Source organism: Lonsdalea quercina (assembly GCF_900107885.1).
GTDB classification, from domain to species: Bacteria; Pseudomonadota; Gammaproteobacteria; order Enterobacterales; family Enterobacteriaceae; genus Lonsdalea; species Lonsdalea quercina.
In genome coordinates this window covers 57,672-173,014 of sequence record NZ_FNQS01000006.1, presented here as the reverse complement: position 1 = coordinate 173,014, position 115,343 = coordinate 57,672, and the positions used below count along the sequence as shown (strand labels likewise).

Here is a 115,343-nt window from a genome sequence, read left to right as displayed (position 1 = left end):
CACCGCGCTAAATCCCAGCACGACCACTGCCAGATTACCGCCATACAACACCATCATGACCAGGACGCACGCCACCATAATGCCATCCATGATCGCTCCCACCAGGCTGGTGGTAAACGTTTTGCGCAGCTTGTCCAAGGAGTCGAAACGGGATTGAATATCTCCCAGTTTGCGCCGTTCGAAAAAGCTGAGCGGCAGGTGCATCAGATGAGTGAATAGCCCCGCCTGCCACTGCACATTGATCAGCGTCTCCATGATCATCGACGACCAGGACCGCATCGTGCTTATCGCCGTGCGCAGCAGGATAAAAAACAGCAGACCGGCACATATCAGCGTCAGTAAACCCTTATCGCCCGCCGGAATGGCGTGGTCCATGACCAGCTGCGTGCCTATCGGCACCACTAAGTTGATGGTTTCAATCACCAACGAGAAGCAGAAAATCCTAGTCAGCGCCCCTTTAATACCGGAGATACTGCGAATCAACGTTCCCAGACGCACCCTGTTTTTCACCGTTTCGGCGGTGAATTGACTGCTGGGCCAAAGCTCAAGCGCGACGCCGGTAAAATACTGCGACATCTCGGCAAGCCCGACCGTCCGGCGGCCGCGCGCGGGATCGTGAAGCACAAAGCGACGATGTCTGGCGCTGACCAGTACCACGAAGTGATTGAAGTCCCAGTGCAAAATGCACGGCGTTTTCAATGCGCTAATATCATCAAGATCCAGCGCCAGCGCCCGCGTGGACATATCCAACTGCTCGGCGATGTCATTGATTCCGGCCAGAGTGGCGCCCCGTGCGGAAAGGTTGAAGCGCTGCCGCAGGGCAATCAGGTCGATATTCTTTCCATGATACCCGCAGATCATCGCCAGACAGGCCAGTCCGCATTCCGATGCCTCGGTCTGATGCACCAGCGGAATTCGGCGGCACAGCGTTAAATCTATTTTGCCGAGGATCGATTTGAATAATGCCTTATTCATTGACCGCCCCCGCCGCGCTCTGCCTCATGTCGTAGAATGGCGAAAGCATCCACTGATATATTTTTCTTTTTTCCAGGAAGAGCGTGATCTCCGCCTTCATACCATTCTCGAGGGACAACGATTTGCCGTCATAACGGACGCTCTTTTTTTCGGGCTTCACCACGACTTTATAGTAGGGAACCGACGCCGTTTGAGTACTTTTTGGCGCGCCCTGATAGGTTTGCATTTCCTGCGGAGACGCCGGCGTTTTCGATACCATAGTGACCGTTGCAGCAAACTGGCCGAATTTCTCGACGGGGAACGCCTCGTAACGCACATTGACGTTGTCGCCCACCGAAACATAAGGCATTGCGTCATTGGGCACCCAGGCCACCAAGTAATAGCTTTTTATCTTGCTCGGAATAATTTGTAATAAGCTGTCGCCAGGATTGACCATTTGCCCTAGGGTGACGCTCAATGAATCGATTATTCCTTCCGATGAGGCACGAATAATGATCTCTCCGCCCACATTGGTATTCACCCGCTCCTTTCGCAAATCGTAGCGCTGAAGTTCCATTTGGTATATTCGGTTATCAAACTCCGCCGCTTCGGTCTGAATCTGGCTTTCCAGACTGGTAATCTGTAAAGCATTCTGTTCATTTTGTCCGCTGAGGCTTAATAAGTCATTTTGCTGTTGATAATACAACGCCACCTGGCTGCTTAATTGGTCTTTATTGATTAACCCTTTGGCCTGGTACTGCTGGTAACTGTCCATGTACTGTTTGATTTTTTTTAAACCTTCCTCTGATTGGCGGACGATATCTGAAGAGTGTTTAAATGCATTGATATATTGTGATTTTTGTTTTTCCAGCATTTCCAGGGTATGTTTTTTACTTTGCTCCAGCCGGGAGATAATATTGTCAATGCGCACCAGTTGGCTTTCGATATCTTGCCTTTGATTATCGCTGACTACGCCGTCAACGGTACTTTTACTGACATCGATTTGATAAATCGCATCGCCTTTTTTTATTATCTGCCCTTCCGACACAAACTGCTTGACGACAAATCCCTGTACGCCGGAGCCAATACTGACGGTGTGCGGCCAAGTTGATATTTCACCGCTGACGTTAGCCCGGCGCGTATAATTACCTTGGGTGATGAAGATCATAAACATTGCGATAAAAAGAGCGCAAATAATCATAATCACCCAAGGTGAAAGTCCTGAAAGTAAAATAGCGCTTCCTTGCCATTTCAGTTTCTTGTTGTCTAATGCTTCCTGCCTGAACAAGAAAAAACCCTCACCGATAACTACTGAGAAAGGCGTCCAATATTTTGGAATAGGTGATTATGATTTCATTATTAAAGATTATTCGCAAGTAGGTGACGAAATAAATTTTAATTCCATTTTGTTATTATTCCATTACGACTCATTATTACCTATCGATTTGCCATTTTTCGTTATCTAATTTTCACAATATAGGAAAATGCTATATTTCCTCCGGAAATGCGTCGCCTTAAGTAACATTGACCCTATCAAATGACCGAGTCAGCCATAAAAACCAGTGAGATCAAAATAGTGATTTAATATTTCCTGATGGCGAATGTAAAAATTAACGTTTTACAGATGATTGCGACTATAAAATTCTCTGAGTGACATTCATTGGTTATATATATGTATTAGATGAAACTTAATCTGACCATTCCTCTTTTTTATTCAGGCGGTTGTCATAATACATTTTTATCAAATCTTTCCTGATATTAGGGCTTTCCCCCTTTCATTTTTCACTTTTCAGTTGCGGGGGTGGCCTGGGATCCCCCCGAGTCGCGTCGGGTCGATGGCGCTGAACGAAGGCTTGCGGAAATAGAACGCGGCGGCTTCTCGACGACAATGGAAAACAAATCATCACAACACCCGGGAACCCTTCCCCCACTGATGCCACTCACTAACACCCAGTCACGTGAGCATCGGTTATGTTGAATGAAAAATTTCATGTTATTTCTCGGGCCATTATCCAGAGATATCAGCCCGGCGAGCTGCCGCCGCCGCGTCCAGAGGAAGATATCTATCGATTGGTCTTCGACCACGATCTGCATATCCATTTAATCGGTAGCCAACCAGGGTATCTGAATATCGTCGCGACGTTCATTGCCCCGCACGCGTGGCGGACACTCGAGGGTTTTCAGGCGTTATTGGCGGAGAACCTGTTCAGCCTGCGTCATCCGGCTATCACGCTGGGGTACGACAGCCAGAGCAAAAAACTGGTGCTGTACGTTCGTCAGCCGTTAGACGAGTTCTCCGCAGAGCATGCTGTGAAGACGTTTCATGATTTTCTGATGCGGGCGGATTCATACTGCTGCGGGAAGTCTCTCCCCACGGCCAATCAGTCCCAGGAAACCCTTTCTCCCCCTCACGCGGGCTTACACCCCGTTTCCAAAAGGGAGTAAGGGGATAGTCCTGGGTTGTATTCCTGCTGGGGACACCCCTTTCAGATTTAGGAGGCGATGATGCCTAGGTTTAACATTTTCCGCGGATCCTCTTCCTCTGCAACGTATAGCGCGATTGTCGAGAATTATGATACCGGCAGTAAAGTGCATGATACCCGCAGCGCCAGTCAGCTGGGGTTGTCAGGCTATCAGCACAAAAATGTCGTCGTGAAATCCGGCACCCTGTCGGCACTGGCCGACGCCTGCTGGGCGAACCGCGTCGTCAAAAATATGCTCCCGCACGGGGCGGGAAATCAGCGGCAGGATGTCCGGGCCTCATCGGGAGAGAGCTGGGCGAGGATGCATCTGGCATACCAAAAGTTTCCTCATGGTGGAATCGAAAATCAGATCAAACGGGCGCAGAAATTCCAGGGGGGCAACTGTGCGGTACATGCCGCCGTCGCCGTCGCCGCGTTGAAAGAACGCAACGTGTCGCAGCCCATATGCCGTGTACGTCTCCAGCTTCCGGAAAATAACAGCCACGAGTTCGTTATGCTGGGCGACCCTCGCGACCCTACGTGGGGCGAACGCAATACGGTGGTCGTGGATGCCTGGCCGACACATCCCAGCGCATGCACGCTGGACCAATCGGTGCTGCACGATATGCAACGCGACACGCATGCGCCGATGACGGAGCTGATGGCGACACATAACCATTTGCTTTGGGATGCCTCCGACTCCGCCAACCGGAGCGATACCCGACGTCTTCGGGAGGTCGTACCGCTCAGTTCCGAGGAGTTGCAGCGAAAATTGGCGAAAGCCGGGCTGCCGTCCTTACATTCCGACGATTTGGTCAGACATGCGTTGAACGATGATTCGTTTAATCGGTTCGATGTGCGCGTCGCCACCGATCCTTCCACGACCTATAGCGATAGTGCCAGCCACCGGGGCCAGAGTGTCGACTATTTGTTGTCCGACCGGTAGCGACGTTTCGCCGTGCGGCTGCCGGCGCTCTCCGCGAAAGTTACGTAGAGGCCGACCGCATATCGATGCGCCCCCTTGAACGAGGCAGGCCCCTTATCAGATGTGCAAACGACCCGGTTGCGCTGAACGCTTTGCAGCCGCGATGTGGCACAGAAGGCAGCACGCTAAGAGCGGAGGATAGAGCGACGATGGCTGGCTTTCAGCTAGCGCAGCGGCCGAAACCGGGCCACACATCCCATCAATAGCGCATTCCCTCACCGAAGGCGCCTTCAATCATGCAGATGCGCGCCGCAAAGTTGGCGCCCTGTCGCAAGCTGGCGGATAGCGTTTTGCCGTTAAGGTGGGCCAGCAGGAATGCGGTGATGAAAGCGTCTCCCGCGCCGAGCGTATCGACGGGAGCGATCGGCTCCGGTGGCTGACTGATCCAATGATGGCCGTCGAACAGTATCGCGCCCTCTGCGCCACGCGTTGCGATAACCCACTTGCAGCCTGCGTCGTGAGCCGCCAGCAGCAGCCGACGGGTTTCATCAAGCGTGCGGCCCGCACAAGAGAAAAAGGCGTAATCCAGCCAGCGGCACTGAGCCTGCGCCCGTCTGGCGTCAAAATCATCCGAAAAGTCGTAGGATAACCGGCCGGGCAGCCCGGCGAGATCCGCCAGCTGCATGTCGATATAGCTGTAGGCGCTGGTGTGGATCAGGTCGAAATGGCCCAGCCACGAGAGGTGCTCCAGCACGAAACGCATAGAGGTGCTTTGACGGATACCGCCCGCATTGGAGCCGAGGAACACGCGCTCCCCTTGCTCAAGGGTAAGATTGGCGTGGCCGCTTTCGCCGGAGACCGTCAGGCAATGTTCGAGACCAATACCGCGCCGTTCGAGCACGCGGCGAATGTGCTCCGCCGCACAATCGTCGCCAAACACGCCCAGATAAGCGGCTTCTGCCGACAACATTCGCGCGTAGACACTGAAATTCAGCGCGTTGCCCCCCGGATAGCCGATGCCGGTATGGGTATATCGATCGATGACATTATCGCCAAGTCCCAGGACTTTCATCATCCTTACCTCAGTAATCCACCTGACCCATATAACGCCGCGTCTCCAGCGAATGCTGGCGCACCTTCGCCAGCGCCGCGCGGTATTGGCACATGACGCTATAGAACAGTATCGGATTGAAATACTCCACCACGCCAGCCGGGATCACGCCCAACCCCAGCGCTTTGGCATCAATAATTTCCACCTTGTCGGCATAGCGGTGCAGAAAGTCGCGCGCGCGCTCATCCAGCGGACGGGTGCGACCCTCGTTGATCATCAGGATCCAGGGCGTGCTGTGGTCTGTGACCTCGAACGGCCCGTGGAAATATTCGCCGCTGTGAATGGAAGCGGCGTTCAGCCACTGCATTTCCATCAGCGAGCAGATGGCGAAGCCGTAGGCGTGACCGTAAGACGCACCGCTGGACAGGATGTAAAACAGCGACTCTTCCGCATAGCGTTCGGCAAACGCCGCCGCAGGCGCCTGCACCTGCTGGCGCGCCTGGTCGATAATCTCGTCGATCTGCGCCATGCCCGCCTGAAAGTCGGCGTAGCCATCAAAGCCTTCGGCCTGCTGCAACGCCTCAACGCTCAGGCTCAGGATCAGCGCCATCGGATTATTGACGACCTGGCTGTCGTTCCCCCAGGCATACAGCAGATTGCCGTCCGAAAAGTCGCTCAGCCGGGCGGCCTCGTTATGGGTCAGCGTGACGGTCACGCTGCCGCGCCGCTGAGCCAGCTCCGCCGCGGCCACCGACTCCGGCGTGTTGCCGCCGTGAGAACAAACAATGGTCAGCGACTGTTTACCCAACCTTTTCGGAGGCGCGTGGACGAATTCGTTAGCGGTCATCATATGACTGTGCAGCGTTGTGGATTCGCTGTTCAGGAAATAGTCCGCCGGATACATATCCACCAGCGACCCGCCGCAGGCCACCAGAAAGACCTGTCGCAGGCCGCCCTGCGGGCGGAAACGCTGTTCGATAAAGGAGGAGATCATCGTTGCTGTATTCATGAATTAGTCGCCATAGACATTGAAAGTGAAATATTTTTTCGCCAGCTTGTCGTACGTGCCGTCCTGACGGATCTCCGTGATGGCGCCATTAAGCTGTTGCAACAGCGGCGTATCCTGCTTGCGGACGCCAATGCCGGTGCCCGGACCAAAAACGGCATCGTCTTTGACCTGCGGTTCGATCAGGCTGAACCCTTTGCCCTCGGGCTTACTGAGCAACGCCTCGGTCACCACCGTGGCATCATCCAGCGTGGCGTCCAGTCGTCCGACGACCAGGTCGGCATAGACCGCTTCGGCGCTGGGATAGGACACCAGTTCAACGCCCTCATCTCGCCAGTGCTTTTGGGCGTAGATTTCAAATACCGATCCTTGCTGCACGCCGACGCGTTTACCGCGCAGCGACTCGGCGATCGGCTTCAGCCCGCTGTCTTTCGCCGCGACCAGATACGCCGGCGTGTTGAATAATTTGAGGGAGAAGTTGATGGCCTTCTGTCGTTCACTCGTGATGGAGAGCGAAGAGAGGATTGCGTCGAATTTGCGGGCATGTAGTGCGGGGATCAGGCCGTCGAAGCTGCTTTCCACCCAAACGCATCGAGCCTTCAGACGCGCGCAGATCTCATTGCCTAAATCAATATCGAAACCTTGCAGCCGCCCGTCCGCCGCTTTGAACTCAAACGGCGGAAATGTGGCATCGGTGCCGAAACGAATTTGTTGCAGCGCGAAAACCGGGCCGGAGAGGAGCGTCATCACCAGACTCAGGGAAACCCAGGCAAGCGTTTTCATCATTCACTCCCTATAAATATACCGTAAAATATACCATTAGAGATATACGCCGATCACACATGCCGGGCAACGAATTTATCCATATTATTCAATTATAACAGTGTGTTAGGGTGTTGTGGTCTGGTTAGCACGGAGGGGATAATACGGCGAAAAAACGGTATAACTGATGATAAAACAAGCGCACACCTTGGCGACAATCGCGCTTTCTTCGGCATGAATCGGACCAGAAAACAGACCATGAACAAGACGAACACAGGAAAACGCCGTCCCCGTAAAGCGTATCTGGAAGCCAAACAGGCTTTGCTGAATATGTTGAAGACGCCGGAATACAACGAGGGCGATCAGATCCCAGCCGAGCGCGATCTCGCCGTACTGCTCGGCATCAGCCGAATGACGCTGCGTAAAATCATCGATGAACTGGTCGAAGCCGGATTGCTGGAGAGACGCGGCAATCAGGGCACCTGGCTGACTCAGACGGCCATTGAACGACCGCTGACGCAGGCTATCGAGCAGGGCATCAGCAAGATCACCGAGCTGAACGGCGCGGTGCCCGGCAGCCGCTTAATCTATTTTCAAGATACCGTCGCCAGCCCCCGGATCGCCCCTTTACTCAGCATTGAAACGGGCGATCCGGTGGTGATGATCAAGCGACTGCGGCTGGCGGACGGCGAACCTTTCTGCTTAGAAACCAGCTATCTGCCCCGTGCGCTGATGCCGGATCTGACGGCTGAGATGCTGGAGGAGAGCGGGTCGCTGTACCGGCTGCTGGCGGAACGCTACCGCCTCTTCGGCGTTTCCGATGAGGGCACCATTCGGGTTGGGGTCATGAATGAAGAAGAGCAGGCGCTGCTGAACGCCTCGCCGGACAGCCCGGCCCTGATCTATCGCGGCGTGATCGCCGACCGCTTTCAACAGCCGGTGGAATATCTGGTGTCGGTCAACCATCCGCAGCGGGTCTCGTTTCGTATCAGCCATCGTCCTAACGCCGAGCGCTGAAACGGCGATGTTTTCGGAGTGGCAAGCGGAGTGCGCGCGGCGGACTTTGGCTGGGCATGGCGGAGAAACACAACGCTGGCATACCGCGCTCAGCGGCGCGGCACCCGCCATGAAACTCGCCGCGTAAAGGACTATGCTCTTTGCAGGACATGAATAACGGAGTCATCAATGATACGCCATATCTTATTTATCACCTTCACGGAGGAGGCCGCGGAAGCCGACATCGAGCGGGTGAAATCGGCTTTTTTGCAGATGCCGGCCGACATCGACGGCATCGTCAGCGTTGAGTGGGGATGTAACGACAGTCCAGAAGGGAAAAATGAGGGCTTTACGCATTGCGTGATGATGACGTTTGAAGACGAAGCGGCGCGCCAGCGCTATTTGCCCCACCCAAAACACGACGCATTGAAAGCGGTTTTCCGCCCGATTCTGGCTAACCTCATCGTGCTGGACTATCCGATACTCACGTCTCAGGAAGCCCCGCAGCCGGTTACCGCCCCACGATAACCACGGGACGCGTTTGCGGTCACCAAACCACGAACTCGTCTGACGGTTGAAGAATCTAGAACACCGAAGAGGATAATCAGACCCGCTGGGGACGTGGGGAAATGGGGAAGTGGACAGAGTCCGGCGTGAACCTCATCGCCTGAACACGCCCCCGTCGCCCGCATGGCGCTAGACCAGCATCACCTCGACGCCTTTCTCCTTCAGTTGCTGAATGACCTCCGGGTTGGCATCGCGGCCGGTAATAAGCACATCGATGTGTTCGGCGTTGCAGAACAGCATACCCGCGCGCTGGCCGAGTTTGCTGCTGTCCGTCAACACCGCCAGTTTGCCGACGTGATCCAACATTTTCTGTTCCGCCATCGCCGTCAGCATATCCATTTTGTACAACCCTTCGGCCGTGAGCCCTTTGCCGCTGGTGAACATCCAATGTCCGGCGTACAGGGACGAAATCTCATCCTGCGGCGCCAGGGTGATGGACTGGCTCTTGTTGTACTGCCCGCCGATGATGACGACGCCGTCGTGTTCTTGCTCAATCAGATAGTTGGCCAGAGGAAAGTAGTTAGTGATGACCTGAACGTCCCGCCCGCAGATTTCCTTCCCTAGCAGAAAGGCGGTCGACCCGCAGTTGATGACCGCGCTCTCACCCGGCTGCACCAGCCGGGCCGCCGCCTGAGCGATGCGTACTTTTTGATCGTGAGTCGAGGTGCTTTGACTGTCCAGCGGCGACCATAGCCGTCTGGTCGGCATCAGCGCCTCCGCGCCGTTGCGCACCTTGCGCACCTGTCCGGCTTGATTCAGCTTATTAATATCGCGACGCGCCGTCGCCGGAGAAATTGAGAACGCTTGCGTCAGGCTGGCCACGGTCAGATGGCGCTTCTCATTCAGCAGAGCCAGAATGGCGCTGTGTCGTTGTGTTTCTGTCATTTCATGCCTGATTTATGATTATTTATGATGTCTTGTGATTGTATAACGCTGTTTTCAAAAATCAAAGCACCGGGCGGAGCCGCAGCCCCACCCGCTTGTCCTTTCGTCAATTCAATGCCAATCCTGCCTCCTGCGCCATCGTCGCCAAACGCGCCCTCGCTTGCCGCAGATGGTCGGCCCAATGCTCATCCTGCGCCCACATTTCAATGACCAGCGGCGCCGAATAGCGCATTCCGGCCAACGTGCGAAAAACGGCGGGGAAGTCTACCTCCCCTTCTCCAATGCACAGGTCGCGGAACTGTCCCGGAGACTCGGCGCTCACACGGAGCGTGTCTTTGAGGTGGATCTGGACAATATGTTCGCCGCTCATCTGCAACTCGGTACAGGTATCGTAATTCCAGCCGGTGATATTGCCGACATCGGGATAGGCCATAAAGTATGGCGAAGGGACCGCCTTCTTGAGCACCTCGAACTTGCACAGCGAATTCAGGTAAGGCGTATCCATAATCTCCACGCCGAGCATGATGCCCGCCCGCTCAGCCAGACGCGCGCTCTCGCGCATGCCGTCGATAAACCGTTGGTGCGTGGCCTCGCTGTGCGGTTCGTAATACACGTCGTAGCCCGCCAGCTGAATGCAGCGTACGCCCAGTTTATAGGCCAGCCCGATGGCTTTGCGCATGATGACGCCCGCCTGCTCCCGCACCGAGGGATCGGCCGATCCAAACGGGAAACGACGGTGCGCGCTCAGGCACAAGGAGTGCAGCGGCAGGCCGTAATGCTCGCACAAACGGCGCAACCCAAAGATCTCCTCGTCGCCCCAGTCCAGGCGTTGCAGGCGCTCGTCGGACTCATCGACGGACATTTCAATAAAGTCGAACCCCAGCGCTTTGGCAGCCTGAATCTTATGCTCCCAATCCAGCCACGCCGGCATGGCCTTTTCATACACGCCCAGCCGCAACGCGCTATTCAGATGATACATCGCGCACCTCGTGAACAGAGAACGTTAGAGGAACGAGCGGAACGGCAGCTCGGGTTCATCCGTGAAGATATCGTCAAACCCGCGCGGATGCTGGTAATGCATTTTGGCCTTGTCCGTCGGGAAGACGTATTTTCCCCCCACCTGCCAGAAGAATGGCTGAAAGCCGTAATTCAGACGATCTTTCTTCCTGTGCCATAGCAGCTCAATTTCACCGGGATCGCTCTGGAAATTCGCCCAAATGTCGTGATGGAAGGGGATCACCACCTGCGTATTCAACGACTCCGCGGCACGCAGAATATCTGAAGAGGTCATTTTGTCGGTCACGCCGCGAGGGTTTTCGCCATAGGAGAGAAGCGCCACGTCGATCGCATTGTCGTTGCCGTGCCGGGCGAAATAGTTGGAGTAATGCGAGTCGCCGGAGTGATACACGTTGCCGCCGCTGGTCTTCACCAGATAGTTCACCGCGCGCCGGTCCATTCCGTCCAGAATGCTTTTATCGCGGGAAGACACGCCCTCGGGCAGCGTCACTAGCGCGGTACGGTCAAAGGCATCCAGCACTTTGATGGTGATATCGCCTATCGAAATCTCTTGCCCGACCTGCGCCACGATGCAGCGTTCGGCGGGTACGCCCCATCCCGTCCAAAGCTCGACGCAGGCTTCAGGACCGATGAATTTCACATGATCGCCCGCATTTTGCAGCACCGCCGCCGCCACGTTGATGTCGATGTGGTCAGCATGATCGTGCGTCGCCAACACCGCATCTATCTTCTTAATACCAAAGGGGTCGAGCACAAACGGCGATGTACGCAGGTTGGGCTGCAGCTTGCGTACGCCGCCCATACGCATCATCTGATGCTGTTTTTTCATGTAGGGATTGGCGTGGGTTTTCTTGCCGGTGCCGCACCAGAAGTCAATGGCGATCTGCGTGTTGCCCGCAGACTTTAACCAGATGCCGGTACAGCCCAGCCACCACATGGCGAACGTTCCAGCGGCGACCTCCTCCTGCTCGATCTCTTCGTTGAGCCAGGTCCCCCATTCGGGGAACGTGTTCAATATCCATGACTCCCGGGTTATGTCAGTTACTTTGCTCATCGTTTTATCCTTTTTCATGATTACAACAACCGCCGTCGACCGATTTCCACGGGTCGCAGACTCTGTCACCCCCGCCCCGTGCTTTTCGTTTGCCCCAGGCGCTCATCACAAAAAACGCGTTCACGGTGATTTAAAATGACTATATCAATCACAAATATGATTATCAATGATTACTTTTCGCACCTCTTGACGAGCCAATCTGATGGTTTAACCCCCCTAAAAACCGATCGCCCCTCACAAAAACCGACAAAAAAATGATATTAACTCGTTATTTATATTACATTTTCAGTACCAACAGGCGAATACAAGTAAACTAACGTGATAATCACAATGCACAGCTTGATCTTCGCCGCCGCTTGTTTATGATGATTTAAAAGATCACAAATAAATCATTTTATGAATACTCGTGATTTCTCTCGGTTAGACATAACAGCAGGCGAAGTTAAATCACTCGTTGGCAGGAAAGGACGCAGGTAACAGGGATTGAGTTATCACCGTCGGGCATATGGCCCTTTACCGATACGGAGCGGCATCATGGAAACGCTATACGCTATTTTTCACATCTTCTACAGCCAGGTTATGACCAAAGCGCCACTGCTGTTGGGACTGGTCACCTTGATTGGGTATCTGCTGCTACGGCGGGATATCTCCACGGTCCTCAAAGGGACGCTCAAAACCATCATCGGGTTCATGCTGGTCCAGGTGGGCGCCGATACGCTGGTCGCGGGGTTCAAACCGGTGATAGAAAAGATCGCCGAATATCATGGCCTCAGCGGCTCGGTCATTGACCCCTACACCGCCATGATGGCGACGATGTCCGTCATGGGGGATCGCTACGCCTGGGTGGGCTACACCGTTCTACTGGCGCTCGCCCTGAATATCCTGATGGTGGTGCTGCGCCGCTATACCGGTATTCGCACGATTATGCTAACGGGCCACATCATGTTTCAGCAGGCCGGGCTGATAGCGATGTTTTATCTGGTGCTAGGCGCCACAATGTGGGAAACCATTATCGCCTCCGCCGTCATCATCGCGCTGTATTGGGGCATCTTTTCCAACATCATGTTCAAGCCGACGGAGGCCGTCACCGGCGGCGCGGGCTTCTCCATCGGTCATCAACAGCAGGCGGCGTCGTGGATCGCGACCAAAATCGCCCACCGGCTGGGCGACCCCAAAGAGAGCGTCGATAACCTCAAACTTCCCCGCTGGCTGAACATCTTTCACGACAGCATCGCCGCGACCGCCATCGTCATGACCGTGTTCTTCGGCATTATTCTGCTCTCCTTTGGCCTGAAGAACCTGCAGACGATGGCCGGTTCCACCCACTGGAGTATTTATATTCTGGAAACCGGCCTGAAATTCGCCGTAGCCATTCAGATTATCGTCGTCGGCGTCCGCATGTTCGTCGCGGAACTGTCGGAGGCGTTCAAGGGCATCTCGGAGCGGGTCATTCCCAATGCAGTGCTCGCCATCGACTGCGCGGCCATCTACGCCTATTCGCCAAACGCCATGGTGTTTGGTTTTATGTGGGGCGCCGCCGGTCAGTTCGCCGCGTTACTGTTGCTGCTCGCCTTTCAATCGCCCATCGTCATCATTCCCGGCTTTGTGCCCATGTTCTTCTCTAACGCCACCATTGGCGTCTTCGCCAACCATTTCGGCGGCTGGAAAGCCGTAATGAAGATTTGCTTCGTAATGGGCGTCATTGAAGTGCTGGGCTCGGCCTGGGCGATTGCCTTGTTCGCCCACCACGGCACGCCGCTCAATGGCTGGATGGGCATGGCCGACTGGGCGTTGCTGTTCCCCCCCATCATGCAGGGGTTGTCCTGGTCACCGCTGTTTCTGTGCGTACTCCTGCTCGGCGCCGCCACCTATATGTTTTTCGCCGCCCGACGTTTGCGCGCGGAAGAAGATGCCACGGCGCCGACGTCGGATCTGCCTGCGGCCGCCACGCCTCCTCTCGCCGAGCCCGAGCCAGTCAATGCGGAACGGGCCGTGCGCGTTCTGACCGTCTGCGGTAATGGGCAGGGGTCATCCATGATGATGAAAATGAAAATCGCCAAGTTCCTGGAACAACGGGGCATACCGCATGTGATGGAGTCGTGCGCCGTGGCGGACTACAAATCGAAGCTCGCGATGACCGACATCATCGTCGCCTCACGCCACCTCGCGGGAGAGATAGATCCGGGGGCGGGAAAATTCGTACTGGCCGTGCAGAACATGCTCAACCCCCAGTCATTTGGCGACGAACTGCTCGACCTAATCAGAACGCATTTTTCCCGCTAACGTCCGGCTGAAGGAACAGCCGAGAAAGGAGCACACCATGAACTTCAAGCAATCACTGATAGACAACGACACTATCCGACTTCAGGCCCATGCGGCCGACTGGCGGGAAGCGATTAGGATCGGTACGGGCATGCTGGAGACCGCCGGCGCGGTAGAGCCTGGCTATCATGCCGCGATCATCCGCAGCATTGAAAAGATGGGCGCCTACTTCGTCATCGCCCCCGGCCTTGCGTTGCCGCACGCCAGACCAGAAGACGGGGTGAAACGGACGGCTTTCGCGCTGGTGACGCTCGCTACCCCCGTACTCTTCGAAGGCGAGGAAGAACCTGTTGATGTGCTGATCACCCTGGCAGGCAGTACGTCCGATGAGCATATCGACGGCCTGATGGAAGTCACCCAGATGCTGGAGGACGAGAATAGCCCTACCGGTATCAACCTCGACAGACTGCGCACATGCCGCAGCAAAGACGAGGTGTATCGCGCGATCGACAACGCGCTCGCGCAGGCGGCGAAAGAGGAGAGATAACGAATGTTGAGCGACTTGAAACAAACGGTGCTGGCCGCCAATCAACAGTTGCCGCACTACCAGCTGGTCACCCTGACCTGGGGTAACGTCTCGCAGATCGATCGTCAACACGGGCTGATCGCCATCAAACCGTCGGGCGTGAGCTACGAAGCCATGACAGCTGACGATATCGTCATCGTCGATCTGGACGGCAACGTCATCGAGGGGCGGCTTCGACCTTCCAGCGATACCGCCACGCATTTGGTGCTGTACCAGGCGTTCCCTCGTCTCGGCGGCATCGTCCATACCCATTCTCGCCATGCGACGATATGGGCGCAGGCTGGTATGGATATACCGGTGTTGGGCACCACCCACGCCGACTATTTCTACGGCGATATCCCCTGCTCCCGCCCGCTGACATCAGAGGAAATTACCGACGACTATGAAAAGAACACGGGAGTGAGCATCGTGGAAACCTTTCGCCGACGGGACATCGACCCCATTGCCGTGCCGGGCGTGGTTGCCTATGGCCATGCCCCTTTCTGCTGGGGGAAAGACGCCGAGGAAGCGGTGCGTAACGCCGTCGTGTTGGAAGAAGTGGCGGCGATGGCGCTGGCGACGCGGCGGCTGAATGACCATATTCGCCTCCCGCAGACGCTGTCCGACAAACACTATTTCCGCAAACACGGCGCTGACGCTTACTACGGTCAGACTGACGCCACGATGGAATGATGCTCGCGGCATAAGCCGTTTCACCGCTCATCATGACCCTGACGGCGCATGCCGCCGTCTCAACACTGAAAAAGGATTCTCATACCATGACTCAACCCTTGTTACAGATTGCGCTGGACTCTACTGACCTGCACACCGCCGTCGATCTCGCCGCCAGCGTCGCGGAGTATGTCGACGTCATAGAAGTCGGCACCATACTGGCCTTCGCCGAAGGAATGAACGCCGTCCGCACGCTGCGCCAGCAATATCCCGACCATATTTTGGTCTGCGATATGAAAACCACGGACGGGGGCGCCATTCTGGCAAAGATGGCCTTTGCCGCAGGCGCGAACTGGATCACGGTGTCAGCCGCGGCCCACATCGCCACGATTACCGCCTGCAAAGGCATCGCGGACGAATACCACGGAGAAATCCAAATGGAACTCTACGGCCACTGGACGTGGGAAGACGCGCAGGCCTGGCGAAAACTGGGCATCACGCAAGCAATCTACCATCGCTCGCGAGACGCGGAGCTGGCCGGTGTCGGCTGGACGCCAGAAGACATCCAACGCATGCATACCTTATCGGAGATGGGATTTGAGGTGTCTATCACCGGCGGTATCGTGCCTGAGGCGTTGCAGCATTTCCGGGGGATTAACGCCAAAACGTTTATCGCCGGACGGGCGTTGGCCGGCGAAAACGGAAGCGTCATCGCCGACGCACTGCGCCAGGAAATCGCCCGTTACTGGTAACGGCCTCGGTGTCCGCCCTTATGCTTTCATCCACGGGCGGGCACCGCTCCCCGAGACGGCGAACCGCTCCCGCACACTTCCGCCGGAAAGCGCTTTCCCGCTCTGTTTGGGATGTGTCGATGTTTATCATCCAGATAACCTGCCGTGTCTTTCTTTTTATGCCCCCTCTGGTCAACTACCCTTAATTCTTACCTGAATATTGCCGATAAATGGCCAAGTGAGCGCAGTTCATCCGCTTACGAGCTATACATTTAATAGAGGGCGTCACGATCTTATCGCCTCGCTGACAGCGGGTGAACGCGTCCATTTTTTCCATCATCCAGGAATTTGTTAACCATGACATCCCAATCGCCCCTTTTTATGTCGTCGCGCTGTGCTCACTGCGCGGACAGCCATAATTTGGGTCTCGACTTCACCATGGCGTTCCAGCCCATCGTAGACTGCGTGTCCAAACGCATATTCGGCTATGAAGCCCTGGTCAGAGGCTGCAATAACGAGTCTGCCTTCAGTATTATTTCTCAGATCAGCAACGATAAGCGCTACGGCTTCGACCAGCTCTGCCGAATCAAGGCTATCGCGCTTGCAACGAGACTGAAGCTGTCCGGCATGCTGAGCATCAACTTTCTACCCAATGCGATTTATCGCCCCGAACGTTGCATTCGCACTACGCTGGAAGCGGCCAAAAAATACCAGTTTCCTATCAAGAACATTATGTTCGAGTTCACCGAGAACGAGGAGGCGAAAGACAGTAAGCGTATACAGTCAATTATTGAATGTTACAAAAAACTGGGCTTCAAAACGGCGATTGATGACTTCGGCTCGGGTTATTCCGGGCTGAATCTGCTGGCGGATTTTCAAACTGATATCGTCAAGTTGGACATGGCGCTGATCCGCGGCATCGATCAGGATAAAACACGCCAGACTATCGTCACCCACTGCGTCGAAATGTTGAAAGCGTTAAATATCAGGGTCCTGGGAGAAGGCATTGAAACGGAGGAGGAGTATCGTTTTCTTAAAGGAATCGGGATTCACCTCGCTCAAGGATATTATTTTGCCAGACCCGGCTTCGAGTCTCTGCCAGAGGTCGATACAACCCTTATTTAGCGCCGCAGACGAGGCGTTTCACGTCAATGCCACACCCGCTAAACCGGCTTTTACCGCAGAGAGGTTAGATCATTCGGGTTACAGGAAGTCGGCAAGAGAGTGAATCCCGATGAGCTGACTCAAGTTAGCGATTCGGGTAGATATACATTGCCAACGCACCGGCAATTTACAGTACGGCGGGCTTTTTGATGGTACCGCTTACCTTTCATCTGCCTCTCCTTACTTTCCGCTGGAAACCCTCGCTCCTCGACAAGAACAAACGTCGCTATCATCGGGTAAAAAGACCTGAAAAACACACATTTATCTTGAATGTGTACACAAAAACCCCTCGTTCGCTATATGCAATTTAGAACAAGTTGCCCCCTAAGCGGCCGTTATACTGCGCACAATTACAGCGTGTCGGAGAGTTGGTATGAAGCACTCAGAATCTGGGCATCGCCGTGACGATGCAACACAATTACTCGTACGCGAGCTGTTGAAAGCCATTGGTATCGATCAGGGACGTATCGACGCCATATTTCAGGGCGCGCCGATGTACGCCCATGACGGCCTGCTGGATTCCGTCAATCTCATCAGCCTGATTGCCGTACTCAGCGACCACTATGAAGCGAATGAGACGCTAACGGGCGATCTGTTCGATCTCATGGATGAAAACGTTTTCGACGCATTTCACACCCTCGATAGTCTGACGCATTTTCTGCACGAAAAAACCTGACATGTTAATTGATGACCGACTCCCGCAGCGATCAGGACGGAGGATGCATGTTACACATCAATACCTTAGCCACCTGGGTTCCATCGGCTCGCCTCAGCGCCGAGGACATCATTATTCAAACGGGCTATAGCCCCCGCGAAGCCCACACGTTCTGCCAGCTGTACGGCTTTCGCCGCATTGCCGCGCTGGAAGCCTCTGTCTCTCTTTATGGCGTCTTCTATCAACTCATTAGCCAATTGATGCAGCAATCCTCCGGGCCTGACGTCCCCATCGACGCACTCATTTATGTGCACGGCATGCCAAAGCCACATGGCGAACAGCCGGCGTGGCTTGCGCGACTAAAACAGAGTCATCCGTTCGTCAGCGACACGGCGCGCTGCTATGAACTGGACCAGCAGCACTGTGCAACTTTGTTCTGGGCGCTGGCGCGCGCCCATCGTCTATTGGAAGACAAGCAGGCAAAACGCGTCGCCATCATCGCCGGTGACACGTTGTCGCCCTTAGGGACATCACGGCGATACGTGCCGGGATACACGCTGATGGGAGATGCATTCGCCGCGTTGCTGCTGGAGCGCGAAGGCGCTGGTTTACGGTTGGGAAAACCCTTTCTGGGCCAGCGATTGAGCTTTGATGATGGACTAAATAGCGGGCGGGAAGCGAAAACGGCCTTTTATCAGGCCCACGACGACATGGTCAGGGAGGCTCTGGCAGGCGCACAGGCGGGCGATCCCGACAGCCTGTCGCTGCTGCCCCACAACATCAACCGTCTCAGTTGGCGCCGCTTTGTGCGCCGCTACCCGCTGCCGCGTGAGGCCGTCTCTCTCGGCCTGTTGCCGGATATCGGCCACTGCTGCGCCGTGGACCCGCTCCTGCTGCTGCCTGCCGCGATGCCCGCCATCCGCAATGGGCAACCGCACGTGATGCTGTCTATCGGGCTGGGAGCCGCTTATGGCAGCTGCTCCGTTTACTTCCGCGCACAATAAACGGTCGGAACTTCTTACCCCCTTGCACGGCGTTGCTCAGGCACATTGGAATTATTCTTCTATCCCACAATTTCAGACAACAATGCCCGCGGGCACCGGGCATAATTCTTTTAAGGAAGCGTTTTCGCTGGCGTAAGCAGGCGAAAATATACAAGGATGTAATAACGTCACGGTCACAGCGCAGGATTGCGCTATTCGAACAGGGATGAAGACGGAACGTCGCGTTATCAGCATGGATGTTATTTGTCTGCCCGTACCAGTTATTCTCATGCTCCAGCGGGATGACGGGAGATGAAAATCGGGATGGAAACGCTTTCTTTCTCTGCTGATACTCTGCGTGCATACCTCTTATGGTGGTCTGTGCGTCGATACCGGAGAAAACCACGGATGCTACGCCCTTTAAGGATCAGGATATCGGCAAAGGGCGCCTTCTTCTCTTTCTCGTCAGTGACGGGAAAAAGACGCAAACATTGCCCTATTCTCTCTGCTAAAAACCTTTGAACTGGCCCGCAACCCGGCTGATCGCGGACGAACTCCTCCCCTGACTGAATACTGCTGCCTGCATTACCCCAGCCAGTCCGTTAACGCGTCCCACTCCGTCAGGGTGGTAAACCGCCAGCTCAGTGTGGTCTCCTTGGACGACAAAATGCAGCAGTTGAGCGCCATGTCCGCTTCGTCAAACCAAACTTCCTTCATCTGCGCGTTCGCGGGGCGCGAGTCATCCACTACCTGAATCCGCCCGTTTTCTCGCGCCAGACAGCTGAACGAGTCCAACGGCTTGCTCAGACCAAGTCCCAGCGCCTTCAAATAGGCCTCTTTGCGAGTCCATAGCCGAATAAATGCCTGTATATACGCCTCTTCATCGCAATACTGATCCAGCCAGCAGGCTTCATCGGGATGGAAAAAGCGCTTCGCCACGCCGCGTTTATGCTCGACACGCCCGCGATTTCCCTCGACATCGACCCCCACCGCGCCATCCTGTGCGATGGCGAACGCAAAAGCAGCCTCGGTGTGGGAGAGGTTAAAATGAAGCTGGGGATGTCGAGGCAGGAACGGTTTACCTAATGGGGTACGAGCAAACGTCAGCTTATGCGGCAACACGCGACACAGCGGCGCCAGCAGGCCGCGTAGAATGCCCTCGGCCAGTTTGCTGGCGGTGAGCGTATCGTGCGGCGCCAGCCCACAGGCCAATCGCGCCTTGGCAGATATTTCCGGTCGATCCAACGTCTTCCGGTAGACCAAAATACACTGCGGGCCAGAAAGTTGTTTCACGCTATGCTCAGCGCTACCACAAAAATCCAACGAATTTTCCTGGCTCATTTTCACTCTCTGCGCCCAATTTATCGCGCTTTCCTTATCCATCTTGTCCATTTTCCATCCTTGCGGGTCACATCGGCTGACAGTCATCAGGTCGAGATCACGCACGCCTGATGGAAGCGCATACATGGCAACGCTTCACCGCGAGCATTTCTCTCTTTTTGATCACAGATCGATGCGTGGATTTTACGGCATGACCTTTAGAAACAAGTCTTAACGAAGTCTTGTTATTTAAATCCCGATCACGCTTAGAACGCTGACCATTTTCGAGACGAATAATCCCAATAACGAAATGTCGCCATCCCAAAAATGGAATGCTGAGTGGAAAAACCGTTACATATCCCTCTGAAAAAGGGCATTCCAAATATGGCACACAATTTGCGTGAGTCATCCTGTCAATGACAGCAATGACAATAATTAACAACCCAATACCAACGCCGTTTTTAGCATTTTTATTAACCGCTCCAGGCACGGTAAATACATTTTTGGATGACACCATGAATCTACATAATGCCTACCCCCACACCTTGGATAATGAAAGCTTCAACCATAATCTTATTCAAGATATGTATCGTCGTCACCCTAACCTAAAAAAGACCTTGGAAAACAATAATAAAGCAACCAGGCTGGTAGGAATCATCGACTATATCATTGAGAATATCGGCGATAACATCACGCTGGAACAACTCGAAACCGTGAGTGGCAAATCGAAGTTCGATATCTGCCGATTATTTAATCAGGTCTATAATATTACGCCCATGCGATGGATCTGGCGCGTACGCGTCACGCTGGCGAGAGAGATTATTCATATTTCGCCTAACTGGTCTCTGACCGATATTTGCTATGCGTGTGGTTTCTCCTCGTTGCCTCATTTTTCCCGCTGCTTTACGAAAACGTATAATATTCCGCCGCTGAAATACCGGAAAACCGTCTCGTCAGACCGCGAGCCGCCCCGTTTTATTAGCAATATGAGCTTCGATATTATTTTCGGAAAACAACGTCATCTGTTTTCTCGCCATGTATTGCTGGATAACATCCACAATTTGTCTAATTAACAATCTTATTCGAGTATACGAAAAAAGTCCTTCACGGAACTTTTATTGATAAAGGCAGGCACGACGGTGAGTCAGGTTCGGAATCGGAGGCGCCGTCCCATTCGACGAAGGTACCCTGCCTTTGACACAATCCTTCACGTTGATACGTCATTTGCCAAGAAACAGAGGTCGTTTTTATCCCTGATTGCCGCTCCGCCGCCGCTCATCGCGATTCATCTCGAAAATCAGAGGGGCGGAGGCGCCAGAAGACGACAGCGACAAAAAAGGCATACCTCGGTATGCCTTTTTATTACATCGGGCGGCGGTCCGCCGATTATTTTTTGTTTTTGTCCTGCAAGAGTTCACCGCTTTCCACCTGCGGCACACCGGCGTTGCCCGTAATCAACAAACCGCTTTCCATGTAGCTGAACAGCTTTTCACGCGTGTCGGTGATGTCCAAATTACGCATGGTCAGTTGGCCGATGCGGTCATCCGGTGAAAAGACCGAGTCGCCTTTTTCCATCGTCAGACGCTCAGCCTTGTAGGTCAGATTATCAGACACGGTATTGAGATAAGAGAAGTCGTTGCCGCGACGCAGCTCAACGGTGACCTCGCCGGTGATTTCACGGGCGACCCAACGCTGGAGCGCATCACGCAGCATCAGCGCCTGCGGATCGAACCAACGTCCCTGATACAGCAGGCGCCCCAACTGACGGCCGTGAGCATGATACTGCTCGATGGTGTCTTCATTGTGGATCCCGGTGACCAGACGCTCGTAGGCGAGGTGCAGCAGCGCCATTCCAGGCGCTTCATAGATGCCCCGGCTTTTCGCTTCGATGATGCGGTTTTCAATCTGATCGCTCATCCCAAGACCGTGACGGCCGCCGATGCGGTTGGCTTCCAGCATCAGTTCGACGTCGTCAGCGAAGGTTTTGCCGTTCAGCGCGACCGGATGCCCTTGTTCAAAGCGGATGGTGACCTCTTCCGCGGGCACTTTCACGTTTTCGTCCCAGAACTTGACGCCCATGATCGGATTAACGATTTTCAGGCTGGAGTTGAGGAACTCCAGGTCCTTCGCCTCGTGTGTCGCGCCCAGCATGTTGGAGTCGGTGGAATAAGCTTTTTCCGCCGACATTTTGTAGCTGAAGCCCGCCTCGGCCATAAACTCAGACATCTCCTGACGGCCGCCCAGTTCATTGATGAAGTCAGTATCGAGCCAGGGTTTGTAGATTTGCAGTTCCGCGTTGGTCAGCAGGCCATAGCGATAAAAACGCTCGATGTCGTTGCCTTTATAGGTGCTGCCGTCGCCCCAGATATTCACGCCGTCTTCTTTCATCGCGGCTACCAGCATGGTGCCGGTCACGGCGCGGCCCAGCGGCGTGGTATTGAAGTAGGTCATACCAGCGGTAGTGTTATGGAAAGCACCACACTGGATCGCGGCGATACCCTCTGCGACCAGCTGCTTGCGGCAGTCGATCAGACGCGCGTTTTCCGCGCCATACTCCTTGGCGTGACGAGGGATTGCGTCATAGTCCTCTTCGTCCGGCTGACCCAGGTTCGCAGTGTAAGCATAAGGCACCGCGCCTTTTTTACGCATCCACAGCAACGCGGCGCTGGTGTCCAGCCCACCGGAGAAAGCGATGCCGATACGTTGACCAACCGGAAGATGCTTCAAAATCGTCGTCATAACAATTAATCCCTGCTCGAGTTAGATGACATTGAGTGTAACCACTCCAACGCCGAATTACGTAGGTTACGTCGCGCTATATTGGACAAAATGCAGAAGAAGATCGCGGCGCTTCACGCGGTCGACGGCATTTTACCCGCGCACTCCATAATGAATATTTATGCAGAATATGTGATTTATAATTTAAACATCTTTTCAGTCGGACAGGAAGAGACTCGTTAGAATTTCGACAAAAAATTGAATCTGGACTTGCACCAGTTTTACGGCGAGGCGTCAGCATGGAAAAAGCGGCGCTGCTGGCTGGCTTCTCTTCGGCGCGCCGGCTGCGCCAGGCTCAGTCGCGTCAGGCCTAGCTCACCAGTCGGCGACGGTCGATGCGCTGTAGCCCCAACGAAAACAGCAGGCCTATCCCCAGCGCCATCGTAAAGACGTAAAAAATATCCGCCACCGGGGCGCTTTCGAGCGCCAGTTGATGCGTGCGCAAATAGTGGATTACCAGTGCGTGAACGCCGTAAATCGCCAGCGAATGGCGTGCTATCAGCGTCAATACCGGCAAAGGCGCCGCGTTGAGGTAGTATTTTCCACTGACCAATAAACCGGAGGCAGCCACGAACACCAGCGGTCCGCAGTAGAGATAATAGGTCTGATCGAAGTCGCCGTTGATGAGCGTCAGATGGCGTGTCCCGAGCGTCACCAGCGCTGTTCCTAACACAAAGACGCCGAACGCCGCGCGCGCCGCCCAGCGAGGGATCGTCATCATCCCGACGATCCTGCCGGTAATGGCGTACAGCAGGTAATAGATAGTATCGCCGAACATATACAGGTTCACCGGCAGCATCAGATGCTGACCGTTCATCAGCGCGGGCATATTGGGATTGGCGACCACCGCCAGCAGTACGATCGCCGCCGTCAGCGCATAACCCGACGCCTGACGCACTTTAATCAGCGGAGAAAACAGGTAAATGATGGTGATGGCATAGAAGAACCACAGGTGATAAAACACGGGTTTTTGCAGGCTGTCTCGGAGCGCCAGCCACGGATTGATGGGAGTGAGCCACGCCATATAACACAGCGCCAACAGGCTGTAGAACAGGAGACAGCAGCCGATGCGCAGATAGTGTTTACGCTGAGCTTGTCGCTCTCCAAAAAAGAGGTAGCCTGAAATCATGAAAAATAACGGCACGCAGACGCGAGAAGCGGAATCCAGCAGATTGGCGACGTCCCAATAGACCTTCCCCACCGCACTGCCATCGGTGACATACCCTGCGGCGCTGTGGACCATCACCACCATCAAGCACGCTATCGCCCGCAGGTTATCCACCCAGCCGATCCTGTCGGTCATCCACGCCCTCGCCCTATTTTTATACAATAATAAACAGCTTATAGGCTGCCCCGCAGCAACTCAATGTGATTACGGGGAAATGTGGGCAGATAAACAACAGGGCCGCCGAGGCAGCCCTGTGCACTTAACGTCGCACCCTTTGTTGCCTAGAACAGCCCCATGGGTTTGTCGGAGTAGCTGACCAACAGGCATTTGGTCTGCTGATAATGTTCCAGCATCATTTTGTGGTTTTCCCGCCCAATGCCGGACTGTTTGTAACCGCCGAACGCGGCATGCGCCGGATAGGCATGGTAGCAGTTGGTCCAGACTCGTCCGGCCTGAATGCCGCGTCCCATGCGGTAAGTGATGTTCGCATTACGGCTCCATACGCCCGCGCCCAGACCATAGGGGGAGTCGTTGGCGATTTCCAATGCGTCATCCAGCGTTTTGAACGTCGTCACCGCCAGCACGGGCCCGAAGATCTCTTCCTGGAAGACCCGCATATTGTTTTTGCCCTGCAACACCGTCGGCTCCAGATAGTAGCCCTCGGTCAGATCGCCGTTCAGCGACTTGCGACGTCCGCCGGTCAGCACCTGTGCGCCCTCTTGCTTGCCAATGTCGATGTAGTTGAGGATGGTATCCAGCTGTCCGGAAGACACCTGCGCGCCCATCATGGTATTGGCGTCCAGCGGGTTGCCGACGCGGATGGATTCCACCCGTTTGATGGCGCGCTCCATAAAGCGCTCGTAGATAGACTCCTGTACCAGCGCCCGACTCGGACAGGTACAGACTTCGCCCTGATTAAAGGCGAACAGAGAGAACCCTTCCAGCACTTTGTCGAAGAAGCTGTCTTCTTTGTCCATGACGTCGGCAAAGAAGATATTGGGGGATTTTCCGCCCAGCTCCAGCGTCACCGGAATGACGTTCTTCGCCGCATAGCCCATGATCTGCTGGCCGACTTCAGTCGAGCCGGTAAAGGCGACCTTGGCGATCCGCGGCGACGTCGCCAGATACTCGCCGATCTGTCCGCCCGCGCCGTTAACCACGTTGATCACGCCCGGCGGCAGCAGATCCTGAATCATCTCCATCATCAACAGGACGGATAGCGGAGTCAGCTTTGCAGGCTTCAGTACGATGCAGTTGCCCGCCGCCAGCGCCGGCGCCATTTTCCAGCACGCCATCAGCAGCGGAAAGTTCCATGGAATGATCTGCCCGACCACGCCGAGCGGCTCGTGAAAATGGTAGGCCACGGTGTCGTGATCGATTTCGCTGATCGCGCCTTCCTGCGCCCGGATACAGGCGGCGAAGTAGCGGAAGTGATCGATGCCGAGAGGGACGTCGGCATTGCGGGTTTCGCGGATCGGTTTGCCGTTATCCCAGGTTTCGGCGTTCGCCAGCAGATCGATATTTTCTTCCATGCGATCGGCAATACGGTTCAGGATCTGCGCGCGTTCGGCAGCCGACAGCGCGGCCCAGCCGGCTTTGGCTTTATGCGCAGCATCCAGCGCCAAATCCACGTCGCGGGTATTTGAGCTGGCCACTTCGCATAGCGGTTTCCCCGTAACGGGCGTCAGGTTGACATAATATTCGCCGCTGGAAGGAGGAACCCAGGTGCCGCCGATAAAGTTTTCGTAACGTTTTTTCAGGCTGACATCGAAGCCGTAGGCTCCAGGCGAAACACGGCTTGAGCTAGAGTTGGAAGAAGTGTCATAGGTCATTTCTGTCTCCTTTGTATGCTGATGCTGCGGACTGAGCGCGGTATTAGCAGTGACGACGCCCGGCCACCCGATACAGAATGGTAGGTTTACCTAAACAGAAAATTATTGGACCCATCCTAGAGGATGTTAATCAATTGTGATAGCTGCAACCGGTCTGAAAAACGCTGGGATTCGATTCAGCGCTCAGTTTTAGACAACGACCGGAACCCAATTAGAAACGACGCATCCGATGATGCCACGCCTATTCGTCGCCCTGCGAAAGGCGATAACAGTCGCATCTCGCCGCGCGCGGTGAAATACTCATTCATGACGTCACACTAGGACCGCAGGAGTACGGGTGAAAAACGACCATTCTCAGCGTGAAGATACGCAGGCTCCCTTAATCGGGGCCAGTCAGCGCACCATCTGGCATCAGGATGCGTTGGCGAAGCCTCGTCGCGACTGGCTGGCGGAAGAGGTGCCGGTAGCCCTGGTCTACAACGGCATATCACACGTGGTGATGATGGCCTCGCCCAAAGATCTGGAAGCATTCGCGCTGGGTTTTTCCCTGTCGGAAGGCATTATTCAGTCACCGAAGGACATCTACGGCATCGACGTCGTGCCAGCCTGTCACGGCATCGAAGTTCAGATTGAGCTTTCCAGCCGTCGCTTTGCCGGGCTGAAAGCCAGACGGCGCGCCATGGAAGGCCGCACCGGCTGCGGCGTCTGCGGCGTCGAGCAGTTGGAGGAGATCGGCAGGCCGATAGCGCCGCTCCCCTTCACCCAGACGTTTTCACTGTCGCGGCTGGCGTCCGCACTGGCCCGGTTGCCCGATATTCAGCTTGTCGGACAACGGACCGGCTGTACCCATGCCGCCGCGTGGATTTCGCCGGAAGGCTCGCTGTTAGGTGGCTGTGAAGATGTCGGCCGACACGTCGCGCTGGATAAACTGCTGGGGATGCGCGCTCGTCAGCCCTGGCAGCAAGGCGCAGCGTTGGTGTCCAGCCGCGCCAGCTATGAAATGGTGCAAAAATCCGCGCTTTGCGGCGTGGAAATTCTCTTCGCCGTCTCCGCCGCCACCGCGCTGGCCGTCGACGTCGCTCAACGCAGTCAGCTCACCCTGGTGGGATTTTGTCGGCCGGGGCGCGCGACGGTCTACACCCATCCCCAGCGCCTGCGCGACTAACCGCTTAGACCAATTGGTTGTTAGGCCCAACTATTCTCTTATAAGTGACTGTTGAAAAAGGATTAAAATCAGAGCGGAACGGCAGAAAGCCAAGAATAACCATTTTCAATATCATTTAATTAACTATAATGAACTTCATGCTTACGCGGGACTAACAAACCAAGTGCCGCTCCATCAATATCAATGCACGCCAACTATGGAGATGCAAAATATGAGTTACACACTGCCATCCCTGCCCTATGCCTATGACGCACTGGAACCGCATTTCGACAAGCAAACGATGGAAATCCATCACAGCAAACATCACCAGACCTACGTCAACAACAGCAACGCCGCGTTAGAATCTCTGCCGGAATTCGCGAAACTGTCTCCGGAAGAGCTGATCACCAAACTGGATCAGGTCCCGGCTGATAAGAAAACGGCGCTGCGCAACAACGTGGGCGGCCATGCTAACCACAGCCTGTTCTGGAAAGGCCTGAAGCTGAACACCACGCTAACCGGCGATCTGAAAACCGCCATCGAACGCGATTTCGGCAGCGTTGACGCCTTCAAAGAAACTTTTGAGAAAGCAGCGGCAACGCGTTTCGGTTCCGGCTGGGCCTGGCTGGTGCTGAAAGACGACGGCAAACTGGCGGTGGTTTCAACGGCTAACCAGGATAGCCCGCTGATGGGTGAAGCCATCTCCGGCGCATCCGGCTACCCGATCATCGCTCTTGATGTGTGGGAACATGCCTACTACCTGAAATTCCAGAACCGCCGCCCGGATTACATCAAAGCGTTCTGGAGTGTCGTCAACTGGGACGAAGCCGCAAAACGCTTTGCAGAAGCAAAAAAATAATCCGCCAGACAGATAGCCTGCCCCGCTAAGCGCGAGCTTATGCCTCAACCCGGAATAACCTTAATTATTCCGGGTTTTTTATTTCCGCATTTCATCCCTCAATACCGAAGTAAGCAGTAAAGCTTTTCTTTACCATGCCGATAATTTTCTCGAGTCCTCTTTGATTATTTTCCCCCATCCTGTACTGGCCGGGGGAGATATTCTTCTGGCTAAAAAAAATAGCAAATCAACACATTAGGGATCTCCCTTAATGACTGAGTTCATTAATAATGGAAGAGTAAAATGGCGATTAAAATAGAAAATATAAAGGTAGGTAAGAAGTTAGGATTAGGCTTCTCTCTAATTTTAGCGCTGACCCTCCTTATAGCTGCGGTTGGGATGATGTACATCGGGACGCTGAAGGATCGCTTCGATAAAGCGACTTTTAGCGCCCAAATCAACGATGAAGTCAATCAAGCCCGCTATTATCGCGTTCTCTACAGCGCAGGGTACAACCCCGATGCCATTAAAAACAATGGCAAACATATTAACAATATCGTCAATTTAGTCAGCGAAGCGAAAAATAAGTCCTGGTATTTAGATTACCAAGACCGCTTAGAAAAAATATCTGATGCCATAGTCGAATATCAGAAGAAACAAAAAGATTATGTGGATGCTGTAAATAAAAAAGATCAGGTAAGACAAAGTTGGAATATTTCAGACACGCAAACCGCATTAAATGCGTTTGAACAACAGACTAAAAATGAGGGTAATTTTCCGCTTCAACTTCAATTAGCCGATCTGGATCTAAAACTCACCTACATCCGCTACCAGGCCCGCGGCCTGCTGCTCGCTCTGAATGAGGATGCGGAGAAACCGCTTATCGCCGCAGTGGAAGACACCGAACAAACGCTAAACCAGTTGCTTCATTCGCTGCCCGTAGAACGTCAATCACAGCTGACGCCGATCCTCACATCGCTGTCGAGCTACAAATCTGAGGTGCTGGCCTACCTTCCAGCTTACCGGGAGGAGCTGAAACAAGTTGATTTGCTCGGCGTTCAGGCCAATAACCTGATTTCACAGATCACCGGCATGGTGGAGAACGAAACTCACGCGACCCAAAAAGATATCAACGAAGCCACGCTGTGGCTGTCTTTGACGTCACTGGTCACGCTGCTGCTCGGCATCGGCATCGCCCTGTATATCTCTCGCCAGATTACACAGCCCCTAAACCAGACCGTGGGTATCGCCGAAAGCATTGCTGCCGGCGACCTGACCATGCCAATCACCACGAGCCGTCGCGACGAACTTGGGATGCTGCTGAGTTCTATGGCGAAGATGAAAGCCAATCTGCACAACATCATTGACGATATCCGTCTGGGCGTCAGCCAGATCAACACCGCCGCCCGCGAAATTGTCGCAGGCAATGACGATCTCTCTTCCCGCACGGAGTCTCAGGCGGCCGCCGTGGAAGAAACCGCCGCCAGCATGGAACAGCTGACGTCGACCGTGAAACAGAACGCCGGCAACGCCCATCACGCCAATAAACTGGTGCTGGACGCCACCCAGACCGCGCAGTCCGGCGGCAAACTGGTGGAAGAAGTGGTCAAGACCATGTCTGAAATAGAAGGCAGCTCGAAACGCATTGCTGAAATCACTTCCGTGATCAACGGCATCGCTTTCCAGACGAATATTTTGGCGCTCAACGCCGCGGTCGAAGCCGCTCGCGCCGGTGAACAAGGCAGAGGATTCGCCGTGGTCGCCGGCGAAGTGCGTAATCTGGCGCAACGCAGTTCTCAAGCGGCGAAAGAGATTGAAGGGCTGATCTCCACCTCCGTGAATCAGGTCGGGCACGGCGCGAGACTGGTGAACGATGCAGGGAAAACGATGCACGACATCGTGACGTCGGTCACGCACGTCCATGACATCATGGGCGAAATTACGGTTGCTTCGGATGAGCAAAGCCGTGGGATTGCGCAGGTTAATGAAGCCATCGTGGATATGGACAGCAGCACACAGCAGAATGCCGCGTTAGTTCAGGAGTCCACCGCCGCCGCCAGCTCGCTTGAAGAGCAGGCGATTGTGTTGTCCAACGCCATTGCGGTCTTCCGTCTCTCCAGTACGCAGGATCGGGAAAACAATGGGCAGCAGGCGCTGACCAGCGATCATGCACAGCAGCTGACCTACAACCCGTAACATCACGCTCCGGCGACGCCGGAAGCGCAAGTCACTTCGACGGGCTAAGAGAAACTTCTCAGCCCGTCATTTACACCTAACGCACGGCAATCAGCGGTTGCGCCTTCAAGATCGTCGCCAGATTCTGCTGCTGCGAAGAAAGCTGAGTCATCATGCCGTTGTATTGGTCGACCTGCGCCTGCGTCTGGAACTGCACGCCATTGCCGTTGAACGTCACCTGAGCGCCCTGCGTTTGCAAATAGTCGCCGACCTGCACCAACGTCTGCGCAAAGGAAAGACTGACCGGCACCACCGCAGCAACGGCCGTCGCTGGCTTCGTCACCACACGCTCATACACCCGGTTATAAACCGCCTGAACGTCTTCCGGCTGCTTCAGCGCGCGCCGGGCGTTGTCCGCCTGCACTTTGGCGGTCTGCGTCTGCTGACTGAGCAGATTCAAAGCGCCGGTACTTTGACGCAGATTTTCCCGCTCAGTCAGGTAATCCTGCGGCACGCGAATGCGTGCGACCTGCTCCAGCATCGGCGTTAAGCTGCCCGCCAGCGCCTGATCCAACTGCTGACTAAAGCCCGTCAGAATCGCGTAATCCTGCGCATAACGACCGAAACTCTGCTTTTGCTGGTCCGTCAATCCCGGCAGCTGACGCCCCGGTTCCTGTTCCACACCCTGCAAGAATGCGTTGAACGCCTGGCGCTGCTCTTTGTCTTTATCACCACAGGCCGCTAGTTGCAGCGTCATCAAAACCATAATCACCGGCATCAGCCAGCGCGAACGGATATCCGCCAACATATCTACTACTCCTGTTTTTGTTTCGCCGTCTTGCTCATAGAAGGTTCCCCTGATAAGCATAGCCGAACGGCTTTCCCGCAAGATAAAAAACAGCGCGCAAAATCTGGCTGTTCTCCTCGTAGAGGCTGCGGTGAGATACCGCAACGCAGCCCATGTCACACTCAACCGCACCCACCTAAAAAAACAGGGCCATCAAGGCCCTGTCGTCATACAGCGAGCACCCATTCTTACTGCAACACCGAAATGTCCGCCACTTTCAGGAACAGGTTACGCAGTTCGTTGAGCAGCGTCAGGCGGTTAATTCGCACCTCCTGCTCTTCCGCGTTCACCATAACCTTGTCGAAGAAGCTATCCACCGGCTCACGCAGCTGCGCCAGCTCAACCAGCGCTTCCTGATAACGCCCTTCAGCGAACCACGGGGCCAGTTTACTGTTCAATGCGGTCACGTAGGTCGCCAGCTGAATCTCTTCTTTTTCCTTCAGCAGCGCGGCCTGCACGCTGTCATTCAGGCTTTCGGTCGACTTCGCCAGAATGTTGGACACGCGTTTGTTGGCTGCCGCCAACGCAACCGCCTGTTCCAGCGTGCGGAAGTGACTGACGGCCTTCACGCGGGCATCGAAGTCGGCCGGACGGGTCGGACGACGCGCCAGCACTGCCTGAATGGTATCTATCGTATGACCCTCTTCCTGATACCAGGCGCGGAAACGGCCCAACATGAATTCAATCACGTCATCAACGACATTGGCGTTAGTCAGCTTGTCGCCATACAGACGCACGGCTTCTTCCGTTAGCGTCTGTAGATCCAGCGGTAGCTGTTTCTCTACGATGATGCGCAGAGCGCCCAGCGCGGCGCGGCGCAGCGCGAACGGATCTTTATCGCCTTTCGGATGCTGACCAATGCCGAAGATCCCAGCGAGGGTATCCATTTTGTCAGCGATAGCTAACGCACACGCAACCGGAGATGAAGGCAAATCGTCGCCAGCGAAACGTGGCTGATATTGCTCGTTCAAGGCGACTGCGACATCTTCGTCTTCACCGTCATGACGCGCATAGTGCATGCCCATGACGCCCTGCGTATCGGTGAATTCGAACACCATGTTGGTCATCAGATCGCATTTGGACAGCAGGCCCGCACGCGTTGCATGATTGACGTCGGCGCCAATCTGCTCCGCCACCCATCCGGCCAGCGCCTGAATGCGGTCGGTTTTATCGCGCAGAGAACCCAACTGCTGCTGGAACAGAACGGTTTCCAGACGCGGAAGATGGTCTTCAAGACGTTTTTTACGGTCGGTATTGAAGAAGAATTCGGCATCCGCCAGACGCGGACGCACCACTTTTTCGTTACCCGCAATAATCTGCTGCGGATCTTTCGACTCGATATTGGCTACGAAGATGAAGTGCGGCAACAGCTTGCCCGCGTCATCGTAAACCGGGAAATATTTCTGGTCGCCTTTCATGGTATACACCAGCGCTTCCGCAGGCACGTCCAGGAATTTTTCTTCGAACGTCGCCGTTAGCACCACCGGCCATTCGACCAAAGACGCCACTTCTTCCAGCAGGCTTTCGCTCAGATCGGCTTTTCCGCCAATCTTCTGCGCGGCCTGTTCCGCATCGCGTTTGATCATCGCTTTACGCGCTTCGTAGTCTGCAACCACTTTGCCGCGTTCGAGCAAAATTTCAGGATAGTGATCGGCATTGTCGATGGTGAATTCGGCTTCGCCCATGAAGCGGTGCCCGCGCAGCGTGCGAGCAGATTCGATGCCCAGCACGGTGCCGGGGATCAGCTCGTCACCCAACAGCATCGTCACGGTGTGAACCGGACGGACGAACTGCACGTCTGAATTGCCCCAGCGCATCAGTTTCGGGATCGGCAGTTTGCCGAGCGCCACGCTCACCATGCCCGGCAGCAACGTTTGCGCCGCCTGGCCTTTGACCTGCGCACGGAACAGCAGCCATTCACCCTTGTCGGTGGTCAGTCGTTCGGCCTGATCGACGGTAATACCGCAACCACGCGCCCATCCTTCGGCCGCCTTAGTCGGCTGACCGCTGGCGTCGAACGCCTGCGAGATGGCTGGCCCGCGTTTTTCAACTTCACGATCCGGTTGAGACGCGCTAAGCGCGGTCACCTTGAGCGCCAGACGACGCGGCGCGGCGAACCAGTTCACCGCCTGGTAGGTCAGGCCTGCCGCATCCAGTTCAGCGCTGAAATTGGCGGCAAAAGATTGCGCTAGCTGACGGAGAGCCTTCGGCGGCAGCTCTTCCGTGCCGATTTCCACCAAAAAAGTTTTATCAGTCATGGCCTGTTAGCTCTCTTTTCTATTACACATCGGGAAGCCCAGCGCCTCGCGGGAGGCGTAGTAGGCTTCGGCTACCGCTTTGGTCAGCGTGCGAATGCGCAAAATGTAACGCTGACGTTCGGTAACGGAAATCGCCTTGCGCGCGTCCAGCAGGTTGAAGCTGTGGGCGGCTTTCAGAATACGTTCGTAGGCAGGCAGCGGCAGCGGGTTTTCCAGCGCCAGCAATTCCTGAGCCTCTTTTTCATACTGCGCAAAGCAGGTAAAGAGGAAATCGACGTCGGCATGTTCGAAGTTGTAGGTCGACTGTTCCACTTCATTCTGATGAAACACGTCGCCGTAGGTGGTTTTGCCGAGAGGCCCGTCGCTCCAGACCAGATCGTAGACGCTGTCCACGCCCTGGATATACATCGCCAGACGCTCCAGCCCGTAGGTGATCTCACCCGTGACCGGTTTGCATTCCAGACCGCCCACTTGCTGGAAGTAAGTGAACTGCGTCACTTCCATGCCGTTCAGCCACACTTCCCAACCCAGACCCCAGGCGCCCAGCGTCGGGTTTTCCCAGTTGTCTTCAACGAAGCGAATATCGTGGATCGTGGGGTCAAGACCCAGCGCCTTCAGCGAGCCGAGATACAACTCCTGAATGTTCTCCGGCGAAGGCTTGATGATCACCTGGAACTGATAGTAGTGCTGCAGACGGTTGGGGTTTTCGCCGTAGCGTCCATCGGTAGGACGACGTGACGGCTGGACATAGGCGGCGGCAATCGGCTCTGGGCCGAGCGCCCGCAGGCAGGTCATGGGGTGAGAGGTTCCCGCGCCAACTTCCATGTCCAACGGTTGAACAATGGTACAGCCCTGGCGCGCCCAATAATCCTGTAACGTCAGGATGAGGCCCTGGAAGGTCTTGGTATCAAACTTTTGCATTTGGATTCGCACGCGATACAAGTGGATTGACAATGAATGCGCCAGTATACCCTCTGAGTGCAAGATATACAGCCGGAATGCGGCAACAAGTTCATATCCGGACGAATTTACCATGCGGGGCGGGACGCGGTTTTTCAGCCCGAACGCGACGGCAATCCGGGCCAAAACCCATAGTTTCCGATCGGACTGCGGAAAGGGCTTACGGCATTCGCCGCCGTCCCTCACTCCCGCCAATCAATGCGAAACGGGCGGGAAGCAGAACGTTAACCGAAAAACACCGTTTGCAGCATTTTCAGGCTCAGCAACAGCAGCAGCGCCGCAAAAATCTTTCTCAGCGTCGCGACCGGCAGACGGTGCGCCAGTCGAGCGCCGACCGGCGCCGTGAAGAAACTCACCAGCGAGATCATCAGCACGGCGGGTAGCGATACGTAGCCCAGGCTATACTGCGGCAGTCCGGGGGCATCCCAACCATTGACCATATAACCCAACGCACCTGCCAGCGCGATCGGCAGCCCAACCGCCGCCGACGTACCAATTGCCTGCTGAATACGCACATTGCACCAGGTCAGAAACGGCACCGTCAGCGAACCGCCGCCAATCGCCACCAGCGCCGAAATACCGCCAATGCCAAGCCCCGCCAGCGAGGTTCCGACCGTGCCGGGCAGTTGACGATTGGGTTTTGGCTTGAAGTTCGTCACCATCTGAAACGCGATATAGGCCATAAAGCAGGAAAAGAAGATCGCCAGCGCCTGAGTCGGCAATAATGCGGCCAGCCAGGTGGCGCAGAATGTGCCCACCAGAATTCCCGGCGTAATACGCCAAACGACCGGCCACAACACGGCCTGATGCTGATGATGCGTGCGCAGACTGGACACGGCGGTAATCACGATGGAGGCCATCGACGTTCCCAATGCCAGATGGACCAGATGCTCGTTTTGTACGCCCTGTGCAGCAAACATGGCGGTCAATATCGGCACCATGATGCCGCCGCCGCCAATACCTAATAATCCCGCCATAAATCCAACGACGGCACCAAGCGCCAGATAAGCGATAATCCACTCTACAGCCATCCCTTCACCCCTGACATAGAATATTTTTGATTAATAGTTTTTAAATTTCAATGAAATACAGTAGCCACGGACGGATTGCCGCTTTCAGTCAGGCCCTGATGATACCGCTGGCTAAATCAGCCCCTTAAACTGCATACGACGGATTCCGCATTAGAGATTAAGTCAGGCGCTAACCGCCGCCAATACCCAATAGGTTCTGTTGCGCAGTCAGCCAATTCAACGGTATATATTGCATGTTCATTATTCATTTACGCTTAAATATTGAATTCCGCCACCACAAATCCCTGCCATCGGGCGTCATCGCTGAACTTTAACGCGGTTTATCTTTACCTTTTGCGATCGGCCCCACAAAGGCATGGTTGCCCATACAGTATTTGGCATGTGATGATACGGCGGTTCACGGGGCATACCGTGCGGCAAGCAGGCGTTATTCACGAGGGGCTGGGGTCATGAATCCATGACGAATGTTAGCGAAAATCAACAGAGGAGCATTCCATGAATCGTTGCGGTTGGGTGACGGCCGACCCGTTATATGTGGCCTATCATGACGAAGAGTGGGGCAAACCCTGCACCGATTGCGACAAGCTATTCGAAATGCTCTGTCTGGAAGGACAGCAGGCGGGCCTTTCCTGGATAACCATACTAAAAAAGCGCGAACGCTATCGCCACTGCTTTCACCAGTTTGACCCGGTTAAGATTGCCGCCATGAACGAAGACGATATTGCCCAACTCATGCAAGACAAGGGCATTATCCGCAACCGTCTCAAAATCGAGGCGATCATCGCTAACGCCCGGGCGCGTTTAGCGATGGAAGCCCAGGGCGAAAATTTTTCTGACTTCATCTGGTCTTTCGTCAACCACCGCCCTGTGACTCACTTCTACGCAACCCAGGCCGATGTGCCTGCTCAGACGCCCACCTCGGAGAGCCTGTCGAAGGCGCTCAAAAAACGCGGATTCAAATTCATCGGGCCCACAATTTGTTACGCCTACATGCAGGCGGTGGGACTGGTCAACGACCATACGACAGACTGTATTTTCCACACGGGAAAGCGTTAACACGCACCAAGGGCAACGACAGAGGCCATCGCGGCAAAGCCGGACAAGATAAACGGGTCAGTCCCGCAGGGGCGAAATCTCCCTCTTTTGATGTCATACTGACGTGATAATGTAGGTTGAAATAATGCAGGAAAGGATTGCCTCGCATTTTACGGTTTTGCTTATCGCGCTGGCCGCCGCTTTTTTCCTCGGGCCGTCACGCTGTAGGCATGGCTCACATCAGCGGCGGTATCTCAGCCATCGCTGATGTGTGACGACGGGAAGAAATACGGACCAGGAGTGCGTCAGTGCTGGTCCGTATTGGGTGTTTTACGTTAACGACAATAAAGGAATATTGTATGAATAAAACCATGGCTAAACTGGCCTTTATGATGATGATGGAATGGTTCATCTGGGGCGCTTGGTTCGTCACGCTCTGGCCTTTTCTCAATCATCACGGTTTCACTCCCACTCAAATTGCCTGGTGCTACTCCTGCACCGCCATTGCAGCCATCATTTCGCCTATCGTGGTGGGATCGCTGACCGATCGCTTTTTCCCGGCGCAAAAGGTGTTGGCGCTGCTGATGCTGGTCGGGGCGGCCCTCATGTTTTTCACCGCGCAACAAACCCATTTCAACAGCTTCTTTCCGCTGCTGCTGGCCTACTGCCTGACCTATATGCCGACCATCGCGTTAACCAACAGCATCGCGTTTTCCAACGTTGCGGACGTCGAGCGTGACTATCCGCAGATACGCGTCATGGGGACCTTGGGGTGGATTGCCGCGGGCATCGCCTGCGGATTTCTCCCTACGCTGCTGGGCTACGGCGATATCACCGCCACCAAAATACCGCTTCTGATTGCCGCCGCCAGCTCCGCCGTGCTCGGGCTGTTCGCCTTGTGTCTACCGCACACCCCGCCGAAAGGCCACGGAAAACTCAGCCTCTCCGTCATGCTAGGGTTGGATGCGCGCGTGTTGTTGAAAGATCGCAGTTTTCTGGTCTTCTTCATCTGCTCATTCCTGTTCAGCATGCCGCTCTCGTTTTATTACATCTTCGCCAACGGCTATCTCACTGAAATCGGTATGCCGAACGCCACCGGCTGGATGACGCTGGGACAGTTCTCGGAAATCTTTTTCATGCTGGCGCTGCCTTTCTTCATCAAGCGCTTCGGCATCAAATACGTGTTGATTCTGGGTCTGGCGACCGCGCTGCTTCGCTATCTGCTTTTTATTTTCGGCGGCACCGAACAGCTGTTCACCTACGCCCTGCTGTTTATCGGCATCCTGCTCCACGGCGTCAGCTATGACTTTTACTTTGTCACCGCTTACATCTACGTCGATAAAAAGTCGCCGGTCTACATGCGCACGGCGGCGCAGGGGCTGATCACGTTGGGATGCCAGGGAATCGGCAGTCTGTTGGGATATCGGCTGGGGGGACAGCTGATGGAAAAATGGTTCGCCTACCCCGAACCGGTACAGGGTTTGACCTTCCACTGGGCTGGTATCTGGGGTTTTGGCAGCGCCATGATTGCCATCATCTTTATCGCCTTTCTCGCACTGTTCAGAGAGCCTGCGCAAGGCGTTAAACCGGTCGAGATCAAGCAAAGTCAAAATGGGCGGGCAAAACCATGACATAACCCCGCCGTACATTAACATTTAAAGAATTCACAGAAGATAGCGTCTTTCCGCAGTGCGGAAAGACGCTATCCTGTTTTGAACAGGGAGACGCGGAAGGAATAATCATGTCGAATAAAAAAGAAAATCGCATCGCAGGGGCGCTCTACGGCCAGATGCTGGGCGATGCTATGGGTATGCCTTCTGAACTTTGGCCTCGTACGCGCGTCAAGGCACACTTTGGCTGGATAGATCGTTTTTTAGACGGCCCTAAGGACAATATCGTCGCTCGTTACTTTAAAGCCGGCGAGTACACTGACGACACTGCCATGGCACTGGCGTTAGCGGATGCGTTGATTGAATGCCAGGGTGAAGTGGTGCCTGATGCCATTGCCGCGCACATCCTCGCCTGGGCTGACCGGGTGGATGCCTATAGCAAAGTCATGCTTGGACCCAGCTCTAAAATCGCCCTAGCGGCGCTGAAAAATGGACAAGCTATCCGCGATCTGGAAAACAACGGCGTCACTAATGGTTCAGCCATGCGGATCTCGCCGCTAGGATGCGTGGTGCCGGCTCACTCGCTTGATCGCTTTATTACCGAGGTCGAACTCGCTTCCAGCCCGACGCATAAATCCGATGTCGCTATCGCAGGCGCAACCGTCATCGGCTGGGCGGTCTCTCAGGCGGTGGATGGCGTCCGCTGGGAAATGCTGCGCGACCAACTTCCGGCCGTCGCGAGAGCGGCCCAGGAAAAGCGGGTGACAACCTATCATGCGTCTATGGCCGCGCGTATCGAGTTGGCGCTGAGTATTGCCAAAGACTCCGGTGGGACGGAAAGTAAGATGGATCGCATTTACCAGCTGCTGGGCACGACCAGCGATATTCTGGACTCGGTCCCGGCGGCCATCGCCATGCTGGAACTAGCCGGAACGCAGCCCAATCGCTGCGCCGTGCTGTGCGCTAATCTGGGTGGCGATACCGACACAATCGGGGCGATGGCGACCGCGATTTGCGGCGCGCTGCATGGCGTGGAGGCGATCGATCCGCAATGGCGTCATCAACTTGATGACGTCAATCATTGCAATATCAACACTTATGCTCGCCAATTACTGACGCTGCGCTTGCAACGGGAAAAGAGGAAGGACGTTTAAGGGAACATTCGATAGCGGGACGGTCAATCACCGGTCCCGCTATCGGCGTTTATCGACGATGACTCAGATCGTCAGGTTCGTCGTTACTGCTCGGACACGAAGACGTATCGGTCGGCACGACAATGATTAATGCTGAACTCGATAGGTACGCCTGCCCTGTCACAGACCTGCTGTTTGAGCACCAGCATCGGTACGGATGCCTTAATATTCATCACAGAAATGAAGTGCTCATCCGACGCCTTGGCTGTCACCCAGTTACGCGTATGCTGCGGCGAAATATTCTGAGCTTTAAAGTAGGCATAGAGTGAAACCCCGATCTCTTCCGGATCGCCTATCAGCGTGGTAGGGACATAGGATGTCACGATTGAAACGGGTTCGTCTTCGATGAAACGATGGCGTAGCAGGCAATAAACCGGCGTATCCGGCGGTAGCGCCAGCTGTTCCGCCACCTCTTCGTTACACGGCACCACCTTCTTTTCCAGCCACATCGTACCCGGATTTTTACCCTTACCCGTCACCTGACAGCTAAAGCTGGCGGCGCTCCCGATTTGATATTCCATTTGGAAATTGATGTAGGTACCGTATCCCCGCGTCCGCACGACTACGTTACGTGATTCCAGTAGTTTCAATGCGTTGCGTACGGTGATGCGGGAAATGCCTAGCAGACGGCAGAATTCACGTTCGCTGGGTAGAAAATCTCCCTCGCGCAAATCGCCATTTTGAACAGCCTGTTGCAAAGCATCACTGAATTTCACGTAGAGGGGCGTATGGTCCCTCTGCTGTAAACGGTGCTGCAACCGCTCTACCAGGGCTGAATATGTGTCCATTTCTTCCTCCTATATCCATGGTGGATAAAGCGTCATCGACGCTTTCCTTGTTAAATAGTCCCTTGTAACTCAAAAGCTTAGCCATCCAGCCAGCTGTGTATTCCTTGCTTCTCTCCCACCTCCTAACAAATGTAATGCCCTAAAAAATGGGCAAAAGGTCAACCTATTGTAAAACCATGACGAGCGCGGTACTGATCATACGACACTATTTCTTTTAATTTGATTCACTAAATTTGCAGTATTCTTTAAGACTCAGTCCCCTTCTACGGGTTATTTCTCCAATCTTTCGACGATCCCCCGTCATAGCGGAGCTAAATCATGAAACCTGAAATTATCCTATACAGTCGCATCCCCGAAGATTTACACGCTCGCCTGTCGTCTCACTTCACAGTCAATGAGTTTCAGAGCCTTCCACCGACTGGCCACCCGGCCCTGGCAAACGCTGAAGGGCTGATCGGGGCCGGCGGTCAAATCGATCAAGCGTTCCTTTCCCACCTGCCGCGCCTGAGAGCGGTTTCGACCGTCTCTGTCGGGTATGACAATATCGACGTCGCCGCGTTAAATCAAAAAAATGCGCTGCTGATGCACACGCCTACCGTATTGACCGATACCGTGGCGGATACGGTAATCGCCCTCATGCTCATGACCGCCCGGCGTGCACTCGAGTCCGCAGAACGCGTCAAAGCCGGAGAGTGGCAACGCAGCATCGGCAGCGACTGGTTCGGCGTAGATGTTCATCACAAAACAATAGGCATACTGGGCATGGGCCGCATCGGCATGGCGGTCGCGCAACGCGCCCACCTGGGTTTCAACATGCCTGTCCGTTATCACGCCCGCCATCATCATCCTGAAGCCGAACAGCGCTTCAACGCCCAATACAACACGTTAGAGACCTTGCTGGCCGAGTCAGATTTCCTCTGCATCACGCTGCCGCTAACCCCGCAAACTCGCCACCTGCTCAATCGCGAACGACTGGCGAAAATGAAGCCTGGAGCCATCTTGATCAACATCGGGCGTGGTCCCGTCGTCGATGAAGCCGCCCTGATCGACGCGCTGCGTAACGGCCAACTGCGCGGCGCCGGCCTGGACGTCTTCGAAACCGAACCGCTGCCGGCGGACTCGCCGCTGCTGACGCTGCCCAACGTGGTTGCGCTGCCGCATATCGGTTCCGCCACCCACGAAACCCGTTATGCCATGGCCGCCTGTGCAGTGGATAACTTGATTGCCGCGCTGACCAGCGACGTAAAAGAAAACTGCGTCAATCCGCCCTCGTCACGTTCATGACCTGAATGTCCACATCCCCGGCAGCTTTCGCTGACCGGGGATGTCAGAAGAACCAAAACCGCAGAAATTATTCCACCGCCATCGGCGTCTCCGTGACCGCCGTCGGTTGACTCCCCTGGATCTCTTTTACCCGCTGTTCTGTTTTCTGCACCGCATCCGCGTTGCTCAACAAACTATAAGTCAGTTCAAACGTCGTACTTTGCCCAGGTTGCAACTGATTGACGCGACCCATTTTACGCTCGACGGTCACCGGATAGGCATAGCTGGTGCCTGGCTCAATACCAGTCACATAGCCCTGCTTTTCGGTATCCGTATTCTTCCATAGAGACAACACCGGCAGTTGGCGGGTATCGAACGCAATCGATACCCCCTTGTCACCCGCCTTGTTCACGAGTGCCGCCAGCGTCTTGCCATCTTTATCCGCATAAGGGGATACATTAAACACCATCTCATCAAAGTCTTTGGTCGGACCTTGATAGGTCGCCCAATCTTTAAGACCGGGCTTTGCATAGTCGTTGAAAGGAGAGATCTCTTTAACCGGCGCGACAAAGCGAGCGCCCTGTTCGAGAATCGGCTTGCCGAAGTTGCTGTGATAGATAATTTGGTAGTCGCGCGGATAATCCGCCTTATTGGTCAACACATCATGGATAGTAAACGACTCACTGCCGGGAACATAACGCAGTTCAGTCCATGTCTCCAGATTGGATTTCTTGAAGCTGTTTTCTTTCAGCAGGCCGCGTATAACAATCGTATGCGGCGCCTTGTCGTCGATGTCCACCACCACCTTGGATGCGGGCGTATTGCCTGCGCGACCGTGCAGGGTATACAGCATGCCGTCGCTGGTCACCGGGTGGCCGGTCCATTCATAACCGCAGCGCACCATCATTTCATTAAAACCTTCAAGCCACCCCAATCCGTTGCGGCTTTCCAGCGTGATTGTATTCGGGTTGACGACCTCATCGACCGGCGAATCCCACCCAAGGCGGATATTTTTGCCCGTCACATGCAGCAAATCCATACCGCGCGTCGGGCTTAGCGTAATTTGCAGTCCGTCAGGGCTGGTGATAGTGATAATTTTACTGCCCTCCTGACGCCCTCCGTGCAGCACTTTCTGCTCAATGCTGAAAGCCGAACCCTTCCCCTTCAGCGTATCACTACCGACCTTCCAGTTGCCCTTTTCGACGTTAGCTTCAGCATCAGTCAGCACAAACGTTTGCGCGGAAATCTGCCAGGACACCAACGCCAGGGACACGCCCAAAGCCAATAACTTTTTCATGCTATGCATCCTCAGTGGCTGAATTGATTTAGCTCTTACCAGTGAAGACTACAAATGCCGAACCGGCCAAAATGTGATTGCTATCACTGCGTGTCGTTATGCCGTTTTTTTGGCATGGATTTGCCGAAGGAGTCACAGAATTGTTAAGTGTTTTTGAATTTTTTGCACTAAAAGTGGGAGGTGAAACCGATCGTTGCTGACGCGGTTTCAGCCTCCAGCATCACACTCAGGAACGACCACAAAGCTAAATTAAACGCGACGATATTTTATGCTGCCATAAGAAATATCACTGGAATAAACGAAGAAAGCGATATGCATCCCGCGTTGCACCGGGATAATACACGGGGTAAGGTGGCGGCCTCATTCGTGTTTCAGCATTTATTGACAAGCTATGAACTTTTCCGTCTTTGGCAACAAATTCACCCGCCGCTCCGGTATTACTCAACTGATGGACGACCTGAACAATGGGCTGCGCACGCCCGGCGCCATCATGCTTGGCGGCGGAAACCCCGCACATATTCCGGCCATGGATGACTACTTCAAATCCCTGTGCGGCGACCTGCTGGAACAGGGCAGACTGACCGATGCGCTATGCAACTATGATGGCCCGCAGGGAAAAGATACGTTCCTGAATGCGCTGGCCGACCTGCTGCGCGAGACGTTGGGGTGGGAGATAGGCCCACAGAATATTGCTCTGACAAATGGCAGTCAGAGTGCATTTTTCCACTTATTTAATCTCTTTGGCGGACAAAAAAGCGACGGCAGCCGCAGCAAGGTGATGTTTCCGCTGGCGCCGGAGTATATCGGCTACGCCGATTCCGGCCTGGACGAAGACATGTTCGTCTCAGTGCGCCCGCAGATAGAGCTGCTGCCGGAAGGCCAGTTCAAATACCACGTCGATTTCGAACAGCTGCATATTACCGACGATATTGGGGCGATCTGCGTCTCACGCCCGACCAACCCGACCGGCAATGTGCTGACCGACGACGAACTGCGTCAGTTGGACGCGATGGCCCGCCAGCATGAAATCCCGCTGATTATCGACAACGCCTACGGCGTCCCGTTTCCCGGCATCATCTTCAGCGACGCCACGCCGCTATGGAACCAGAATATCATTCTGTGCATGAGCCTCTCCAAACTGGGCCTGCCCGGCTCGCGCTGCGGTATCGTCATCGCGGCCGAAGAGGTGATTGAAGCGATGAGCAATATGAACGGCATCATCAACCTGGCGCCCGGCTCTATCGGCCCCGCCATCGCGCATGAAATGATCCAGCGCGGCGACCTGCTAAGACTGTCTAACGACGTCGTGCGTCCGTTTTATCAACAGCGCGTTAAGCACACCATCGAGATTATCCGCCGTTATCTGCCGGAGGATCGCTGTCTGATCCACAAGCCGGAAGGGGCGATTTTCCTGTGGCTGTGGTTCAAAGATTTGCCCATCACCACCGAGTCGCTGTATCAGAGATTGAAGCAACGCGGCGTGTTGATGGTTCCCGGCCACCACTTCTTCCCCGGACTGGCGCAGGAGTGGCCGCACGCTTACCAGTGTCTGCGCATGAACTATGTGCCGGAGCCGGAGAAGATTGAGCAGGGGATCGCGGTTCTGGCGGAAGAAGTAGAACGCGCCATGCAGGAAACGGTGGTGTAAATACGCGCGCGCTCGGCGCTGTCGCCGGGTTGCGTCACGTGCGTCATCACGCGTATTGCAGAGCACGTTCGCATATACTCGCCATCCAGGCGCCCGTTCAGCCCACAGGCTCTCGCCGCCGTGGGCTGAATCTTTTATGCCGCGCCGACGCTTAACCGCGCCCTGCAACGCCCGCCGTCTCCAGCACCGCATGCAAGAGCACATTAGCGCCCGCCGTCACCTGCTCAGGCGAAGAGTATTCGATTTCGTTGTGGCTGATACCGTCCTTGCACGGGATGAAAATCATGCCCGTCGGCGCCAGCATACTCATGTAAACCGCGTCGTGGCCCGCGCCGGACACGATATCCATATGCGAATAGCCCAGCGCCTGCGCCGCACGCCGTACCGCGTCTTTACATTCCGGATGGAACGGCGCGGCGGGATAATCCGAGACCTGCGTCAGCTGAATATCCAGACCGGTTTCCGTCATCAGGCTCTCGATATAGGCTTTTAGCGCCTCATCCATCTGCGCCACCGATGCATCGTCAATATTGCGGAAATCGATGGAAAACTTCACGCTGCCGGGCACCACATTACGGCTGTTGGGATGCACCTGCACCATCCCGACCGTGCCGCGGCCGTGTGGCGAGAAGCGGTCGGCGATGTTGATCACCTCCTGCATGATGCGCGTGGCAACCTGCAACGCATCTTTGCGCATCGCCATCGGCGTCGGCCCCGCGTGAGACTCCATGCCCGTCACCACGCAGTCATACCAGCGAATCCCCAGCACCGCCTGCACGACGCCGATGTCGATGTCTTGATCCTCAAGAATCGGCCCCTGTTCGATATGCGCTTCAAAGTAGGCGCCGATGGGATGATCGCCCGGCGTTTGCGGCCCGACGTAGCCGATTTTCTCCAGCTCGTCCTTGACCGTCTTGCCGTCCACGTCCGTGGCGGCATAAGCGTATTCCAGCGGGAATACCCCGGCAAACACCCCTGACCCCATCATGACCGGCACGAAGCGGGAGCCTTCTTCGTTGGTCCAGGACACCACCTCGACCGGCGCTTCGGTTTCAATTTTCTGATCGTTCAGCGTGCGAATGACCTCCAGCGCAGACAGCACGCCGAAGTTGCCGTCGAACTTGCCGCCGGTCGGCTGAGTATCGATATGGCTGCCGGCGACAATCGGCGGCAGCGCGTTATTGCGTCCGGGACGGCGCATAAAGACGTTGCCGATGTTATCCACCACCACCGACAGTCCGGCGTCCTTGCCCCAGCTCACCAGCAGATCGCGGCCTTGCCGGTCGAGGTCGGTCAGCGTCAGACGGCACACGCCGCCTTTCGGGGTTGCGCCAATCTGCGCCAGTTCCATCAATGATTCCCACAGGCGTTCGCCGTTGACCCGCATGTCGGCCGTCGTCACGGTGTCCGCTACCGTAAATATGTCATTACTCATCGTCGCTTCCTCACGGTCAATGCTTCACTGTTTCTGTTCAGCCGTTAGCGCTGAACGCTCTGCGGCGCGCGGGCTTTTTCCCATGCGGCGGCCGCGCTGAAGTCCGGACCCAATGCCGGACGCTTGATGTAACGACCGGCCCCTTCCTGCGCCCGCAGGTCGCCATCGGCCCAGACCACAACGCCCTGGCTGATGGTGTACGCCGGTATCCCGGTCACCGTGCGCCCTTCAAACACGTTGAAATCGTTGCGGGAGTGATGGGTCTTGGCGGAGAGCGTTTTGCTGCCGTTCGGGTCCCACAGCACCAGATCGGCATCCGCGCCCGTCGTCACACAGCCTTTACGCGGATAGAGATTGAACAGCCGCGCGGTGTTGGCGGAGGTGACGGCCACGAATTCGCTGGGCGTCAGACGCCCGCTGTTAACACCGCCGTCCCACACCACCGCCATACGCTCTTCCACGCCGCCGCAGCCGTTGGGGATCTTGGTAAAATCGCCGCCGTCCGCCGCTTTCTGGCTGGCGCAAAACGTACAGTGATCCGTCGCCGTCGTGTGCAGTTGGCCGGATTGCAAGCCGCGCCACAGCGCCTCCTGGTGGCCTTTGGGGCGAAACGGCGGACTCATGACGTGCGCCGCCGCCTTGCGAATGTCCGGGTCGCGGTACACGCTGTCGTCGATCGTCAGGTGACCGGCCAGCACCTCGCCGTAGACCCGCTGACCTCGTGCGCGGGCGCGGGCAATGACCTCCGCCGACTCCTGGCAGGAAACATGCACCACGTAAATCGGCACGCCCAGCACGTTGGCGATGGTAATAGCGCGATTGGCGGCTTCACCCTCGACCTCCGGCGGTCGCGACAGAGGGTGTCCTTCCGGCCCGACAATCCCTTGCGACAAGACCTGCTGTTGCAACAGATGCACCATCTCGCCGTTTTCGGCGTGCACCGTCGGCATCGCCCCCAGTTCCAGCGCGCGGCGAAAACTGTTCATCAACGTTTCGTCGTCGCACATGATGGCGTTCTTATAGGCCATAAAGTGCTTGAAGCTGTTCACGCCCTCTTCCCGCACCAGCGTACCCATATCCCGGCGCACGCTTTCGTCCCACCAGGTGATCGCCACGTGGAAGCTATAGTCGGCCGCCGATTTTTCCGCCCAGCCGCGCCACTGACGGTAGGCTTCCATCAGCGACTGTTGGGGATTCGGGATCACAAAGTCGATGATGGTGGTCGTACCGCCCGCCAGCGCCGCCGCCGTGCCGCTGTAAAAATCATCCACCGTGACGGTGCCCATAAATGGGAAATTCATGTGCGTATGCGGGTCGATGCCCCCCGGCATGACGTACAGGCCGCCAGCGTCCACCACCTCGGCACCCGCCGGCACATCGAATTGGGCCGCATCGCCCACGGCCGCAATCACGCCGTCGACGCACAGGACGTCGGCGCGGAACTGGCGGTCGGCATTGACGACGGTGCCGCCTTTAATCAACAGAGTGTGACTCATCGTTATCTCCCTCTTTTTCGCCGGTGATCGCACCCGCTCGCCGCGGAAGCCGCCACCGTCAGTGATGAAAACGCGCGCGGCGGGTCAGAGCGCCTCGGTCGCCATCGGATTATTGGGATGCGTGGTCCAGTTGGCGTATTGCTCGCTGACGACGTGGCCGGTTCGCTCATCCACCTCGCCGGGCGCCAGGCTGCGCAGCGTGATGCACCCTTCCACCGGACAAATAGAGACGCACAGGTTGCAGCCCACGCAGTCTGCCTCTTTGACTTCAAAATGGCGTTCGCCCTCTTTCGTGTGGGTGATGGCCTGATGGGAGGTATCTTCACAGGCCAGATGGCAGCGCCCGCACTTGATGCACTTCGACTGATCAATCACCGCCTTGTCGACGTGGTTCAAATTGAGATAGCGCCAGTCCGTGACGCTGCTCACGGCGCGTCCGCGGAAGTCCTCCAGCGTGCGGTAGCCCTTCTCATCCATGAAGTGGCTTAACCCGTTGATCATGTCGCGCACGATTGGGAAGCCGTGCACCATGACCGCCGTACACACCTGCACCGTGCCGCAGCCCAGCGAGATGAATTCGGCGGCGTCGCGCCAGGTGGAAATGCCGCCGATGCCGGAGAGGGGTAATCCCACGGTGTCCGGATCGCGGGCGATTTCCGCCACCATGTTGAGCGCAATCGGCTTTACCGCCGGGCCGCAATAGCCGCCGTGTGAGCCTTTGCCGCCGGTGTTGGGGTGAATACTCATCTGATCGAGGTCCACCCCTATCACCGAATTGATGGTATTAATCAACGATACCGCATCAGCGCCGCCGCGCCGGGCCGCGCGAGCCGGATAGCGGATATCGGTAATGTTGGGCGTCAGTTTGACGAGGGTCGGCAGGCTACAGTACTGCTTGCACCAACGCGTCACCTGCTCGATGTACTCCGGCACCTGCCCCACCGCGGCCCCCATGCCGCGCTCGCTCATGCCGTGCGGGCAACCGAAGTTCAGCTCAATGCCGTCTGCGCCGGTTTGCTCCACCAGCGGCAGGATATATTTCCAGGACGCTTCTTCGCACGGCACCATAATCGACACAATCACGGCGCGATCCGGCCAGTTGCGCTTCACACGGGCGATCTCTTCCAGATTGACGTGCAGCGAGCGATCGGTGATCAGCTCGATGTTATTCAGGCCGAGCACCCGCCGGTCGGCCCCCAGCAAGGTGCCGTAGCGCGGGCCGCTGACGTTGACCACATGCGGGTCGATACCCAGCGTTTTCCACACCACGCCGCCCCAGCCGGCTTCGAACGCCCGCGCCACGTTGTACTCTTTGTCCGTCGGCGGCGCGGACGCCAGCCAGAAAGGATTCGGGCTTTTGATGCCCAGGAATTCGGTACTGAGATCAGCCATGCGCGCACCCCCGGTCCAGCAATACAGAAATCGATGCGTCGTTGACGACCTGGCGCCCCGACACGGTTAAGGCCAAATCGATATCGCGGGCGGCGATTTTGCCCTGCCGTACCGCATCCACCGTCAGATCCAGTCCGCCCGCGCAGCAGTCGCCGCCCGCCCAGACGCCCGGTAGGGACGTTCGCCCCGCGTCATCCGTCGCGATGCGCCGATCTATGAGCCGAATAGCGTCACCGGCGGGCGCCGGGTCGTAGGTCTGCCCGATCGCCTTCAGGACCATGTCCGCGGGCAGCGTATAGGTTTCCCCGCTGGCGACGAGCTTGCCGTCTTCCCGTTGCATCACGGTGAACGACACGCCCGTCACCACGCCGTTTTCACCGTGGATAGCCTGCGGCGCAGACCAGAAACGCAGGGTGACGCCGCACTGTTTGGCCCACGCCTGTTCGTGGGGCGAGGCTTTCATCTCCGCCTCGCTGCGGCGGTAGACCAGCGTGACCTCGCGAGCGCCCAGCTTTTTGGCCTGCACCGCCGCATCGACGGCGGTCATCCCGCCGCCAATCACCACCACCTCACGGCCAACGGGCACCCGGCTGAAATCGGCGGCCTGACGCAGCTCCGCAATAAAGTCGACCGCTTCCCGCACGCCAGACAGCGGCGTTTCTTGGATACCCAGCGCATTAACGCCCGCAAGCCCCATGCCAAGGAACACCGCATCGAACCCGGCGCGCAGCTGCTCCAGCGTCATGTCGCGACCCAGCCGCTGGCCGAGACGCAGCTCAATGCCGCCGACGGACAGCAGCCAGGCGATCTCTTTCTGGGCGAAGTCGTCGGTCGTCTTGTACGCCGCCAACCCGTATTCGTTCAGGCCGCCGGGTTTGGGCCGGGCGTCGAAGATCACCACGTGATGACCGCTCACCGCCAGCCGATGGGCGACGGTCAATCCGGCCGGTCCCGCCCCCACCACCGCGACTTTTTTGCCAGTGGCGGCGGCGCGCATAAATAGCGGCCGCCCCGGATTGGCGAAGTAGGCGTCGGTCGCGAAGCGTTGCAGCAGACCGATTTTCACCGGTTTGCCGTCCTGATCGTGGCGCACGCATGCCTGTTCGCACAGCGTCTCCGTCGGACAGACCCGGGCGCACATGCCGCCCAGCACGTTCTCACGCAAAATGGCCTCGGCGGCCCCACGCACGTTGTCCTGCGCGATGCGGTGAATGAAACTCGGTACGTCGATATCCGCCGGACATGAGCGCGTGCAGGGCGCGTCGAAGCAGTAGTAACAGCGGTCCGCTTCAATCACGGCCTGAGTGGCGGTCAGCGGCGGTGCGCTGTCGCCAAACTGGCGAGCGTACTCCTCCCGCCTGAGCCGTTCAGCTCGGATGCCGGGGGTATTTACCCCCACAGGGGTCTGGTTTTTCATGCGTCGAACTCCTCTGTCCAATCCCTGTCGGAAACAGGGGCGTGCAATGTTCTAAGCTGGCGCGCGCTATCGCCGGGTTGCCTCGTGATCGTCATGACCCTTGAGAGAACAGAGCGGCGTCGCTGGCGCGCCACGGCGCGAGAATAAATCCTGACCAACTGGTTAGGTTTTCTAAATAAATGATGCGATTTATGTGCCAGCTTTTGCCCAAGAGGCTAATCCGTGCAAAACAAGGGGTTATCAAGCCATAACTTTTCACGATGGCGACTTGATCGTCTCTATTTGGTGCATTTACCCCCTTTTTTGCAGCAAAAGTGGTCAACTACGATCTTTCGGGGGGGGCAATTAAACGAAGAGCGTGGGAAGGTTACAAAAAGCGATGTTCGTGGAAAATAACGACAGGTTGACGGCAACGCATCGACCCGTCCAGCACAGGGTATTCAGCGAAGTGTTTTTAATCTGCAAAACTGCTGCAAAAGAAGGACAGCACTAGGCCTCCAGCCCGCAGATGCGAAATACGCAGCTCAGCACATGATCGGTGGCGCGCTGCTGCGCGGCGGCAGATCCCACGTTTTCGCCCATCACGGCGGCGATCTGCACCGAGAAATCCGCGTAGGTCTGCGTCATCGACCAGACGGAGAAAAAGAAGTGACGGGCATCCAGCGACTTCATACGCCCGGCGGCGATCCAGCCTTCCAGCACCGCCGCTTTCTCGTCCACCAACTGGCGCAGCTCCGTCTGCAAACGCGCCTGCACCCTCGGTGCGCCCTGCAAGATTTCGTTGGCGAACAGCCGCGACGCCTCGGGATGTTCAAAACTAAAGCGAATCTTATGAATTATGTAGTGTTCAATCGCCGTTTTCGGATCGGCCTGCGGGTGAAAATCATCCAACGGCGCCAGCCAGTCATGCAGCGTGCCATCCAGCACTCTGTCATACAGCGTTTCTTTGTTGCCGAAGTAGTAGTGCAGGTTGGCCTTGGGCAAACCCGCCGCCTCGGCAATCAGCGACATCGTGGCCCCTTTGAAGCCAAAGCGCGCGAAGATCCGCTCCGCCGCCTGCAAAATGATGGCCTCATTATCCTGCCGGATGCGCCCTTTTTCCGTGTCTTCGCCGCGTTCGGCGATTCGCGACCCTATCGGACGCGAGGAGGTGTGTTCGTCTGACACTTTACTGTTCCACATCATTCACGTTCCCACGGCTATACTGCAACGACCGCCATCCCTGGCGGCGACAATCCGTCCTGAGTCACCTTCGCTATTTCGCCGCGGCGTCCCACACGACATGGCTCATGGCGGCATCGCCCGGATCTTTTTTGATGACCGGCGTGCCGCCGCTGTTGAGCAGCACGTCCACCGTACGGCGATAGGCCGCCGGGTCGAGGTAGCCGATTTGCGGTGTGTTGGCATGCGTGATCAGCTTGGCGACGTTCTCCATCTGACGCTGTTGCGCTTCTACCGTGGCCGCGCCCGACGCATCCTGCTCGACGATAATCTCCGCCGCTTCCTGCGGATGAGATACCGCGTAGTTCCAGCCCTGGTACGATGCCTTCAGGAATTTGGCCATTTTGGCGACGAACGCCGGATCGCCGAGGCTCGGTCCCAGTACGTACAGGCCATCCTCCAGCGTGGAAACGCCCTGATCCTCATACGGGAACGTGACCAGATCGTCCGGTTTCATGCCCGCGTCAATCAGCTGCCCGTACTCGTTATAGTTCATGGTGGAAATGCAGGCCGCCTGATTTTGCAGCAGCGGATCGACATTAAACCCTTGTTTCAGGACCTTGATATCCACATCGGGCTTGTAGCCCAGCTTGTTCATCCAGTTAAAGAACGGGTACTCGTTGCCGCCGAACCAGACGCCCAGCGTTTTCCCCTTTAGATCGGCCGGCGTGCTCACGCCGCTCGATTTTTTGCAGGTCAGCATCATGCCGGAGCGGTCGAATATCTGCGCGATGTTGACCAGCGGCACGCCCGCTTCACGCGCCGCCAGCGCATCCGGCATCCAGTTGACGATCACGTCCGCCGACTTGCCGGCGATCACCTGCACCGGCGAGATATCCGTACCGCCGGCTTTGATGACCACATCCAGCCCTTCATCCTGGTAGTAGCCCTTCTCCTGCGCAACGTAGTAACCCGCAAACTGCGCCTGCGGCACCCACTTCAGCTGGAGCGTGACTTTCTCGGCGGCATACGCCGACAAACAGCCGCATAGAGACAATGCGGTCAACCACAGTCCACGACGAATAGCAGAACGTTTGATCATCAGAGGTATCCTCAGCGTTAAGTGAACACACAGCGGCCGCACCGCGACTACGACATACCGCGTACGGCGGGGTGCCAGAAATTGATTTTTTTCTCCAGCCTGACCAGCAGAGCATACGCCAGCGACCCGACGACCGACGCCACGACAATCGCCGCCCAAACGGTCGCCATATGCATGCGCGCCGCCTCCGTCGAGATGCGGAACCCCAGTCCGGCCGTCGGCGAGCCGAAAAATTCCGCCACAATCGCACTGATCAGCGCCAGCGTGGCATTCACCTTCAGCGCGCCGAAAATGAACGGCAGCGCGGCGGGCAAACGCAATGAAAACAGCGTCTGACGCGGACTCGCGGCGTAGCAATACATCAGCTCACGCTCCATTTTCCCGCTGGCCTGCAGCCCCGCCAGTGTGCTGACCAGCGCCGGGAAGAACGTCACCAGCACGATCACCGCCGCCTTCGAAGGCCAGTCGAAGCCGAACCACATCACGGCGATAGGCGCAACGCCCACCAGCGGAATAGTGCTGGTCAGATTGGCCAGCGGCAGCAGCCCGCGTTGTAAAAACGGCAGCCGGTCGATCATCAGGGCGACGAGGAAACCCAGTCCGCAGCCCAGCGCATAGCCAATCAGCACCGATTTCACTACCGTCTGCATCACGTCGCCCGCCAGCAGATCCGCGCCCTCATACAGCGCACGCGCAATATCCAGCGGCGTGGGCAGCAGCACCTGCGGCACGGCGAATACGGTCACCAGCAGTTGCCAGAAGTAGAGCACCCACAGGCCAAACAGCGTCGCCACCAGACTGGACGGTAGGGCGACGTCGCTGACGCCCGCCAGCCGCTGTACGCTTAAACACGCCAGCAACGCGACCGCCGTCAGCGCAAGCCAGTAGGCGGCACCGCCGCCGCCTTGGACGATAAGCCAGCCCGCCGCGCCCTCGACAGGCACCATCAGCAGCAGCCAGCGCCACAGCGACGATGACGGAGAAAGTCCCAGCAGCACGCCAGTCAGCGCAAACACGATCACGCCGAGCAGAAGGTAACGGTCGGCGACATCGCCGGTCATCAGCCATTGACTGAACGCCAACAGCACCATCGTCAGCGCGGCGACCAGCATCACCACGCCTGATATCGCTTTGGCTTTCATCGTCCCCCCTTGCGCGACGTCATCACCAGACGCTCTGTCTGGCCGACCAACGCCGTCAGCGCCAGTCCTAGCAAAGACGCCATGACCAGCGCCGACCAGATCTGGATGGTGTTGCCGTAGTAAGAACCGGTCAGCAAACGTGCGCCCAGTCCGGCCTGCGCGCCGGTCGGCAGCTCGGCGACCATCGTACCCACCAGCCCGCTGGCAATGGCGACGCGAAAGGCGGGAAACAAATACGGCAGCGACGACGGCAGCCGCACCATCCAAAAGGTGTCGACCCGGCTGGCGGCATAGGTGCGCACCAGCTCCATCTCCATTTTCTGCGGCGACCGCAGTCCCTGAACGGCGGCGATCGTCACCGGGAAAAAGCACAGGTACATGGCGATGACGGCTTTCGGCAGCAGTCCCGTCATCCCCATGCTGCCCAAAATAATCAGCACGATGGGCGCGATGGCCAGCACGGGCACGGTTTGCGACGCCACAATCCACGGCAGCAGCGCTTTATCGAGCGTACGGGAGTGGACGATACACACCGCAAGCACCATGCCCAGCACGATCCCCATCGCAAAGCCGGTCAGCGCGGCGCTGGCCGTGACCCAGGTGTGGAGCAGCAGGTTGCGCGGCGAAGTGACCGGCCAGCGCGTCAGGCTGGTCCAGATATCCGCGATGATTTGATGCGGTGCGGGCAGCACCGGACGCGACATGGACAACGTGACGCTCACCAGATCGCGCCAGACCCAGTCGCCCTTCGGCGCCAGCGTGCGTTCAATCGCGCCCGGCGCATTGAGGACGATGGCGAGCAGATACCAGCTGATCACGGCGGCGACCAGAACCACGCCTATCGGCAGCGCGTGATAACGCAACGCGTTAATGTTCATGGTGCCCCTCCACCAACGCTTCCCGCACCTCTTGCGCCAGACGAATAAATTCAGGCGTGTCGCGCAGCGACAGATCTCGCTCAGGCGGCAGCGGCGACGTCAGCACGTTGACGATGCGGCCGGGACGCGGCGACATCACGACGATGCGGGTAGAGAGATAGACCGCTTCCGCGATCGAGTGGGTAACGAAGACCATCGTGCGCTGTTCGGCGTACCACAGCTGCTGTAGCTGCTGGTTGAGGTTGTCGCGCGTCAGTTCGTCCAGCGCGCCGAACGGCTCATCCATCATCAGGATCTGCGGTGAGAACCCTAACGCGCGGGCGATGGAGACGCGCTGCTGCATCCCGCCGGACAACTGCCACGGAAATTTCTTCTCGAAACCCGCCAGCCCGACCCGCGCCAGCTGTTCAAGCGCGATGGCCTCGCTCTGGACGGGCGGACGTCCCTGGATTTGCAGCGGCAGCATTACATTCGCCAGCACCGTGCGCCAGGGCAGCAGCACCGGCGACTGGAACACGTAGCCGTAGGCGCCTGCCTGCCGCGCCTCGGAAGGCGTCATGTCGTTGACCCGCACTTCGCCGGAAGTCAACGGTTCCAGATCGGCGATGGCGCGCAGCAACGTGGTTTTCCCACAGCCGGACGGCCCGATAAACGACACAAACTCGCCTTGCCGGATGGTCAGATTGATATCTTTTAGCGCATGCACTGGCCGATCGACCGAGGGATAGATGATGTTGGCGTCGCGCACCACCACGGCGGGTCTGGCCGTCGCGGACTTCAGCGTCAAAACGGAGGGTTCCTCAGCGGACAGAAATTGGCTCATGGCGGTTCTCCCTCTGGCAATGTTGACCGGGTGGTTAGCTTTTCCACTGCGAATGCATGCGATTTCCGTGCCATTATCTCTCCACGCCGGATAACCTTACGAAACACGCAGGATTGCTGACGTTGTCGGCAATATATCGATAATTTATGGCTAAATTGGTGCAAATAGCGGCACATTTGCGTTGATATAGAGCAAGAGAACACGGTGCGGGAAGCCGGAATACCCCGCTGCGACGCAGCAGCGGGATAAGCGGTAGAGATCAGTCGAGGGTTGCGGTCAGTGCGGCGAGCGCGTCGTCAATAATCGCCAGCCCCTGCCGGGCCTCGTTGGCCGTCACCACGCACGGCGGCACAACGTGTACGCGGTTTTCAGCCAGAAAACCGAGCAAGCCGCGCGCGTACAGGTCGGCCTTGAGCTGCGCCATTTTGTCGGCGGGCATCGGCGTTTTGGCTATCGGATCGGTCACCAATTCCAGCGCGTGGAACACGCCTTTTCCGCGCGTTTCGCCGACGATATCGTATTTTTCCGCCAGATGGCGCAATCCTGGTGCCAGCACGGTTTCGCCCACCTGCGCGGCGTTATCGACAATGCCTTCTTCCACCATCGCGTCCAACGTTGCGACAATCGCCGCCATCGCCAGCGGATGCCCGGAGTAGGTCAGCCCGCCGGGAAACACTCTGTCATCGAAGAAATGAGCGATCGGATCGGAAATGATCACCCCGCCCGCAGGCACATAGCCGGAGTTCACGCCCTTGGCGAAGGTGATCAGATCCGGCGTGATGCCGTAGTGGTCGAAGGTAAACCAGCGACCGGTACGACCGAACCCGGCCATCACCTCATCCATAATCAGGAGGATGCCGAACTCGCGCGCCAGTGCGGACACGCCCGCCAGATAGCCCGGCGGCGGCATCAAAATTCCCGCCGTGCCGGGGATGGTTTCCAGCAGAATGGCGGCGATGGTGCCGGGGCCTTCGCACTCGATAATTCGGCGCAGGTGATGCAGCGCCGCCTGGCACTCCTCTTCCTCGGTGGTGGCGTGAAACTCGCTGCGGTACAGGTACGGCGTGAAAAAGTGGATATGGCCGCGGAAATAGTCGTTCGGCAACCGCCGCCAGTCGCCGGTGGCGCCAATCGCGCTGCCGGTGTTGCCGTGATAGGAACGGTAGCTGGAAAGAATCTTGTCCCTTCCTGTGAACAGACGTGCCATACGAATGGCGTTCTCATTGGCGTCGGCACCCGCGTTGGTGAAGAACACCTTGCTGAAGTTCTCCGGCGCCAGCGAGACAATGCGTTTCGCCGCCTCGCCGCGTGCCAGATTGGCCGTCGCGGGCGCAATCGTCGTCAGCTGATCCGCCTGCGCTTTGATGGCGGCCACGACTTTTGGATGCTGAGCGCCGATATTGGTATTCACCAGCTGACTGCTGAAATCCAGGTAGGTCTTCCCGTCGTAATCCCACAGGCGGCAGCCCTCGCCGCCCGCAATCACCAGCGGGTTTAAGCCGCCCTGCGCCGACCAGGAGTGAAAAACATACTGTCTGTCGAGCTGACGGACCGTGGCGTTTGATGGTGCAGTCATCTTCGTATCCTCCTCTGCGACCCTTTTTACGGTCGGCGGCTATAGGGATGGTTCTCTCTCTGGCAGACTAAAAACAAATCCGGCGGATGCGATAGAGCCAGTTACGGATAATCGTCGGGTCAGAAGGTGTCCCGGCGCTTTTTCCCAACTGGCCCTATGACGCCGCCGCCGGGATTCGTAAAGTCATTTTTTCGCCGTGGCGCGCACCGCTGGCCCACGGACCATTTGATTGAGGGGAGAAAACGTTTCATGCCAAACATTGTTTTTATCACCGGCGCCACCTCCGGATTCGGACAGGCCGCCGCCCGCCACTTCGCCGCGCAGGGCTGGTCGTTGATCCTCACCGGGCGTCGGGCGGAGCGCCTGCAAACGCTGTACGACGAGCTATCCCCGAAAACGCCGACCTATATCGCGACGCTGGACGTCCGCGATGCCGCCGCCGTTCAGGCGCTGGTGGACAACTTGCCCGCCGACTTCAAGGCGGTGAAAACGCTGGTCAATAACGCCGGGCTGGCGCTGGCCCCGCAGCCTTCCCAGACGGTCGCGCTGGAAGACTGGCACACCATGATCGACACCAACGTCAAAGGGCTGGTGAACGTCACCCACGCGCTGCTGCCGACGCTGATCAACACCGGCAAAGGGGCCAGCATCATCAATCTCGGCTCCATCGCCGGCCAATGGCCTTACCCCGGCAGCCACGTCTACGGCGCCTCTAAGGCGTTTGTAAAACAGTTCAGCTATAACCTGCGCTGCGACCTGCAAGGCACCGGCGTGCGCGTCACCGATTTGGCCCCCGGCATCGCCGAAACCGAATTCACGCTGGTCAGGACCAAGGGCGATCAGGCCGCCTCCGACCAGCTGTACCGCAACACCACGCCGCTGACGGCGGAAGATATCGCAGAGCAGATCTTCTATATCGCCACGCTGCCGGACCATATCAATATCAACCGCGTGGAAGTGATGCCAGTGCGTCAGGCCTGGTCCGCGTTCGCTATTGACCGCGATCCCAGCTGACGGTGGGGTTTCCCCCTTGCTGTATGGGATGGCGCGGGGGAAGCTTTCAGGTGAGTGTAGACAGTTAATGCGGCGTTTTGATGTTTATTGGAGGGGAAGTTGCGGTTCGACAGGGATATAGTGTTGAAGTTTTTGTGTGGATGAGACTTTGACCTGATATTTGGTGCATACATTGAAGGTGATTAAAAATTATAACCTGTATCTTTGTACTAAATAAGTTCCTCCCAAATGTATCCCAATGTTATTTTCACAATGATATTTATTAGAAAATTTTTGTGTTATTAATCATCTATTGTTGATAATAGATATTTGTCCAGTTCACATTTAATGATAAAAGCATACGCGAGTAAAACATCTATTAGTTGATCCAATACGTCATAAAAGATAAATGGATATGGCCCTTCTTTTTCAAGGAGATATATAACATCAACGTCTTTCAATTTTCTTGTGTACTTGAGGATATACTGAATCGCTGCTTCGTGATTTTTTTTAGGCACACCTGAACAGGCTATAACTTGTCTAATAAATTCTTCTTTATCTCCAAAGTTGCCATTTCGGTGGACAATGACATGTCTAAAATTTTCTATCATTGTCACAGCAAGCCGATAGTTAGTAGACGTTTTGTTGTTTATCTCGATATCTACAAGTGCTGGTAGTTTTTCTCGGAATTGATTCAAGATACTCTTGGGTGCCTTTTTCTTTTTTGTTGCTTGTACATTAAACCACTTCAGATTCTGTGAGGGAATATCTTTAATAGCAATATCCCCGAAGTCACTGGCAGGCCAAAATGAAGGATTGATATAACCAACACATCCATATATCGATTTGATGAAATCTTCAAAAACCTCGTAAGCTTCTACTAATAGCCACTGATATTGCTTATTTTTATGAAGTAAGAGTAGATAGGTTTGCTCCTCAACAGCATCATTTCGATGACCAATAAATTCACGGATCCCTGAGTAAGGGGACGGAAAGGAAAAACAACGTAGTTGTAACCCAAAAAAGCTTTTTATGGATTCATCAATTTCAGGATCATTCTTCTTATCTTCAATACGCTTCTTTTTCTCACTTAAGTTGCTTAAAAGACTGGCCGTATTCCCCCTGATTACCGCCTGAAAGTTCTTCAGATGAGTTATCTTGTTATAAAATTCATCAAGTTGATTATTAAGGATTTCTTTATAATTAATTTTCATCACGTTCCTTTATGAAAGCTAATTAGTTTAGTTGGGATGATAAGTACGTGAATTATTGCGGACCAGCCCATTCTAAAGCATCACCATTCGAAAAATTAAAGAATACCTTTAATATTTTAATAAGCTTAACGTCATTATATTTTACCGATTTAATGTTAACTAGTGAACTGACGTCCGAGATAATATCATCTATGATGTAAGCAACGACCGTTTATAGTACTCAGCCGCTCAGTCCCGCATTAACAGGCGGCTATGAGCGAGGAGCGGACCTTGACACATATGATTGATATTCATATCAACTCATTAAAAAAATATCGAAGCTAAAGCGATTCTGCGGTTTCAACAGCTTGAATTGTCCATTACAATTACTATAAGTCATAGCGACTAGATAGCTGCGCGGAATAGTGCTCCACTTTCGGCCACCCCTTACAGGGCAAGGTATCAGCGTTGTTTCCTCTGCCTGACCGTGCTGCATAGGGCTTGAAATGTGTTGCCCATACGCAACATTCCACCTATCAGTAAACGGCAGGTTTAGCGGTATTAAGCGCAGCTATTCAGTGTTGAACAGTTTAATCCGTCATATTAAGACAAATTCTCAGCTGCTTATTTTATTATTACGGGTAAAGCAAGATTTTACTGTAAGAATTAATACACACACTTCAAAAGGATTGGCTATGCGTTTAAGTAAAGTTCGAGTGCAAAACTATCGGAGCATCCTAGATACCGGTGAGTTTGATATTGAAAGGCTTAAAACAATTCTAGTTGGCCCAAATGAAGCAGGTAAAACAGCAATTCTTCAAGCGATACAACAAATTAATCCACCAGTAGGTACAAAAAAATTCAAACCCCTACGCGACTACCCGAGAGCTCAATATACAAAAATCAGCCGAGGGGATCTAGATCCGAATAAGGTGAAAGTCGTCACCGCAGTCTTTGACCTTGAAGACTTTGATTTAGAGCATGCACCAGATCAAATCAAAGGCAGTTCAATCAGTTACACTTTTACTCGGTATTTAAACAATAATGCCAGTCATAGTTTAATAGGTTTCGAATCTCCAACTTATAATGATATAAAAAATGACCTAATAAGGCTAACTGCTCATTTAGATAGATCGAGTGCTACGGGTGAAGCAAAGCCGCATTCAGAAAGTCTTAGTAAAATAACGAATGGCTGGGCACAGGATAAATATTTAAACGCTGACTCTGAGATTTTAAAGAAGTGGCTGGAGGAAAAGCTTCCATTTATTGATGAAGAAGATGAAAAAGAATTAAAACGTTGGGAAATGATTGAGTCAAAACTGAATTTATCAATTGGCATCCGCAGTTTTCTTGAATATTTAGACCAGAATAAACCTGTATTTGTACTTTACAGCAATTACTTCCGAGTGAAGCCTATCATCCATTTAGGAAATCTCGCTAAACGGCTCGAATCTAATAGTCTCGATGATGATGCATATGATTACGGCAACAGTTGTCTGCTCAGATTGCTTGGTTTTACTGCACAGGAACTTTCTGAACTCGGAAAAGCAACCGATCCAAGCCACACTTCGACAGATCTTGAAGTTTTCAGAGAAAGGCTGGACCAGCGTAGCTATGAGCTCAATGCAGCCAGTGTTGAATTAACCCAGCAAGTAATCAGAGTATGGAATCCTGATGATAACAAAGCAGAGGCAAGCAGGCTCAAGCTGACTGCCGACGGACAATATCTTAAAGTAGTTGTCGAAGACAATATAGGCGTTGAGGTTGAACTCGACCAGCGCTCCGAGGGTTTTCAGTGGCTAGTATCGTTCTTCATAGTTTTCTTTGCTGAGGCAAAAGGTAAACATAAGAATACGATACTCCTATTAGATGAGCCAGGAGTTAGCCTCCATGCCCTGAAGCAAAGAGAGTTTAGAAAAACTATCTCATTACTTGCCGATAAAAATCAGACCTTGTACTCAACTCATTCACCATTTCTAGTTGGCCCGGATGAACTCGATATTGTTAGAGTTGTTGAACTGACTGATAGGACTGTTGGTACGAAAGTACACACAACTGTGTCCTCCAGTGATCCTGCAGCACTTTTACCGTTACAGGAAGCGCTTGGGTATGATTTAGCTCAGAGTCTATTTGCAAACCAGCGTAATTTGATTTTAGAAGGTTTGACAGATTATTGGTATGTCGAAGCCATATCCGGCCTACTTAAGGATGGAGGAAAAACATTCCTGCACGAAAAGATCGCGCTTGTACCAGCCAACACAGCAAGCAAAGTCGTTTACTTCGCGACAATTCTTACTTCACACAACTTAAAGGTCGCAGCATTACTTGACTCAGATAATGCTGGTGATCAAGCAGCAAATCAGGAAATTCTGGTCCATCGCCTTAGCAATAAAAGAATCCTTCGAACATCAGATTTTACAGTTCCTAAAATTGAAAAGGCAGAAATCGAAGATCTCCTCAGAGATACATTAATAGATATAGCAAAGTCGGAACTAAACTGGGACTTAACCACAGCGGTGGCAAGTGCTGAGGGTAAGCCTATTATTAATTTATTTCAAAATGAAATTGGAAAGGATTTTTCCAAGTATAAATTAGCTAAGGCTTTCTTGAGATGGTCTCGAAATCATTCGATCACTGACCTATCTGCTAATGAGATCCAAGGCTGCACGAATCTCATAAATGCTATAAACGCTGCACTGAAGTAATCATCTCAACTGGCTCATTTTCTTGGTATGAGCCAGTTTTTAGATCCCTTTGTGAGGGTATGAACTGCTACCCTAAATTAACACAGAACGACGTCAGCATCGTCCGCTCCTGGCACTTAGCGGCCCTTAAGATCGCGTATATTTCTATGAGCACTCAGATAAAAACAAACATATAGGCCATCGAAATAACCATTATGTTCAGTCACGGAGCGTAATATTAAATATCGTAATAATTTTTCTGATGCAGCCTATTCTTATTAGGGCCACTTTCTCGATTTCCTCTTTGCAATGTGGTCCGTATAAAGATCTACAGCCAGAGAGCTATAAGCACGGCCAAAACTATTACCGGATATAGAGCACACTCGGAACAAATCTACCGTCCCCATTATCCCGTTGCCTCAAGCGGTTTACCCCTTGGCTTAAGGGCATACAAATAATAAGGATTTATCACTAACCCCATGATTAACAACGCAGTATAATTTAGCCCCATAAGTTTATGATAAGGTTAAAGTTGTTAATGAAATATATCCCATTATTTACAGCCAGCTTATTTCTGGCCTGTTCATCACCGGTATTGAGCGCAGAGCATGCTCATTGGTCTTACGAAGGGGAACACGATCCGGCTCATTGGGGCGCTGATTTCCATACCTGCGGCGACGGTATGTATCAATCGCCCATTAATATCACCAGCGTTCAGCATACGCATCAGAAGCCGTTGCAGCTGCATTTCAGTCCGGAAGACAGCCTGCGCGTGATTAATAACGGCCATACGATCGAAGTCGAAGATAAAAAAGGCGACACCTTAACGGTCGACGGCGAAGCCTTTACCCTGCAACAGTTTCATTTTCACTCACCAAGTGAAAATCAAATTGATGGGAAAGCCTTTCCGTTTGAAGGGCACTTCGTGCATACCAACGCTCAGGGCGAAGCGGTTGTCGTCGCCGTCATGTATCGCTTAGGCGCACCCAACCCGGAGCTGGACAAAATCTGGCAGCAGATGCCGACCGAGGTGGCTCACGAAAACGCCCTGACCGCCCATATTCAGCTGCGTAAGCTGCTTCCGCAGAATCTGAGCTACTACCGCTATAGCGGCTCGCTGACCACCCCGCCCTGCACCGAAGGCGTGCGCTGGATGGTGCTAAAACATCCGCAAACCGTCTCCGAACAGCAGATCCAACGCTTTAGCGCCGTCATGCATCATCACAATAATCGTCCGCCTCAGCCGCTGCACGGACGTGTCGTGATCGATTAATTCCGGGCAGGCTCCGCCGCGGCGAGCGAGTCGGTATGGATATTGCTACTTTCATTCTAAGGCCGTTCAGACCCATGAGGACCACAGGATGATCGATCGCTGTCTGCATATCGATTTTGTCGCCAGCCGGAGCCTGCAAGAGCAGCTGCGCGAAAAGCTGATAGACGCCATTCTCACGGGCGTATTCCCAGTTGAAGAGGCGTTGCCGTCTTGTCGGAAGCTATCGAACCAGCTCGCCATTTCGCGCAACACCGTGGCGCTGGTGTATGAAAGCCTGCTGAACGACGGCTATCTGGTCAGCCGCCCCCGTAGCGGCTATTTTCTGCATCCGGACTATCACCAGCCCGAGACGCTCGCCGAGATCCGCCGCCAACAGACGCCCCCTGACGAAATACAGCAGTCGCCTGACTGGAGCAAACGGCTCAACGTCAGCCCAAGCGGTTTTTTCGCCATCATGAAACCGGCGCTCTGGATGGACTACCCCTTCCCGTTTATCTACGGCCAGCCGAATACCCAACTTTTTCCGCTCGAACAGTGGCGTGAAACCACCCGTCGCATCACCGGCCTGCACCGCGACCATCGCTGGCTGTACGACCATATCGATCAGGACGTGCCGCTGCTGATTGAACAGGTTCGACAGCGGATTTTGCCCAAGCGCGGCATCATCGCCCAAGCCGATGAAATCCTGATCACCCTCGGCTCGCAAAACGCGCTTTCGCTGCTGTCGCAGCTGCTGTTTAACCACCGCACGCGTGTGGCGGTGGAGAATCCTGTTTTTCGCGAAGCGGTGAACACCTTTGCGCTCCAGGGCGCGCAGATCGTGCCGCATAGCCTGGACCACGAAGGCCTGCAATTGAACGCCGCCTCTGACGGCTGCGACTACTTTTACGTCACGCCCAGCCATCAGGCGCCCACCGGCATTCGGATGAGCAACGCGCGCCGTACCAGGCTGCTGGAGTATGCGCGACTGCACGATCGGATCATTATCGAAGATGATTACGACTCGGAAACCAACCTTGACCCGCAGCCGCGCGCCGCGCTGAAGGCCAGCGATGTGCATAACCGGGTGATTTACGTCAGCAGTTTGTCCAAGTCGCTATCGCCCGGTCTACGGCTGGGGTATCTGGTGGCTCCCGCGGAGCTGATTGACGAGCTGCGGGCGCTGCGTCGCCTGTCCTACCGTCATCCGCCGACCAACATTCAACATCAGATGGCCCATTTTCTGGCGCAGGGCTATTACGAGGCCTATCTGCACCGCTATCGCGAAGACTCCGCGCGCCGGTGGCACAGGTTGAACGAAGCGCTGGAGCATGACTTGCCCGCCTGTCGTCGAATGGACGGGAGCGAACATGCCAACGCGTTTTGGCTACAGGCGCCGGAGGGTGTCGATACGCATCAGCTGGCGTGGCGGGCTGCGCATAGGGGGGTGTTGATTGAACCGGGACAGGCACATTTTTTGGGTTCCAATGCGCCAGACAACTTTTTCCGGTTAGGCTTTCACGCTATCGATGAGGTGCAGATCGCGCCGGGCATCGCCCGTTTGGCGGAAACTTTCCGCACGTTGGGCGACCCCGATATCGCGGCCAGCAAGCTTCAGAGGGTGTAGCCCAACTGCTGACGCAGATAGGCGCCGGCACCCAGCAGGCCGGGCTGTTTATGGGAGATCATGAAGACCGGGATCGGCGCAAGATAGTCTTTGAAGCGCCCCTTGTCTTCGAAGGCCGCCCGGAAGCCGGAGTGGCGGAAGAACTCCATAAAGCGAGGCACTATTCCCCCCGCAATATAGACGCCGCCGAACGTCCCCATCGTCAGCGCCAGATTGCCGCCGAAGCGCCCCAGCATCACGCAAAACAGCGACAGCGCACGACGACAATCCAGACAGTCGTCCGCCAGCGCCCGCTCCGACACCGCCTTCGGACTCAGTTCCTCCGGCGTACGGCCGTCGGACTTCACCACCGCGCGGTAGATATTGACCAGACCCGGACCGGAAAGCACCCGTTCCGCCGACACGTGACCGATGTCATGGCGCAGCACGGACAGAATGGCATCTTCTTCTTCGCTGTTCGGGGCGAAGTCCACATGGCCGCCTTCGCCGGGGAGGCTAATCCACCGACCTGCGACCGGCAAGAGGTGAGCCACGCCCAGTCCCGTTCCCGCACCGTACACCGCCACGGGTTTGCCCGCTTCGGCGCTACCGCCGCCGAGTTGGATCACGTCCTCTTCCCGCAGCACCGGGATCGCCATGCTGACCGCCGTGAAATCATTGATGACATCCAGACGGTCGAACCCTAGCTGCTGTTGCAGTTTGACTATCGAAAAGGCCCAGTCATGATTGGTCATCTCCACCCAGTCGTCGACGACCGGACAGGCAATGGCGATACAGCCGCTTTTGACCGTGAGTTCGCTATGCTCCGACAGAAAATCGTTGATCACCGCTTCCAGGCTCGGAAAGTCGTTGACCGAATACTGTTTGCTGCGCGAAATCGCCCCGTCATCCAACTGACAAAGCGCCAGGCGGGCGTTTGTTCCACCCACGTCACCCACCAATGCATACTGGTGCATATTTTCTATTCTCCGATTAGATGCCTGCGTATCCCGGCGGGAAAATGGCTGGCCGATAACCCGGCAGCGCAGCGAAACGCCGCGATTCTTGCGGGGAGAAGGCCTGAGCGCAGAAAGACGCATTCTGCGCGAAGCAATAAGATGGACGCTCAGCGTCTCCGCAAATAGGTACCGGTTTCACGACGGAATACGTTTCGATAAGGTTATCTCGCCCCTTGACACAAATCTAGCCGGATACGTCCGACTCCGCTGCGCCGCGATAAAATTTCCGTATCGCTTTACGCCCATCCTGCGTATCTTCATTTAAAAGAAAAATTAGCTCATTCCCTAAGGAGATACGCATGACGCTCACCATTCCGGAGGCCCTTATCCCCGCCGATCCTCGCTTCGGCTGCGGCCCTTCGCTCATTCACCTTGATGATTTAACGCGCCTGATGGACAAGGGTCCCCACCTGCTCGGCACCAGCCACCGTAAAGCGCCGGTTCGCGCACTGTGCGGCGACATTCAGGAAGGACTGCGTTCCCTGCTGTCCGTCCCGGACGACTACAGCATCGTGCTGGGCAACGGCGGCGCAACGCTACTGTTCGATATGGTCGGGCTGGGAATGGTGAAGCAGCGAATCGTTCACCACGTCTGCGGTGAGTTCTCAGGGAAATGGTTTAAAGCGTCCAAGCGCATTCCGTGGATTGAGGCGGCCAGCCTGGAGGTGCCTTACGGGCAAGGACACCACGAGTTCAGCACCGCTGACGCCGACGTCGTGACCTGTACGCTGAATGAGACCTCCACCGGCGTGATGAACACCACGCTGCCCGAAGTGGGTGATGATTGTCTATTGGCCGTGGATGCGACCAGCGGCGCCGGTCAGATCGCCTGCGACCTGTCGCGCGTCGACGTGTTCCTGTTCTCCCCGCAGAAGGTCTTCGCCAGCGAAGGCGGCCTGTTCGTCGCCATCCTGTCGCCAAAAGCGAGAGCGCGGATCGCGGAAATTGCCGCCGACAAGACGCGCTACATTCCCGTCTTCGCCGACTGGCAGATCGCGCTCAACAACAGCGAACAGCAGCAGACCTACAACACGCCGGCGACCGTTACGTTATTTCTGTTCGCCGAACAGCTGAAGCGGATGAACGCGCTCGGGTTTGCCGAAGTCCAGCGTCAGGCCGCCGCCAAGGCGGAGCATCTGTATCAGTGGGCCACCGACAGAGACTATCTGACGCCTTACGTGGAAGATCCTGCTTTCCGCTCCACCACCGTCGCGGCGATCGACGTGGCGGACGCCGTCTCCGTCGATAAGCTGACCCGCTATCTGGACGAGCAAGGGCTGGTGCATGGCATTGAGGGGTATCGGGCGCTGGGACGCAACCAGCTGCGTATCGCCCTGTTCCATAACATCGCGCTCGACGATGTGAAAAAACTGACCGCGCTGATCGACTTTCTGATTGCCAGCGGCGAGTTCAACGTCGCTTAATCGACGCCCGGCCCGCCAATGCCAGACAGCGCATCGTCTAGCGTTGGCGGGTGCTGGCCCGTACCACCAACGAGGCCGGAAGCGGCTGCCTCGCCTCAACCTCCTCCCCCGCCAACGCCGCCAGCAGCTGTTCACCCGCCAACCGGCCCATCTGTCGATACGGCAGCGCGACCGTGGTGAGCGGCGGCGAGCACACGGCGGAAAGGTCGCCGCCGCCGATGCTGGCCACCGCCAGCTGGCTGGGCACATCCACCCCTTCCGCATGGCAGGCCATGATCACTCCGCAGGCGACTTCGTCCGTGGTACAGATCAGCGCGTCCAGCTCCGGCCAGGTCATGCGGATTTCCGGCAGCCGCTGATGACCGGTGGCGAACGTCGGCGGCTCCGTGGCGGCGATAACCCGATGCGGCGAATGATTGACGGCCAGCATCGCGCTGTGCCAGCCGTGCATGATTTGTTTGAGGATCGTCGGGCTGGTCTGGCTGCACAACAATCCCAGATGCCGGTAGCCGCTCTGCGACAGTTGATGCGCCAGCGCCGCCACCGCCTCTGCATAGTCGACGCCCACGCCGACATTCAGCGGCTGCGCAGGGAGTGCTCCCACCTGCATCACCGGCAGTCCGGCATTGATCAGCAGTCGGCGTCCTTCGTCCGTGCTGTCAAAGTTGAAATGCACCATCGCGGCAGGATGGTAAGCGAGCAGGCGTTCGATGAGCTGTCGTTCGCCGCTGGCGGAGTGGTTCGCCTCGACCAGCATCATGCTGTACTCCGCTTCTTTCAGGACCGCTTGCAGTGCTTCCGACACCTGCGCGCATCCTGGCGTAGCGAACGAGGGCACCACCATGAGGATCAGTCGCGACGTGGCGGAAGCCAGCGCGCTCGCCGCCAGATTAGGCACGTAATCCAACTCCGCGATCGCCGTCGCGATTTTCTCGCGCAGCACGGGCGAGACTTTCTCCGGCATCCGCAGCGCCCGGGACGCCGTCATCGCGCTGACGCCCACCCGCCGGGCGACATCGGCCAGCGTGCTCTTCCCGGTGTTACGTCGCCGCTTTTCTCTCATCCTTACCGCCTCCCTTTTCTCGTCCGCCGTCGTTGCCGCTTCGCCGCCCTTGGGAACCGAAATGCCCCCTCAATCCGATGCGCTCGGTCTTAGGGTAACACCGCTACGGGCGAGATAACCGGCCTGGTCGTCACATTCGTCAGCGACGTCTCACTACGCGCATTATTCGCCTCTTCCCCACAATGTTAGCGCTAACTTTGCGAAACCTATCACAGAAAGGTGGTCGATATTTCACCTACATTGAGTCACCCCTTCCCAGAGTCAAGAGGTAGACATGCTCGCTACATGGCTGACGCCCAAGACCATTCACATCGTGGACCGTGTTTCCCACTGGCAGGAGGCTCTCATGCTGGCGGCGGAACCGCTGCTGGCCGACGACGCGATCACTCAGGACTATATCGAGGCGATTGTCGCGACCCATCAGACGTCAGGCCCCTACTATGTGATCGCGCCCGGACTGGCGCTGCCCCACGCGCGGCCCGAGCAGGGCGCCCGCAAGAACGGGCTGTCCTTGCTGTGTATCCGCAAGGGGGTGAATTTCGAATCGGCGGAAAACGATCCGGTGACGGTCGTGATCATGCTGTGCGCCTTATCTGGAGACGAACACATCAGGATGATTACCGAGCTGGCGGCGCTGTTCAGCGACGAAGAAAGTCTGCAACAGCTGCTGACCGCCTCTTCCCTTCCCGCTATTCAGGCGGTTATCGAAAACTATTGAGACGAGGCTTGTGATGAAAAAGATCCTTATTGTGTGCGGCAACGGGCTAGGCAGCAGCTTTATTGTCGAAATGAACGTCAAAAAACTTCTGGCGGAAATGGGTAAGGAAGCAGAAGTGAGCCATACCGATCTGACCTCCGCCAAGTCGGAACACCCGGATATCATTCTGGGCGCCAAGGACATCGTGGAACAGATACAAGGCTCCGACGCCCAAATATTCGGCCTGACCAACCTGTTGGATAACAACCAGATCAGAGAAATTCTGGCTGCCAACCTGTAACGGCGCGCCCAGTCGCGCTAACGGAGTCGCTTATGTTGCAGTTTATTATGAAGGATGTGCTGGGTACGCCCGCTATCCTGGTAGGGCTGTTTTCCCTGTTGGGGCTGATGCTGCAAAAGAAACCGTTCTCTGAGGTGGTTTCCGGCACGCTGAAAACCATCATGGGATTTTTGATTCTCATCGCCGGGGCCAATGTCATTGCCTCCACGCTGACGGTGTTCAGTCAGCTGTTCACGCACTCCTTTAATATGCACGGCGTCGTCCCCAACAACGACGTGGTGGCGGCGCTGGCGCAGGCCAATTTCGGCACGGAAACCGCCATGATCATGGTCTTCGGCATGATCGTGAACATTATTCTGGCGCGGATTACGCCGCTGAAATATATCTTCCTGACCGGCCACCACACGCTGTATATGGCGGCGATGCTGGCGGTGATTCTGTCCACCGGCGGGATGCGCGGCATCAGCCTGATCGCCACAGGCGCTTTGATTCTCGGCGCGCTGATGGTTATCAGCCCGGCCATCTTGCAGCCCTTTACCCGAAAAATCACCCAGTCGGATGATTTGGCTATCGGCCACTTCGGCTCCGCCGGTTATCTGCTGGCCGCGCTGGTGGGTAAGGTCGTCGGAAAAGGCAGCCCGTCCACGGAAGAGCTGAAGGTGCCGAAAACCCTGAACTTCCTGCGCGACTCTTCGGTAGCGATTTCGCTGACCATGATGATTCTGTTCATTGTGCTGACGCTGTTTGCGGGCAAGGCGTACACCGAAAGCCAGGTGAGCGGCGGACAGAATTACCTGATCTTCGCCATTATTCAGTCCATCACCTTCGCCGCCGGGGTCTACGTCATTCTGGCCGGGGTGCGGATGGTGATTGCGGAAATCGTGCCCGCGTTTAAGGGCATTGCGGACAAACTGGTGAAAGACGCCAAGCCCGCGCTGGACTGCCCGACCGTGTTCCCGTTCGCGCCGAACGCCGTAATTATCGGTTTCCTGTGTAGCTTCCTGGCCGGTCTGATCAGCATGTTCCTCTGCCCGCTGTTCGGCCTGAGCGTGATCGTCCCCGGGCTGGTCCCGCACTTCTTCTGCGGCGCGACCGCCGGAATTTACGGCAACATCACGGGCGGACGCCGCGGCGCGGTGATCGGCGCCTTCGTACAAGGTTTGCTGATCTCCTTCCTGCCCGCGATTCTGCTGCCGCTGATGGGTTCGCTGGGCCTGGCGGCCACCACCTTCGGCGACGCTGACTTCGGCATTGTGGGGATCATTCTCGGCAACGTGGTTACGCTGTTCCACTAAGCATGCCGCAGGCGGCGTGGACAGTGTCAGTCTGCGCCGCTCCCTTTCCATGAAGACATAATACGCATCACCGCCCGAGCAGCCCGGCTCTACCGCCATGTTAACCGGCTGATTAAGTTCAAAAAAAACTGAATCATCCCGCTTTTCGCAAACGCATCACACCCTATCAACGCTGCCCCACCTTGAGGGTCATAGCACAGGCAGATGTGCAGATCCTCCACGATAAAAAACCCTCCTGCGCAAGTCGTTCTAGCCTGCGCCAGCATCGGGTATTAAATCGGCAGATACCCCTGCCAGAGCGGAGCGGCAGGGGTGCCGTGCGCGTTGGGCGTCAGATGGATATGCCATCCGTTCAGCTGTTGCAGCAGCAGGCAATCATCCACATCCCGCAGGTCGTCTTTGTGCTGTTTGAACGTGTCTTGCAACAGGACTTTTTTGGCCTGCATCTTCGCCTCATCCGCCGTCGGGGCGACAAACAAGCCGAACTGGTGCAATTCCGCAGGCTCGCCCGGCAGGTAGCCGCCCATATTGATGAACCAGAGCCGCTGAGTCGATGTCGAGGGCGTCTTGCTCAGCGTGATGTCATAGCCGTTGGCCCACGGAATCGGCGTGTAGCTGTCGACGTGGATCTGTTTTTTGTCGCCGAACCAGGCTGCCTTAAGGAGGGGGAAAGCCTCTTCCGGTTGGTTTACCGCGGCAAACTGAACATCGTGCAATTCGATATTGGCGCCTGGCGCGCTACCGCCGACGTAGAAAAGAAAAAGCATGGGCATGAGATCCCGGTCTCCCTGATAGTGATGACATGGCAATCACGCGCGTGATCGGCAGACGCGTCGTTCTCCCCGAACATTGAAATCCCAAACGGGATAAAGCATTGCACAACACGGCGAGAACCGCATTTTTACACGGTCTTGGTGGCAAAAAGCCGGGCGCTGAAGCCCGGCTTTGATGATGACGAAGTCGTCGTCAGCGCCTGACGCGCGGCGTTTTGTTAGCGCATGGTGACGAACTCTTCCGCCCCGGTCGGATGAATGGCGACAGTGTTGTCGAAATCTTGCTTGGTGGCCCCCATTTTCACCGCGACGGCGAAGCCCTGTAGCATTTCATCCACGCCGAAACCGATGCCGTGAACGCCCACCACTTTCTCTTCCGGACCGACACACACCAATTTCATGCGGCACGGCTGACGGTGCTGCGTGACGGCGGTGTACATCGCGGTGAAGGAAGATTGATAGACATTGACCTGCTCGTCGCCGTACTTCTCGCGCGCCTGCGGTTCAGTCAACCCGACGGTGCCGATAGGCGGGTGGCTGAATACCACGGTAGGAATGTTGGTGTAGTCCAAGTGCTCGTTCGGCTTGTTGTTGAACAGGCGCTCCGACAGACGACGCCCCGCCGCCACCGCGACCGGCGTCAGCTCCACCGCGCCGGTGTTGTCGCCCACGGCGTAAATGCCGGAAACGTTGGTGTTCTGGAATTTATCGACCTGCACATAGCCGCGATCGTCCAGCGCGACGCCCGCCGCCTGAAGGTTGAGGTTATCGGTGGCGGGTTGACGCCCAATGGCCCAAATCAGGCAGTCCACCGTCTGCGATTTGCCGTCTTCCAGCTGCAACGTCAGGCTGCCGTCGGCATTTTTTACCACCGCTTTAGGCGTCGACTCCGTGTGCAGCGACGGGCCTTCGGCCTTCATGACTTCCACCAGCGTATCCACAATCAGCGGGTCGAACTGGCGCAGCGGCGCATGTTTACGTACGAACAGGTGAGTTTCCGCCCCCAGCGCGTTCAGCACGCCGGCGATTTCCACGGCGATGTAGCCTGCGCCGACAACGGCGACGCGACGCGGCAGCGCATCCAGTTCAAAGAACCCGTCGGAGTTAATGCCATATTCGGCACCGGGCACATCCGGCAACGTCGGACGGCCGCCGGTGGCGATCAGAATATGGTCGGCGGTGATCTCCTCGCCGTTCACTTCCACCGTGTGCGCATCCACAAATCGGGCAAAACCACGGATCACCTCAACCTGGTTCTTACCCAGCACGTTGTCATAAGAGTGATGAATACGGTCAATATAGGCACTGCGGTTTTTCACCAGCGTGTCCCAGTTGAAGCCGTTAACCGTGACGTCAAAACCATAGTCAGGGCCGTAGTTATGGATAGCCTCGGCGATCTGCGCCGCATGCCACATCACCTTTTTCGGTACGCAGCCCACGTTCACACAGGTCCCGCCCAGATATTTGGCTTCAATCAACGCGCATTTCTTGCCGTACATGGCCGCACGGTTAATGGAGGCAATGCCGCCGCTGCCGCCGCCAATGGCGAGATAGTCATAATGTTTAGTCATTGGGAAATCCAGGTTGTGTGAATGAAAAGTTATAGAGAGTGTAACGCCAGAGATCTGATTCCGGCAAAGATCGCAGCATGATTGTAGTCAGAAACGCCGAGCGCCTTGGGGAGATTTTTGAAATCAGTGCAATAGGCGAGGCCGCCTTACGGGGCCTCGCGCAACGTCAAACGCCTGTCATCACGGTTTCGAACAGCAGGCGATCCAACGCGGCATTGATGCGTTCATCCTTTGCCGGTTGCGATGTGACTATCGCGGTCTCCAGCGACCGTGCGATAAACGCATGGATATGCGGTTGCCGCTCGACCATATCCGTTTCCACCGCGCTGCATTTCAGTTTCAACAGCGCGCGAACCTCCGCCAGCAACGCCGGATCGGTCACCATCGCGTTCAGCAACACCTCGAACTGCATGGGCGGCGCCCCTTTCCCTTCGGCAATCCACTGCACCGCCAGCAGCGAGCGCAGGACGTAAAAGTACTTTTTCAGCCGCACGCGCTCATCCTGCAAATAGGTACGAAAGTTCTTACGCGCAATGGAGAGGTAATGATGACTTGCCTTGAGCGCGGAAAAACAGCCGGGGATTAACTGGCGCAGCCGGTCTGTCGCGACATCGTCCTGTCGGTAGATCACGGGTGAGTCCAGCCATTCGATCAGCGTGGGGTTGCCCCGGTTCAATAGCGCCAACGCCTTTCGCCATTCCCAACCGCACACGTCCAACTCCGACGTCAGCGGACGTTCGATCACATCACGCTGCGGCTCAACCCGCAGATACCACTCCGGCGGATGAACGTAGATGAATCGGACATCATAATCACTGTCCGGCGAGGCGAATCCCCAGCCGCGGCTGCCGGACTCGCAGGCGTACAGGATGCGGACATCAAATTCCTTTTCCACTTCGTCCAGCGCCGCTTTGATTTGGTGTTTCATTTTTTCGCTAACGCCCTGAGGTACTACTGTCATATCCCTGCTCTCCTTTTCGACATATCGCCGCTGCCCCGCAGCACGCTATGCGCCCTTTAAATTCACCAATCCGTTCAACACCTGATCCAATCCGCCGAACACGGAAATCTTATCAATGCGTTCCGCCACCCGTTCCAGCGTTTCCAGCTCTTTCAACCGCAGGGCGACCGGGTTGTTTTCCATCACTTTGGCGGTATTCAGCAGGGAACGCGTCGCCGACGTCTCTTCCCGGCGTCGTATCACGTTGGCCTGCGCCGCCTTTTCCGCTTCCACTACCTGAGACAAAATGGTTTTCATATCGCCCGGCAGCACGATGTCCTTCACGCCCAGCGAAACGACGTCGATGCCGTAACCGGCCATTTTTTCACAGACCAGGGCATTCACCCGTTCATCGATGGTGTGCTTGTTTTCCAGCAGCTCATCCAGCGTGCGAGTGCCCACGGCTTCACGCAACGCAAATTGCAGTTCGCGGTAAAGCGAATCCACCGGTTTCGTTAACTGACCGTACGCCGTCAAAATGTCGCTGTAGCGCCAGTTGGCCACCAGATTCAGCCGAAGATTGACCTTATCGCGCGTCAAAATCTCCTGCCCGCTCACCTCCAGCGCCTGCTGGCGGGTGTCCACCAGCTCCACTTCCACGCAGTGATTAAAACGCCAGTAGCCGCTGACGCCCGGCGGCAACAGTTCCTGCGCCGCGCCATCTACTTTTAAAAGGCCCAAATGCCAGGCCGGAACCTGCGCCAGCAAGACGCCAGCATGCCCAATGACCTGTCGCTGACGCAGCGTCGGCTGCAACAGGGCGGACACCAGCGCATCCGGCACCCGGATGTCGTCGGTTTTTACCTGATCGACGCGCTGATGCTCGTCCTTACGCCAGTAAAGTCGGCGCGTGGCAGGCGGCAAGATTTCCTGCAACACATCGTGATCGTAGCGAAGCCCGATCGCCTCTTCCGGCAACACGACGTCCAGGCAATACTGTTTTACCCACTCCGGATGGTACTGGCGCAGATAGTCGTCCAGCGGCGCCAGCACTTCAGCCCCATCCAAAGAAATAATGTCGATTTTCTGTCGGTTGAACCAACGGGAAAGCCGGTGTCGACCCGCTTCCAATACCCGCAGGTAATCGCCGTCTTGGCTTACCAAACCCAACTGACCTTTACGAATGGTGATGGTCTTAAACATGAATCTCTTTCTCCTGATGATCCCTCCGGCACACGTGAAGACGGACGTCGGGGCGAAGCCGCAGGGGGAAAGCGCACGGGTTCCTGATGGAACGCGTTAGCCTTCTGCCTGCCGCCCGGCGCGTCGGTCGGTCTCCCGTGAGGCCACCGTCAATGTCCCGGTGGCGGGAGGGTTATTTTTCATTATCAATATCGAGGTGCGATATTCGGGATTCGAACCCGAGTTAACCTTTCATTGCGTCTGCGATGCCTGACGGAACATCCACAGGAAAGCGGTACGAAGCCGCTCCTTGAATGCCGGCGTGGTGCTGAACCACTGCAAACTGGCGAATCGACGGGAAAGGTATTGCGAGATGCGTGCCAACAGGAAGGAAACCGCAAAATAAAAACTCAATATACTGATAATATTGAGTTTTTATTTTGTTTTTCTCGTGTCGTGCTGTTCGGGACAACCCGGATGAATTATCCTTATAGCTAAGGATTTATAAATTAGGATAAACATGAAACGTAGAGTGGTGATTGGCACGCTAGGCACCGTATTGGATAAACGCGGCAAACGGGCCAACCGCTGGAGCAAATGGCGGCCAACCGTCGCGCTATGCCAACAACCGGACATGCCGGTGGACCGGCTGGAGTTACTGTACCAACCGCGCAATAGCGGTCTGGCGGAACAGGTTCAAGCGGATATCAACGCGCTTTCGCCCGGCACGGAGGTGCGTCTGCATGCCATCGATTTGCAGGATGCCTGGGATTTCGAGGAGGTCTATACCACGTACCTTGACTTCGCCGCCCGTTATTCGTTCGACACGGAAAACGAAGAGTATCTGGTGCACATCACCACCGGCACCCACGTCGCACAGATCTGTTGGTTTCTGCTGACGGAGGCCCGCTACCTGCCTGCCAGCCTGTTGCAGACCAGTCCGGCCTCCCGTAAAGAAGGCTCGCCTTCTCCCGCTGGCGTTTATTCGATTATCGATCTCGATCTCAGTCGCTACGCCACGTTGACGAGCCGTTTTCAGCGTGAGCAGCAGGCTTCGACTTCGTTTTTAAAAGCGGGTATTGCGACACGGAATCCGGCGTACAACGCGTTGATCGACCAAATCGAACGCGTCGCGCTGCGCTCCTCCGCACCGTTGCTGCTCACCGGTCCGACCGGCGCGGGAAAATCCTTTCTGGCCCGGCGGATCTATGAATTAAAAGCCGCGCGCCATCAGGTTTCCGGGCGCTTTGTCGCCGTTAACTGCGCTACGCTGCGGGGAGACAATGCGATGTCAACGCTGTTTGGGCACGCTCGCGGGGCTTTTACCGGCGCCCAGCAGGCGCGCACCGGGCTGCTGAGGGAAGCGGACGGCGGCATCCTGTTTCTGGATGAAATCGGCGAGCTGGGGCTGGATGAACAGGCCATGCTGCTGAAAGCGATTGAAGAGAAAACTTTTTTTCCCTTCGGCTCGGATAAGGAAGTCAGCAGCGATTTTCAACTGATCGCCGGTACGCATCGCGATATGCCACGCTGGGTCGCGGCTGGCCGTTTCCGTGACGATCTCTACGCGCGCATCAACATGTGGACCTTTCCCCTTCCGGGACTGGCCGAGCGGCGTGAAGATATCGAGCCTAATATCGACTTTGAGCTACAGCGCTTTGCAGAGACCCAGCAGCTGCAAGTCCGTTTCGACCGTGAAGCGCGCCAGCGCTTTCTGGGGTTCGCCTGCTCGCCGCAGGCCCCGTGGCGCGGCAATTTTAGAGAATTGGGCGCCAGCGTCGTCAGAATGGCGACATTAGCGGATAATGGCCGCATTACACGCGCGCTGGTCGATGAAGAGATTCTGCGTCTCCAGCGGCAGTGGGCGCCCGGCGATGCCCCAAGCGCGCCGCTGCCTGAGAGCGTCGGCGAATGCGATCTGTTTGACCGCCTCCAGTTGGAAAGCGTGCTGAACGTTTGCCGTCAGGCCAGCAGCCTGTCGGAAGCGGGCCGCCAGCTCTTCGCCGTCTCTCGCCAGCAGAAAAAACAGCCGAATGACGCCGACCGGCTGCGCAAGTATCTGGCGCGGTTCGCTTTACGCTGGGATGACGTCAAACACCGTTAATTGATCGGAGTGTTTCACCATGGAACTGATATTTTTGGGCACCAGCGCAGGCGTCCCGACGAAAGCGCGCAACGTGGCCAGCCTGGCGCTGGACCTGCAAGGCCCGCGCCCCGCCTTCTGGCTGTTTGACTGCGGAGAAGGCACGCAGCATCAGATACTGCATACGCGTTTAAGCGCCAGCAAGATCGAGAAAATTTTCATCACGCACCTGCATGGCGACCACCTGTTTGGCCTGCCCGGCCTGCTGTGCTCCCGCTCTATGGCCGGTTGTCAGGCGCCGCTGACGCTCTACGGTCCCGCCGGCCTGAAAACGTTTGTCGACAATGCGCTGAGCCTGAGCGGCTCTTATCTCACCTATCCAATGGAGGTAGTCGAGGTCACCTCCGGGCCGGTTTGCGAGGACGAACACCGCGTGGTGACGGCCTATCCGATGTCGCATACGTTAACCTGCGTCGGCTATCGCATCGACGAGCGGCCCAAACCCGGCGCGCTGGATGTGGAGCGGCTGATGGAAGAGGGCATTCGCCCCGGTTCATGGTTTCAGACACTGAAGCGCGGCGAGTCCGTCACGCTGGAGGATGGACGTATCTTAAACGGCGCCGATTACCTCGGACCGTCCACGCCGGGCCGTTCGCTCGCGATATTCGGCGATACTCGCCCCTCGGAGGCGGGATGCTTGCTGGCCGCCGGGGTGGATGTGATGGTGCACGAAGCGACGGTGGAAGCCAGTATGGCCGATCGCGCCAGCGAGCGCGGCCATTCCACGACGGAACAGGCGGCGACGCTGGCCCGTGACGCGGGCGCAAAACGCTTGATTATCACCCATATCAGCGCGCGATACGGTCAGGAAGACAACGAACGGCTGCTGGCGGAGTGCCGCGCGATTTTCCCGGCCACGGAAATGGCCACCGACTTGGGGAGCTTTCGGGTGTGATTCACCGCCATTGCCCCGCAGCGCATTGGCTCAGCCGAGGTTACTCCGGCACGACCCATTCTACGCGCGTGTGCCCGGTGCCTTCCGGCACCAGCACTTGATGCAGCCACGGCAGCACGCTTTTCATCTGCGCTTCCAGCTTCCACGGCGGGTTGATGACGATCATGCCGGAGGCGGTCATGCCGTGGCGATCGCTGTCCGGCAGCACAGCCAGTTCGATTTGCAGGATCCGGCGGATGCCGGTCGCTTCCAGATCTTTCAGCAGCCGTTTAATCTGCTGACGCAATACGACCGGGTACCACAGCGCATACACGCCGGTGGCGAAGCGGCGGTAGCCCTCCTGAATGCCTTTCACCACCGCCTGATAATCGCTTTTTAGCTCGTAAGGCGGGTCGATCAGCACCAGCCCGCGGCGGGACGGCGGCGGCAGTTGGGCTTTCAGCTGCTGATAGCCGTCTTCACGCACTACGCGAGCGCGGTTGTCGCGCTGGAACTCCTGACGCAGCAGCGGGAAGTCGCTCGGGTGCAGTTCGCTCAGACTCAGGCGGTCATGATCGCGCAGCAGATGACGGGCGACCAGCGGGGAGCCGGGGTAGTAACGCAGCTGCCCCTGCGGGTTGTAGTTACGCACCACCTGCATATAGGCTTCCAGCTCGTCAGGCACGTCGTCCCGCTGCCAGATGCGGGCAATCCCCGCCTGATATTCGGCTGTGCGCTCGGCGTGTTCGCTTTGCAGCTTGTAGCGACCTGCCCCGGCGTGCGTATCGAGGTACAGGAACGGTTTATCTTTCTCCGCCAGAGCGCTGAGGATCAGGCTTTGAACGGTGTGCTTGAGCACGTCGGCGTGATTGCCGGCGTGAAAACTGTGGCGGTAGCTGAGCATGGGTAATGATTATCCAGTGATTAAGTCGTGGGTGGGGCCGACGCGCCGTCTTTCCCCCACCCTCGCCGCAGCGCGGCAAAAACAACGGGGTGCAGCGGGGGAGTATAAAACAGATTGGCCCTCTTCTGGTCATTGGATAAGATCTTAACGGGTTTATCGGCGCGGATCGTGAGGGTCAGCCCGGCGGGCACCTGAAAACCGGTTCCCTTTCCCGAAGCTGAAAGAACCGCAGCGTGGGCCACACGCCCGACGCCCTTCAGACCGTTACCCCCCTAGCAGAGACCAGTTGTCTCCCCCGACGAGATGCGCACGTCCATGATCGGCGAACAGTCGTAGCTCACGCCGGTCCGGCTGCGGGTAGATGCGCGAACTCAGGCAGCGTTCCCCCTCTCCGACAAAGACTTCTATCGAGGAGCGATCGATGAAAATCCGCAGCGATAGCTCGGACTGCGCCGGCAACGGCGCGCTGCGATAGCCGCTCAGGCCATATTCGGGGTAATTGCGCTCCAGCACCAGACGCCCGGACTGCGTGTCCACAAACAGGCGCATACCCTCCCCGAGCATCAGACCATAACGTTCGGCGGTGCTGTCGTTCAGATCCCAGCGCAACATCAGCTCCCGCACATCGCTATGTTCCGCTAGCGGCTGCGGCTGCGAGTCGATCCATTGCGGTTCGATAACCCGTCCGTCGCGCCGCAGCGACTCGACCTCCCGTACCGGGCGCACCCGCAGCTGCCCGTCTTCGAGGCTCAGCTCCCGGGGCAGCGTCATGCAGCCCGCCCAGTGATCACGCTGCGAGGGCATCGGCGACTCCCACATATCCATCCATCCCAGAACAATTCGGCGACCGTCAGCGGCCAGAAACGACTGCGGCGCATAGAAGTCATGGCCGAGGTCCACCTCAGCGAACGGCTCCGTGATGTCGAAATCATCTCCCGGCCGCCAGTGGCCGCGCAGACAGCCGCTCTGGAATAAATTGCGATAGTGATAACCGTTCGGCGAGACGCCCTGCGGCGAGAACATCAGCAGCCACTCGTCGCCCAGCGGGAAGAAGTCCGGGCACTCCCACATGTAACCCAGCGCGCCGTCGCTCTCCGCCAGCACGCGGTCGAACGTCCACTCGCGCAGGCTCTCGCCGCGATAGAGCAGCACCTGTCCCTGACCTTGTTCGTTGCGGGCACCGACGACCATCCACCAGACGCCGTTCTCACGCCACACTTTGGGATCGCGAAAGTGCATGATGCCGGGAGGCGGCAGCAGAATAGCGCCCTGTTTTTCGAAATGCAGGCCATCGTGGCTGATGGCGAGGCACTGCACCTGCCGTAATTTCTCGCCCTCTTCGGGAGAGGAAGGCAGGACGACATGGCCGGTATAAATCAGGCTCAGAACGCCATCATCATCCACGGCACAGCCGGAAAAGCAGCCGTCGCGGTCCGGCTCGTTCTCACCGCCGGGAAATAGCGCAATGGGCTGGTGCTGCCAGCGGATCATGTCCTCGCTGGTGGCGTGTCCCCAGTGCATCGGTCCCCATTTCGGCTCATAGGGGTAATGCTGATAGAACGCGTGGTAGCGCCCCTGATGGAAGATCAGCCCGTTGGGATCGTTCATCCATCCCGCCGGTGGCGCCAGATGGAATGTCGGATAAAAGGTGTGGTTGACGTTGGCGTATTCCGGCTGCGCCTCGCTGGCGCGATCGACGGGATTAATCATTGTTGTTCTCACTCTGTCTGACTTGCATGACGGCCTGTAAGGACGGCGAGACGCGCTGAACGCGATATCGCGGCAGACCTGAATCATCGCGTTCCGCTCCGCTCGTCAGGCCGATTTCGGCACGGCACACAAAAGCGGACGCGGAACCGGTAAAATGGGCGGCGCCTTTCATCAAGCGTGGCAGATAAACCCGGTTTTCAACAGGGAATAATCAAATTAGACATAAAAATCAACTTGATAAAAAGGAACATTCGACACAACAAAGGCGCGGCCTGACGCTATCTCTCCCTCTCCTTTCGTTATATCATCGAGCAAAAAACGCGATATTCAGCGAACCGATCGGGATCAGGTTTTATGCATTCCTGGCAGGGTTGCGATAGCGCCACCGCCCGAGCTTTCACCATTCTGCGCGAATCTTCTTCACTGTTTCCCTATGCCGGGCGCGGGTACTACGCCATTCTTGCCCAAACATTGATTTTCGTGGCCTGAAACCCCATCTTAGAATGTAATCTGCAAATTATGTCAGCCTTGTCGGCCACCGGGACAAGGGATCGATCATCATTACTATTCAGGACCGTGCCATGACAAATCCATTACTTACCCCGTTTACCCTGCCCCCGTTTTCTCAGATCAAAACCGACGATATTGTTCCCGCAATCCAAAGCGCGCTGGACGACTGTCGCAAAACGGTGGAACAGGTTGTGGCGCAGCCTGGTCCATTTACCTGGGAGAATCTTTGTCAGCCGCTGGCGGAAATCGACGATCGACTGGAGCGTATCTTCTCCCCTATCGGCCATCTGAATGCGGTACAGAACAGCCCCGAACTGCGCAGCGCTTACGAGCAGTGCCTGCCGCTGCTGTCCGAATACGGCACCTGGGTGGGACAGCATGCCGGCCTGTATCGCGCCCATCGCAATCTACGTGACGGCGAACATTTCGACTCCCTGGATACGGCACAGAAAAAAGCCGTGGAAAATGCGCTGATCGGCTTTGAACTGTCCGGTATCGCGCTGCCCGCCGAGAAGCAGAAACGCTACGGTGAAATCTCCGCGCGGCTTTCCGAACTGAGTTCAATCTTTAGCAACAACGTGCTGGACGCCACGATGGGCTGGTCCAAGCTGATCACCGACGTCAATGAGCTGGCCGGTCTGCCGGAAAGCGCGCTGGCGGCCGCCAAAGCGCAGGCCGAAGCCAAAGAACAAGACGGCTGGCTGCTGACGCTCGACATGCCGAGCTACCTGCCGGTCATGACCTACTGCTCCAACGCCGCGCTGCGCGAAGAGATGTATCGCGCGTACGCCACCCGCGCCTCCGATCAGGGGCCGAACGCCGGTAAGTGGGACAACACCGAAGTGATGGCTGAAAAAATGGCGCTGCGCCATGAACAGGCGCAGTTGCTCGGCTATTCGAGCTATGCCGATAAATCGCTGGTCACGAAAATGGCGGAAAACCCGCAGCAGGTGCTGGACTTCCTGACCGATCTGGCTAAACGCGCACGTCCGCAGGCCGAGCAGGAACTGGCCGAACTGCGCGCCTTCGCTAAGCAACATTATGGCGTGGACGAGCTGAATCCGTGGGACGTCAGCTACTACAGCGAACAGCAGAAACAGCATCTCTACGCCATCAGCGACGAGCAGTTGCGTCCCTATTTCCCGGAAGAGCGCGTGCTCAACGGACTGTTCGAAGTCGTCAACCGCATCTACGGCATCACGGCGAAAGAGCGCAAAGACGTCGATGTCTGGCATCCGGAAGTGCGTTTCTTCGATCTGTTCGATGAAAGCGGCGAACTGCGCGGCAGCTTCTACCTCGATCTATATGCGCGCGAAAACAAACGCGGCGGCGCCTGGATGAACGACTGCGTCAGCCGTATGCGCCTCGCCAACGGCGAGCTGCAAAAACCGGTCGCTTACCTGACCTGTAACTTCAACCGTCCGGTCAACGGCAAACCGGCGCTGTTCACGCATGATGAAGTGACAACGCTGTTCCACGAATTCGGTCACGGCCTGCACCACATGCTGACGCTGGTCGAAGCCGCGGGCGTCACCGGCATTAGCGGGGTGCCGTGGGATGCCGTCGAGCTGCCGAGCCAGTTCATGGAAAATTGGTGCTGGGAGCCTGATGCGCTGGCGTTTATCTCCGGCCACTACGAAACCGGCGAGCCGCTGCCGAAGGAGATGCTGGATAAAATGCTGGCGGCCAAGAACTATCAGGCGGCGCTGTTTATCCTGCGTCAGCTGGAGTTCGGCCTGTTCGACTTCCGCCTGCATACCGAATATGACCCGGCGAAAGGCGCGCAGATCCTGCCGACGCTGGCCGACGTCAAGGCTCAGGTCGCCGTTATGCCCAGCCCGAGCTGGAACCGTTTTCCGCACGCCTTCAGCCATATCTTCGCGGGCGGCTATGCCGCGGGCTACTACAGCTACCTGTGGGCCGACGTGCTGGCGGCGGACGCCTTCTCTCGCTTTGAAGAGGAAGGCATTTTCAACCGCACCACCGGCCAGTCGTTCCTCGACAACATCCTGTCTCGCGGCGGTTCCGAAGAGCCGATGGAGCTGTTCAAACGCTTCCGCGGCCGTGAACCGCAACTGGACGCCATGCTGAAACACTACGGCATCAAGGGATGAAGATCGGCCTGATGACCGAAGAGGGCGCCGATAAAGGCGCCCTCGACGCTCTGGCCGCGCGCTGGGGACTGACAGAGGATGACAGCCAGCCTTTCGCGCTGGTCTTAACGCCCGAACGACTTGAGCTGCGTAAGCAGGACGAGCCGAAGCTGGGCGCCATCTGCGTGGATTTCGTCGGCGGCACGTTGGCGCACCGGCGCCGCTTCGGCGGCGGGCGCGGCGAAGCGGTCGCCCGAGCCGTCGGCATCAAGAAAGGCTATCTGCCTGATGTCGTGGACGCCACCGCGGGGCTGGGACGCGACGCTTTCGTGCTGGCCTCGCTCGGCTGTCGGGTTCGTATGGTGGAGCGGCACCCGGTCGTCGCGGCGCTATTGGACGATGGTCTTCGGCGCGGTTATCAGGACGGAGAAATCGGCGGCTGGTTAAAGGAGCGTCTGACGCTGCTGCATGCTTCCAGCGCCGAGAGGCTGAAAGACATCGAGCCGCCGCCCGACGTTGTCTATCTCGATCCGATGTTTCCTCACCGGCAGAAAAGCGCGCTGGTGAAAAAGGAAATGCGGGTATTCCAGACGCTGGTCGGCGCCGACGACGATGCCGACGCGCTGCTGGCCCCGGCACGCTCACTGGCGAAAAAGCGCGTGGTGGTCAAACGCCCTGACTATGCGCCGCCGCTCGCGGGCGTTCCCGCGCAGTCCATGCTGGAAACAAAGAGCCATCGCTTCGACTTCTACCTGCCGACGCACTAAGTTTCCAACTGGTTTCCCAATATGCATTTCTTTGCCTTGGTCTAAAGCGACGGAAACGCCAGGACGACGAAGGAACGTGATACTCGATGCCGCCGGGATGTGCCAACCGCGCCCCGGCGAGCCGTTACTCTTCTCCCAGCGTAAACAGCAGCGTGCCATAGCCCAGCTGGTCAAAGCTCCCCGGATATGCGCCATAGAACCAGGGACCGCCTTCAGGCCGAATGTTGGTCGCTATCTCGGTGATATTGGGGCTGTTGAGGCCTTTCAGCACAATGTAGTGGTTATAGAGCAGTTCCCAAATCGCTCTGACCTCGCCTCTTGCGCGCTCAGAAATTTGCGTTTGGGTCACATCGCTATTGGTGTAGGTTGTGTAGGGAACCGATTTACCGAGATTATAGGCCGCGACATATTCCGCCCCCTTCATCAGCCGGTTGTCGTCATAACTGAATAAATCATCGCCCTGATTCCAGGCCATTTGGCATATCACGCCCGCCAGCGCGATATCTAATATTGAGTGTGCCTGATCTCTGCCGCTTTCCTGTATTTGTCCCATGCCCTGTTCGGGATAAAGTATCCAGACCAGTTTTCCAATCGCGCCATTTCCCTCGCCGTTTTTGTAATAGTCGACGGCGCGGTCGTAGAGATCTTTTCTGTCTAATAAAATACCGATAGCCATAATGGAACTTAACTGCGCTAAATCCCAGTTTGCCCAATAGTGGTCGATTTTCGTATTGTTATGACGCGCGATAAAATCCAAATTAATAGGGAGAAAGACCGTTTCCATCATCTTTTTGAAGGTGTCGAAATCGCTTGCGCTCCATCCCGGATAGTCCCGCATTATTTCTGCGGTATTCGCCAGTTCGTAGCCATAAATTCCCGCCGCGAGCGCGGCATCGGTGGAGCCTCTAATCGCTTTCAACGTGCTGCCCCAGGCGTTCAGAATGGCGACGGCGCTGTTGGCGTAAGCCTCATCACCCGTGACCTTCCAGTACAGCGCATGGGAGTAGGCGATGGCTATATCTCTGTATAATTGAGGATAATTTTCACTATGCTCGCTATTTCGTCCCCGATACACGATGTCGACGGCGCGAGGCTGCCAGCCAAGCGAAAGTTTCAGCTGCTGGAATCCCTTGAACCAAGGCTCGGACTGCTGATTCACCTGCGTCGCCATTCTGGCGAAATCGTCGCTGGTGCTGAGCATGCCCGGATGTTTGAATATCTCCGCAGACCAGCCGGAAAGAGGGGATAGCAACATAGCGAACGATAGCAGTAAACCTGCCGAGTTTTTGATGAGCATACGCAATTACGTCCCTGTGATATTATTTTCATCAAAAGAATATCACACGAGTATTAGATAATAATTTCATGCTCCGTAATTCGTGGAATTATGCTTTTAATATTCCCTAATTCAGGAGAGTGACCAATTATAAATAGAAAACGACGGTTCGCCCGATATGAACGCCCGTGGAATAACCACTTTCAGCCAAGCTCTTGTCTATTTCAATAAAAGAACCCGCAGCCGCTATCTCGCTCATGCCACATAACGTCATCGAAATGATGCCATTGTCATCTCCCCTTCGCCTCAAACGGCGATCCTTTGGATCCGCCGATGCCAAAGCGATCGCAGGTACAACAAGTAAGTTTCCATTGGTTTCCCAATAATACTGCGACACGCTGAGAGAAGAAACGTTGCGGTAAGGGCAAGTTGGCCTTACCGGCATGAGCCTGAGGCGAATCCTCTGGCGTGTAGGGAGATGCGGGCCATCAATTTGTCGGGGCGATCTTCCGTCTTCCCAAAATGCGCATTTGAGAGGGGTAATAAAAAAGCTCCGCACAGGGCGAAGCTTTTTTCGTATACAGATTGATTGCCTTTGAGCGCTATCAGATATCGATGTTTGCCGCCTTGAGGGCGTTTTCTTCGATAAAGGCGCGACGGGGTTCAACGGCATCCCCCATCAGCGTAGTGAACAACTCGTCGGCCGTAATCGCATCCTTCACGGTGACGCGCAACATACGACGACCTTCCGGATCCATCGTGGTTTCCCACAGCTGTTCCGGGTTCATCTCGCCCAGACCTTTATAGCGCTGAACCGCCAGACCACGACGAGACTCTTTCACCAGCCACTCCAGCGCCTGCTCGAAGCTGACGATAGGCAACTTGCGCTCGCCGCGTTCCACGAAAGCGTCTTCCTCAATCAGGCCGCGCAGCTTTTCGCCCAGTTGATTGATTTTGCGGTATTCGTTACCCGTCACAAACGCGGTATCCAGCGGATAGTCGGTATCGACACCGTGGGTACGCACACGCAGTCGCGGCTCGTGACGCCCTTCTTCAGTATCGTGGATCACGAAGCTGTAGGTGCTGCCGTGTTTTTCCTGCTCGGTCAGCCGCGTCACCAGCGTTTCCATCCAGTGCTGCACCTGCTCGCGGTCAGACAGCGTGGCTTCGGTCAGGGACGGCTGGTAGATCAACGCGTTCAGCAGCGGGCGCGGGTAACGACGCTCCATACGACCCATCATTTTCTGCACGGCGTAATGCTCGGCGACCAGTCGTTCCAGCGGCTCGCCCGCCATTGCCGGCGCATGAGCGTTGGTATGCAGAGTCGCGCCATCCAATGCCAACGCGATCTGATACTGATCCATCGCTTCGTCATCCTTGATGTACTGCTCCTGCTTCCCTTTCTTCACCTTGTACAGCGGCGGCTGAGCGATGTAGACATGCCCGCGTTCGATGATTTCCGGCATCTGACGATAGAAGAACGTCAACAGCAGCGTACGGATGTGCGAACCATCGACGTCGGCATCGGTCATGATGATGATGCTGTGGTAGCGCAGCTTGTCCGGATTGTATTCGTCACGACCGATGCCGCAACCTAACGCCGTAATCAACGTGGCGACTTCCTGCGACGACAGCATTTTGTCGAAACGCGCCTTCTCCACGTTCAGGATTTTACCCTTCAGCGGGAGAATCGCCTGGTTCCTGCGGTTACGCCCCTGCTTCGCAGAGCCGCCCGCGGAGTCCCCTTCCACCAGGTACAGTTCAGACAGCGCCGGATCGCGTTCCTGACAATCCGCCAGTTTGCCCGGCAGACCGGCCAGGTCGAGCGCGCCTTTGCGTCGCGTCATATCGCGGGCACGACGAGCAGCCTCGCGCGCTCGCGCGGCGTCGATGATTTTGCCGACCACGATTTTGGCGTCTGATGGATTCTCCATCAGGTAATCCACCAGTTTTTCGTTCATCAGCGACTCAACGGCCGTCTTCACTTCCGACGAAACCAGCTTGTCTTTGGTCTGAGAAGAGAACTTCGGATCGGGCACTTTCACCGAGACCACAGCAATCAGGCCTTCGCGGGCGTCATCGCCGGTCGCGCTGATTTTCGCTTTCTTGCTGTAGCCTTCTTTATCCATGTAGGTGTTTAGGGTACGCGTCATGGCGGCGCGGAAACCGGCCAGATGCGTACCGCCGTCACGCTGCGGAATGTTGTTGGTAAAACAGTAGATATTTTCCTGGAAACCGTCGTTCCACTGCAAAGCGACTTCCACCCCGATATCGTCTTTCACCGTGGAGAAATAGAACACGTTCGGGTGAATCGGCGTTTTATTGCGGTTCAGGTAATCGACAAACGCTTTGATGCCGCCATCGTAATGGAAGTGGTCGGATTTATCTTTTTCACGTTCGTCACGCAGACGGATGGAAACACCGGAATTAAGGAACGACAGCTCACGCAGACGCTTGGCCAGAATGTCGTATTCGAATTCCAGCACGTTGGTGAAGGTTTCGGTGCTCGGCCAGAAACGGACGGTAGTCCCGGATTTTTCAGCTTCACCCACCACGCTCAGGGGCGCGAACGGCACGCCGTGGTTGTAGGTCTGTTGATGAATTTTGCCTTCGCGGCGAATGGTCAGCTCAAGTTTTTCCGACAGGGCGTTGACCACGGAAACCCCTACACCGTGCAAACCGCCGGAAACTTTGTAGGAGTTATCATCAAATTTACCGCCGGCATGCAGCACCGTCATGATGACTTCAGCGGCTGACACGCCTTCTTCTTCGTGAAGACCGGTTGGGATCCCACGGCCATCATCCTGTACCGACACGGAATTGTCGCTATGGATGGTGACGATAATGTCTTTACAGTAGCCTGCGAGCGCTTCGTCGATAGCGTTGTCCACCACCTCGAATACCATATGATGCAGACCGGTTCCGTCATCCGTATCGCCGATATACATACCCGGGCGCTTACGAACTGCATCCAGCCCTTTTAATACCTTGATACTTGAGGAGTCATAAGAATTCGACATCAACGTTTCTCGCTCATTTTAGTCCTGTGATTGAACGGTTATTTTACCCTGTTCTACGCGGAACATCTTGCCATTTTCACCGACCATATCGCCTATCTGTTCAGCGCTGATTGCGCTGACGAAGACCTGTGCCTGTGTGGCTTTCAGCCGTTCCGCCAACAGGCGTCGTCGGGCGCTGTCCAGCTCCGAGGCGAAGTCGTCGATGAGGTAGACGCACTTGAGTCCGCTGTTGCGGGTCAGAAATTCACCCTGCGCCAATCTTAGAGCGCACATCAACAGCTTTAACTGACCGCGCGACAACATATCCTCTACCGCGACGCCGCCGGCGCGAATGCGGAAGTCCGCCTTGTGCGGTCCGAAGGCGGTATAGCCCAGCATTCGATCACGCTCGAAATGGCGCTCCAGCAGCTCTGCGTAATCACTCTCCCGATCCCAGCCGCGCTGGAAGGAAAAGCTCAGGGAAAACTCCGGTAAAAACTGGCCGCAGGTGGCTCCGATATCGTCCACAATGGCGTCGCTATATGCGGCTCTCCATTGGCTTATCTGCTCCGCCAGCGGTACTAACTCCTGATCCCATGCCCGCATCTGCCCATAGTGACTGGTTTGGCGCAGCGCTGCATTGCGCTGACGCAACAGACGTTTCAGATTGTTCCAGGCGTGGAAAAAACCAGGCTCCTGATGAAAGCAGCCCCAGTCCAGAAAGGCCCGGCGAAATTTCGGGCCGCCGTTGAGAAGGGTAAATCCTTCCGGGGTAATCAGCTGAATCGGCAGCAATTGCGCCAGTTCAGCGACGCGATGACCATCGCTGCCATCAATACGAACCTTACTGTCGCCTTGACGGTTCTTGCTCAGACCGACGGAGCGCTCTCGCTCGTGGCCGTCGATTCTGCCGTGCAACACGAATTCTGGCTGTTCATGACGAATCACCCGCCCCGCCTGAATACTGCGGAAGGCGCGGCCGTGGCCCAACGTGTAAATCGCTTCAAGCACGCTGGTTTTGCCGCTGCCGTTAGCGCCAACCAGAAAATTGAAACCGGGGAGCAACGCCAAATCGGCAGATTCAATATTGCGAAAATCTCGGATGAGAAGACGGGTCAGTGCCATTTTACAACCATTCAGCGTCGCTGCCTTTCAGCCTGATGCCAGGGACATACGATCGCATTTTGCGAACCGCATGCCGCCCGACACGCTGGCGTACCTAAAACGGCGCCTGGCCGTTTTCCACCCATCGCGCAACTACAGACGCATCGGCATGACCACATACGCTGCGGCCGGACTGGCGCTATCTTCAATCTGTACGCTGGAAACGGAGTCGGTCAGCAGCATACGCACGTCTTCGCATTTCAGTGCGTTCAGCACATCCAGTACGTAGCTGACGTTGAAGCCAATCTCCATTTCCGTACCGCCGTATTCGACGTCCAGAATTTCTTCAGCTTCTTCCTGCTCCGGGTTGTTCGCGGTAATTTTCAGCTGATCTTTGTTCAGATACAGACGAACGCCGCGAAACTTCTCGTTGGACAGAATCGCCGCGCGAGAAAACGCCTGTTTGAGCAGATCGCAGCTGGCTTCGAGCGTTTTGTCGGGGTTTTTCGGCAATACGCGACGATAGTCCGGGAAACGGCCGTCAACCAGCTTAGACGTAAAGATGAAATCGCCGACGTGCGCACGAATGTTGTTGCTGCCGATTTGCAGTTGCAACGGCGTATCGCCGCCGTCCAGCAAGCGCACCAGCTCCATCACGCCTTTACGCGGGACGATCACCGAATGGGACGGCAATTGCTGACCGACCGGCATCGAGCAAACCGCCAGACGGTGGCCGTCGGTCGACACGGTGCGCAGCTCTTCCCCTTCGGTCTCGAACAGCATACCGTTGAGGTAGTAACGCACATCCTGATGCGCCATGGAGAACTGGGTTGCTTCGATCAGGCGCTTCAACGTGGCCTGCGGCAGAGAAAACTCCACCTCGCTCTGCCAGTCATCCAGATTGGGAAAGTCTTCCGCCGGCAGCGTGGACAGCGAAAAGCGGCTGCGCCCGGAGCGCACCAACATACGATCGCCGTCCAGCATAATGGTGATTTCGGCGCCGTCCGGCAAACCGCGACAGATGTCGAACAGCTTGCGGGCCGGCACCGTGGTCGCGCCTGCTTCGTGGGGCTGAGTCAGCGCCACGTGCGCCACCATTTCCATTTCCAGATCGGTGCCGGTCAGCGACAGCCGACCTTCACTGACCTGCAATAACAGATTCCCCAGGATCGGCAACGTCGGCCGGCCTCCCAAGGGACTGCTAACCTGCTGTAGGGGTTTTAACAGATGCTCGCGTTCAATAATAAATTTCATGATATTAGGAAGATAATGTTCTGATTAAATTGGAAAAATCTTCTTTAATGTCGTGACTTTCCTCGCGCAGCTGCTCAATCTTGCGACAGGCATGCAGCACGGTGGTGTGGTCTCGACCGCCAAAAGCATCACCGATTTCCGGCAGGCTGTGATTCGTCAATTCTTTTGCCAACGCCATCGCCATCTGACGTGGACGAGCCACCGAGCGCGAGCGACGTTTGGACAAAAGATCGGCGACTTTGATTTTATAATATTCCGCTACGGTCTTCTGAATGTTGTCGATAGTGACCAGTTTTTCCTGCAACGCCAGCAGGTCGCGCAGCGCTTCACGCACGAAATCGATCGTGATGGAACGTCCGGTAAAGTTAGCGTTGGCGATGACGCGGTTCAGCGCCCCTTCCAGCTCACGTACGTTGGAACGCAGGCGCTTGGCAATAAAGAAGGCGACTTCTCCAGGCAGACGGATATCGTTCTCATCCGCCTTTTTCATCAAGATCGCCACGCGGGTTTCCAGCTCAGGCGGTTCGATGGCGACCGTCAGCCCCCAGCCGAAACGGGACTTCAGGCGATCTTCCACACCGTTGATCTCTTTTGGATAGCGGTCTGAAGTCAAAATAATCTGCTGATTTCCTTCCAGCAACGCATTAAACGTGTGGAAAAACTCTTCCTGAGAACGTTCTTTGTTGGCAAAAAACTGAATATCATCGATCAGCAGCGCATCGACCGAACGGTAGTACCGTTTGAACTCTTCTATCGCGTTGTTCTGCAAGGCTTTCACCATATCCTGCACGAAACGCTCCGAATGCATGTAGACCACTTTAGCATTGGCTTTGCGAGCCATGATGCCGTTCCCTACTGCATGTAATAAGTGCGTTTTACCTAAACCGGTGCCGCCATACAAAAACAGCGGGTTATAGGCCCCGCCCGGATTATCCGCCACTTGCCGCGCAGCGGCCCGCGCCAGCTGGTTGGATTTACCTTCGACGAAATTATCAAACGTGTGCTTCGGGTTAACGTTGGAGCGATAGGTGTGCTCGGCATGTAGGGACGGCGCATCCCAGCTCGGACGAACCGGAGAAGAAACCGGACGAGCCTGCGGCGCAGCTGCGGGGATCACGGTAGCAGCAGCGTTGCCCGCCGGAGCAACCGTTGCCATCGCCGGTTTGCTACCCACTTCGAACCGCAGCAGAGGAGCATCCAGACCACAGAAATCGTTCAGCAGTCCATTGATATTATTGAGATATTTGTCACGCACCCAATCCAGCACGAAGCGATTAGGGGCGTAAAGCGCCAGAGTGTTGTCACTCAGTTCCGCCTGCAATGGGCGTATCCACATACTGAATTCTGTGGCAGGTAATTCATCCTGCAAACGGGCAAGACACTGCTGCCAAAGCGAAAGTGACACGGCGGACTCCACTCGAACAAGATAAAACAAAGAAAAGAAACAGAATCGTTAGTTATGTAACTCATGATTTTTGGCACCCGCTCCCCGGATCAGAAGAGCCAGCGTGCGCCGCGCATTGATGCGGCATACCGTGACGATCCCGACGGAGGATCGCTAGCGGGACGGCGGATCATAACCTAAACGCCCACAGAGATCTTCCCCTTCTGCACAGTTTTGATCCTTTTTATCCACAGGCTATCCTTATTCCCTCTACCTGCCCGGACACTGAGGTACGGAGGTCATGATTGAGGTTACCCACACCCGGCGGGCTGCCCCCAAGCGTCTATAAGGATAGATGTATTTTTCACCATTGGCGGTGAGGGAGATCATGATCTTCTCACCAGGATCGAGGCTCGATCCTTGCGCTTTACCATGGAGTACGTATAATTCCCGCCCTGCGCGTGGCGCCTGCACGCTGTGCTGGGTTAGGCAGAGGTGTTTCCTTAAGCGGGAAACATTGGGTAGGTGAAACGCGGATGTTAATTGACTCGGGACTGTACAATTATTACAATCCCGCCTCTTTTTATATATATGTATATGCGATTGAGGCGTCGGTCATTTTCTTCACGCCGAGTAGCCAAACGCGTTAACTATGAAGTTTTAATCAAGTTTAGGTAGAAATCGCCATGAAACGCACTTTCCAACCGTCCGTACTGAAGCGTAACCGTAGCCACGGTTTCCGTGCTCGTATGGCCACCAAAAATGGTCGTCAGGTTCTGGCCCGCCGTCGTGCGAAAGGCCGTGCTCGTCTGTCCGTTTCTAAGTAATAAAAGCTAACCCAACGAGTGGTTAAGCTCGCTTTTCCCAGGGAGTTACGTTTGTTAACTCCCAGCCATTTCTCTTTCGTCTTCCAGCAACCTCAACGGGCTGGCACGCCGCAAATTACCATTCTCGGCCGCCTGAATACGCTGGGGCATCCCCGCATCGGTCTTACCGTCGCCAAAAAGCATGTTAAACGGGCTCATGAACGCAACCGCATCAAACGTCTGACGCGCGAAAGTTTCCGCCTGCATCAGCACCAGTTGCCTGCCATGGACTTTATCATCATCGCGAAAAAAGGCGTGGCCGACCTGGATAACCGAGCGCTGACGGAAGCGTTGGAAAAATTATGGCGTCGGCACTGTCGATTGGCTCCCGCCTGCTGATCGGGTTGATACGCGGATATCAGCGCTTTATCAGTCCACTGCTGGGACCGCACTGTCGTTTCCACCCGACGTGTTCCCAATATGGCATTGAGGCAATACGCAGATTCGGCATGATAAAAGGCTGTTGGTTGGCGCTGAAACGCGTATTAAAATGCCACCCTTTGAACCCTGGTGGTGATGACCCCGTACCGCCAAAAACCGACAATAACAGAGAACATTAACGATGGATTCGCAACGCAATCTTCTTCTCATCGCTCTGCTATTCGTAACGTTCATGATCTGGCAGGCCTGGGAAACGGACAAAAATCCGCCGGCCACAACACAGACCACGCAACAGTCTACGAACAATGCAGTCGGCGATGCCGCCAACCAGGGCGTCCCCGCCAGTGGTCAGGGTAAACTGATCACGGTGAAGACCGACGTACTGTCCCTGACGATCAACACCCGCGGCGGCGACATCGAGCAGGCCAAGCTGCTGTCTTACCCGGCAACGCTGGGCTCCAACGAGCCTTTCCAGCTGCTGGAAACGACACCGTCCTTCGTCTATCAGGCGCAGAGCGGTCTGACCGGGAAAAATGGTCCGGACAATCCGGCGAACGGCGCGCGTCCTCTGTATCAAGCGACTCAGGATCATTTCGAACTGACCGACGGTCAGAGTGAACTTCGCATCCCGCTGACCTATACCGACGCCAACGGCGCGACCTTCACCAAGACATTCGTGCTTAAACGCAGCGACTATGCGCTGGGCGTTGAATACGGCGTCAACAACGCCAGCGCTCAACCGCTGGAGCTGGCGCTGTTCGGCCAGTTGAAGCAGTCCATCGATCTGCCTTCGCACCGCGACACCGGAAGCAGCAACTTTGCGCTTCATACCTACCGCGGCGCCGCCTTCTCTTCCAGCGACGAGAAATACAAAAAATACAGCTTCAGTGATATGAAAGAGTCGCTGAACATCGTGACGCAGGGCGGCTGGGTCGCCATGCTGCAACAGTATTTCGCCACCGCGTGGGTTCCGCAGGCCAACAGCAACAACACGTTCTACAGCGCCAATCTGGGCAACGGTCAGGCGGCCATCGGCTTCAAAGCCGCCCCGGTCGTCGTTCAGCCTGGCAGCCAGCAACAGCTGCAAGCTACGCTGTGGGTCGGACCGGAAATTCAGGACAAAATGGCCGCGGTCGCGCCCCATCTGGACTTGACCGTTGACTACGGCTGGCTGTGGTTCATCTCTCAGCCGCTGTTCAAACTGCTGAAATTCCTGCACGGCTTTATCGGTAACTGGGGCTTCTCCATTATCGCCATCACCTTCATCGTGCGCGGCATCATGTACCCGCTGACCAAAGCGCAGTACACCTCAATGGCCAAAATGCGCATGCTGCAGCCGAAGCTGCAGGCGATGCGCGAGCGCATCGGTGACGACAAACAGCGTATGAGTCAGGAAATGATGGCGCTGTACAAGGCTGAGAAGGTCAACCCGTTGGGCGGCTGCTTCCCGCTGCTGATTCAGATGCCGATCTTCCTGGCGTTGTACTACATGCTGATGGGCTCCGTGGAGCTGCGTCATGCGCCGTTCGCGCTGTGGATCCATGACCTGTCTGCTCAGGACCCGTACTACGTGCTGCCGATCCTGATGGGTCTGACCATGTTCTTCATCCAGAAGATGTCGCCGACGACGGTCACCGATCCGATGCAGCAGAAGATCATGACCTACATGCCGGTCATCTTCACCGTGTTCTTCCTGTGGTTCCCATCAGGTCTGGTGCTGTACTATATCGTCAGCAACCTGGTGACCATCGCTCAGCAGCAGCTGATCTACCGCGGGCTGGAGAAACGGGGCTTACACAGCCGTGAGAAGAAATAACGCTGGCTGATTGCCAACCTCATTTCTAACGTAAGGCGGTCACTGACCGCCTTATTTTTTTATGTAATTTAGAGAGATGATCATGAGCCATACCGACACCATCGTCGCCCAAGCCACGCCTCCGGGACGCGGCGGCGTAGGTATTCTGCGTATTTCCGGTTCCGCCGCGTCGGCCGTGGCGCAAGCCGTGCTGGGAAAACTGCCGCGTCCGCGTTATGCAGACTACCTGCCTTTCATGGACGCCGACGGCAGCGTGCTCGATCAGGGCATTGCCCTGTGGTTTCCCAATCCGAACTCGTTCACCGGCGAAGACGTGCTGGAATTACAGGGACACGGCGGCCCGGTGATTCTGGACCTGCTGCTGAAGCGCATCCTGACGCTGCCGGGCGTACGCATCGCCCGTCCGGGCGAGTTCTCAGAGCGCGCTTTCCTCAACGATAAGCTGGATTTGGCGCAGGCGGAAGCCATCGCCGACCTGATCGACGCCAGCTCAGAACAGGCCGCACGCTCCGCCGTGAACTCCCTGCAGGGCGTTTTCTCCAGTCGAATTCATCAGTTGGTCGACGCGTTGACGCACCTTCGCATCTATGTTGAAGCGGCGATTGATTTCCCGGATGAGGAAATTGATTTCCTTTCCGACGGCAAAATTGAGGCTCAGCTCAACGCGGTCATCGCCGATTTGAATGGCGTCCGGGCCGAAGCCCGACAGGGCAGTCTGCTGCGCGAGGGCATGAAAGTGGTCATCGCCGGCCGCCCTAACGCCGGTAAGTCCAGCCTGCTGAACGCGCTGGCAGGCCGAGAGGCGGCTATCGTCACCGATATCGCAGGCACCACGCGCGACGTGCTGCGCGAACACATTCATATTGACGGCATGCCGCTGCACATCATCGATACCGCCGGTCTGCGCGATGCCAACGACGAAGTGGAACGTATCGGTATCGAGCGCGCCTGGCAGGAAATCGAGCAGGCCGATCGGGTGCTGTTTATGGTGGACGGCACCACCACCGAGGCCAGCGAACCTGCCGCCCTCTGGCCGGAGTTTATGGCGCGCCTACCGAAAACGTTGCCGATCACCGTGGTGCGCAACAAAGCGGACATCACCGGAGAAACGCTCGGTATCGAGGATATGAGCACCCACTCGCTCATCAGGCTGTCGGCGCGTACCGGGGAGGGCGTAGATCTGCTGCGCAATCATCTGAAAGAGAGCATGGGCTTTACCAGCAGCACTGAAAGCGGCTTTCTGGCCCGCCGCCGCCATCTACAAGCGTTGGAAAGCGCGGCCGAACATCTCGAACAAGGCCGTGAACAGCTGGTCAGCGCTTACGCGGGCGAGCTGTTAGCGGAAGAACTGAGGCTATCGCAACAGGCGCTCAGCGAGATCACCGGGGAATTCACCTCCGACGACTTATTGGGCCGCATATTCTCCAGCTTCTGCATCGGCAAGTAACGCTAAGTCCGTAAGCGTCCACTTACTTCCACTCATCCCGCACAGCGCCTTGTTATGCGGGATTTTTTATCGCTTCAACCACTGTTCAAGACCGTCATTACCACGCCAGTAGGTCAAACGGCTGGATAGAATCTGCGTGATGCCTAGAGACAATTCGTCTTCTGATATCCGGGTTATCCGGCAGCAAATTGTCAAAGAAGTTATAAACTTCGTCCCCTTTATAGGCCTGATGACGTAATGGCATAGAAAGTGAAATGGGGCGGCTGTCCGATAATCCCAGCCAGTTTTCGTCATAAGAAAAATGATGCGCCCCACTACCTGTTTTGGTGAAAACACCCACCCGGTAGCCATTCATATAAACATCGTGAGAAGCCATCACCACTCTTCCTTCCAGGATGATGTTGCAATAGAAACCCCGTCAGCAGCATCCGCATTTCTTGGGGAAACGGTGAGTTCTGAATTTAATGCTGACAGTATCTTGAAGAAGGTGTCCAGCTTGGTGGAGTCCGGACGGTGTTCAAGGCTGGATATCGTATCCTGACGAATGCCCACTGTTAGTCGCCACTTTCGCTTGTGAAAGCTTCTGCGTAATACGGACATCTTTCATATAACAACTGAGCTGTTTACTGTTGGTGACCTTCATTATTTCACCTTACCGGTTTTAGCGCGTGAATATCCTTCCAGCGAAACGCCGGTTTTCCGCCATTTATACAAAATTTTTATACCGCCCTTCCGCAATTTGACGACATTTTTATGTCCCTTTCTCTACCCTCCTCCGTGTTCCCTTCACACCTGGAGAATCACCGTGAGCGCAGGAATCATCGCCGGCATCGTGCTGGTCTTTTTGTTACTGGGCTACCTGTTTTACGCCCTGTTTCATGCGGAGGCGCTGTGATGGCCGCCGACGCTGTTTTACTCCTCGCCGTCTACCTGACGGCGCTGCTGCTATTGGCCCAACCGCTGGGACGCCTGCTGACGGGACTCATTCATGACAGAACGCTGCCGGGCACGGCGGGAACTGAGCGTGCTATCTGGCGACTGTGCGGCATCTCGGACGGCGACATGAACTGGCGTCAATATCTGGCGGCGGTGCTGGCGTTCAACCTGCTGGGCATCGTCATGTTGTTCGCCATCCTAATGCTTCAGGGATCGCTACCGCTTAATCCGCAAGGACTGTCGGGGCTGTCGTGGCATCTGGCGCTGAATACGGCCATCAGTTTCGTCAGCAACACCAACTGGCAGGCCTACGCCGGGGAAAGCACCCTCAGCCACTTCAGCACGATGATGGGGCTGACCGTGCAGAACTTCCTCTCGGCGGCGACCGGTTTCGCGGTGCTGTTCGCGCTGATTCGCGGGTTCGCCCGTCACGCCACCGACAAGCTGGGCAACGCGTGGCGCGACCTGACGCGAACGACGCTGTTCGTACTGCTGCCGCTGTCTCTGCTGACGGCGCTGTTGATGGTCAGTCAGGGCGTGCCGCAAAACCTCAGCCCTTATCTGACCTTCACTACGCTGGAAGGCGTGCAGCAAACACTGCCGATGGGGCCGGTAGCCTCGCAGGAAGCCATCAAAATGCTCGGCGTCAACGGCGGGGGGCTGTTTAACGCCAACTCGGCGCATCCGTTCGAGAATCCGACGGCGTTGACGAACTTCGTGCAAATGCTGGCGATGTTGCTGATCCCCGCCGCGCTGTGTCTGGCGTTTGGCCGGGCGATCCGCGATACCCGACAAGGGCACACCGTGCTGTGGGCGATGCTGACGATGTTCGTGGTCGCCGCCGCCGTGGTCATGTGGGCCGAAGTCGATGGCAATCCGCATCTGGCCGCCTACGGTGCGGACAGCGCGCTGAATTGGGAAGGCAAAGAGAGCCGCTTCGGCATCCTGCAATCCGCGTTGTTCGCGGTCATTACAACGGCGGCCTCAAGCGGCGCGGTGAACGCGATGCACGACTCCTTCACCGCGTTGGGCGGATTGGTGCCGCTGTGGCTGATGCAGATCGGCGAAGTGGTGTTCGGCGGCGTAGGTTCCGGCCTGTACGGCATGCTGATGAACGTGCTGCTGGCGGTGTTTGTCGCCGGACTGATGATTGGCCGCACGCCGGAGTATCTTGGGAAAAAAATCGGCGTACCGGAAATGAAAATGACGGCGATCGCCATCCTGATCGCCCCGACGCTGGTCCTGCTTGGCACCGCGTGGGCGATGATGACCGACGCAGGCCAAGCCGGCATATTCAACCCCGGCCCCCACGGTTTTACCGAGGTGCTGTATGCGCTCACGTCCGTCGCTAACAATAACGGCAGCGCGTTCGCCGGGCTGTCCGCGAACACGCCCTTCTACAACCTGTTGCTGGGGGCCGCCATGCTGATTGGCCGCTTCGCCCCCATTATCCCTGTCCTGGCGATCGCCGGCTCACTGGCAAGTCGACCTACGCAGCCCGCCAGCGTCGGGACGCTGCCGACCCACGGCGCGCTGTTTGTCGGGCTGATTATCGGCACCGTGCTGCTGGTCGGGGCGCTGACCTTCATTCCATCGCTGGCCCTGGGGCCAATTATCGAACATTTGCAGTGATGGCGTTATTCATTGCCGGAGACACATTTTATGGGACTTAACACGCTTTCCCAGCCTCGCAACCCGCTGTGGCGCGCCGCGCTGGTCGAGTCATTCAGGAAGCTGGACCCCCGGATGCAATATCGCAATCCGGTGATGTTTGTCGTATTCCTGGGCAGTATTCTGGCGACGCTGCTGGCCGTCGGCACGGGCATGGGTTGGCTGACGGGGGAACTGACGTTCACCGCGGCGATCGGCCTATGGCTGTGGTTTACCGTGCTGTTCGCCAACTACGCCGAAGCGCTGGCCGAGGGGCGCAGCAAGGCGCAGGCCGAGAGTCTGAAAGGCATCAAACGCACCCGCTGGGCGAAAAAACTGGCGGAGCCGAAACACGACGCGCCGAACCAGCAGGTCATGGCCGAAAGCCTGCGAAAAGGCGATGGGGTGCTGGTGGAAGCCGGCGACATCATCCCCTGCGACGGCGAAGTGTTGGCGGGCGGTGCTTCCGTGGATGAAAGCGCCATCACCGGCGAATCCGCGCCCGTTATTCGCGAGGCCGGGGGCGATTTCGCTTCCGTCACGGGCGGAACGCGCATCCTCTCCGACTGGCTGGTGATCCAGTGCAGCGTCAACCCCGGCGAAACTTTTCTGGACCGGATGATCGCGATGGTGGAAGGGGCCAAGCGTCGCAAAACGCCCAATGAGATCGCGCTTTCCATCCTGCTGATCGCGCTGACCATCGTCTTTTTGCTGGCGACCGCGACGCTCTACCCCTTCTCAGCCTGGAGCGGTACGCCGGTCAGCGTCATCGTGCTGGTGGCCCTGCTGGTCTGCCTGATCCCCACCACCATCGGCGCGCTGCTGTCGGCAATTGGGATTGCGGGAATGAGCCGGATGCTGGCCGCGAATGTAATCGCCACCAGCGGGCGCGCAGTAGAAGCGGCGGGAGATGTCGATGTGCTGCTGCTGGACAAAACCGGCACCATCACGCTGGGCAACCGACAGGCCAGCCAGTTTCTGCCCGCGCCCGGCATCACGGAAGAGGCGCTGGCGAACGCCGCTCAGCTCGCGTCGCTGGCGGATGAAACCCCGGAAGGCCGCAGCATCGTGGTGCTGGCCAAGCAGAAGTTCAACCTGCGCGAACGCGACCTGCAAAGCCTGAACGCCACGTTCATCCCCTTTTCCGCGCAGACCCGCATGAGCGGCGTGAATATCGGTTCGAAGAGATTGCGTAAAGGCGCGGCCGACGCCATTCGCCGTCACATCGAGAGACAGGGTGGGCAGTTCCCCGCGGCGGTCAACGCGCAGGTGGAGTCGGTCGCCCGCTCCGGCGGAACGCCGCTGATCGTGGCGGAGGATAACGCCGTGATGGGGGTGGTGGCGCTGAAAGACATCGTCAAAGGCGGCATCAGGGAACGCTTTGCGGAACTGCGCCGGATGGGGATCAAAACCGTGATGGTCACCGGCGACAACCCGCTGACCGCGGCCGCCATCGCCGCCGAGGCCGGGGTCGATGACTTTTTATCAGAGGCGACGCCGGAAGCCAAACTGGCCCTGATCCGCCAATATCAGGCCGAGGGCCGCATGGTCGCCATGACCGGCGACGGCACCAACGATGCGCCCGCGCTGGCGCAGGCAGACGTGGCGGTGGCGATGAACTCGGGCACGCAGGCGGCCAAGGAAGCGGGCAATATGGTGGATTTGGACTCCAATCCCACCAAGCTGCTGGAGGTCGTGCGTATCGGTAAACAAATGTTGATGACCCGAGGCTCGCTGACCACCTTCAGTATCGCCAACGATGTGGCCAAGTATTTCGCCATCATCCCTGCGGCGTTCGCAGCGACCTATCCGGCGCTCGACAAGCTGAATGTGATGCAACTGCATTCGCCGAACTCGGCCATCCTTTCTGCCGTGATCTTTAATGCGCTGATTATCGTGCTGCTGATCCCGCTTGCGCTCAAAGGCGTTCGCTACCGGCCGATGTCCGCGGCGTCGCTGCTGAGCCGTAACCTGTGGATTTACGGCGCGGGCGGACTCGCGACGCCGTTTATCGGCATCAAACTGATCGACATGCTGTTGACCGTTCTGGGTCTGGGCTGAGGAGCCAAAGTATGAACCTGATACGTCCCACGCTTACCCTGTTTTGCCTGCTGGCCGTCATCACCGGCGCAGCCTATCCGCTGTTGACGACGTCGTTATCCCTGTGGGCCTTTCCGGACACCGCCGGCGGGTCGCTGATCGTACGTGACGGGCAGCTTCGAGGCTCAGCGCTGATCGGCCAGCACTTCACTCGGGCGGATTATTTCCACGGTCGCCCGTCGGCAACCGTCGGCACGCCGTACAACCCGCTGGCCTCTTCCGGCAGCAATCTGGCGGTGAGCAATCCGGCGCAGGACGAAGCCATCAAACAGCGCGTGGCGGACCTGCGCGCCGCCAATCCGCAGGCGGGCGGCCCGGTTCCCGTCGAGCTGGTCACCGCCTCCGGCAGCGGTCTGGACCCGCAGATCTCGCCGCAGGCCGCGCTATGGCAGGCCCCCAGGGTGGCGTCGGCCCGCCATCTATCGGCAAGCGACGTACGGCGGCTGGTGGATGAGCATACGCAGCCGCCGCGCCCCGACTTTCTGGGCGAACCGGTGGTCAATGTGCTGGCGTTGAATATGGCGCTGGACGATATGCAGAAAGATTCGACTCAAAAACGGGAGTGAAATAGGACGAAACTCACGCGGCGACGTGAATCGAGCAACTCCGGGGAAGCGAAGAATCGAAAGAAGAAACAGGATCGCGCCGTCGTATTAACCCGCGACGGCGCGATGTCGTTCCACGATGGATGAACCTTAGTGTTGGCGCAGATCGCTCAAAAAGCGCTGCGCGCGGGGATGTTGCGGCGTTCGGAAGAAGTTTTCGGGCGCGGCCTTCTCCAGAATCTGCCCCTGATCCATGAACCAGACGGTGTCCGCCACTTCGCGGGCGAAATTCATCTCATGGGTCACGCACATCATCGTCATGCCTTCCTGCGCCAGCCCGCGCATCACGTTCAGCACCTCCCCCACCATCTCCGGGTCCAGCGCCGAGGTCGGTTCATCGAACAGCATGACCGGCGGCTTCATCGCCAACGCGCGCGCTATCGCCACGCGCTGCTGCTGCCCCCCGGAAAGCTGGGCCGGATAGGCATTCGCCTTGTGCGACAGCCCGACGCGCTCCAGCAGTTCGCCCGCATGTTTGCGCGCTTCCGAACGTTTGACGCCCAGCACCTTCACCGGCGACATCATGATGTTATCCATCACCGAGACATGCGGGAACAGATTGAAATTCTGGAACACAAAGCCAATGCGGGTGCGCAGCTGGTTGAGACGGGTGCTGGTGCCGTGTATATCAATGCCGTCGAACAGGATTTGTCCTTTTTCAATCGGCTCCAGTCGGTTGACCGTCCGGATCAGCGTTGATTTGCCAGACCCCGACGGCCCGCAGACCACCACGACCTCGCCGCTTTTGATCTCGGCATTCAATTCAGTCAACGCCTGATAATCGCCATACCATTTGCTGACCCGGTTAAACATAATCATCGGTCTCATCATGCATTCCTTATAGCGACGGTGTTTCGGTCAATAATTCGGTTTTCTGGGCTGGCGGGCCGGCGGGGGTTTCATTACGTCGCTTGCGCGCCACGCGCGCTTCCAGCCGGTTAGCCAGCCAGGTCAGGCTAAAACAAATGACGTAGTAACTCAGCGCCACAATCGCGAACACCTGAAACGGCTTGGTCAGCAGCTGGTTGTTGACCTGATTGGCGGCAAAGGTCAGCTCCGGCACATTGATCACATAGCCCAGCGTGCTGTCCTTGATGATGGACACCAGTTGGCTCACCAGACTGGGCAAGGTGTTGTAGAGCGCCTGCGGCAGGATCACCATGCGGAACGTTTTGACGTAACTCATGCCCAACGCGCGGGACGCTTCGTACTGCCCGGACGGCAGCGCCTGAATGCCGCCGCGAATGATCTCGGCGATGTAGGCGCTTTCATAAATCACCAGCGTGCACAGCATCGTCGCGAAGCCGCTGATGTTATGGCCGATCAGCAAAGGGACGCAGAAATAGGTCCAGAACACCACCATCAGCAGCGGAATGCCGCGCAGCGCGTAGACCCAGCAGGCCGCCGGCCAGCGTATCCAGCGAAAAGGAGAAATGCGCGCCATGCCCAACAGCATGCCGACCGGGAAAGCGAACAACATCGCCAGCACGGAGATCAATAACGTACACAGCACGCCGCCGAGGGGACCATTCGGATACTGGCCCATCAGAAACAGCATCCCGTTGTCGTGCAAAATCGTGAAGATATCAGCCACGGGATTACCTCGCATAGACGCGCTGGAAATGGCGAGCCAGCAGAGCGCCAGCCCCCATCAGCAGCAAAGAGAAGACCAAATAGCCGATAGAGGCCACCAGATAGGATTCGAAGGTGCGGAACGTCTGGTTTTCGATATCTCGGGTGACGTAGGTCAGCTCCGCGACGCCGATGACCATCGCCAGACTGGTGTTCTTAAACAACAGCACGGTGTGATTGATTAACGACGGCAGTGAATTGCGCAACCCCTGCGGCAGGATCACCAGTCGCATCGCACGACCGTAGCTCATGCCCAGCGCGCGCGCCGCCTCGTTCTGCCCGTCGGGGATCGCCCGCAGTCCGCTGCGGATGTCTTCGGAGAAATAGGCGGCCTGACATAGGCCAAGTGCGAACATGGAGAAGAGGAACTCCGCATTGAAGTCGTTGATCCACATCTGCACCGACTCCGGCAACAGCGTGGGAATAGCGAAGTACCACATCATCAGCTGAATTAGCGTCGGCACATTACGGTGGTAAGACACGTAGGCCGACACCAGGAAGACCGCCGTGCGCTTATGCGTCAGGCGGATCACGACCAATAATAGCGCCAGCATCATGGCCAGCAGCCAGGACCCCAGCGCTAGCTTCAGGGTAACGATGGCCCCCTCGCCGAGCATCGATCCAAATTGACCGGTGAAAACAGCGGAAAAATCGAGCGTCATCGTTTAATCTCCCTCAGCGCCTGATAGTACTTATATTTACTCGACGGAATCGCCCGGACGCATGGTCGACAAGCCGCCCATCACCTGCGTGGTCGGCGTAATTTCAATATGGCCGAAGTTCACGTTGACCGGTGCGGAGAGGACGAAAGCCACGGTATCCGCGATATCTTTCGGCGTCGGTAAATCGAAACCATCAATGTAGCGACGGCGAGCGTCTTCAATATCGCCCATCGCGATACCGATGATGTCGGTAGCCACACGGCCGGGACAAAGCTCGGTTACCCGCACCATTTTGCCGTAACAATCCAACCGCAGTTGGCGAGAGAGGGCATGGACGCCCGCTTTGGTCGCGTGATAAATGGAGTTGCCGTTGAAGTTGTAAACTGCGGCAATAGAACTGACGTTAATGACGTGTCCGCAGTTTCGCTCCTTCATACCTGGCACCACCAGGCGGCTGAGGTGCAGCACCGCTCGCAGGTTGACGTCCACCAGCGTGTCGATCACCTCTTCGTCGGCATCCAGAATGGAACCAGACCGGGAAACGCCGGCGTTGTTCACCAGCACATCGATTTGGATTTCACTGCACAGGCGCGTCAGGGCGTCCGTGTCGCTGACATCGATAGCATGAGGAATACAGCCGGTACGCGCGGCCAGCGCCGCCAGTTGCTCTTCACGACGCGCCACGGCATGCACCGTCAGTCCTTCCTGACACAGACGTTCGACAATCGCTTCGCCCATCCCGGCGGATGCGCCGGTCACCAGCGCGGTTTTGTAATCTGAAAACGGCATTTCAACTCTCCTGATCATCGGCGGGCCTTCCTGTATGGGAGACCGGCCCTTTTTTCGACTCTATCCAGTAAAGACAAGCAAGCATAAGACATAAACGGTTTGAGGCGATAAGGGCGACTTATAACGCGGTTTGCTCCCAGCTCTGCTGGCGAATTTGCTCGGAGACCGGCGCAATACGCAGGCCGGTTTCTTCAATCGTCGCGCGCAGCGTTTTGACCATCTCGATCGCCTCAGGCGTATCTCCGTGCACCAGAATCGAGGAGACGTCGAGCGTCAGCGTATCGCCATCGATGCTCTCAATGGTGCCTTCCGTCAGCAAACGGCGAACACGCGCCTTGACCTGTTCCGTATCGTGAATGACCGCGCCCGGCTTGGCGCGGCTGACCAGTAGTCCGTCGCTTTCATAGGCGCGATCGGCCAGAAAAACGCACACCACGCGTAAGCCAAGGCGTCGCGCCACGCGATCCACCGCATTTCCCGCCATCGTGCTGATAATCATATTCGGATCAAAGGTTTTGACCGCACGGAGCAGGACGTCCGCCAGCGCTTCATCCTCTGACACCATGTTGCCGAGAGCGCCGTGAAAGCTCATATGAGTCAGCGGGTAACGCGCCGCGTGCGCGAACGCCGACAGGGCGCCGAGCTGATAGGTGACGTAATGCGCCAGCGTGTCGTGTTCAATCTGCATCCGGCGGCGGCCGAATCCCATGAGATCGGGAAACCCGACGTGCGCGCCGAGATCGACATGATGCTGTTTGGCCAGCGCGACGGTTTTCGCCATGATCGCCGCGTCGCCAGCATGGAAACCACAGGCGACGTTGGCCGAGGTGATCAGCGGCATCAGCGCCGCATCGTCCGCAATCTGATAATCGCCGAAGCCTTCGCCGATATCGGCATTCAAATCTATCGATTTCATCATTAAGCCTCTGTTTTTCTCAGGGTGAGAATGACGCTGTCATACTCGACCGCATCCCCTTGTCTGACCGGCATCGACGTTACCGTGCCATCGGCCGGACTCAGCACAGGCAGGTAGGCCAGCCCAACCTTCAACAGCGCCAGCAGCGCGCCTTGCCGGACTGAGGCGCCGAGCGAAACAAACGTCTCTTCGCGTCCCGGATACTGCAAATAAACCGTGCCGGGCAGGCAGGCCCGCAGAATCTCCGTCTGCGGCCCCTCTTCGTCTGCCCGCGCGCTCGCGGACATCGCAGCCGAGGCATCGCAAGCCGGTTCAAACCTCAGGCGAACATGGTAATCGCTGCCGCCGAACTCTATCTGGGTTAACCCCGAGCGGCGCATCGTGTGGGCCACCGCACGTAGCTCCCGGAGTGCTAATGGGCTGTTTTGCATAAATATCCTGTCAACTCGTCCGACATCATTACGCCACGCGACGGGCGCTTCCCGTGGATAGCTGGACAGACAGGCGGTCACTACAGGAAGGAGGACGTTGGCAGGCAACACGTCAATATGACCGGAATCGTCGCCTGTCGCCGACGTCCGACAACCGCCCGTCGCCCCGGCTTACTGGGGATATCCGCACTCTAACGTGGCGACAGGTTGATTCGGTAAGAGGGTTTCGCTTTGCGACGATAAGGGAGACTTATTACCCCACCAGCGCCAGCGGACGGTTGTCCGTGGTGCGTTTCACCATCAGCGATAACAGGATGTCTTTGACGACTTTCGCGGGCTGCGAGAGCGGCAGATGGTCCGACATGCAAAACGTCAGGGAGACCTGAATGTTCGGATCGACGATCTTCGCCATCCAGGCGTTGCTGGCCTGTAGCATGCCGCGGGCGGCGGACTCGGGCATGATCGTACAGCCCAATCCTTCGCCCACGGCGGCATTCAGCGTGGTTTGCGACTCGATTTCACAGTTAACCTTGTAGGATACGCCCGCCTGAACAAAGGCATCGTCCACCCCCTTGCGCATCGTATTGTAGATTCGCGGCAGGAACAGGTCGTAGCGCGCGACGTCAGCCAGCGAAATGCTGCTTTTCGGCGCGTCCAGCACGTGCGGACAGACGAAATAGAGGTCTTCCTTCATCAGCGGCATAAAGCGCAGGCCGTGGATCTCGCGGCTACCGTAAATCACCGCCATATCCATACGCCCGTTCATGATGAGTTCACTCAGCGTCGTGCCGAAGTTTTCATTGAAATACAGCACGATGCCGGGATGCAGCCGATGCACTTCCTTCATCAGCGGCAGCGCCAGCTGCTGGGCGGCCGTCCCCGGGGCCAGACCGACGGACACGCTGCCCGACATGGTCAGCCCGGCGCCGTCGATGGCGACTTGCGCCTGATCGCACTGGCGCAGGATCGCCTGTGCGTGCGTGTAAAGAATTTTGCCCGCTTCGGTCGGCGTGACGCCGCGTTTGGTGCGGATTAACAGCTGCTGATTGACCTCGCCTTCCAGCGTCGCCAACTGCTGGCTGAGAGCGGGTTGCGCGATATGAAGAACATCGGCGGCCTGCGTCAGGCTGCCCACGTCAACGATCTTGATGAAGTATTTAAGTCGACGGAGATTCATAGTGGCTTCCTCACTGCGGGATCTTGACCTTAATCAAAGCAAGATTGGGGCCAACGCGAACGACCGTGCACAAGGCGCGATAGAGACCAGGGTTTCAGCCGGTTAGGCCCTATTGGCTCGCCGTATTTTGCGCGCTCCGCCCCTCCGTTTGCACCATGGTGAAGCAAGACGGCAACCCCTTCCGTTGCCCCAGCACGCACAACCATCGCGTTAAGTTATGTCACCACAACAAAGCGCTATTAGCCTCTGCGCTGAATTCACTTTTATGCTCTTCCCGACCTGGGTCATTCATCGACCTGCTTTCGCACCGTGCCGCTCGCCTGATCCTGCCGTGGCAGGCCTCACCGGCATGACGCCCCTGACTGACTGGAATCTCCGCACATGCCTGAAATTGCCGATCGCCTGAAAAATGTCACCGTTTCCGCTTCTGTGGCTATGACGCAGAAAGCGCGGGACCTCGCCGCACAAGGTATCCACGTTATTGGCTTATCGACCGGCGAGCCGGATTTTCCCACGCCGCCACATGCCACGGAGGCCGCCTACGCCGCCGCGCTGGCGGGCGATACCCGCTATCCGCCCACCGACGGGACACCGGCGCTGCGCGCGGCTATTCAGCGCAAGTTCAAGCGCGACAACCATCTGGACTACGACATCAGTCAGATCATTACCGCCGGCGGCGCCAAGCAGATAATCTTCAACGCCTTTATGGCGACGATCAATCCGGGCGACGAAGTGCTGCTGCCGTCTCCGTCGTGGATCAGCTATGCCGATATCGTGAAATTCGCAGGCGGCGTTCCGGTCTCCGTGGCCTGTCCGCAGGAAAACAACTTCAAGCCTTACCCGGAAGACATCGAAGCGGCCATCACCGCGAAAACCAAATGGCTGCTGCTTAATTACCCCAGCAACCCCACCGGTTCGGTCGCCAGCCGGGCCGATTTGCAGGGCATCGCGGACGTCATGCTGCGACATCCCGACATTTGGATCCTGAGCGACGATATTTATGAGCATTTGATTTACGACGACGTGACTTTTTATACGATGGCGGAAGTCGAACCCCGCCTGCAAGATCGCGTCCTGACGGTCAATGGCGTCTCAAAAGCCTGGTCGATGACCGGCTGGCGGCTGGGCTTCTGCGGCGGACCGAGCGCTCTGATTAAAGCGATGAGCAACGTCAATACACAGAACGCCGGCGGCGTGACCACGCTTACTCAGGCGGCGGCCGTCGCGGTCCTGAACGGCCCGCAGGATCTGCTGAAAGAACGCGCGGAGATTTATCGCCAGCGGCGCGACTATGTCCTGGAGCGCCTGACCTCCATTCACGGCCTGCTGTGCCACAAACCTCAGGGCGCGTTTTACCTGTTTGTGAACATCGCCGCGTTTATCGGCAAAACCACCCAAGGCGGCCGCTTTATCGCCAACGACGCCGACTTCGTGATGGCGCTGATGGAAGAGCACCACGTGGTGACGGTACAGGGCGCGGCCTACGGCATGAGTCCGTTCTTCCGCCTCTCTTATGCGACCAGCATGGAGATACTGCAAAAAGGCTGCGACCGTCTGGCGACCTTTTGCGAAGGGATGCGTTAAACGCCGTTTCAACGATGCCGACAAATTAACGGGGCCGATTTTGCGCCCCGTTTTTTATGCCCGCAGGTCGCAACCGACGCCCACAGGATCCCTTTCAGCGGCACGTCATGCCGCCAGACTCGGCGTTATTTATAAGGAGTCATTGGGGGAGCACGGCGCGGAAGCAGGGAGAAACGATCATCGAAAAGACGTGGCGGCAGCCCGCCAACGGTGGTGCTGCGGCCTGATGGACGGCTGCGCGGCATGAAAAGCTGACCCGCGGCGATCTATCCGTTCAGCGCCGCGGCAGCAACCTGATGACAACAGCGGGAGACGCCAAGCAGATACGCGTTCACTGCGCGGTTGACGGCAATCGCCTCGGCGGCATCGCTTTCAACCAATTGCAGGCGATCGCCCGCCTGCGCCTGGCCCAATCGCCAGAGGTCGTCTTCGATGACGCCCGCAATTTTAGGATAGCCGCCCGCCGTATTGGCGTCGCTCAGCTGAATAATGGGTTCTCCCGCCGGAGGCACCTGCACAATGCCGGGGATTAACCCGTAGGAGCGCATTTCCACCGTTCGGGACGGGACGAGCGGCTCGCCGCTCAGGCGATAGCCGGTACGGTCGCTGTGCCGGGATATGATCCACGACTGCGACCAGAACCGCGCGGCGTCGTGGGCAAACAGATCGAATTCGCCGGAGGGGATCGCCCGTAGTTGAATGACGCCTTCCGGGCTGACAGGAAAGATATCAGCCAGGGCCTCGTCAGGCGGCACCGCGCCAATACCGCCGGTTGGTAGCGAACACGACGTCGCGTTTCCCGCCGGCAAACGGTCGCCTTGCGTCAACGGGCGGCCATCCAGTCCGCCGAAGTTGCCGCGCAGCGCGGTGCTCCGCGATCCCATAACCACAGGCACATCAATCCCCCCCGCCACACACAGATAACCCCGAGCGCCACGGCGAGGATAGGACATCTCCAACACCTGCCCGGCCTGCACCTCGCAGGCCCACCAGGGCGGCAGCGCTTTGCCATCCAGCGCGGCGCGGCAATCGGCGCCGGTCAGGGCGATGGCGCCATCAGCGGTGAAACGGACGCGAAAAGGGAAAAGTTGAACCTCAATCCCGGCCGCATTTTCGTCATTGCCGAGCATAATATTGCCGACGCGCAGCGCCAGTGCATCCATCACCCCGCTGACCGAGACGCCGATATGGCGAAAGCCGGTGCGTCCAAGATCCTGAATGGTATTCAACGGACCGGTTTTCATCACCTCAATCACAGTTCAATCCTCTCAGGCAGAAAACGGACGTTGTCTCCGGGCGCCATGACCGCAGGCGTTTCCGCCCAAGGGTCGAACAGCGGCAGATCGGCGAAGCCGATCGCGTTCCAGCCGTTCGGTCCGGTTAACGCCGACACCCCCGTCTGCGCACCGCCGATGGTCACGGTACCTTTCAACATATTTAGCGACGGCACTTTTTTACGTGGCGTCGCCAGCGCCGGGTCCAGACCATGCAAATAGCCGAATCCCGGCGCGCTGCCGAGCGCAAAAACCGTGTACTCGCCCTGATAGTGACGGCGGATAACCTCTTTTGCCGTCAGCCCGGTAAAGGCGCACACGGCATCCAGATCCGTCGCGTGCTCCCCGCCGTAGCAGACAGGAATTTCAATCAGTTTTCCCTGAGAGGCAACGGCCCGCGCACGATCCCAACCGTCCCGCAGCAGATGGACGACGGTGGACGGCTCCGGCGGGATGTGCTTGAACAGCACCAGCAGGTTGGTCACGCCGGGGATCAGCGATTCGATATCGTCACGCTGCCGCAGTAACGCAGCCAGCGCCCAGATGCGCCTTTGCGCCGGCAGGTCGAACTCGCCCGGCGCATCGACCAGATAGGCCCGGCCGCCAATCGTAGACACGTTTACCTGCTCGCCCTGACTGACGAGCGTCAAGGAGACGCGCCCCGGCACGTCGCGCGACAGCATGGTCATGAGTTATTCCAGCGGTTCGAATTTCAGACTTGAAAGCGGCTGCACTTTTTCTTCGCGCACCATCTTGTACTCGGTGTTCGGCCCAATCCAGGTATTCCAGATAGCATCGATAGCGCCGGCGTCGTCCATCGCCTTCAGGCTGCGATTCACTTCCGCCAGCAGCGCAGGCTCGTCTTTTTTCATGCCGACGCCGATCGGCTCCAGCGCCATCGGCTCTTTAATCATACCCAGCTCGATACCGTCTTTTTTCGCCTGGGAGATCATTTTGATGGCGGTCATGGTGTTGGTGACGAAGCCCACCACCTTGTTCTGCTCCAGCGCCAGGAAAGCGGAGGCCGCATCCTGGAAGGTGACGGCTTTCGCGCCCGCCAGATGGATGGATTGTTCGGAGGTGGTGCCTTTGGTCGCGCTGATGCGTTTATCTTTAAAGTCCGCCCGCGTTTTATTTTCGTTCGGCTTCTTCACCACCAGCATCTCTTTCGCCACATAGTACGGGTCGCTGAACTGGATTTGGTTGCCGCGCGTTTTGGTATACGCCAGGTTGGCGACCAGCACATCGGCGCGGCCGGTGGCGATGACGGCGATACGCGCCTCAATCGAGGTCGGCATCAGATTGGCCTTAACCCCCATCTCCTTCGCCAGCGCATGACACAGATCGACATCCATTCCGGCCAACTGGCGCGTTTTGGGATCGGGAGAAGAGAATGGCGGCACGTCGGAGTAAACCGCACAGTTTAACTGGCCGCGAGCGTGGATATCCGCGAGTAAATCCGCCTGGGCGACGGGTGACAACACCGTCAACAAAGGCAGGGTCAATACGGCACCCGAAAGCAATTTCAATTTCATCACGAGCTCCCCGCTATTTTAATTAATTTTCAGTGTTCTTCTGCGCAGGCACGGCAGAAGCGATATGAAATAAGGTATTAAAAATAAAGAGATAACCGCTAAAACTTCGCGTGACTCTTCCAGCAGTCTGACTATAGAAGTGATGAAAGCCGATGTATAAGACGGAAAGTGTGTGTGGTGATATGCAATTTGTATGACGGGGATAAATATAAGGAAAAACTATCCAGACAGAACGAAATTATCTTAACGGCCGCGAAGACAGTCACTCTATGGTAAGGACGATTTCCCGCATCAGGAAAGCGAAAGCCGATATTGCAGCCAGAGAGTGAAAATAGACAATGAATTCCAGAATGGGCGTACTCCTGAAAATAATGTCGGCGCTGTGCGCGACATTAATGCTGGCATGCGTCAAAGGATTAAACGGCGCGATCCCCACCGGCGAAGTCATTTTTTTTCGTTCGTTCGTGGCGCTATTTCCCCTGCTTATCTGGCTCAAGTTTCAAGGCAATATTCTCGATTTAATCAAAACCCGCAATTTGTTTGGCCATCTCATCCGTGGTTTTTCCGGCACGGGCGGTATGTATTTCAACTATCTGGCGCTGGTCTATATTTCGTTGGCGGACGTGACCGCCATCAGCTACGCCGCGCCGTTATTTACCGTCATCATGGCGGCGATATTGTTGAAAGAGATCGTCCGCTTTTATCGTTGGCTGGCCGTCGTGGTCGGCTTCTCGGGCATTCTTGTGATGCTGTCGGCGTATCTCGGCGCCAACGGGTCTCTCTTTGCTTCGACCTCCGGCATCGGCACCGGCTCAGCCATCGGTGCCATTTTCGCGTTGCTGGCCGCGCTCTGCACCGCCGCTTCGTCGATACAAATTCGTTTCCTCAACGGCGTGGAAAAGCCCGGAGCCATCGTATTTTATTTCTCGCTGATGACGATGTTTATCGGTCTGGGGACACTGTATTTCGGCTGGCTGATGCCGACGTTTCCGCAGCTCCTCCTGCTGATTGGCTGCGGTTTTTTCGGCGGTATGGCGCAGATACTGATTACCCTGAGCCTGCGCTACGCCGACGCCTCGCTATTGGCTCCTTTCGATTACACCACGCTGGTCTGGTCAATGCTGATAGGGTATCTCTTCCTTGATAGCGTGCCGGGAGGCTCGACCATCGCCGGCGCGGCGATCATCGCCTGCGCCGGCATCTTCACCGTCTGGTGTGAACGGCGTCAGAAGAAAACGGGCATTCGGCGCTCCGTTGTTTAGTCGTGAATTTATTAAATAATCTCCCTCTTTTTACCCGCCACGCTGATTGATCCGCGGTGAGAAATCATCTCAACCTAATGTATTGATAATATTTTCACCCCAGGATCATTCTTCTTAAGAGTAATCACTGTTTTTTTATTTACAGCTCCGCCCATTAAAGTCATTCTCACTCCCTTCAACGAAAAATAATTTCATTCACCCTGAGTATGAAAAATATCAGTTTACAATTTATTACTTCTACTGGAGAGTTTTATCTTCTTATAAGAATAAGCTTGGGTTTTTGGAGGCCGGCCTGTTGTTAACTTTAGTTAAAAAAGATGCTATCCTCTCTATCCGTTGTTGGATGACATCATTTCATACCAGTGGAAATAGGGGTTTTCGCGATCGACAATTAACTTTATAACATAGAGGTTAATAGTGATTTAGCGGGTGCTTTTAAAAGAAAAGACCATGAAAGTAGAGAATTTACAATACAAATATTATCGCACCTTCCATGCGCTGCGCTTAACGATTTCTTTTATTTTCGCTTTACTCCTATTGGCAAAACTGGATTTGGTCAAAGACGTCTCATGGATCCTGATCACCATGGTCGTCATCATGGGCCCGATGTCCTATAAAGGCAGCGTCTATCCCCGGGCTATCCAGCGCTCGACCGGCACCTTGATTGGCATTATTTTCGGTATTCTTTCGTTTTATGCCGGGAAATATACCTTTTCGGGCATGATTGTGATCATCGCCCTCGGTATATTTACCTGCGGCTATTTGACGTTGAGTAAAATCCCTTATGCCGGGATACTGATTGGTATTACGCTTTCAGTGACCGTCAGCGCGTCGGGCGGGAATCTGGATATCGCGCTGTGGCGAATTTCCGACGTTTTTATCGGCTGCGTCATCGCCGTCATTTTTTCCAGTATTTTACCGCATAAAGCGAGTATTCACTGGAATATAGAGCTGTATAAACTCATATCCAATCTGCATCAGCTTTACTGCGCTAACTTATCGCGTAATCTATTCAACCGGCCCGAATTAAAAAATCTTAACAGTATTAATAAAAAAGCCATCTCCAATATATTAAAACTCTCCATACCTGCCCAGAAAGAAACCAGAATAGATAAAAAAACTTATGCTTCATTGCAGGAAACCATTCTCGATATCGTCTCTTATCTGAATTTGATTGAAAAAGCCTTCTGGGATTGTTCTGTGAGTCACCATATTATTTGTGCCTCTTCGCTGTCGAAAAAGACTAATTATGCGATCGATTACCGCTTCAAACTTTTACAGGCGCTTATTCGCGACGATATTAACGATCCTGATGCCATAAAGAAATTCCACCATAAAGAGTTCGAACAAGATGTGATGGAGGAACTGCGTTCGACGCTGCTAAATCAGCACGCCGGAAACGACATCGCGATAGAGAACAAAATTTACGGCTATTTCTATCTGGGTACCCAGATTATCGACAAGCTGGATGCGTTGGCCATGCTGCTGAGCACGATGAAGACGCAGCAGCGCAGGCATGTCCACCTGCGCGTCAGGAATCGCACCGAATAACGCTTTTCGCCTCCTGACCGCGCCCGCGGCTGGCTACGCGGCTCATCCAGACCTTAAGCGACCTCGAGAGACGCAGAATACCTTTGAAAGTCTCTACGCACTCATTCTCTTTTTTACGCGCCGGATTTGATGTACAAGATAATGACTCTCAATACGATAACGTACTGAATAAATTTGATTATTCTTCTTTTTGATTCTCTGTTTTATATCAAAATAGCACTAGCGGGTAGCCGCTAGGATAAAAATTCCATGCCAGACCACGAAGCCGCTATCCTTGATATGACTTCCACACCTGCCCCAAGCTTTTCGCTCTGGCTGGGCGATTAAAAAGTGTGACGGTCGTCACCCAAAAAGTAAGCAAGCGCTTACTTTTTGCTTTTTTATAGATAAAGTAAGACGCGGTATCGGCCTTAAAGCAATGCCGTATCCTGCTTCAACACGATCTTATCGGGAGAAGATATGAATCGGTTTATCGTCGCAAACGCCAAGGACTGCATCGGCTGTAAAGCCTGCGAGATTGCCTGTGTGATTACCCATAACCATGGCGCTTATCCTGAAAGCGCGGAAAACTTTTCCCCTCGTATTCACGTCTTTCATAAAGCCGAGCTACATACGGCGGTCACCTGCCATCATTGCGAAGACGCTCCCTGCGCCGCCATGTGCCCGACACAGGCATTGGTGAAAAAAGAGAACAGCGTTCAGGTTATCGCCGAGAAATGCATTGGGTGTAAGACCTGCGTCGTCGTCTGTCCCTTTGGCGCGATATCCGTGGAAACAACAGAAAAAACGCCGGATACCGCCTCCGCTCACAAATGCGACCTCTGTATCGGCAGAGCCGAAGGTCAGGCTTGCGTTGAAGCCTGCCCCACCCAAGCGCTGCATTTAGTTAGTGAGCACACACTAAAGCAACAGCGTCAGGAAAAACAACGCGAGACGGCTCTGCGTTCCGCGCCCGGTAACTGGCGCGCCGCGCCGCCCTATAACCCTTCGCGCCCCCCTCTGCTGAATAAACGCAAAGGCTGGCCGCGGATGGACGCCATCAAGAAACCGCTAAATGAGCGCGTTTCCACGTTCAATGAAATCTACCTGGGCTTTACGCCGGAGCAGGTCCAGGATCAAGGCGGACGCTGCATGACCTGCGGTCAGCACTCCGTCTGCGAATGGACTTGCCCGCTACATAACAACATCCCTGAACTTCTGCGCCTGGCGAAAGAAGGCCGCATCATGGAAGCCGTGGAGCTGTCGCATCGCACCAGCAGTCTGCCCGAGATCTGCGGGCGGGTCTGCCCGCAGGATCGTCTGTGCGAAGGCGCCTGTACGCTCGGAAAAGAAGCATATGGCGCGGTGACCATCGGCAACATCGAGCGTTACATCACAGACAGCGCGCTGAAAATGGGCTG

General features: G+C 56.3%; 100 protein-coding genes and 1 pseudogene (2 of these 101 cut by a window edge). 46 read left to right on the top strand and 55 right to left on the bottom strand.

The window, feature by feature from the left end; translation table 11 throughout:
* Both BLU64_RS10240 and BLU64_RS10235 read right to left on the bottom strand, forming a co-directional pair.
* On the bottom strand, positions 1–975 hold the beginning of the coding sequence (locus BLU64_RS10240; RefSeq protein ID WP_074728604.1) for a peptidase domain-containing ABC transporter. 1,137 nt of this gene lie to the left of the window's left edge; the window shows 975 of its 2,112 coding nt (coding positions 1–975); its start codon is at positions 973–975; its stop codon lies off the left edge, out of view.
* Positions 968–2,242: an HlyD family secretion protein gene (locus BLU64_RS10235; protein ID WP_026743882.1), complete on the bottom strand. Its 1,275-nt coding sequence runs from the start codon at positions 2,240–2,242 to the stop codon at positions 968–970. The genes BLU64_RS10240 and BLU64_RS10235 overlap by 8 nt, the downstream gene beginning before the upstream one ends.
* 683 nt (positions 2,243–2,925) lie before the next feature.
* On the opposite strand from BLU64_RS10235, the gene BLU64_RS10230 reads away from it, so the two are divergent.
* Both BLU64_RS10230 and BLU64_RS10225 read left to right on the top strand, forming a co-directional pair.
* Complete coding sequence (locus BLU64_RS10230; protein ID WP_026743881.1) at positions 2,926–3,399, top strand: CesT family type III secretion system chaperone; 474 nt, start codon at positions 2,926–2,928, stop codon at positions 3,397–3,399.
* Between the two features lie 60 nt (positions 3,400–3,459).
* Positions 3,460–4,362 (top strand): hypothetical protein, encoded by a 903-nt coding sequence (locus BLU64_RS10225; protein WP_074728602.1) that lies wholly within the window; start codon positions 3,460–3,462, stop codon positions 4,360–4,362.
* Between the two features lie 238 nt (positions 4,363–4,600).
* On the opposite strand, the gene BLU64_RS10220 is transcribed toward BLU64_RS10225, so the two are convergent.
* From BLU64_RS10220 to BLU64_RS10210, 3 genes are read right to left on the bottom strand one after another with little or no spacing between them, the layout of a single operon-like run.
* The gene (locus tag BLU64_RS10220) at positions 4,601–5,413 is read right to left on the bottom strand and encodes a PfkB family carbohydrate kinase (protein ID WP_026743879.1); all 813 of its coding nucleotides are present in this window, start codon (positions 5,411–5,413) and stop codon (positions 4,601–4,603) included.
* Positions 5,414–5,423: 10 nt separating this feature from the next.
* Positions 5,424–6,401 carry an SIS domain-containing protein gene (locus BLU64_RS10215; RefSeq protein WP_026743878.1) on the bottom strand — a complete coding sequence of 326 codons (978 nt, stop codon included), beginning with the start codon at positions 6,399–6,401 and terminating at the stop codon, positions 5,424–5,426.
* 3 nt (positions 6,402–6,404) lie between these two features.
* Positions 6,405–7,184, bottom strand: a complete 780-nt coding sequence (locus tag BLU64_RS10210) for an ABC transporter substrate-binding protein (protein WP_026743877.1) — start codon at positions 7,182–7,184, stop codon at positions 6,405–6,407.
* 234 nt (positions 7,185–7,418) lie between these two features.
* On the opposite strand from BLU64_RS10210, the gene BLU64_RS10205 reads away from it, so the two are divergent.
* Together BLU64_RS10205 and BLU64_RS10200 are read left to right on the top strand one after the other, a co-directional pair.
* Positions 7,419–8,177, top strand: a complete 759-nt coding sequence (locus BLU64_RS10205; RefSeq protein WP_074728600.1) for a GntR family transcriptional regulator — start codon at positions 7,419–7,421, stop codon at positions 8,175–8,177.
* A 168-nt stretch (positions 8,178–8,345) separates the two neighbouring features.
* A complete protein-coding gene (locus BLU64_RS10200) occupies positions 8,346–8,684 on the top strand; it encodes a Dabb family protein (RefSeq protein WP_051625582.1) in 339 nt (112 codons plus the stop codon).
* A gap of 168 nt (positions 8,685–8,852) precedes the next feature.
* Here the strand turns inward: BLU64_RS10200 and ulaR are convergent, their stop codons facing one another.
* The 3 genes from ulaR to ulaG form a co-directional block, all read right to left on the bottom strand.
* Positions 8,853–9,608 (bottom strand): HTH-type transcriptional regulator UlaR, encoded by a 756-nt coding sequence (gene ulaR, locus BLU64_RS10195; RefSeq protein WP_074728598.1) that lies wholly within the window; start codon positions 9,606–9,608, stop codon positions 8,853–8,855.
* Positions 9,609–9,714: 106 nt separating this feature from the next.
* A complete protein-coding gene (locus tag BLU64_RS10190; protein ID WP_026743874.1) occupies positions 9,715–10,587 on the bottom strand; it encodes an L-ribulose-5-phosphate 3-epimerase in 873 nt (290 codons plus the stop codon).
* 24 nt (positions 10,588–10,611) lie between these two features.
* Entirely contained in the window at positions 10,612–11,679 is a 1,068-nt protein-coding gene (ulaG, locus tag BLU64_RS10185) for an L-ascorbate 6-phosphate lactonase (RefSeq protein ID WP_026743873.1), read from the bottom strand.
* Positions 11,680–12,213: 534 nt separating this feature from the next.
* Here ulaG and BLU64_RS10180 point away from each other — a divergent pair.
* The 7 genes from BLU64_RS10180 to BLU64_RS10150 all read left to right on the top strand — a co-directional run bounded on the left by BLU64_RS10180 (position 12,214) and on the right by BLU64_RS10150 (position 18,732).
* Positions 12,214–13,962, top strand: a complete 1,749-nt coding sequence (locus BLU64_RS10180; RefSeq protein ID WP_074728596.1) for a PTS ascorbate-specific subunit IIBC — start codon at positions 12,214–12,216, stop codon at positions 13,960–13,962.
* 37 nt (positions 13,963–13,999) lie between these two features.
* Positions 14,000–14,488, top strand: coding sequence for a PTS sugar transporter subunit IIA (locus BLU64_RS10175; RefSeq protein WP_026743871.1), 489 nt, complete (start codon positions 14,000–14,002; stop codon positions 14,486–14,488).
* Positions 14,489–14,491: 3 nt separating this feature from the next.
* On the top strand, positions 14,492–15,199 hold the full coding sequence (locus BLU64_RS10170) for an L-ribulose-5-phosphate 4-epimerase (RefSeq protein ID WP_026743870.1): 708 nt from the start codon (positions 14,492–14,494) through the stop codon (positions 15,197–15,199).
* Positions 15,200–15,285: 86 nt separating this feature from the next.
* The gene (locus BLU64_RS10165; RefSeq protein ID WP_026743869.1) at positions 15,286–15,930 is read left to right on the top strand and encodes a 3-keto-L-gulonate-6-phosphate decarboxylase UlaD; all 645 of its coding nucleotides are present in this window, start codon (positions 15,286–15,288) and stop codon (positions 15,928–15,930) included.
* 336 nt (positions 15,931–16,266) lie between these two features.
* Positions 16,267–17,034, top strand: coding sequence for an EAL domain-containing protein (locus tag BLU64_RS10160; RefSeq protein ID WP_074728594.1), 768 nt, complete (start codon positions 16,267–16,269; stop codon positions 17,032–17,034).
* 412 nt (positions 17,035–17,446) lie between these two features.
* Positions 17,447–17,749, top strand: a complete 303-nt coding sequence (locus BLU64_RS10155) for a hypothetical protein (protein ID WP_026743867.1) — start codon at positions 17,447–17,449, stop codon at positions 17,747–17,749.
* Between the two features lie 47 nt (positions 17,750–17,796).
* The gene (locus BLU64_RS10150) at positions 17,797–18,732 is read left to right on the top strand and encodes a beta-ketoacyl-[acyl-carrier-protein] synthase family protein (protein ID WP_026743866.1); all 936 of its coding nucleotides are present in this window, start codon (positions 17,797–17,799) and stop codon (positions 18,730–18,732) included.
* A gap of 564 nt (positions 18,733–19,296) precedes the next feature.
* Here BLU64_RS10150 and BLU64_RS10145 read toward each other — a convergent pair.
* Together BLU64_RS10145 and BLU64_RS17235 are read right to left on the bottom strand one after the other, a co-directional pair.
* Positions 19,297–20,103: a 4'-phosphopantetheinyl transferase family protein gene (locus BLU64_RS10145; protein ID WP_235195122.1), complete on the bottom strand. Its 807-nt coding sequence runs from the start codon at positions 20,101–20,103 to the stop codon at positions 19,297–19,299.
* A gap of 46 nt (positions 20,104–20,149) precedes the next feature.
* Positions 20,150–20,548, bottom strand: a complete 399-nt coding sequence (locus tag BLU64_RS17235) for a hypothetical protein (protein ID WP_139171496.1) — start codon at positions 20,546–20,548, stop codon at positions 20,150–20,152.
* Here BLU64_RS17235 and BLU64_RS10140 point away from each other — a divergent pair.
* Positions 20,547–21,104, top strand: coding sequence for a helix-turn-helix transcriptional regulator (locus BLU64_RS10140; protein WP_026738497.1), 558 nt, complete (start codon positions 20,547–20,549; stop codon positions 21,102–21,104). The two genes, BLU64_RS17235 and BLU64_RS10140, sit on opposite strands and share 2 nt — an antisense overlap.
* Before the next feature lie 313 nt (positions 21,105–21,417).
* On the opposite strand, the gene argG is transcribed toward BLU64_RS10140, so the two are convergent.
* The 3 genes from argG to exaC form a co-directional block, all read right to left on the bottom strand.
* A complete protein-coding gene (argG, locus tag BLU64_RS10135) occupies positions 21,418–22,770 on the bottom strand; it encodes an argininosuccinate synthase (protein WP_026743865.1) in 1,353 nt (450 codons plus the stop codon).
* Between the two features lie 349 nt (positions 22,771–23,119).
* Positions 23,120–24,112, bottom strand: a complete 993-nt coding sequence (locus BLU64_RS10130) for an acyltransferase (RefSeq protein ID WP_026743864.1) — start codon at positions 24,110–24,112, stop codon at positions 23,120–23,122.
* Positions 24,113–24,258: 146 nt separating this feature from the next.
* Positions 24,259–25,809, bottom strand: coding sequence for an acetaldehyde dehydrogenase ExaC (exaC, locus tag BLU64_RS10125; protein ID WP_026743863.1), 1,551 nt, complete (start codon positions 25,807–25,809; stop codon positions 24,259–24,261).
* Between the two features lie 337 nt (positions 25,810–26,146).
* Between exaC and fdhD the strand changes: the two genes are divergently transcribed.
* The 3 genes from fdhD to BLU64_RS10110 all read left to right on the top strand — a co-directional run bounded on the left by fdhD (position 26,147) and on the right by BLU64_RS10110 (position 29,987).
* Positions 26,147–26,974 (top strand): formate dehydrogenase accessory sulfurtransferase FdhD, encoded by an 828-nt coding sequence (gene fdhD, locus BLU64_RS10120; protein ID WP_074728592.1) that lies wholly within the window; start codon positions 26,147–26,149, stop codon positions 26,972–26,974.
* Positions 26,975–27,185: 211 nt separating this feature from the next.
* Positions 27,186–27,812 (top strand): superoxide dismutase [Mn], encoded by a 627-nt coding sequence (gene sodA, locus BLU64_RS10115; RefSeq protein ID WP_074728676.1) that lies wholly within the window; start codon positions 27,186–27,188, stop codon positions 27,810–27,812.
* 282 nt (positions 27,813–28,094) lie between these two features.
* The gene (locus BLU64_RS10110) at positions 28,095–29,987 is read left to right on the top strand and encodes a methyl-accepting chemotaxis protein (RefSeq protein WP_083351070.1); all 1,893 of its coding nucleotides are present in this window, start codon (positions 28,095–28,097) and stop codon (positions 29,985–29,987) included.
* Positions 29,988–30,063: 76 nt separating this feature from the next.
* Here the strand turns inward: BLU64_RS10110 and BLU64_RS10105 are convergent, their stop codons facing one another.
* The 4 genes from BLU64_RS10105 to BLU64_RS10090 all read right to left on the bottom strand — a co-directional run bounded on the left by BLU64_RS10105 (position 30,064) and on the right by BLU64_RS10090 (position 35,062).
* Entirely contained in the window at positions 30,064–30,774 is a 711-nt protein-coding gene (locus tag BLU64_RS10105) for a DUF3053 domain-containing protein (RefSeq protein ID WP_026743860.1), read from the bottom strand.
* 227 nt (positions 30,775–31,001) lie between these two features.
* Positions 31,002–33,071, bottom strand: coding sequence for a glycine--tRNA ligase subunit beta (gene glyS / locus BLU64_RS10100; RefSeq protein ID WP_074728588.1), 2,070 nt, complete (start codon positions 33,069–33,071; stop codon positions 31,002–31,004).
* 6 nt (positions 33,072–33,077) lie between these two features.
* A complete protein-coding gene (gene glyQ / locus BLU64_RS10095; RefSeq protein WP_026738508.1) occupies positions 33,078–33,992 on the bottom strand; it encodes a glycine--tRNA ligase subunit alpha in 915 nt (304 codons plus the stop codon).
* A gap of 263 nt (positions 33,993–34,255) precedes the next feature.
* Positions 34,256–35,062 carry a sulfite exporter TauE/SafE family protein gene (locus tag BLU64_RS10090; protein ID WP_026743858.1) on the bottom strand — a complete coding sequence of 269 codons (807 nt, stop codon included), beginning with the start codon at positions 35,060–35,062 and terminating at the stop codon, positions 34,256–34,258.
* Between the two features lie 495 nt (positions 35,063–35,557).
* Here BLU64_RS10090 and BLU64_RS10085 point away from each other — a divergent pair, with 495 nt between their 5' ends.
* From BLU64_RS10085 to BLU64_RS10075, 3 genes are all read left to right on the top strand, one after another.
* Positions 35,558–36,118, top strand: a complete 561-nt coding sequence (locus tag BLU64_RS10085; protein ID WP_074728586.1) for a DNA-3-methyladenine glycosylase I — start codon at positions 35,558–35,560, stop codon at positions 36,116–36,118.
* A gap of 338 nt (positions 36,119–36,456) precedes the next feature.
* On the top strand, positions 36,457–37,728 hold the full coding sequence (locus tag BLU64_RS10080) for a nucleoside permease (protein WP_026743856.1): 1,272 nt from the start codon (positions 36,457–36,459) through the stop codon (positions 37,726–37,728).
* Between the two features lie 110 nt (positions 37,729–37,838).
* A complete protein-coding gene (locus tag BLU64_RS10075; protein ID WP_026743855.1) occupies positions 37,839–38,861 on the top strand; it encodes an ADP-ribosylglycohydrolase family protein in 1,023 nt (340 codons plus the stop codon).
* A gap of 83 nt (positions 38,862–38,944) precedes the next feature.
* Here the strand turns inward: BLU64_RS10075 and BLU64_RS10070 are convergent, their stop codons facing one another.
* Positions 38,945–39,688 carry a GntR family transcriptional regulator gene (locus BLU64_RS10070; protein ID WP_026743854.1) on the bottom strand — a complete coding sequence of 248 codons (744 nt, stop codon included), beginning with the start codon at positions 39,686–39,688 and terminating at the stop codon, positions 38,945–38,947.
* Between the two features lie 318 nt (positions 39,689–40,006).
* On the opposite strand from BLU64_RS10070, the gene ghrB reads away from it, so the two are divergent.
* On the top strand, positions 40,007–40,972 hold the full coding sequence (gene ghrB / locus BLU64_RS10065; RefSeq protein ID WP_026743853.1) for a glyoxylate/hydroxypyruvate reductase GhrB: 966 nt from the start codon (positions 40,007–40,009) through the stop codon (positions 40,970–40,972).
* A 67-nt stretch (positions 40,973–41,039) separates the two neighbouring features.
* Here the strand turns inward: ghrB and BLU64_RS10060 are convergent, their stop codons facing one another.
* Positions 41,040–42,248 carry an aldose 1-epimerase family protein gene (locus tag BLU64_RS10060; protein WP_074728584.1) on the bottom strand — a complete coding sequence of 403 codons (1,209 nt, stop codon included), beginning with the start codon at positions 42,246–42,248 and terminating at the stop codon, positions 41,040–41,042.
* A gap of 391 nt (positions 42,249–42,639) precedes the next feature.
* On the opposite strand from BLU64_RS10060, the gene BLU64_RS10055 reads away from it, so the two are divergent.
* On the top strand, positions 42,640–43,896 hold the full coding sequence (locus tag BLU64_RS10055; protein ID WP_074728582.1) for a valine--pyruvate transaminase: 1,257 nt from the start codon (positions 42,640–42,642) through the stop codon (positions 43,894–43,896).
* Positions 43,897–44,047: 151 nt separating this feature from the next.
* On the opposite strand, the gene BLU64_RS10050 is transcribed toward BLU64_RS10055, so the two are convergent.
* The 10 genes from BLU64_RS10050 to BLU64_RS10005 form a co-directional block, all read right to left on the bottom strand.
* Entirely contained in the window at positions 44,048–45,331 is a 1,284-nt protein-coding gene (locus tag BLU64_RS10050) for a Zn-dependent hydrolase (RefSeq protein ID WP_074728580.1), read from the bottom strand.
* Positions 45,332–45,375: 44 nt separating this feature from the next.
* Positions 45,376–46,827 carry a dihydropyrimidinase gene (hydA, locus tag BLU64_RS10045; protein ID WP_074728578.1) on the bottom strand — a complete coding sequence of 484 codons (1,452 nt, stop codon included), beginning with the start codon at positions 46,825–46,827 and terminating at the stop codon, positions 45,376–45,378.
* A gap of 84 nt (positions 46,828–46,911) precedes the next feature.
* Positions 46,912–48,219, bottom strand: coding sequence for an NAD-dependent dihydropyrimidine dehydrogenase subunit PreA (gene preA, locus BLU64_RS10040; RefSeq protein WP_074728576.1), 1,308 nt, complete (start codon positions 48,217–48,219; stop codon positions 46,912–46,914).
* A complete protein-coding gene (locus BLU64_RS10035; protein WP_026743847.1) occupies positions 48,212–49,636 on the bottom strand; it encodes an NAD(P)-dependent oxidoreductase in 1,425 nt (474 codons plus the stop codon). Before BLU64_RS10035 ends, preA begins: the two co-directional genes overlap by 8 nt.
* Before the next feature lie 489 nt (positions 49,637–50,125).
* Positions 50,126–50,821: a TetR/AcrR family transcriptional regulator gene (locus BLU64_RS10030; protein WP_244888421.1), complete on the bottom strand. Its 696-nt coding sequence runs from the start codon at positions 50,819–50,821 to the stop codon at positions 50,126–50,128.
* Positions 50,822–50,891: 70 nt separating this feature from the next.
* Positions 50,892–51,899: an ABC transporter substrate-binding protein gene (locus tag BLU64_RS10025; RefSeq protein ID WP_074728574.1), complete on the bottom strand. Its 1,008-nt coding sequence runs from the start codon at positions 51,897–51,899 to the stop codon at positions 50,892–50,894.
* 47 nt (positions 51,900–51,946) lie between these two features.
* The gene (locus BLU64_RS10020) at positions 51,947–53,041 is read right to left on the bottom strand and encodes an ABC transporter permease (protein WP_074728572.1); all 1,095 of its coding nucleotides are present in this window, start codon (positions 53,039–53,041) and stop codon (positions 51,947–51,949) included.
* Entirely contained in the window at positions 53,038–53,919 is an 882-nt protein-coding gene (locus tag BLU64_RS10015; protein WP_074728570.1) for an ABC transporter permease, read from the bottom strand. The genes BLU64_RS10020 and BLU64_RS10015 overlap by 4 nt, the downstream gene beginning before the upstream one ends.
* A complete protein-coding gene (locus BLU64_RS10010; protein WP_074728568.1) occupies positions 53,909–54,742 on the bottom strand; it encodes an ABC transporter ATP-binding protein in 834 nt (277 codons plus the stop codon). The genes BLU64_RS10015 and BLU64_RS10010 overlap by 11 nt, the downstream gene beginning before the upstream one ends.
* Before the next feature lie 259 nt (positions 54,743–55,001).
* Positions 55,002–56,318 carry an aspartate aminotransferase family protein gene (locus tag BLU64_RS10005; protein WP_026743841.1) on the bottom strand — a complete coding sequence of 439 codons (1,317 nt, stop codon included), beginning with the start codon at positions 56,316–56,318 and terminating at the stop codon, positions 55,002–55,004.
* 249 nt (positions 56,319–56,567) lie between these two features.
* Between BLU64_RS10005 and BLU64_RS10000 the strand changes: the two genes are divergently transcribed.
* Entirely contained in the window at positions 56,568–57,332 is a 765-nt protein-coding gene (locus tag BLU64_RS10000) for an SDR family NAD(P)-dependent oxidoreductase (RefSeq protein WP_074728673.1), read from the top strand.
* A gap of 281 nt (positions 57,333–57,613) precedes the next feature.
* On the opposite strand, the gene BLU64_RS09995 is transcribed toward BLU64_RS10000, so the two are convergent.
* On the bottom strand, positions 57,614–58,525 hold the full coding sequence (locus tag BLU64_RS09995; RefSeq protein WP_026743839.1) for a hypothetical protein: 912 nt from the start codon (positions 58,523–58,525) through the stop codon (positions 57,614–57,616).
* A 674-nt stretch (positions 58,526–59,199) separates the two neighbouring features.
* Here BLU64_RS09995 and BLU64_RS09990 point away from each other — a divergent pair.
* The 3 genes from BLU64_RS09990 to pdxR all read left to right on the top strand — a co-directional run bounded on the left by BLU64_RS09990 (position 59,200) and on the right by pdxR (position 64,067).
* The gene (locus BLU64_RS09990) at positions 59,200–61,209 is read left to right on the top strand and encodes an AAA family ATPase (RefSeq protein WP_074728566.1); all 2,010 of its coding nucleotides are present in this window, start codon (positions 59,200–59,202) and stop codon (positions 61,207–61,209) included.
* A gap of 517 nt (positions 61,210–61,726) precedes the next feature.
* Positions 61,727–62,461, top strand: coding sequence for a carbonic anhydrase (locus BLU64_RS09985; RefSeq protein WP_026743837.1), 735 nt, complete (start codon positions 61,727–61,729; stop codon positions 62,459–62,461).
* Between the two features lie 88 nt (positions 62,462–62,549).
* Entirely contained in the window at positions 62,550–64,067 is a 1,518-nt protein-coding gene (gene pdxR, locus BLU64_RS09980; protein ID WP_051625579.1) for a MocR-like pyridoxine biosynthesis transcription factor PdxR, read from the top strand.
* Here pdxR and glk read toward each other — a convergent pair.
* A complete protein-coding gene (glk, locus tag BLU64_RS09975) occupies positions 64,055–65,023 on the bottom strand; it encodes a glucokinase (protein ID WP_074728565.1) in 969 nt (322 codons plus the stop codon). The two genes, pdxR and glk, sit on opposite strands and share 13 nt — an antisense overlap.
* Before the next feature lie 341 nt (positions 65,024–65,364).
* Between glk and BLU64_RS09970 the strand changes: the two genes are divergently transcribed.
* Positions 65,365–66,489, top strand: coding sequence for an aminotransferase class V-fold PLP-dependent enzyme (locus BLU64_RS09970; protein WP_074728563.1), 1,125 nt, complete (start codon positions 65,365–65,367; stop codon positions 66,487–66,489).
* A gap of 37 nt (positions 66,490–66,526) precedes the next feature.
* Here the strand turns inward: BLU64_RS09970 and BLU64_RS09965 are convergent, their stop codons facing one another.
* A complete protein-coding gene (locus BLU64_RS09965; RefSeq protein WP_074728561.1) occupies positions 66,527–67,552 on the bottom strand; it encodes a LacI family DNA-binding transcriptional regulator in 1,026 nt (341 codons plus the stop codon).
* 274 nt (positions 67,553–67,826) lie between these two features.
* On the opposite strand from BLU64_RS09965, the gene BLU64_RS09960 reads away from it, so the two are divergent.
* Genes BLU64_RS09960 through BLU64_RS09950 form a run of 3 tightly spaced genes read left to right on the top strand, consistent with a single transcriptional unit; the run spans position 67,827 to position 69,845 of the window.
* Positions 67,827–68,270, top strand: coding sequence for a PTS sugar transporter subunit IIA (locus BLU64_RS09960; RefSeq protein ID WP_026743833.1), 444 nt, complete (start codon positions 67,827–67,829; stop codon positions 68,268–68,270).
* A 13-nt stretch (positions 68,271–68,283) separates the two neighbouring features.
* Positions 68,284–68,550, top strand: coding sequence for a PTS sugar transporter subunit IIB (locus BLU64_RS09955; protein WP_074728559.1), 267 nt, complete (start codon positions 68,284–68,286; stop codon positions 68,548–68,550).
* 32 nt (positions 68,551–68,582) lie between these two features.
* Positions 68,583–69,845 carry a PTS ascorbate transporter subunit IIC gene (locus BLU64_RS09950; RefSeq protein ID WP_074728557.1) on the top strand — a complete coding sequence of 421 codons (1,263 nt, stop codon included), beginning with the start codon at positions 68,583–68,585 and terminating at the stop codon, positions 69,843–69,845.
* A 272-nt stretch (positions 69,846–70,117) separates the two neighbouring features.
* Here the strand turns inward: BLU64_RS09950 and BLU64_RS09945 are convergent, their stop codons facing one another.
* The 4 genes from BLU64_RS09945 to BLU64_RS09930 form a co-directional block, all read right to left on the bottom strand.
* Positions 70,118–70,618 carry a DUF1543 domain-containing protein gene (locus tag BLU64_RS09945; RefSeq protein WP_026743830.1) on the bottom strand — a complete coding sequence of 167 codons (501 nt, stop codon included), beginning with the start codon at positions 70,616–70,618 and terminating at the stop codon, positions 70,118–70,120.
* A 218-nt stretch (positions 70,619–70,836) separates the two neighbouring features.
* Positions 70,837–72,189, bottom strand: coding sequence for a glutathione-disulfide reductase (gene gorA / locus BLU64_RS09940; protein WP_026743829.1), 1,353 nt, complete (start codon positions 72,187–72,189; stop codon positions 70,837–70,839).
* 166 nt (positions 72,190–72,355) lie between these two features.
* Positions 72,356–73,150: a nucleotidyltransferase domain-containing protein gene (locus BLU64_RS09935; protein WP_026743828.1), complete on the bottom strand. Its 795-nt coding sequence runs from the start codon at positions 73,148–73,150 to the stop codon at positions 72,356–72,358.
* 45 nt (positions 73,151–73,195) lie between these two features.
* Positions 73,196–74,332, bottom strand: coding sequence for a slipin family protein (locus tag BLU64_RS09930; RefSeq protein ID WP_074728555.1), 1,137 nt, complete (start codon positions 74,330–74,332; stop codon positions 73,196–73,198).
* A gap of 499 nt (positions 74,333–74,831) precedes the next feature.
* On the opposite strand from BLU64_RS09930, the gene rtcR reads away from it, so the two are divergent.
* Positions 74,832–76,415, top strand: coding sequence for an RNA repair transcriptional activator RtcR (gene rtcR, locus BLU64_RS09925; protein WP_026743826.1), 1,584 nt, complete (start codon positions 74,832–74,834; stop codon positions 76,413–76,415).
* A gap of 19 nt (positions 76,416–76,434) precedes the next feature.
* Complete coding sequence (gene rnz / locus BLU64_RS09920) at positions 76,435–77,349, top strand: ribonuclease Z (RefSeq protein WP_074728553.1); 915 nt, start codon at positions 76,435–76,437, stop codon at positions 77,347–77,349.
* Between the two features lie 40 nt (positions 77,350–77,389).
* Here the strand turns inward: rnz and BLU64_RS09915 are convergent, their stop codons facing one another.
* Together BLU64_RS09915 and BLU64_RS09910 are read right to left on the bottom strand one after the other, a co-directional pair.
* Entirely contained in the window at positions 77,390–78,232 is an 843-nt protein-coding gene (locus tag BLU64_RS09915) for a 23S rRNA (adenine(2030)-N(6))-methyltransferase RlmJ (protein WP_026743824.1), read from the bottom strand.
* Between the two features lie 264 nt (positions 78,233–78,496).
* On the bottom strand, positions 78,497–79,942 hold the full coding sequence (locus BLU64_RS09910; RefSeq protein WP_074728551.1) for a glycoside hydrolase family 32 protein: 1,446 nt from the start codon (positions 79,940–79,942) through the stop codon (positions 78,497–78,499).
* Between the two features lie 354 nt (positions 79,943–80,296).
* On the opposite strand from BLU64_RS09910, the gene BLU64_RS17790 reads away from it, so the two are divergent.
* From BLU64_RS17790 to rsmJ, 3 genes are all read left to right on the top strand, one after another.
* Entirely contained in the window at positions 80,297–80,431 is a 135-nt protein-coding gene (locus tag BLU64_RS17790; RefSeq protein WP_268748631.1) for a hypothetical protein, read from the top strand.
* A gap of 92 nt (positions 80,432–80,523) precedes the next feature.
* Positions 80,524–82,566, top strand: coding sequence for an oligopeptidase A (prlC, locus tag BLU64_RS09900; RefSeq protein ID WP_074728547.1), 2,043 nt, complete (start codon positions 80,524–80,526; stop codon positions 82,564–82,566).
* Complete coding sequence (gene rsmJ, locus BLU64_RS09895; protein ID WP_074728545.1) at positions 82,563–83,312, top strand: 16S rRNA (guanine(1516)-N(2))-methyltransferase RsmJ; 750 nt, start codon at positions 82,563–82,565, stop codon at positions 83,310–83,312. The genes prlC and rsmJ overlap by 4 nt, the downstream gene beginning before the upstream one ends.
* 124 nt (positions 83,313–83,436) lie before the next feature.
* Here rsmJ and BLU64_RS09890 read toward each other — a convergent pair whose 3' ends face one another.
* The 5 genes from BLU64_RS09890 to dnaA form a co-directional block, all read right to left on the bottom strand.
* Positions 83,437–84,609, bottom strand: coding sequence for an alginate lyase family protein (locus BLU64_RS09890; protein WP_036153472.1), 1,173 nt, complete (start codon positions 84,607–84,609; stop codon positions 83,437–83,439).
* Positions 84,610–85,193: 584 nt separating this feature from the next.
* Positions 85,194–87,608: a DNA topoisomerase (ATP-hydrolyzing) subunit B gene (gene gyrB, locus BLU64_RS09885; RefSeq protein ID WP_074728543.1), complete on the bottom strand. Its 2,415-nt coding sequence runs from the start codon at positions 87,606–87,608 to the stop codon at positions 85,194–85,196.
* Positions 87,609–87,626: 18 nt separating this feature from the next.
* Positions 87,627–88,712: a DNA replication/repair protein RecF gene (gene recF, locus BLU64_RS09880; RefSeq protein ID WP_074728541.1), complete on the bottom strand. Its 1,086-nt coding sequence runs from the start codon at positions 88,710–88,712 to the stop codon at positions 87,627–87,629.
* Between the two features lie 132 nt (positions 88,713–88,844).
* Positions 88,845–89,945 carry a DNA polymerase III subunit beta gene (dnaN, locus tag BLU64_RS09875; RefSeq protein ID WP_026743816.1) on the bottom strand — a complete coding sequence of 367 codons (1,101 nt, stop codon included), beginning with the start codon at positions 89,943–89,945 and terminating at the stop codon, positions 88,845–88,847.
* A 4-nt stretch (positions 89,946–89,949) separates the two neighbouring features.
* A complete protein-coding gene (gene dnaA / locus BLU64_RS09870) occupies positions 89,950–91,350 on the bottom strand; it encodes a chromosomal replication initiator protein DnaA (protein WP_051616362.1) in 1,401 nt (466 codons plus the stop codon).
* Positions 91,351–92,015: 665 nt separating this feature from the next.
* Between dnaA and rpmH the strand changes: the two genes are divergently transcribed.
* The 5 genes from rpmH (at position 92,016) to mnmE (ending at position 95,839) form a co-directional block, all read left to right on the top strand.
* A complete protein-coding gene (gene rpmH, locus BLU64_RS09865; RefSeq protein WP_015842368.1) occupies positions 92,016–92,156 on the top strand; it encodes a 50S ribosomal protein L34 in 141 nt (46 codons plus the stop codon).
* An 18-nt stretch (positions 92,157–92,174) separates the two neighbouring features.
* Positions 92,175–92,534, top strand: a complete 360-nt coding sequence (rnpA, locus tag BLU64_RS09860) for a ribonuclease P protein component (RefSeq protein ID WP_071999804.1) — start codon at positions 92,175–92,177, stop codon at positions 92,532–92,534.
* Positions 92,498–92,755 carry a membrane protein insertion efficiency factor YidD gene (gene yidD / locus BLU64_RS09855; protein ID WP_071999803.1) on the top strand — a complete coding sequence of 86 codons (258 nt, stop codon included), beginning with the start codon at positions 92,498–92,500 and terminating at the stop codon, positions 92,753–92,755. The genes rnpA and yidD overlap by 37 nt, the downstream gene beginning before the upstream one ends.
* 2 nt (positions 92,756–92,757) lie before the next feature.
* A complete protein-coding gene (gene yidC / locus BLU64_RS09850) occupies positions 92,758–94,392 on the top strand; it encodes a membrane protein insertase YidC (protein ID WP_026743815.1) in 1,635 nt (544 codons plus the stop codon).
* 82 nt (positions 94,393–94,474) lie between these two features.
* Positions 94,475–95,839 (top strand): tRNA uridine-5-carboxymethylaminomethyl(34) synthesis GTPase MnmE, encoded by a 1,365-nt coding sequence (gene mnmE / locus BLU64_RS09845; protein ID WP_074728539.1) that lies wholly within the window; start codon positions 94,475–94,477, stop codon positions 95,837–95,839.
* Positions 95,840–95,936: 97 nt separating this feature from the next.
* Here the strand turns inward: mnmE and BLU64_RS09840 are convergent, their stop codons facing one another.
* Both BLU64_RS09840 and BLU64_RS17630 read right to left on the bottom strand, forming a co-directional pair.
* Positions 95,937–96,215, bottom strand: a complete 279-nt coding sequence (locus BLU64_RS09840; RefSeq protein ID WP_026743813.1) for a HipA N-terminal domain-containing protein — start codon at positions 96,213–96,215, stop codon at positions 95,937–95,939.
* A pseudogene (locus tag BLU64_RS17630) lies at positions 96,215–96,482 on the bottom strand (helix-turn-helix domain-containing protein). Before BLU64_RS17630 ends, BLU64_RS09840 begins: the two are co-directional and overlap by 1 nt.
* A gap of 162 nt (positions 96,483–96,644) precedes the next feature.
* On the opposite strand from BLU64_RS17630, the gene kdpF reads away from it, so the two are divergent.
* From kdpF to kdpC, 4 genes are read left to right on the top strand one after another with little or no spacing between them, the layout of a single operon-like run.
* On the top strand, positions 96,645–96,734 hold the full coding sequence (gene kdpF, locus BLU64_RS09830) for a K(+)-transporting ATPase subunit F (RefSeq protein WP_071999802.1): 90 nt from the start codon (positions 96,645–96,647) through the stop codon (positions 96,732–96,734).
* On the top strand, positions 96,734–98,407 hold the full coding sequence (gene kdpA / locus BLU64_RS09825; RefSeq protein WP_074728537.1) for a potassium-transporting ATPase subunit KdpA: 1,674 nt from the start codon (positions 96,734–96,736) through the stop codon (positions 98,405–98,407). The genes kdpF and kdpA overlap by 1 nt, the downstream gene beginning before the upstream one ends.
* A 30-nt stretch (positions 98,408–98,437) precedes the next feature.
* Entirely contained in the window at positions 98,438–100,486 is a 2,049-nt protein-coding gene (gene kdpB, locus BLU64_RS09820) for a potassium-transporting ATPase subunit KdpB (RefSeq protein ID WP_074728536.1), read from the top strand.
* Between the two features lie 11 nt (positions 100,487–100,497).
* Positions 100,498–101,091: a potassium-transporting ATPase subunit KdpC gene (gene kdpC, locus BLU64_RS09815; RefSeq protein ID WP_026743810.1), complete on the top strand. Its 594-nt coding sequence runs from the start codon at positions 100,498–100,500 to the stop codon at positions 101,089–101,091.
* Between the two features lie 129 nt (positions 101,092–101,220).
* Here kdpC and BLU64_RS09810 read toward each other — a convergent pair whose 3' ends face one another.
* From BLU64_RS09810 to nac, 7 genes are all read right to left on the bottom strand, one after another.
* Positions 101,221–101,958, bottom strand: coding sequence for an amino acid ABC transporter ATP-binding protein (locus tag BLU64_RS09810; RefSeq protein ID WP_026743809.1), 738 nt, complete (start codon positions 101,956–101,958; stop codon positions 101,221–101,223).
* Between the two features lie 10 nt (positions 101,959–101,968).
* Positions 101,969–102,724, bottom strand: coding sequence for an amino acid ABC transporter permease (locus BLU64_RS09805; protein ID WP_026743808.1), 756 nt, complete (start codon positions 102,722–102,724; stop codon positions 101,969–101,971).
* A gap of 4 nt (positions 102,725–102,728) precedes the next feature.
* Positions 102,729–103,424 (bottom strand): amino acid ABC transporter permease, encoded by a 696-nt coding sequence (locus BLU64_RS09800; RefSeq protein WP_026743807.1) that lies wholly within the window; start codon positions 103,422–103,424, stop codon positions 102,729–102,731.
* A gap of 36 nt (positions 103,425–103,460) precedes the next feature.
* Positions 103,461–104,213: an SDR family oxidoreductase gene (locus BLU64_RS09795; protein ID WP_026743806.1), complete on the bottom strand. Its 753-nt coding sequence runs from the start codon at positions 104,211–104,213 to the stop codon at positions 103,461–103,463.
* 118 nt (positions 104,214–104,331) lie between these two features.
* Positions 104,332–105,132 (bottom strand): LamB/YcsF family protein, encoded by an 801-nt coding sequence (locus tag BLU64_RS09790; protein WP_244888420.1) that lies wholly within the window; start codon positions 105,130–105,132, stop codon positions 104,332–104,334.
* Complete coding sequence (locus BLU64_RS09785) at positions 105,132–105,560, bottom strand: acetyl-CoA carboxylase biotin carboxyl carrier protein (protein ID WP_036153461.1); 429 nt, start codon at positions 105,558–105,560, stop codon at positions 105,132–105,134. The genes BLU64_RS09790 and BLU64_RS09785 overlap by 1 nt, the downstream gene beginning before the upstream one ends.
* Positions 105,561–105,813: 253 nt before the next feature.
* Positions 105,814–106,737, bottom strand: a complete 924-nt coding sequence (nac, locus tag BLU64_RS09780; protein ID WP_074728534.1) for a nitrogen assimilation transcriptional regulator NAC — start codon at positions 106,735–106,737, stop codon at positions 105,814–105,816.
* Between the two features lie 381 nt (positions 106,738–107,118).
* Here nac and BLU64_RS09775 point away from each other — a divergent pair, with 381 nt between their 5' ends.
* On the top strand, positions 107,119–108,321 hold the full coding sequence (locus BLU64_RS09775) for a pyridoxal phosphate-dependent aminotransferase (protein ID WP_026743802.1): 1,203 nt from the start codon (positions 107,119–107,121) through the stop codon (positions 108,319–108,321).
* A gap of 266 nt (positions 108,322–108,587) precedes the next feature.
* Here the strand turns inward: BLU64_RS09775 and BLU64_RS09770 are convergent, their stop codons facing one another.
* The 3 genes from BLU64_RS09770 to BLU64_RS09760 are packed head-to-tail and all read right to left on the bottom strand — an operon-like array spanning position 108,588 to position 111,130.
* Positions 108,588–109,577 carry a 5-oxoprolinase subunit C family protein gene (locus BLU64_RS09770; RefSeq protein ID WP_026743801.1) on the bottom strand — a complete coding sequence of 330 codons (990 nt, stop codon included), beginning with the start codon at positions 109,575–109,577 and terminating at the stop codon, positions 108,588–108,590.
* Entirely contained in the window at positions 109,574–110,278 is a 705-nt protein-coding gene (gene pxpB, locus BLU64_RS09765; protein ID WP_051625587.1) for a 5-oxoprolinase subunit PxpB, read from the bottom strand. Before pxpB ends, BLU64_RS09770 begins: the two co-directional genes overlap by 4 nt.
* Before the next feature lie 9 nt (positions 110,279–110,287).
* On the bottom strand, positions 110,288–111,130 hold the full coding sequence (locus tag BLU64_RS09760; protein ID WP_026743799.1) for a transporter substrate-binding domain-containing protein: 843 nt from the start codon (positions 111,128–111,130) through the stop codon (positions 110,288–110,290).
* Between the two features lie 338 nt (positions 111,131–111,468).
* Between BLU64_RS09760 and BLU64_RS09755 the strand changes: the two genes are divergently transcribed.
* The 3 genes from BLU64_RS09755 to aegA form a co-directional block, all read left to right on the top strand.
* A complete protein-coding gene (locus BLU64_RS09755; RefSeq protein ID WP_026743798.1) occupies positions 111,469–112,392 on the top strand; it encodes a DMT family transporter in 924 nt (307 codons plus the stop codon).
* Between the two features lie 450 nt (positions 112,393–112,842).
* Complete coding sequence (locus BLU64_RS09750; protein WP_074728532.1) at positions 112,843–113,943, top strand: FUSC family protein; 1,101 nt, start codon at positions 112,843–112,845, stop codon at positions 113,941–113,943.
* A 459-nt stretch (positions 113,944–114,402) separates the two neighbouring features.
* Positions 114,403–115,343: the 5' portion of a formate-dependent uric acid utilization protein AegA gene (gene aegA, locus BLU64_RS09745; protein WP_074728530.1), read on the top strand. Its footprint extends 1,066 nt past the window's final position; 941 of the gene's 2,007 nt are visible here — the first part of the coding sequence; its start codon is at positions 114,403–114,405; the stop codon falls past the right edge of the window.

What these genes read in the sequence shown, in the direction of transcription:
- BLU64_RS10230 (WP_026743881.1), top strand. Translation starts at nt 2,926, where the DNA reads ATGTTGAATGAAAAATTTCATGTTATTTCTCGGGCCATTATCCAGAGA.
- BLU64_RS10225 (WP_074728602.1), top strand. Translation starts at nt 3,460, where the DNA reads ATGCCTAGGTTTAACATTTTCCGCGGATCCTCTTCCTCTGCAACGTAT.
- BLU64_RS10220 (WP_026743879.1), bottom strand. Translation starts at nt 5,413, where the DNA reads ATGAAAGTCCTGGGACTTGGCGATAATGTCATCGATCGATATACCCAT.
- BLU64_RS10215 (WP_026743878.1), bottom strand. Translation starts at nt 6,401, where the DNA reads ATGAATACAGCAACGATGATCTCCTCCTTTATCGAACAGCGTTTCCGC.
- BLU64_RS10210 (WP_026743877.1), bottom strand. Translation starts at nt 7,184, where the DNA reads ATGATGAAAACGCTTGCCTGGGTTTCCCTGAGTCTGGTGATGACGCTC.
- BLU64_RS10205 (WP_074728600.1), top strand. Translation starts at nt 7,419, where the DNA reads ATGAACAAGACGAACACAGGAAAACGCCGTCCCCGTAAAGCGTATCTG.
- BLU64_RS10200 (WP_051625582.1), top strand. Translation starts at nt 8,346, where the DNA reads ATGATACGCCATATCTTATTTATCACCTTCACGGAGGAGGCCGCGGAA.
- ulaR (WP_074728598.1), bottom strand. Translation starts at nt 9,608, where the DNA reads ATGACAGAAACACAACGACACAGCGCCATTCTGGCTCTGCTGAATGAG.
- BLU64_RS10190 (WP_026743874.1), bottom strand. Translation starts at nt 10,587, where the DNA reads ATGTATCATCTGAATAGCGCGTTGCGGCTGGGCGTGTATGAAAAGGCC.
- ulaG (WP_026743873.1), bottom strand. Translation starts at nt 11,679, where the DNA reads ATGAGCAAAGTAACTGACATAACCCGGGAGTCATGGATATTGAACACG.
- BLU64_RS10180 (WP_074728596.1), top strand. Translation starts at nt 12,214, where the DNA reads ATGGAAACGCTATACGCTATTTTTCACATCTTCTACAGCCAGGTTATG.
- BLU64_RS10175 (WP_026743871.1), top strand. Translation starts at nt 14,000, where the DNA reads ATGAACTTCAAGCAATCACTGATAGACAACGACACTATCCGACTTCAG.
- BLU64_RS10170 (WP_026743870.1), top strand. Translation starts at nt 14,492, where the DNA reads ATGTTGAGCGACTTGAAACAAACGGTGCTGGCCGCCAATCAACAGTTG.
- BLU64_RS10165 (WP_026743869.1), top strand. Translation starts at nt 15,286, where the DNA reads ATGACTCAACCCTTGTTACAGATTGCGCTGGACTCTACTGACCTGCAC.
- BLU64_RS10160 (WP_074728594.1), top strand. Translation starts at nt 16,267, where the DNA reads ATGACATCCCAATCGCCCCTTTTTATGTCGTCGCGCTGTGCTCACTGC.
- BLU64_RS10155 (WP_026743867.1), top strand. Translation starts at nt 17,447, where the DNA reads ATGAAGCACTCAGAATCTGGGCATCGCCGTGACGATGCAACACAATTA.
- BLU64_RS10150 (WP_026743866.1), top strand. Translation starts at nt 17,797, where the DNA reads ATGTTACACATCAATACCTTAGCCACCTGGGTTCCATCGGCTCGCCTC.
- BLU64_RS10145 (WP_235195122.1), bottom strand. Translation starts at nt 20,103, where the DNA reads ATGGACAAGATGGATAAGGAAAGCGCGATAAATTGGGCGCAGAGAGTG.
- BLU64_RS10140 (WP_026738497.1), top strand. Translation starts at nt 20,547, where the DNA reads ATGAATCTACATAATGCCTACCCCCACACCTTGGATAATGAAAGCTTC.
- BLU64_RS17235 (WP_139171496.1), bottom strand. Translation starts at nt 20,548, where the DNA reads ATGGTGTCATCCAAAAATGTATTTACCGTGCCTGGAGCGGTTAATAAA.
- argG (WP_026743865.1), bottom strand. Translation starts at nt 22,770, where the DNA reads ATGACGACGATTTTGAAGCATCTTCCGGTTGGTCAACGTATCGGCATC.
- BLU64_RS10130 (WP_026743864.1), bottom strand. Translation starts at nt 24,112, where the DNA reads ATGACCGACAGGATCGGCTGGGTGGATAACCTGCGGGCGATAGCGTGC.
- exaC (WP_026743863.1), bottom strand. Translation starts at nt 25,809, where the DNA reads ATGACCTATGACACTTCTTCCAACTCTAGCTCAAGCCGTGTTTCGCCT.
- sodA (WP_074728676.1), top strand. Translation starts at nt 27,186, where the DNA reads ATGAGTTACACACTGCCATCCCTGCCCTATGCCTATGACGCACTGGAA.
- BLU64_RS10110 (WP_083351070.1), top strand. Translation starts at nt 28,095, where the DNA reads ATGGCGATTAAAATAGAAAATATAAAGGTAGGTAAGAAGTTAGGATTA.
- BLU64_RS10105 (WP_026743860.1), bottom strand. Translation starts at nt 30,774, where the DNA reads ATGTTGGCGGATATCCGTTCGCGCTGGCTGATGCCGGTGATTATGGTT.
- glyS (WP_074728588.1), bottom strand. Translation starts at nt 33,071, where the DNA reads ATGACTGATAAAACTTTTTTGGTGGAAATCGGCACGGAAGAGCTGCCG.
- glyQ (WP_026738508.1), bottom strand. Translation starts at nt 33,992, where the DNA reads ATGCAAAAGTTTGATACCAAGACCTTCCAGGGCCTCATCCTGACGTTA.
- BLU64_RS10090 (WP_026743858.1), bottom strand. Translation starts at nt 35,062, where the DNA reads ATGGCTGTAGAGTGGATTATCGCTTATCTGGCGCTTGGTGCCGTCGTT.
- BLU64_RS10085 (WP_074728586.1), top strand. Translation starts at nt 35,558, where the DNA reads ATGAATCGTTGCGGTTGGGTGACGGCCGACCCGTTATATGTGGCCTAT.
- BLU64_RS10080 (WP_026743856.1), top strand. Translation starts at nt 36,457, where the DNA reads ATGAATAAAACCATGGCTAAACTGGCCTTTATGATGATGATGGAATGG.
- BLU64_RS10075 (WP_026743855.1), top strand. Translation starts at nt 37,839, where the DNA reads ATGTCGAATAAAAAAGAAAATCGCATCGCAGGGGCGCTCTACGGCCAG.
- BLU64_RS10070 (WP_026743854.1), bottom strand. Translation starts at nt 39,688, where the DNA reads ATGGACACATATTCAGCCCTGGTAGAGCGGTTGCAGCACCGTTTACAG.
- ghrB (WP_026743853.1), top strand. Translation starts at nt 40,007, where the DNA reads ATGAAACCTGAAATTATCCTATACAGTCGCATCCCCGAAGATTTACAC.
- BLU64_RS10060 (WP_074728584.1), bottom strand. Translation starts at nt 42,248, where the DNA reads ATGAAAAAGTTATTGGCTTTGGGCGTGTCCCTGGCGTTGGTGTCCTGG.
- BLU64_RS10055 (WP_074728582.1), top strand. Translation starts at nt 42,640, where the DNA reads ATGAACTTTTCCGTCTTTGGCAACAAATTCACCCGCCGCTCCGGTATT.
- BLU64_RS10050 (WP_074728580.1), bottom strand. Translation starts at nt 45,331, where the DNA reads ATGAGTAATGACATATTTACGGTAGCGGACACCGTGACGACGGCCGAC.
- hydA (WP_074728578.1), bottom strand. Translation starts at nt 46,827, where the DNA reads ATGAGTCACACTCTGTTGATTAAAGGCGGCACCGTCGTCAATGCCGAC.
- preA (WP_074728576.1), bottom strand. Translation starts at nt 48,219, where the DNA reads ATGGCTGATCTCAGTACCGAATTCCTGGGCATCAAAAGCCCGAATCCT.
- BLU64_RS10035 (WP_026743847.1), bottom strand. Translation starts at nt 49,636, where the DNA reads ATGAAAAACCAGACCCCTGTGGGGGTAAATACCCCCGGCATCCGAGCT.
- BLU64_RS10030 (WP_244888421.1), bottom strand. Translation starts at nt 50,821, where the DNA reads ATGATGTGGAACAGTAAAGTGTCAGACGAACACACCTCCTCGCGTCCG.
- BLU64_RS10025 (WP_074728574.1), bottom strand. Translation starts at nt 51,899, where the DNA reads ATGATCAAACGTTCTGCTATTCGTCGTGGACTGTGGTTGACCGCATTG.
- BLU64_RS10020 (WP_074728572.1), bottom strand. Translation starts at nt 53,041, where the DNA reads ATGAAAGCCAAAGCGATATCAGGCGTGGTGATGCTGGTCGCCGCGCTG.
- BLU64_RS10015 (WP_074728570.1), bottom strand. Translation starts at nt 53,919, where the DNA reads ATGAACATTAACGCGTTGCGTTATCACGCGCTGCCGATAGGCGTGGTT.
- BLU64_RS10010 (WP_074728568.1), bottom strand. Translation starts at nt 54,742, where the DNA reads ATGAGCCAATTTCTGTCCGCTGAGGAACCCTCCGTTTTGACGCTGAAG.
- BLU64_RS10005 (WP_026743841.1), bottom strand. Translation starts at nt 56,318, where the DNA reads ATGACTGCACCATCAAACGCCACGGTCCGTCAGCTCGACAGACAGTAT.
- BLU64_RS10000 (WP_074728673.1), top strand. Translation starts at nt 56,568, where the DNA reads ATGCCAAACATTGTTTTTATCACCGGCGCCACCTCCGGATTCGGACAG.
- BLU64_RS09995 (WP_026743839.1), bottom strand. Translation starts at nt 58,525, where the DNA reads ATGAAAATTAATTATAAAGAAATCCTTAATAATCAACTTGATGAATTT.
- BLU64_RS09990 (WP_074728566.1), top strand. Translation starts at nt 59,200, where the DNA reads ATGCGTTTAAGTAAAGTTCGAGTGCAAAACTATCGGAGCATCCTAGAT.
- BLU64_RS09985 (WP_026743837.1), top strand. Translation starts at nt 61,727, where the DNA reads ATGAAATATATCCCATTATTTACAGCCAGCTTATTTCTGGCCTGTTCA.
- pdxR (WP_051625579.1), top strand. Translation starts at nt 62,550, where the DNA reads ATGATCGATCGCTGTCTGCATATCGATTTTGTCGCCAGCCGGAGCCTG.
- glk (WP_074728565.1), bottom strand. Translation starts at nt 65,023, where the DNA reads ATGCACCAGTATGCATTGGTGGGTGACGTGGGTGGAACAAACGCCCGC.
- BLU64_RS09970 (WP_074728563.1), top strand. Translation starts at nt 65,365, where the DNA reads ATGACGCTCACCATTCCGGAGGCCCTTATCCCCGCCGATCCTCGCTTC.
- BLU64_RS09965 (WP_074728561.1), bottom strand. Translation starts at nt 67,552, where the DNA reads ATGAGAGAAAAGCGGCGACGTAACACCGGGAAGAGCACGCTGGCCGAT.
- BLU64_RS09960 (WP_026743833.1), top strand. Translation starts at nt 67,827, where the DNA reads ATGCTCGCTACATGGCTGACGCCCAAGACCATTCACATCGTGGACCGT.
- BLU64_RS09955 (WP_074728559.1), top strand. Translation starts at nt 68,284, where the DNA reads ATGAAAAAGATCCTTATTGTGTGCGGCAACGGGCTAGGCAGCAGCTTT.
- BLU64_RS09950 (WP_074728557.1), top strand. Translation starts at nt 68,583, where the DNA reads ATGTTGCAGTTTATTATGAAGGATGTGCTGGGTACGCCCGCTATCCTG.
- BLU64_RS09945 (WP_026743830.1), bottom strand. Translation starts at nt 70,618, where the DNA reads ATGCCCATGCTTTTTCTTTTCTACGTCGGCGGTAGCGCGCCAGGCGCC.
- gorA (WP_026743829.1), bottom strand. Translation starts at nt 72,189, where the DNA reads ATGACTAAACATTATGACTATCTCGCCATTGGCGGCGGCAGCGGCGGC.
- BLU64_RS09935 (WP_026743828.1), bottom strand. Translation starts at nt 73,150, where the DNA reads ATGACAGTAGTACCTCAGGGCGTTAGCGAAAAAATGAAACACCAAATC.
- BLU64_RS09930 (WP_074728555.1), bottom strand. Translation starts at nt 74,332, where the DNA reads ATGTTTAAGACCATCACCATTCGTAAAGGTCAGTTGGGTTTGGTAAGC.
- rtcR (WP_026743826.1), top strand. Translation starts at nt 74,832, where the DNA reads ATGAAACGTAGAGTGGTGATTGGCACGCTAGGCACCGTATTGGATAAA.
- rnz (WP_074728553.1), top strand. Translation starts at nt 76,435, where the DNA reads ATGGAACTGATATTTTTGGGCACCAGCGCAGGCGTCCCGACGAAAGCG.
- BLU64_RS09915 (WP_026743824.1), bottom strand. Translation starts at nt 78,232, where the DNA reads ATGCTCAGCTACCGCCACAGTTTTCACGCCGGCAATCACGCCGACGTG.
- BLU64_RS09910 (WP_074728551.1), bottom strand. Translation starts at nt 79,942, where the DNA reads ATGATTAATCCCGTCGATCGCGCCAGCGAGGCGCAGCCGGAATACGCC.
- BLU64_RS17790 (WP_268748631.1), top strand. Translation starts at nt 80,297, where the DNA reads ATGCATTCCTGGCAGGGTTGCGATAGCGCCACCGCCCGAGCTTTCACC.
- prlC (WP_074728547.1), top strand. Translation starts at nt 80,524, where the DNA reads ATGACAAATCCATTACTTACCCCGTTTACCCTGCCCCCGTTTTCTCAG.
- rsmJ (WP_074728545.1), top strand. Translation starts at nt 82,563, where the DNA reads ATGAAGATCGGCCTGATGACCGAAGAGGGCGCCGATAAAGGCGCCCTC.
- BLU64_RS09890 (WP_036153472.1), bottom strand. Translation starts at nt 84,609, where the DNA reads ATGCTCATCAAAAACTCGGCAGGTTTACTGCTATCGTTCGCTATGTTG.
- gyrB (WP_074728543.1), bottom strand. Translation starts at nt 87,608, where the DNA reads ATGTCGAATTCTTATGACTCCTCAAGTATCAAGGTATTAAAAGGGCTG.
- recF (WP_074728541.1), bottom strand. Translation starts at nt 88,712, where the DNA reads ATGGCACTGACCCGTCTTCTCATCCGAGATTTTCGCAATATTGAATCT.
- dnaN (WP_026743816.1), bottom strand. Translation starts at nt 89,945, where the DNA reads ATGAAATTTATTATTGAACGCGAGCATCTGTTAAAACCCCTACAGCAG.
- rpmH (WP_015842368.1), top strand. Translation starts at nt 92,016, where the DNA reads ATGAAACGCACTTTCCAACCGTCCGTACTGAAGCGTAACCGTAGCCAC.
- yidD (WP_071999803.1), top strand. Translation starts at nt 92,498, where the DNA reads ATGGCGTCGGCACTGTCGATTGGCTCCCGCCTGCTGATCGGGTTGATA.
- yidC (WP_026743815.1), top strand. Translation starts at nt 92,758, where the DNA reads ATGGATTCGCAACGCAATCTTCTTCTCATCGCTCTGCTATTCGTAACG.
- mnmE (WP_074728539.1), top strand. Translation starts at nt 94,475, where the DNA reads ATGAGCCATACCGACACCATCGTCGCCCAAGCCACGCCTCCGGGACGC.
- BLU64_RS09840 (WP_026743813.1), bottom strand. Translation starts at nt 96,215, where the DNA reads ATGGCTTCTCACGATGTTTATATGAATGGCTACCGGGTGGGTGTTTTC.
- kdpA (WP_074728537.1), top strand. Translation starts at nt 96,734, where the DNA reads ATGGCCGCCGACGCTGTTTTACTCCTCGCCGTCTACCTGACGGCGCTG.
- kdpB (WP_074728536.1), top strand. Translation starts at nt 98,438, where the DNA reads ATGGGACTTAACACGCTTTCCCAGCCTCGCAACCCGCTGTGGCGCGCC.
- kdpC (WP_026743810.1), top strand. Translation starts at nt 100,498, where the DNA reads ATGAACCTGATACGTCCCACGCTTACCCTGTTTTGCCTGCTGGCCGTC.
- BLU64_RS09810 (WP_026743809.1), bottom strand. Translation starts at nt 101,958, where the DNA reads ATGAGACCGATGATTATGTTTAACCGGGTCAGCAAATGGTATGGCGAT.
- BLU64_RS09800 (WP_026743807.1), bottom strand. Translation starts at nt 103,424, where the DNA reads ATGACGCTCGATTTTTCCGCTGTTTTCACCGGTCAATTTGGATCGATG.
- BLU64_RS09795 (WP_026743806.1), bottom strand. Translation starts at nt 104,213, where the DNA reads ATGCCGTTTTCAGATTACAAAACCGCGCTGGTGACCGGCGCATCCGCC.
- BLU64_RS09790 (WP_244888420.1), bottom strand. Translation starts at nt 105,132, where the DNA reads ATGATGAAATCGATAGATTTGAATGCCGATATCGGCGAAGGCTTCGGC.
- BLU64_RS09785 (WP_036153461.1), bottom strand. Translation starts at nt 105,560, where the DNA reads ATGCAAAACAGCCCATTAGCACTCCGGGAGCTACGTGCGGTGGCCCAC.
- nac (WP_074728534.1), bottom strand. Translation starts at nt 106,737, where the DNA reads ATGAATCTCCGTCGACTTAAATACTTCATCAAGATCGTTGACGTGGGC.
- BLU64_RS09775 (WP_026743802.1), top strand. Translation starts at nt 107,119, where the DNA reads ATGCCTGAAATTGCCGATCGCCTGAAAAATGTCACCGTTTCCGCTTCT.
- pxpB (WP_051625587.1), bottom strand. Translation starts at nt 110,278, where the DNA reads ATGCTGTCGCGCGACGTGCCGGGGCGCGTCTCCTTGACGCTCGTCAGT.
- BLU64_RS09760 (WP_026743799.1), bottom strand. Translation starts at nt 111,130, where the DNA reads ATGAAATTGAAATTGCTTTCGGGTGCCGTATTGACCCTGCCTTTGTTG.
- BLU64_RS09755 (WP_026743798.1), top strand. Translation starts at nt 111,469, where the DNA reads ATGAATTCCAGAATGGGCGTACTCCTGAAAATAATGTCGGCGCTGTGC.
- BLU64_RS09750 (WP_074728532.1), top strand. Translation starts at nt 112,843, where the DNA reads ATGAAAGTAGAGAATTTACAATACAAATATTATCGCACCTTCCATGCG.